This window comes from Curtobacterium sp. NPDC089991, assembly GCF_044748425.1.
Taxonomy (GTDB): Bacteria; Actinomycetota; Actinomycetes; order Actinomycetales; family Microbacteriaceae; genus Curtobacterium.
In genome coordinates, this window is the sequence record NZ_JBIVGB010000002.1 from 1 (window position 1) to 115343 (window position 115343).

Genomic DNA, 115343 nt, shown 5'->3' on the forward strand with positions numbered 1-115343 from the left:
GCATCATCGTTCGACTTGCATGTGTTAAGCACGCCGCCAGCGTTCGTCCTGAGCCAGGATCAAACTCTCCGTAAAAAAATACAGACCCAACACCCAAAGGGCATCAGACCGAGTTGATTCTGACTGTTGACTGTCTACTGACAATCTTCAATCCAAAAGGAATTGCATCATGACCTGAACAACCGAAGCTGCCCAGGCACGAGGTCAATCAATAAATTGGCATTGACAATGTGCACGCTGTTGAGTTCTCAAGGACCAGACGCACTCCCCCGCTCGACACCCGAAGATGCTCCGCCAGAGAGGCTGGTGAATCCGCTGCCCGGGGAAGAACCGTGGCGGACAAGATCCCCGGGTAAACCCAGTGACCGTCTCAGCCGTTCCGTTCTCCGCCGCCGTGGCAACGAGTGATTACTTTACGCAGGGACGAACGGCTGCGCCAAGCCAGGCTGCATCCCGGGCGTGTCGCCCGGATCGGCGCCGAACGCGGAACGGCCCGCTCCCCCGAGGGGGAACGGGCCGTGGGGTGACGAGCCGGGTCAGTGGCGCGCGATCACCGGGTTCTTGAGCGTGCCGATGCCCGAGATCGTGACCTCGACGACCTCGCCGTCGCGGATCTGGCCGACCCCGGCGGGGGTACCGGTCAGGATGACGTCACCGGGCAGCAGGGTCCAGATCGACGACACGAACTCGACCAGCGAGGGGATGTCGTGGACCATCTCGTTCGTCGAGCCCGCCTGGCGCAGGTCGCCGTCCACGCGGGTCTCGATGCGGATGTCCGACGGGTCGATCTCGGTCTCGATCACGGGGCCGAGCGGGCAGAAGGTGTCGAACCCCTTCGAACGGGTCCACTGGCCGTCGCGGGCCTGCAGGTCGCGGGCGGTCACGTCGTTGGCGATCGTGTACCCGAGCACGACGCTCGCGAAGTCCTCGCGCCGGACGTTCTTGGCGAGCGATCCGATCACGATGGCGAGTTCGCCCTCGTGGTCGACGCGGCCGATGTCCGCCGGCAGACGGATGGGTTCGTCGGGTCCGATCACCGAGGTGTTCGGCTTGAGGAACACCACCGGGTCGTCGCCGGCGCGCTCGTCCATCTCCGAAGCGTGCTCGAGGTAGTTGAGCCCCACCCCGATGACCTTCGACCGCGGGATGACGGGGGCGAGGAGCTTGGCGTCGGCGAGTGCGACACGCTCCCCCGTGGTCTCGAATCCCTGGTACATCGGATCTCCAGCGAGCACCACCAGGTGCCGCTCGTCGAGGATGCCGTACCGGGGGTCTTCACCCTTGCTGCTGAACCGTGCGATCTTCACCGTTCGACCCTACCCACGCTCGGACGTCGATCAGGACGCGTCGGTCAGCTTCGTCATCCACCCGTGCGGGTCGGGACGACGTCCGTACTGGATGTCGGTGAGCTCGTCGCGCAGGGACATCGTGAGTTCCCCGGCGCCCTCGGTCGGCGAACCGATCGTGAAGCCCTCGCCGCGGAGCTCCGCGATCGGGGTCACGACGGCGGCCGTCCCGCAGGCGAACGCCTCGGTGATGGAGCCGTCGGCCACACCGTCACGCCACTCGTCGAGGGTCACCCGGCGCTTCTCGACCGTGAGCCCGCGGTCCTCTGCCAACTGCAGGATCGAGTCGCGCGTGATGCCCTCGAGGATGGAGTCGGAATCCGGCGTGACGAGCGTGCCGTCGGACTTCACGAGCACGACGTTCATGCCGCCGAGTTCTTCGAGGTACTTGCCCTCGACCGAGTCGAGGAACATGACCTGCTGGCACCCGTGCTCGTAGGCCTCCTGCTGTGGCAGCAGCGACGACGCGTAGTTGCCACCGGTCTTGGCGGCACCGGTCCCGCCCTTGCCGGCACGGGCGTACTGGGTCGACAGCCAGATCGAGACCGGCTTCGGGCCCGAGGTGAAGTACGCCCCGGCCGGGCTCGCGATGCAGTGGTACGCCACCGCCTGCGCCGCACGCACCCCCAGGAACGACTCGGTCGCGATCATGAACGGCCGGAGGTACAGGCTCGTCTCGGGCGCGGACGGCACCCAGTCGACGTCGGTCTGCACGAGCTGCCGGATCGACTCGACGAAGGCCTCGACCGGCAGTTCCGGCAGCGCCAGCCGACGGGCCGACCGCTGGAACCGACGGGCGTTGGCGTCCGGGCGGAAGGACCACACCGACCCGTCCGCGTGCCGGTACGCCTTGAGCCCCTCGAAGATCTCCTGCGCGTAGTGCAGCACGCTGGCGCTCGGGTCGAGCGAGAGCGGGCCGTAGGGGTGGACCGAGGCACCGTGCCAACCGCCGTCGAGCGTCCACTCGACGGTGGCCATGTGGTCCGTGAAGTGCTTGCCGAAGCCCGGGTCGGCGAGGATCTCCTCGCGCTCGGCGGCGGCACGACGGTCAGCGGACGGGGTGGTGGCGAACTCGAGTCCGAAGGCGGTGTCGGTGCTCATGGGGAGGGCTCCTTCTCAGGCGGTGGTGGTGCGTGCCGTGGCCGCGGCGGCGATGGCGTCGCCGATCTCGGCCGTGCGACGCTGCGTGGTGCCCCGGTCTGCCAGGTCCGCCTCGACGGCCCGCGTCACCGCCGTCGCCAGGTCGCTGCGACCGATGTGGTCGAGCAGCAGGGCGACGGAGAGGATGGCGGCCGTGGGATCGGCCTTCTGCTGACCCGCGATGTCCGGCGCGGAGCCGTGGACCGGCTCGAACATGCTGGGGAAGGTGCCGTCCGGGTTGATGTTGCCCGAGGCCGCCAGACCGATGCCGCCGCTGATCGCGCCGGCCAGGTCGGTGATGATGTCGCCGAAGAGGTTGTCGGTGACGATGACGTCGAACCTAGCAGGATCCCGCACCATGTGGATGGTGACCGCATCGACGTGCTGGTAGTCCACCGTGACGTCCGGGAACTCCGCGCCGACGGCCGCGACCGTGCGCTGCCACAGGGCCCCGGCGTGCACCAGGACGTTGCTCTTGTGCACGAGCGTGAGGTGCTTCCGTGCCCGACGGTTCGCCAGGTCGAAGGCGTAGCGGACGACCCGCTCGACACCGAACGCGGTGTTCAGCGAGACCTCGGTCGCGATCTCCTGCGGCGTGCCCGTGCGGATCGCTCCGCCGTTGCCGACGTACGGCCCCTCGGTGCCCTCGCGCACGACGACGAAGTCCACCGCGCCCGGGTCGGCGAGCGGCGTCGCGACGGCGTCGTGGACCTTGGTCGGTCGCAGGTTGACGTAGTGGTCGAACGCGAAGCGCAGCTTCAGCAGGAGCCCACGCTCGATGATCCCGCCGGCGAGCCGGGGGTCGCGGGGGTCCCCGCCGACCGCTCCGAGCAGGATCGCGTCGTGCGACGCGATGGCGGACATGTCTTCCTCGGTGAGGATGTCACCGGTCTCGAGGTAGCGCGTCGCACCGAGCGAGAACGGGGTCTCCTCGATGACGAGGTCGTCCGGGGTCACGGCGTGCAGGACCTTGAGGGCCTCGTCGACCACCTCTGGTCCGATGCCGTCCCCGCGGATCACCGCGAGCTGGAGCGTCCGGACGGCCATCAGAGCGTGATGTCGATCTCGCGGAGCGAGGAGGCGTCGATCGCCCGGCCGACGTGCTCGAGGATCTCGGCGGGCACCGGCGAGTCGACGGTGAGGACGCTGAGCGCCTGGCCGCCGGCGGCTTCGCGCGAGATCTGCATCGCCGCGATGTTGATGCCGGCCTCGCCGAACTCCTTGCCGTAGACCGCGACGATGCCCGGGCGGTCGACGTACTCCATGACGACGTGGTGCCGGTCGAGCGGGACCTCGACGTCGTGCCCGTTGATCTCGACGAGCTTCTCGACCTGCTTGGGGCCGGTGAGCGTGCCGGAGACGCTGATCGCGGGGCCGTCGGACTGGGCGCCGCGGATCGTGAGCACGTTGCGGTACTCGGGGCTGTCGGTCTCGGTGATGAGCCGCACGGTGACACCGCGCTGCTCCGCGATGAGCGGGGCGTTGACGTAGGAGACCTGGTCGCTGACGACGTCGGTGAAGACGCCCTTGAGCGCCGCGAGCTTGAGCACGCTGACGTCGTACTCGGCGAGCTCGCCGTGGACCTCGACGTCGATGCTCGTGACGGGCGACGTGGCGAGGGCCGTGAAGACCTGGCCGAGCTTCTCGACGAGCGGGATGCCGGGGCGGACGTACGGGTCGATGACGCCGCCGGCGACGTTGACCGCGTCCGGCACGAGCTCGCCGCCGAGCGCGAGACGCACCGACTTGGCGACCGAGACGCCGGCCTTCTCCTGCGCTTCGTCCGTCGAGGCACCCAGGTGCGGCGTGACGACGACGTTGGGCAGCGCGACGAGCGGGGAGTCCTTCGGGGGCTCCGACACGAAGACGTCGAGGCCGGCACCCGCGATGGTGTTCGCGGTCAGTGCACGGTGCAGGGCGTCCTCGTCGATCAGGCCGCCGCGGGCGACGTTCACGACGAACGCCGTCGGCTTCATGAGCGCGAACTGGTCGTCCGAGATCATGCCGAGGGTCTCGGGCGTGCGCGGCATGTGGATCGTGACGAAGTCGGCACGCCGCAGCAGGTCGTCGAGGGAGACGAGCTCGACCCCGAGCTGCTGGGCGCGAGCCGTCGTGACGTAGGGGTCGTACGCGATCACCTGGACGCCGAAGGCCTGCAGGCGCTGCGTGATGAGCGCGCCGATGCGGCCGAGACCGATGATGCCGACGGTCTTCTCGTAGAGCTCGACGCCGGTGTACGACGAGCGCTTCCACGCACCGGCGGCCAGCGACGCGTGCGCGGCCGGGATGTGGCGGGCGAGCGACAGGATGTGCCCGACGGTGAGCTCGGCGGCGGAGATGATGTTCGACGTCGGCGCGTTCACCACCATGACACCGGCGGTGGTCGCCGCCTTGATGTCGACGTTGTCCAGGCCGACACCGGCACGGGCGACGACCTTGAGGTTCGGGGCCGCGGCGATCGCCTCGGCATCGACCTTGGTGGCGGAACGCACCAGCACGGCATCCGCGTCGGCGAGGGCCGACAGGAGCGCGGGGCGGTCGGTGCCGTCCACGTTCCGGATCTCGAAGTCGGGCCCGAGGGCGTCGACCGTGGCGGGCGAGAGTTCTTCGGCGATCAGGACGACCGGCTTCGACACAGCTGCTGTTTCCTCACGAGAGACGGTTGGTATCCCACCATGCTATCGACGTGCGCGGCCCGTTACGACCGCGGCGCCTAGAACTGCAGCAGGCTCGGCACGAACAGCTGCAGGTCGAGCCAGAGGGCGCCCGCCGCCGCGAAGGCGAGGACGAACACGGCGAGGGTGACCGCGAGCCGCGCACGACGCGTGATCACCAGGGCGACCACGAAGGCGACCGGGGCGATCAGGATGTCCAGGACCAGCCACACCCAGGGTGTGCTCGCCTGCAGCGACTCGCCACCGGAGGTGGTCGCGAGGAACGCGTTGAACTCGTCCACCCGCTGCGAGATCTGCGTGAGGTTCCCCACCGCCTGCACCGTCATGTAGGCGAAGAGCACGGCGAACACGAGCCAGACCGCGATGCGGCCGACGACCGGACCGCGCGACCGGCGGCCGACCGGCGTCGCGGCGGTCACCCGAAGCTCCGCGTCAGCAGGAACGGCCACGGGAACAGCACCACGGCACCGAGCAGCATCCAGAGCAGTCGTGTCCGGGTCCGGCTGCCGCGGGCGGCCCACAGCACCACCGTGAACCACAGCGCCGGCGCGAGGATGGCGAGGAACCGGAGCACCTCGACGAAGACCGTCAGGACGGTGTCGACACCCGAGACGTACGAGGTCGACGCCGTCAGCAGCCAGGCGACCGTGTAGAGCAGGTAGAGCCCACCGAACACGCCGAACCCGACGAGGGCGCCGGAGGTCTCCGGTGCCTCGGGGTCGCGGTCGCCACGGTCCTTGACGGCGACCGGGTTGTGCGCGGCGTCGACGTGGGTGGCGTCGTCGGCGTCACCCCAGCTGAGCGCCTCGTCGTCGTGGTCGACGGCGTTCGTCACGTCCGGGTCGACCGACCCGTCGGGTGGGGATGCTGCCGTGTTCATGCCTCGATCCTACGAGGGACCGGCGCACGGGGAGACCACGGGTTCCCGGTGGGCGGTGCGCTCAGGCGTCGGCGGGCTGCGTCGCGAGCACCTCGGCGACGACGTCGCGCACGGCGGGGAAGAGCGGGTGGCTCTCCATCAGGCCGGTGAGGATCTCGGTGAGCGCGTGCGCCGTCGCGCCGGAGCGGAGCAGCGCGTGCAGCTCGATCGACTCCGGGTCGTTCTCGTCGTCGAACGCGAGCGCGACGCGGACGGCCCCGAGCAGGTGCTCGACCGGCAACCCGCGTTCGGCGAGCTGCGCGGCGGGACCGACGAAGCGCTCGCGTCGGCCGAGCTTGCGGAGCGGGTTGCGTCCGACGCGCACGGTGGTGTCGGGGAGGTGCGGGTTCGCGATGCGCGACAGGTTCGCCGCGACGTACCGAGCGTGGTCCTCCGGGTCGAAGCCGTGCTTCGCGACGAGCAGCGCGGTGGTCTCGGCGAGCACGCCGTCGACCTCGGCACGGACGGCGTCGTCCTCAAGGGCTTCGCGGATGAGCCGGATGCCCCGGACGTAGCCGTGGTAGGCGGCCGTCGCGTGCGCGGTGTTCACCGTGTAGAGCTTGCGCTCGACGAAGGGCTGCAGGTCGTCGACCCAGGTGACGCCCTCGATCGTCGGGGGTTCGGCGTCGGAGCCGAGGAACGGCGTGCGCTCGATGACCCACTCGTAGAAGGGCTCGAGCACGACGTCGAGGCCGCCGGACTGCCCGAGCACGCCGGACTGGTCGGGGACGATGCGGTCGATGGCGCAGTTCGCGAAGACCGCGGCGATGTCGCGGTCCTCGAGCACCGGCGCACGCCGGATGCTCGCGTGCAGCGAATCGGTGGCGTTGAACGCGTTCTCGCACGCCACGATCGTGACGTCGCCGCGCTCGAGCGGACGTGCCGCGAGTCCCTCGGCGATGAGCGGTGCGACGAGCGGGAGCGTCCGGGCGCCGACGGCGGTCGTCACGACGTCCGCCTCGGCGATCGCCTGGATCACGCGGTCGCGGTCGGTCTTGCTGCTGAGCGCCCGGAAGCCGTAGACGAGGTGCTCGACCGGCATCTCGCCGACCTCGTGCACCACGAAGCGTCCGGCTTCGTTCAACGCGGACACCACACGGTCGTCGACGTCGACGAAGGTGAGCTCGTAGCCGCTCGCCACGAGGAACTGGCCCACGAACCCACGCCCGATCTTGCCGGCGCCGATGTGGACCGCTCGTTTCGTCACCGCCATCCGATGATCATCCCATGCTGGTCGGTCCGCCCCTGACCGCTCGTGCGGACCGCGGACGACGGCTGTCGCACATCGTCCGGGCGCACGCCGAGGGGACGCCGGTCCACGGCGTCGGGGCTGGAGAAGAGCTGCTGCATAACGTTCGGGTCACGTCGCGAGGCGGCGGTGCAAGGGCTGCACCGCCGCCTCGTCATCGAGTGTTCCTCGGAAGACTACCGCGCTGCCGAGCCGTCCACGTAGTCGCCGTCGTTCTGCTTCCACGCGAAGAGCGCGCGGAGCTCGCGGCCGGTCGCCTCGATCGGGTGGCCCTCGCCCTTGGCGCGCAGCGCCTTGAACTCGGGTGCGCCGGCGTCCTGGTCGTCGATGAAGCGCTTCGCGAAGGCACCGTTCTGGATGTCCGCGAGCACCGCCTTCATGTTCTCCTTGACGTCGGGCGAGATCACGCGCGGGCCGGAGACGTAGTCGCCGAACTCGGCGGTGTCGGAGATCGACCAGCGCTGCTTGGTGAGGCCGCCCTCCCAGATCAGGTCGACGATCAGCTTGAGCTCGTGCAGGACCTCGAAGTACGCGATCTGCGGCTGGTAGCCCGCCTCGACCAGGGTCTCGAAGCCGTACTGGATGAGCTGCGAGGTGCCACCGCACAGGACGGCCTGCTCGCCGAACAGGTCGGTCTCGGTCTCCTCGGTGAAGGTCGTCTTGATGCCGCCGGAGCGCAGACCACCGATGGCCTTCGAGTACGACCAGGCGAGGTCCCAGGCGGAACCCGACGCGTCGACCTCGACGGCGACGATGACGGGGACGCCGCGGCCGGCCTCGTACTCGCGACGGACGGTGTGACCCGGGCCCTTCGGGGCGACGAGCGACACGTCGACGCCCTCGGGCGCCTCGATGTAGCCGAAGCGGATGTTGAAGCCGTGGCCGAAGACGAGCGTGGCGCCCGGCTTGAGGTTCGGACGGATGTCGTCGGCGTAGACGATGCGCTGGACCTGGTCCGGCGCGAGGATGACGACGACGTCGGCCCAGGCGGTGACGTCGGCCGGGGTGAGGACCTCGAAGCCGGCCTCTTCGGCCTTCTGGCGGCTCTTCGAGCCCTCCTTGAGGCCGATCTTGACCTCGACACCCGAGTCACGGAGGTTGAGGGCGTGGGCGTGGCCCTGCGAGCCGTACCCGATGACGGCGACCTTCTTGCCCTGGATGAGCGTCAGGTCGGCGTCGGCGTCGTACACGATGTCAGTCACGAGGGTGTGTCTCCTTGGTTCTGGTGGATTGTGGGGGTGGCGGACCGCTGGTCAGCGCACCCGGTCGGTGATGCTCTTCGGTCCGCGACCCATGCCGAGGAGTCCCGCACGGGCGAGCTCCTTGATGCCGTAGGGCTCGAGGACGCGGAGGATCGCCTGGATCTTGCCGGGGTCCCCGGTCACCTCGACGATGAGCGAGTCGTTCGCGACGTCGACGACCTGTGCGCGGAACAGGTTCACTGCCTCGAGCACGGCCGACCGTGTCTGGTTGTCGACGCGGACCTTCACGAGCATGTGCTCGCGCTGGACGGACTGCGAGAAGTCCAGTTCGACGATCTTGATGACGTTGACGAGCTTGTTGAGCTGCTTCGTCACCTGCTCGAGCGGGAGGTCCTCGACGTCGACGACGACGGTGATCCGGCTGAGGCCGTCGACCTCGGTGTTGCCGACGGCGAGCGACTCGATGTTGAACCCGCGGCGGGCGAACAGGCCCGCGACGCGGGTCAGCAGACCGGGCTTGTCCTCGACGAGGAGGGACAGGACGTGGCTCATGCGGTTTCCCCCGTCATGTCGGCGTCCTCATCGTCCCAGGTGGGTGCGAGGGCCTGGGCGTACTCGATGGACGAGTTGCTGACTCCCTGCGGGACCATCGGCCAGACCATCGAGTCACGGCTCACGACGAAGTCGATCACCACGGGGCGGTCGTTCGTCTCGAGTGCGAGCTGGATGGCGGCGTCGACCTCGTCGGCCTTCTCGACGCGGATGCCGAGGGCACCGTACGCGTCCGCCAGCTTCACGAAGTCGGGCACTCGGCGCGAGTCGTGGCCGGTCTCGAGGTCGGTGAACGAGTGACGACCGTCGTAGAACAGCGTCTGCCACTGCCGCACCATGCCGAGCGACGAGTTGTTGATGATCGCGACCTTGATCGGGATGTCGTTGATGACGCAGGTCGCGAGTTCCTGGTTCGTCATCTGGAAGCAGCCGTCGCCGTCGATCGCCCAGACCACGCGGTCCGGCTGGGCGACCTTCGCGCCCATCGCGGCGGGGACGGAGTAGCCCATCGTGCCCGCGCCGCCGGAGTTCAGCCAGGCGTTCGGGCGCTCGTACTTGATGAACTGCGCCGACCACATCTGGTGCTGTCCGACACCCGAGGCGTAGACGGCCTCGGGTCCGGAGAGCTCGCCGATGCGCTTGATGATGGCCTGCGGGGCGAGCAGCCCGTCGGTCGGCTCGGCGTACCCGAGCGGGAAGTCGACCTTGAGCTGGCGGAGCTTCGTCCACCAGTCGGCCGTCGAGGCGCGGTCGTCGACGGCGATGCCGCCCCACGCGTCGAGCAGGTCGACCAGGACCTCACGGGCGTCGCCCACGATCGGGACGTCGGCGAAGCGGATCTTCGAGATCTCGGCCGGGTCGATGTCGACGTGCACGACCTTGGCGTTCGGCGCGAACTCGTCGGCCTTGCCCGTCACGCGGTCGTCGAAGCGGGCACCGAGCGCGATGATCAGGTCGCTGTCCTGCAGACCGAGCACCGCCGGGACGGTGCCGTGCATACCGGGCATGCCGAGGTGCTGCGGGTGCGAGTCCGGGAAGGCGCCGCGTGCCATCAGCGTCGTCACGACGGGCGCACCCGTCGCCTCGGCGAAGCGGAGCAGCTCGGCGGTCGCACGGGAGCGGATCACGCCGCCGCCGACGTAGAGCACCGGACGCTCGGCCTCGGCCAGGAGCTGCGCGGCCGCGGTGATCTGCTTGCCGTGCGCCTTGGTGACCGGTCGGTAGCCGGGCAGGTCGATCTTGGGCGGCCAGACGTAGGGCGCCGACTTCTGCTGGGCGTCCTTCGTGATGTCCACCAGCACGGGGCCGGGCCGACCGGTCGTCGCGATGAGGTGCGCCGCGGCCAGGGTCGCCGGCACGTCGGCCGGGTCCGTGACCAGGAACGAGTGCTTCGTGATCGGCATCGTGATGCCGACGATGTCGGCTTCCTGGAACGCGTCGGTCCCCATAAGCGTCGAGAACACCTGGCCGGTGATCGCGATGAAGGGCACCGAGTCCATGTAGGCGTCGGCGATGGCCGTGACGAGGTTCGTCGCACCGGGGCCGGACGTCGCGATGGCGACACCGACCTTGCCGGACGCCGAGGCGTAGCCCTCGGCGGCGTGGCCGGCGCCCTGCTCGTGGCGGACGAGGATGTGGCGGATCGTCTTCGACGCCATGAGCTCGTCGTAGAACGGGATGATGGCACCGCCCGGCAGGCCGAAGACGTCGGTGATCCCGAGGTGCTCGAGCGTCCGGAGGACGGCTCCCGAGCCGGTCAGGATCTCCGGCGACCGGCGTGCACCGGCGGCCGCGGACAGCGGAGTTGCTTCCGTGGGCATGAGGTGGTCCTTGCCTGGAGAGGTGGCGATGGTGCGTGTGTCGAACGCTAGCCCGTGACCGCGCCCTGGGCGGCGGACTTCACGAGCTTGGCGTACTTCGCGAGGACTCCGCGGGTGTAGCGCGGGGGCAGCGGGGCCCAGCCGTCACGGCGGGCCTCCAGCTCGGTCGGGTCGACCAGTAGGTCGAGCGAGCGAGCCGCGATGTCGACACGGATGCGGTCGCCATCGCGCACGAAGGCAACTGGACCTGCGTCCACTGCCTCGGGTGCGATGTGGCCGATGCACAGGCCGGTTGTGCCGCCTGAGAATCGTCCGTCGGTCAAGAGTAGTACATCCTTGCCGAGGCCCGCGCCCTTGATGGCTGCGGTGATGGCGAGCATCTCGCGCATGCCCGGGCCGCCCTTGGGGCCCTCGTAGCGGATGACGACGACGTCGCCCTTCTGGATCTTCCCCTCGGTGAGGGCGTCCATCGCGGCACGCTCGCGGTCGAACACCCGCGCGGGGCCCTCGAACACCTCGGCGTCGAAGCCCGCGGTCTTCACCACGGCACCCTCGGGGGCGAAGGTCCCCTGCAGGACGGTCAGGCCGCCGGTCTCGTGGATCGGGTTGTCGAGCGTGCGGAAGACCTCGCCGTCGAGCGCCGGCGGGTCGATCTCGGCCAGGTTCTCGGCGACGGTCTTGCCCGTGACGGTGAGGCAGTCACCGTGCAGCAGGCCGGCGTCGAGCAGCGCCTTCATGATCACCGGGATGCCGCCGTTGCGGTCGACGTCGACCATGACGTACTTGCCGAAGGGCTTCATGTCGGCCAGGTGCGGGACCTTCGAACCGATGCGGTTGAAGTCGTCCAGCGACAGCTCGACCTCGGCCTCGTAGGCGATGGCGAGCAGGTGCAGGATGACGTTGGTGGAGCCGCCGAGGGCCATCGCCACGGCGATCGCGTTCTCGAAGGCTTCCTTCGTCAGGATCTGGCGGGCGGTGATCCCGTGCTCGAGCATGTTCACCACGGCCTCGCCGGAGCGGTGCGCGTAGTAGTCACGGCGGCGGTCGGCGCTCGGCGGGGCGGCGGAGCCCGGCAGCGACATGCCGAGGGCCTCGGCCACGCTCGCCATGGTGTTGGCCGTGTACATGCCACCGCAGGCGCCCTCGCCCGGGACGATGGCGCACTCGATCTTCTTCAGCTCTTCCTCGGACATGGTGCCGGCCTTGCAGGCACCGACGCCCTCGAAGGAGTCGATGATCGTGACTTCCTTCATCGTGCCGTCGGCCTGCTTCACGTAGCCCGGCATGACCGAACCCGCGTACAGGAACACGCTCGCCAGGTCGAGGCGCGCGGCGGCCATGAGCATGCCCGGCAGGGACTTGTCGCAGCCGGCGAGCAGGACGGTGCCGTCCAGGCGCTCGGCGTTGACGACGGTCTCGACGCTGTCGGCGATGACCTCGCGCGAGACGAGCGAGAAGTGCATGCCCTCGTGGCCCATCGAGATGCCGTCCGAGACCGAGATGGTGCCGAACTGCAGCGGGTAGCCGCCTCCGGAGTGGACGCCTTCCTTCGCGCCCTGTGCGAGGCGGTCGAGCGAGAGGTTGCAGGGCGTGATCTCGTTCCACGAGGACGCGATGCCGATCTGCGGCTTGCTCCAGTCCTCGTCTCCCATACCGACGGCCCGCAGCATGCCACGCGAGGTGGTTGCTTCGATCCCGTCGGTGACGACCCGGCTGCGCGGCTTGACGTCGATATCAGGCATGGAGCGAGTCTAGGACGCTTTGGGATACCAGTTGGACAACAACATGCGTTCGCATGTTCCGGAGCCCGACCGGGAGGCCCGGATCACCCTGGTCAGCGCGTCGCACGAAGGCGAGCGAGCTGCTTCAGGACGCCGGTCAGGGCCGCCGGGTCCGCGATGCGGTACCCGGCACGGGTCTCCCCCGGGCCCACCTTCACGCCGACGTCGCCGTCCCCGAGCACGCGGAAGCCGTCCTCGTCGGTGACGTCGTCACCGGCGAAGAACACCGCGTCGGCACCGTGGAGCTCGCGCAGCCGGGCGATCGCGTCGCCCTTCGTGACGTGCCGGACGGCGAACTCGACGATGTCCTTGCCACCGCGCTCGAGCACGTCGGCATCGGCATCGTGCGCCGCACGGCTCGCGTCGGCGTTCGCCTGCGCGGCGACCTCGGCGCTCACGCGACGGGTGTGCACGCCGTGACCGGCCGGCTTGTGCTCGATGACGACGCCCGGGTACCGCGCGCCGACCTCGTCGAGCGCCGCACCGATGCGTGCGACCCGGGCGACCTCGTCGTCGGTCAGGGCGGCCTCGTCGTGGCCGTCCACGCGCCACTCGACTCCGTGCGACCCGACCAGCGCCATGTCCTGCGGCGCGTGCGACACGGCCGCGAGGCTGCCGAGCGGGCGACCGGAGACGAGCACGACCTCGGTGTCCGTCGCACGGTGCAGGGTCAGGACCGCTGCCCACGAGCCCGGCAGGGCGCCGACCTGCGACGGCTCGTCGGCGAAGGGCGCGAGCGTGCCGTCGAAGTCGAGGGCGACGATGAGTCGCGGCGCAGCCGCGAGCGTCTCGAGAGCCGTGTCGATGGCGGTCTGGTCGGTGGTGGTCTCAGTCATCACGTGCCTCCCGGGTGTCCTCGGCAGCCCTGGCGGACTGGGCGTCCTGGTCGAAGATCGACATGTTGTCGGTCTGCGCCTCACGGTGTCGGTCCGCCGGGTCGGTGGCGGACGGGTCGAGCTGGGCGTTCCGCGGCGCGTGCCGGTCGAGCGCCTCGAGGAACGAGCGCGACCAGCGCGCCACGTCGTTGTCGCGCACGCGCTTCCGGAGCGCACGCATGCGTGTCGAGCGCTCGCGGCGCGGCATCTCGATCGCGCGCTCGATGCTGTCCTTCAGCGCGCCGATGTCGTGCGGGTTGACGATGACGGCCTGCTTCAGCTCGTCGGCGGCACCGGCGAACTCGGACAGGATGAGCACTCCGTCGCTGTCGAAGCGGGCCGCGACGTACTCCTTCGCGACGAGGTTCATGCCGTCGCGCAGCGCGGTGACGAGCATGATGTCGGCGGCCAGGTAGAGCGCCACCATCTCCTCGCGCGGGTAGCCGTGGTGCAGGTACGAGATCGGCTGGTGGCCGATGACCCCGAGGTCGCCGTTGATGCGGCCGACGCTCAGCTCGATCTCGTCGCGGAGCGTGGCGTAGGTGTCGACGCGCTCGCGGCTCGGACTCGCGACCTGGATGAGGGCGGCGTCCTCGACCTTGATGCGGCCGTCCTCGACGAGCTCGCCGAAGGCCTTGATGCGGTGTCGGATGCCCTTGGTGTAGTCGAGGCGGTCGACGCCGAGCAGCACCGTCTTCGGGTTGCCGAGGCTCTCGCGGATCTCGCGGGCACGCTCCTGCACCTCGGGACGGCGCGCGATGTCCTCGAAGGCCTCGGCGTCGATCGAGATCGGGAAGTGCCGGGCCTCGACGTGGCGGACCGTGATGCCCTTGCGGCTGCGCGGTGCGTCCGGGTCGTCGACCGGGACGTCGATCGTCTGGCCCTTCGTCGTGTAGCCCTTGATGTGACGGACCGCGCGGAGGAAGTCGCTCGCGTCGTCGTGGCGCTGGAAGCCGATGACGTCGGCGCCGAGCAGGCCGTCCAGGATCTGCGCGCGCCAGGGCAGCTGGGCGTAGATGCCGACCGGCGGGAACGGGATGTGGTTGAAGAAGCCGATCGTCAGGTCGGGACGCTTGGCCCGGAGCAGTGCCGGCACGAGCTGCAGCTGGTAGTCCTGCACCCAGACGATGCCGTCCTGCTCGGTGATCTCGGCGATCTGGGCAGCGAAGCGCTCGTTGACGCGCTTGTAGGCGTTCCACCAGTCGCGGTGGTAGCTCGGGTGCTCGATGACGTCGTGGTACAGCGGCCAGAGGGTGTCGTTGCTGAAGCCCTCGTAGTACTCCTCGACGTCGTCGTCGGACAACGGGACCGGCACGATGTGGATGCCCTCGTTGTCGAACGGCTCGACCTCGACCTCGGGCTGGCCGACCCAGCCGACCCAGGCCCCGTCGTTCGCGCGCATCACGGGCTCGAGGGCGGTGACGAGGCCACCGGGCGAGTGCCGCCACCCCTCGTTGCCGTCCTGGTCGACGACCCGGTCCACCGGCAGGCGGTTCGAGGCGACGACGAAGGCGTACTTGGTGGAGGAACGAGAAGGCGCAGACACGGTGGGAACCTACCAGCGCCCGGACAGCGGATTCACGGCGGATCGGCGGGTTCCGGTACGCTGCGGGTGCGTGTCGGGGGGACACGGGTGCTGGCGTGCGGCATCGGCCTCCCGGTCGGAGAGGACCCACCAGCCATGAGCGAGAACCCGCCGAACCCGCCCGTCCCGCCCGTCCCGCCGGGGCAGCCCGGCCCGCAGTCGTCGGATGCGTTCGGTCGCCTGCTGCGGTCCGTGTCCGGCCGTGACTGGCTGGCCGCCGTGCTCGCCGCCGTCGGCGGCTGGGTCGCCGCCTACGTGGTCGCCGCGATCTCGCTGCTCCTCACCGTCGCCGTGCTGGCAGCGGGCGGATCGGGATCCGGTTCCGTCGGGTCGGGGTCGACCGGCACCGGGACCGACCTCGGCGCCGGGAGCACCCCCGACGTCCAGTCGCTGCTGTCCGGGGTCAGCGTCCTGCTCGGCACCCCCGCCCAGCTCGTCGCCCTCGCCGACCTCGGCCGCCTGCACCTGTCGGGCTCGATCGGCTTCCTCGGGTCGGGGTCGGGCGCACTCGCGGTCGTCCCGGTGCTCGTGCTCGCCGCGCAGGTCGTGCTGGCCGTCGTGCTCACCCGTCGCATCCGCACCCGCGGCCTCGGGCGCACCCCGATCCTGCTGACCGCCGTCCTGTCCGGGCTGGTGACCACGGTGCTGACCAACGCCGCCGCGGGCATCCTCGCCATCCGGTTCCCCGCCGTCTCCGGCGCCTCCATCGACCCCGTGCACGCGGTCGGCCTCGGCAGCATCCTCGGCGCCTTCGTGATCGGCGCACTCGCCGCGGTGCTCGCACGCCCGTCGGCCCTGCTCGGCCGCAACGTGTTCGCCGGTCGCGTCCTCGGCACGCTGCGCGTCGCGGCGTCGCAGCTCACGGTGCTCGTCGTGCTGGTGACGGTCGTCGTCATCGTCCTCGCCCTGGTCGCACAGCCCTCGTGGGGTGCAGCGCTGCCGGTGCTCGTCGGCAACGTCGCGGTCGGCCTCACCGCCCTCGGCTTCTTCGGCGGCGTCGGGCTGTCCGGCTTCGGGTCGGCGGGCAGCACGGCGTCGGTCTTCGGCGGCGCCGGCGGCTGGACCTGGCTCGTCGTCCTGCTCGTCGTCGTGACCTCGGTCGTCGCGGGCCTCGCACTCGCTGTCCGCCGCAACGACCGGTTCCGCACCACGCTGGACTGGGTCGTGACCCCGGTCGTCTGGTTCGCCCTCGGGCTCCTGCTCTTCGTGCTCGGCACCGGGCTGGTGTCCTACCAGGCGACGGGCATCAGCGCCGTCAGCGGGACCGGTTCGATCGGGATCGCACCGTGGACGCCGCTCGTGTTCGCGCTGTGGGGCGGCGCGACCGAGGCCGTGGCACGGTACCTCGCGCCCGTGCTGCTCCCCCGCCTCGGCGGTGGCGTCGTGCTGCGGACCTCGCGCCTCGTCGGAGCGGACCAGCGCCCGGCGGCCGCACCGACCTTCCCGGCAGCGACTCCGGCGTTCCCGCCGGCCGGCCCGGCGTTCCCGCCGGCCGACCACGCGTTCCCGTCGGCGGCGCCCGCGGGCGACCCGGCAGCAGCAGCGTGGGCGGCGACGCCCGGCGTCGGCCACCCCGGTCAGCCGGAACAGCCCTTCGTCGGCGGCGGCGCTCCCACGCCCGCTCCGATGTCGCCGCGCGCCAAGAAGGTCCTGGTCCGCTCGCTCATCGCCGGCGGCGCCGTGGTCGTCGTCGTCATCGCGGGAGCCGTCACCACCGGTGTGCTCCGTGCCAACGTGTGGGGCCCGGCGCCGACCGTGAAGTCCTACGTGCAGGCCATCGCGAGCGGGGACGCCGACACCGCCGCCCGACTCAGCGAGGTGCCGTCCGACGCCGCCATGCTCGACACCGCGGTGCTGAAGAGCGCGAAGGACCGTCCGTCGGACATCCGCGTCGGCCGCGTCTCGACGAGCGGTGACAGCGCCCTCGCCACCGTCAGCTACACCCAGGACGGCAAGAACCGCTCCGGCCAGGTCAGCCTCCGGCGCACCGGCACCGCGTTCCTGGTGAAGGACGAGTGGCGCGTCACCGAGCCGCTCGCCCAGACCGTCACGCTGACCGCGTCCGAGGTGCTCGAGGGCGCCCCGGTCACGGTCGGCGGCAAGGAGATCGGCGAGATCAGCGACGGCCGGTTCACCTCGCTCGCCTACCCCGGCACCTACGAGGTGCAGGTCGGCGGGACGAAGTACTTCACCGGCGGCACCGAGCAGGTGTCGGTCGGTGCGACGTCGTCCGGGTACGTCGACTTCACCCCCACCGCCACGAAGGCGCTGCAGCAGGACACCGAGCAGTACGTGACCGACCTGATCGACGACTGCGCCACGAAGACCGACCTCAGCGCGCTGAGCGGGTGCCCCTGGTACGGCCCGTACGACGCTGATGGTGCCGTGCGCTACGACGTCACGACGATGCCCGAGGTCGAGGTCGAGGCCTCCGGTTCGGGCACGGTCATGGTGCAGAGCACGAAGGACGGTGTCGTCGAGTACGACTACACCTCGTACTTCGGGGACAAAGAGCACGGCGAGGACAGCTTCGATGTGTACCAGTACCTGAAGGTCGAGGACGGGAAGCTCGTCTCCGCCTACTGACGCACCACCGCACGCGACGACGGCCGGCCTGGGATCCCCGGGCCGGCCGTCTCACTAGGCTGACGCGCATGGTCAGGACACGGGCGTGGCGGAACGGCGACGCGGCGGAACGGGACTTCCCGGTCGACCGGGTCTCGGACCTCGTCGCCGACGCGGACACCTTCGTCTGGGTCGACTACACCGACCCCGTGCACGACGACCTCGTGCAGGTCGAACAGGAGCTCGGCATCCACGCCCTCGCCGTCGAGGACGCCGTCGAGCAGGGCCAGCGCCCGAAGCTCGACCGGTACCGCGACAGCCTGTTCCTCGTGGTCTACGACGTCGGCGGTCTCGGCGAGGACGGTGAGCTCGTCACCCACGAGGTGAAGGCGTTCGTCACCGAGCACGCCCTCGTCACCATCCACGGGGCCGACGTCGACACCGCCGCGATGGAGCACCGACTCGACGCGAACGCGGACGTGGCCGAGCACGGTGTGCCGTGGCTCGTCTGGGCGTTGCTCGACGCCGTCGTCGACCACGCCACCGAGACCGTGGAGGACATCGAGCGACGGATCGACGACCTCGAGGACGACCTGTTCGAGCGGGGCAACGCCCGCGAACAGCAGATCCAACGCCGGTCGTTCCGCCTCCGCAAGGCCCTCGGCGTGCTGCGGCGGCTCGTCGTCCCGACCCGCGACAGCGTCGCATCGCTGCTGCACGGCGACGCGGAGACCATCTCGGACGGCATCCGGCCGTACTTCCGCGACGTCGAGGACCACCTGGTGTCGATCTCGGACTCCGTCGAGCAACTGCGCGACGCCGTCTCGAGTGTCCTCGACACGAACCTCAACCTGGCGTCGAACCGGCAGAACACCGTGATGAAGAAGGTGACGAGCTGGGCCGCGATCATCGCGATCCCCACCGCCATCACCGGCTTCTTCGGGCAGAACGTGACGTTCCCGGGCGAGGGTGCGTGGAGCGGGTTGTACGTCTCGCTCGCGCTCATCGTCGCGTCGTCGCTCGTGCTCTACCGCGTCTTCAAGGCCCGCGACTGGCTCTGACCGCCGCGGGCTTCGCACGGTGCGAGCTTGTTCGGGCCGTGCGCGACTGACCGCACCGTGCCCCGCCACAAACTCGCACCAGGCTGCTGGCACCGCACCGAACGACCGAGCACGCACGGTGCGACGGCGAGAACCCGTACGCCACACAGCGCGCGCACGGTGCGAGCTTGTTCGGGCGGTGCGCGACTGACCGCACCGTGCCCCGCCACAAACTCGCACCAGGCAGCTGGCACCGCACCGAACGACCGAGCACGCACGGTGCGACCGCGCGTCGGAGCGCGAGCACCCCAGCGGCCCCGCGTCAGAGCGCCAGCGCGAGCACCCCGGCGACCACGGTGAGCGGAGCCGCGATGCACCCGAGCAGCATGTACCTGCCCCACGACAGGCGCACGCCCTCGGCCGACAGCCGTGCGTGCCACAGCAGGGTGGCGAGCGAGGCCCACGGCGTCACCAGGCACCCGGCGTTCACGCCGATGAGGAGCGCCGCGTACCGCACGGCCTCGTGACCGGCGGCGGGCTCGAGCACGAGGTACGCGGGCAGGTTGTCGATCGCGTTCGCCGCCACCGCTCCCCCGGCGCCGAGCAGCAGGAGCGGCCCGGTGCCCGTGCCGTCGCCGAGCGCCCGCACGATCGGGTCGGTGAGCCCGGTGCTGTGCAGGGTCTCGACCACGACGAAGAGCCCGGCGGCGAACAGCAGCGTCGACCACGGCACCCGCGACGGCCGGAGCTCGGCGGGCGACCGGAACGCCGCGACCACGACGAGCACGAGGGCACCGGCCACGGCCGCGATCCAGACCGTCACCCCGGCGGTGAGCGCCACGACGAGCGCGACGAGCACACCGGACGCCGCCCAGAACGACACCGGGTCGGACGGACGCCGCACCGACACCGGCGTGTAGCGCCCGAAGAGCTTGCCGCGGAACACCACGAGCAGGACGGCGCACGGGACGACGACCCCGGCGACGGCCGGCCACGCCATCAGCCCGGCGAAGGGCAGCGGACCACCGAGGCCCATCCGGTCGACGGCGAGCAGGTTCGTCAGGTTCGACACCGGCAGCAGCAGGGACGCGGTGTTCGCGAGCCAGACGGTGGTGAGCGCGAACGGCATCGGCGGCAGCCCGACCCGGCGCGCCAGTGAGATCACGATCGGGGTGAGCAGCACCGCGGTCGTGTCGATCGACAGGAACACGGTGCAGAGCACGGCGAGGACGACGACCGCACCCCAGAGCCCGATCGTGCGCCCGCCGCCGACACGTGCCGCGACGTCGGCGAGTCGGTCGAACACCCCGGCGTCCGCAGCGAGCTCGGCGACGATCGTCAGCCCGAGGACGAACCCGAGGACGGGCAGGACCCGCTCGGCCAGGACCCCGAGGTCGCCGAGCGGCAGCAGGCCGAGCGCGACGCACACCGCGCCGATGACGAGCAGCACTGCTCCGATGACGGCCTGACGCACGGGCGCTCCTCCACGAGTGCGCCGGGCAGGGTGTCCGGCGGCGCTCCAATGTACTGACCGGTAGCGTTGGCAGCACGACGACAGGAGGCCTCTGTGCGCAAGTTCATGTTCAACGGTGCGGTGTGGAGTTCGCTCATCAGCGGCTACAGCGTGCTCCAGACCACCCGCCAGGGACCCCGCGACTGGCGGCTCGCCCTGACGTGGGTCGCGTGGATCGCGACCACGATCGTGGCGATCGGCACGGTGGTCGAGGACGACCGCGCCGTCAAGGCGCGCCAGCCGTAGGTCGCGATCGCGACCACACGACGGACGGGAGGCCGGGTGCCAGCTGGCACCGGGCCTCCCGTCCGTCCCGTGTCCGGTCCGGAGCCCGTCAGCGCTCCGCAGGCGGGATGTCGGACGTCTGGATCGGACCGGTGAAGAGTGCCGCGCGGTCCTCCTGCCCCGGCGCGAACAGCGCCGAGTCGGCAGCGGTCGACGCCGTGCGCCGCCGCGGTGCGGTCTCGTCGACCATGAGCACGCGCTGGACCGGCAGGGCGTCGGGGTGGGTGCGCTGGATCCACTCGACGAGTTCCTCGCGGATGTAGCAACGCAGGTCGAACAGCGACGGGGCGTCGTGCGACGTCGCGAGGACCCGCACCCGCACGTACCCCTGCACGGCGTCGGTGACCTGCAGCACCTTGACCCGGCGGTCCCACAGCTCGGTGCGGTCGAGGATCCGGTCGAGTTCCTCGCGCATCTCGCCCGGACGGACCCGCCAGTCCAGGTCCATCTCGACGGCACCGAGCAGTTCGCTGTTCGTGCGCGTCCAGTTCTCGAACGGGGTGCTCGTGAAGTAGGTCGACGGCAGCACGAAGCGCCGGTCGTCCCAGAGGTGCACGACCACGTAGGTGAGGGTGATCTCCTCGATCCGCCCCCACTGCTGCTCGACCACGACGACGTCGTCGACGCGGATCGACCCGGAGAACGCGAGCTGCATGCCCGCGAAGACGTTGCCGAGCGTCGACTGCGCCGCCAGACCCGCGACGACCGAGATGAGTCCGGCGCTCGCGAGCACGCTCGCGCCGGCGGCCTCGACCCCGTCGAAGGTGAGCAGGATCGCGCCGACGGCGATGATGACGAGCACGGCGACGGTCAGCCGCCGGATGATGAGGACCTGCGTGCGGATGCGGCGGGCCTGCCGGTTGTCGGGGACGTCGATGCGGAACCGGTGCAGGCCGAGGTCCTCGAGGAAGATCGCGATCTGGCACGCCAGCCAGCAGCCCACCGCGATCGTGACGATGAGGAACCCGTGCACGACCTCGTCACGCCACGGGTACGCGTCGGCGTCGCGCGGGACGCTCGAGGTGAACGCGATCCAGAGCAGGACCACGAGCAGGGTGGTGCGGAAGGGGTGCTTCGCCCGGCGCGAGAGCACGCCGGCCCACCGCTCCCGTCGCGCGACCGTCCGCAGCACCAGGTGCAGGACGACCGCGGCGACGGCGGTGATGAGGAGGGCGAACCCGATCGCGACCAGGAGTCGGAGGAGGATGTCCATCCCTCCATGCAAGCAACGGACGACAGGCGTTGTTCGCAGGACCCGGCCACGCACGCGAGGAGGCCCGGTGCGCACGACGCGCAGCGGGCCTCCTGTCCGAACGGAACCGCTACTTGCTCGCGGTGAGCGAGTCCACGTAGTCCTCGTTGTCGGCAACCCACTTCTCGACGATCGACTGGTACTCGGACTGGTCCGCGCCGCTGTTCACGAGCGCGTCCTCGAGCGAGTAGAGCGTGTCGGAGTCCATCTTGAACGCCTGCAGCCACTTCTGCGCTTGCGGGAAGTCGTCGCCGAAGTCCTCGTTCACGATCGTGTGGATGCTCTCGTTGTCGCCGAGGGCGTTCTTCGGGTCCTCGAGGTCCTTCACGTCGAAGGCGTTGTAGGCCCAGTGCGGACGCCAGAGGGTGACGACGATGTCCTTGCCGTCCTTCTCGGACTTCTTCAGCTCGGACAGCATCGCCGGCGTCGAGCTCGTGACGAGCTCCCAGTCGTCGAGCCCGTAGGCCTTCATGACCTTCTCCTTGACGATCTTCGTCTCGCCCGCGCCGGGCTCGATGCCCACGATCCGTCCGCCGAAGTCGTCCTTGTGCGCGGCGAGGTCGGCGAGCGAGTCGATCGGAGCGTCCGCGTTCACGGTGAGTTCGAGCGACGCCTGGTCGTTCCACGACCCGAGGTCCTCGAGGTCGTCGCCGTACTTGTCCATGTACGCCTTGTGCGTGTTCGGCAGCCAGGTGTCGAGCACGGCGTCGTAGTCGCCCTGAGCCAGCCCCTGGTACGCCGGCGCGGGGTCCGCGTAGTCGAGCTCGACGTCGTACCCCTTCTTCTCGAGGACGTACTTCCAGAGCTCGCTTGCTGCGGTGTCCTCGTCCCAGCCGTTGAAGACGACCATCTTCATCGCCTGCTTGTCGCCGTTGTCCACCGTGTCGGACGCGTTGCTCGAGCCGGGCGGCGAGCAGGCGCTGAGCGCGAGGGCCGCGGCGGCACCGAGTCCGATGGCCGACAGGATCTTGGTTCGGGTGTTCATGGTTTCCTTCCTGGTTCGACGCTCGGCACCGGCGGACCGGGTTCGGCGTCGTCGACACGGCGTGCTGTCACCGTGCGGTCTGTGGGGTCTGGATGATCTGGTCGACCGGGTGCGCGACGGCGCTCCAGCCGTCAGGCGCCGACCGGCACGGGCTGCTCCGCCTGCTGGGTCGCCGACTCCTGGTCGTCGTCGCCGGTGGGCGCGGTGGCCGCCGTCGTCCGGCTCGGAGCGCGCTTCTTGCGGTCGCCACCGAACGCTGCGGTCATCCGGTCCAGCACGATCGCGAGGATCACGACCGAGATGCCTGCCTCGGAGCCCAGACCGACGTCGATGCGGTTCAGGGCGGCGACGATCTGGCCGCCGAGTCCCCCGGCGCCGACCATGCCCGCGATGACGACCATGGACAGCGAGAGCATGATGACCTGGTTGACGCCGGCCATGATGCTCGGACGAGCGAGCGGCAGCTGGATCTGACGGAGGATCCGCCACGGGCTCGAGCCGAACGCAGCACCGGCTTCGACGACCTCGGAGCTGACGCCGCGGATACCGAGCTCGGTGAGGCGGACGCCCGGCGCCATCGCGAAGACGATCGTCGCGACGATGCCCGGCACCGGCCCGATGCCGAACAGGATGAGCGCGGGGATCAGGTACACGAACGCCGGGGTCGTCTGCATGAAGTCGAGGACCGGCTTGATCGTCCGGCTCGCTGCGTCGGAGCGCGCCGCCCAGACGCCCAGCGGCAGACTGAGCACCACGGCGATACCGGCGGCGACGACGACGAGGGCGAGCGACTCCATCGCGTAGCTCCACTCGCCGATGCTCACGATGACAGCCAGGCCGACCAGGGTGCCGAGCGCGAGCTTCCAGCCCTTCGCCCAGAAGGCCACGGCGACGAGCACGACGATCACGGCCCAGAACGGCGGCGTCGTGAGGAAGTACTCGATCCACTCGTAGAAGAACGTGAAGATCGCGGCGATGACGTCGAAGACGCCACCGAGGTAGGTCGTGATCCACTCGACGATCGCGTCGACCGCGTCGCCGAGCGGCAGTCGGAATCCGAAGAGAGTGGTCATGCGTCGGCTCCTGTGCGGTCGGTCGAGATGATGGTCGGATCGCTCACGACGGGCTGTTCCCCGGTGGCCAGGGTCGCGTCGAGATCCGAATCCGAGATGCGCGTGACCGGCTCGAGCACCGGGATCGGCATGGTCGCGGTCGGCACGTTGCCGAGCGCTGCGAGCAGTGTGACCCGCGGCACGACGCCGAGCAGGCGGTCCTCGTCGTCGACCACGGCGATCGGCAGGGGCGACTCCACGGCGAGCTCGAACAGATCGGTGAGCGCGGTGTCGGGTGAGACCCGGGCGTACTCGGTGTTCACGATGGCGTCGAGGTTCGTGTCGCCGGCCTTGACCTGTCGCATCACGTGGCGATCGCGGACCCATCCGTCGAGCGTGCGACCACGCCCGGTGACGAACACCGCTGCGGTCTGCAGGTCGCGCATCACCCGGAGCGCGCCACGTGGGCCCGCCGTCGACGGGACGACCGCGCGCGCCGGTTCCATGACGCTCGCGGCGGTGAGCACACGGGCGCGGTCGACGTCCTGCACGAACTGGGCGACGTAGTCGTTCGCCGGGTCGGTGAGGATGTCCTCCGGCGACCCGATCTGCACGATCCGGCCGTCGCGCATCACGGCGATCCGGTCACCGAGGAACATCGCCTCGTTGAGGTCGTGCGTGATGAAGACGATGGTCTTGCCGAGCCGCTGCTGCAGGTCGACGAGCTGCTCCTGCATCTCACGGCGGATGAGCGGGTCGAGCGCGCTGAACGCCTCGTCCATCAGCAGGACGTCGGTCTCGGCGGCGAGGGCGCGGGCGATGCCGACGCGCTGCTGCATGCCGCCGGACAGCTCGTCGGGCTTCGCATCGGCCCAGACGTCCAGGCCGACCAGGTCGATGACCTCACGGGCCTTCGCGAGCCGAGTGGTCTTGTCGACGCCGTTCACCTCGAGGCCGTACGCGACGTTCTCGAGCACGGTTCGGTGCGGCAGCAGTGCGAAGTGCTGGAACACCATCGACACGCTCGACCGACGGATCTCGCGGATCTCCTTGGCGCTCGCCCTGGTGACCGTGCGCCCGCCGATCTCGACGCTGCCGGCGCTGGGCTCGAGCAGGCCGTTGAGCATCCGGATGAGGGTCGACTTGCCGGAGCCGGACAGTCCCATGACGACGAAGATCTCGCCGGGACGGACGTCGAAGGACGCGTCGATGACCGCGGCGGATCCCTGCTCGCGGACCTCGTCGCGGGTGGCGCCGGCGGCGAGGCGGCGGACGGCGTCGCCGGGACGCCGGCCGAACACCTTGTAGACGCCGCGGACACTGAGCGCGGCGCCCGTGCCGTCCGGCGACGTGTCGTGCCGGATCTCGGATGGGGCAATGGACAACTGGACTCCTCGCGTCGCCGCGGCGCCGGAGCGCACGTGCGGTGACGGTGTGGTTGCGAACGGGTCGCCCGGGACGGCGCGCACGGTCCACGTCAGCCCGCGCAACGGCGCAGGGCGAGCGAACACGCACGCAGGGACCACGCTCGGGGCGGTCCCGGTCCGGCCGACCGTACGGCTGCGGCGCTGCTGGCCGCTGACGCGTTCTGGTCGTCGTGTCCCCGACCATCGGGCCTGTGGGGACGTTCAAACCTAACGGTGTCTTGTCCCCCGATCACAATCGACGTCCGCCGGAATCCCGGCACCGCTGTACCCCGTCGTCGGCGTGTCGCCCACGCACATGGGGATCGCGATCGTGACCGTCTCGTTACAGATCAGCTCGTTCGGAGGTTTGTGTGCCGCCCCGGTTCCGTGCGCATGTAGGTTGGCGCGCATGACAGCGCAGAACGACACGGGCGTGAACCGTGCTCCGGCGAACGACTTCTCGCACGAGCAAGAGGGCTACCAGCACGGTCTGAAGCCCCGGCAGCTGCAGATGATCGCGATCGGTGGGGCCATCGGCACCGGACTCTTCCTCGGTGCGGGTGGACGACTCCACACCGCGGGCCCCGCGCTCGCGCTGACCTACCTGATCTGCGGCATCTTCGCGTTCTTCATCCTGCGCGCCCTCGGCGAGCTCGTGCTGCACCGTCCGTCGTCGGGATCGTTCATCTCCTACGCCCGCGAGTTCTACGGCGAGAAGTTCGCCTACGCCGCCGGCTGGATGTACTTCCTGAACTGGGCGATGACCTCGATCGTCGACACCACCGCCGTCGCGATCTACCTGCAGTACTGGTCCGCGTTCACCGCCGCACCGCAGTGGCTCCTCGCGTTGATCGCCCTGGTCGTCGTGCTCGCCGCCAACATGGTCGCGGTCAAGGTGTTCGGCGAACTCGAGTTCTGGTTCGCGCTCATCAAGGTCGCCGCACTCGTCGCGTTCCTCGTCGTCGCGATCATCTGGCTCGTCTTCGCGTTCCCGGTCGAGGCCGGCGGCGAAGCCGTCCGCACGGGCTTCTCGATCTGGGGCGACAACGGCGGACTGTTCCCGAACGGGCTGCTCCCCGCGGTCATCGTGATCCAGGGTGTCGTGTTCGCGTACGCGGCGATCGAGCTCGTCGGCACCGCGTCCGGTGAGACGCAGAACACCGAGAAGGTCATCCCCCGCGCCATCAACTCCGTCGTGTTCCGCATCGCGGTCTTCTACGTCGGGTCGATCATCCTGCTCTCCCTGCTCCTGCCGTACACGGCGTACAAGGAGGGCGAGAGCCCGTTCGTGACGTTCTTCTCGTCGCTCGGCAACCCGCAGGTCGGGTCGATCGTCGGCGGCATCATGAACTTCGTCGTGCTCACGGCGGCACTGTCGTCGCTCAACGCCGGCCTGTACTCGACCGGTCGCGCCCTGCACTCGATGGGCATGAACGGCTCGGCGCCGAAGTGGACCACCAAGATGTCGAAGGGCGGTGTGCCGTACGCCGGCATCCTGCTCACCGCCGCGTTCACGGTCGCCGGCGTCGTCCTGAACTACTTCGTCCCGAGCCAGGCCTTCGAGATCGCGTTGAACATTGCGAGCCTCGGCATCATCACGGCGTGGGGCACGATCATCCTCTGCCAGATGCGGCTCCGGTCGTGGGCGAAGCAGGGACTGGCGAAGGAGCCGTCCTTCAAGCTGCCCGGTGCCCCGGTGACCGCGTGGCTCACGCTGGCGTTCCTGGCGTCGGTCATCGTGCTGATGGCGATCGACTACCCGGTCGGCACCTACACGATCGCGTCCCTCGTGATCGTGATCCCGCTGCTCGTCGTCGGCTGGTTCCTGCAGCGCGACCGCATCCTGCGCATCGCCTCGCTCCGACAGGGCGTCACCGGTCCGTACCCGATCGGTGTCCGTGACCCGGCGAACCAGGTCCGTCGCGACGGCGAGGACGGCGGCGAGCACAAGGGGTCCGACGACACCGTCTGATCTGTCCCCGGTGCGCAGCACGTCGCGCGCCGAGTGCAGTGGGTCCGGCACCCGTCGGTACGATCGGCGGGTGCCGGACCGCTCTGTCTCCCCTGCGTCTGTTCCCCCCACCCTCGATCTCCAGCTGAGCTGGCGAGGCGCGTACGGACGCCTGCGGGTGTTCCCCGACCGCCTGGAGGCCGAGACCGACTACGAGCGCGAGGCGCGGATCTCCGTGCCGATGGACGCGGTGTCGGGGTGGCGGCTCGGACCGTGCGACGAGGACGCCGTCTGCGTCGAGTTCGTCACGGAGCCGGAGACGTTCCGCGTGCTGCTCGACACCTCGGACGAGCAGCTCGCCGCGCTGGCCATCCAGAAGGTGCTCGGACCGCCGCTCACCACCGGCTGACGGTCCGCGGGCGCTGCGCTCAGGCGTCGCCCTCCGGGGCGAACTGCGTGACGCGGAACGTGGCGCCCTGCGGGTCCCGCAGTTCGGCCGCACGCGTCCACGGACCCTGCCAGGTACCGAGCACGGCGCCGCCGAGCTCCTCGGCCCGTGCGGCGGCGGCGTCACGGTCCGCCACGCTGAACGACACGTGCCAGTCGTCCGGCCCGTCGTCGAGTCGGGCGAGGGCGCCGATGACGTCCGCGAAGCCCTCCGGTGCGCCGACCTGCCGTTCGCGGATGTCGGGGTCGGAGGTGGCCGCGAGGTGGTCCCCGTAGCCTGGCAGCCGGACCATGGCGCTCGGGCCCTCCTCGATGCCGGAGACCCGCCAGCCGAACAGCTGCTCGTAGAACGAGATCGCCTGCTCCGGCTCGGTCGAGCGGAGGTCGCTGAAGACCCAACCGCCGGGGGCGTTGATGTGCTGGGACCCGAGCCGCTCGCGCGCCTGCCAGAGTCCGAACGCCGCACCGCGCAGATCGACGCAGTCGACGCTGCGGCCCGCGGCGCCACCCGGCCCGGCGTCCTCCGCCGGAGCGGCGGTGCCACCGAGCTCGACGACCCGAGCGGCCACCGCGTCGGCGTCGTCCACGGCGATGTACGTCGTCCACGACGCCCGCTCGTCACCCGATGCGATCGCGCCGACCTCTCGTCCGTCGATGCTCACGATCCGGTACGAGCCGGGGGCCCCGGGCGGCAGGCGCTCCTCGAAGTCCCAGCCGAACAGACCGCCGTAGAACGCCTGCGCGGCGTCGGGGTCCGGGTGTCGTCCGTCGATCCAGCTCGGCACGCCCTGGGGGTAGGTGCGAGGGGTCTGGTCCGTCATGGTGTCTCCCGAGGTCGCCGACGCCCGGGTCGGATGCCCCCAGGTCTACCGCTGACCGCCGACGTCGGTCGGGTCGGTCGTCGGGTCGGTCGTCGGGTCAGTCGTCGGTGTCGACCTGGTCGGTGACGACGTCTCCCGAACCGGCGTCGATCCGGACGCTGTGCTTGGTGCCTGACCCGTCGACGACGTCACCCTCCCAGACCACCTTGCCGAGGTGGTCGTCGAGGCCGAGCTCGGTGATCGAACCGGCGTGCAGGTCCTCGAAGGCGCTGACGGCCTTGCTGACGTCGAGGTCGGCGGCTGCGACGAACCGGTCGTGCTCGGCGCGGTCGTCGGCGTCCGCGGTCTCCGTCTGCGGGGTACCGGTCACCCCGGTGCCGGCGGCGTCGGTGTGCACCTCGTGCTCGGTGCCGTCCTTCGTCACGACGAGGACCTCGTACGCGCTGCCACGCTGCTCCTGCTCGACCGAGATGACGGTGCCGGAGCCGGAGCCGGAGCCGACGCTCCCGCGTGCGGTCGCGACGGCGGCCAGCAGGGCGTCGTTCGACGTGGCCGAAGCGGCGGTCGCGGACGCGCCACCCGACGTGCCGGTGGTGGCGCCCGTCGCGGCCGATCCGTTCGAGGACGACGCCGCCGAGTCGGACGATCCGTCGGTGGAGCAGCCGGTGAGGGCGAGTGCGGCCACGACGGGCAGGGCGGCGAGGGCGGTGACGCGGCGGGCGGAGGGCTTCTGGAGCTGGGTGCGGAAGGTCATAGGACGAGCATGTCGGCGGGGTGCTGAAGCAGACCTGAAGCCGCCTGTTCAGCCGCCGAGTGCGATGCACACGACGAACCGCGCCCCGCCGAGCGGCGAGTCCGCCACCGTCGCATCGCCGCCGTGCGCCCGGACGGCGTCCCGCACGATCGCCAGACCGAGGCCGGCACCACCGGCGTCGCGGCTGCGGGCCTCGTCGAGCCGGACGAACCGCTCGAACACCCGGTCGCGCTCGGCCGCCGGGACCCCGGAGCCGTCGTCGTCCACGGTCAGCACCGCGGCGCCGTCCTGCTCGACCAGGGCCACCGCGACGCGCGACGCGGCATGCCGGACGGCGTTGTCGACGAGGTTCCGGACCACGCCGGTGAGCAGCCGTTCGTCGCCGAGCACGCGTGCGGCGGAGATCCCGGAGCCGTCGACCCGGATCGCACGGTCGCCGGTCCCACCACCCGGCACCCGCGCCCGCGCCCGCGCCCGCGCGACGGCGTCGAGTGCGAGGTCGTCGAGGTCCACGGGACGACGGACACCCGTGCCGCCCTCGTCGAGCCGCGACAGCTCGAGCAGCCCGGTGACGAGGTCCTGCAGGCGCACGGCCTCGGACCGCACGACGTCGGAGAACTCGGCGACGTCGGTCCGGTCCGGGTACGCGACGGCGACCTCGGCGTGCTGGCGGAGGGACGCGATCGGCGACCGCAGCTCGTGCGAGGCGTCGGACACGAACTGCCGTTGCCCCGCCGCGGATCGGTCGAGTCGGTCGAGCATCGCGTTCATGGTGGTCGCGAGCCGGGCGATCTCGTCACCGGTGTCCGGCACGACCACGCGGGCGTGGGGCTGCGCGGCACGGATCGTCTCGACCTCGGTGCGCATCCGCTCCACCGGCCGCAACGACCGCCCGGTCACGGACCAGGTCACGATCCCGAGCACGAGGACGAGCACCGGCACCCCGCCGGCGAGGAGCACCACGGCGGTCCGGATGGCGGTGTCGGTCTGCTCGAGGGAGACGCCGTACACCAGGGTCGCCTCACCCCCACCGGGCAGGTCGACGTCGTCGGCGACGAGCAGCCAGCGTTCGCCGTCGTGCGACCACCGGGACTCGTCCGCGGTCGACAAGGCCGGAGCGTCGGCGTCCTCGCCGTGTGCCAGGACCGAGCCGCCGGCACCGACCACCTGCACCAGGACGTCCTCGTAGTCGGTCACCGCACCGGCACCGTCGGACTCGACCCGTGACGACACCTGTTCGAGTCCGGCCTCGGCGGACGTCCGCACCCCGTCGAGCAGCACCAGGCGGAGCACCACGACGAACCCCACGGCGCCGACGACCAGGGCGGCGAGCACGACCACGCCGGCGCCGAGCGTGGTCCGCGCGCGCACGGACCGGAAGCGGCGCGTGCGCCCCGTCCCCCGGTCAGCCACCGTCGGCCGCCAGTCGGTAGCCCGCACCGCGGACGGTCTCGAGTGACGTCCGTCCGAACGGCCGGTCGAGCTTGCGCCGGAGGTGCCCGACGTACACCTCGACGATGTTCGGGTCGCCCTCGAAGTCGACGTCCCAGACGTTCTCGATCACCTCGCGCTTCGAGCACACCTGCCCGGAGCGCCGCGCGAGGTACTCGAGCACCGCGAACTCCCGGCTCGTCAGGTCGACGGGGGTCCCGGCACGCGCCACGGTCCGTGCGGCCGGGTCGACGACCAGGTCGCCGAGGGTCAGCACCGCCGGGCGTTCCCGCGCACCGCGGCGGACGAGCGCGCGCAGCCGGGCGACGAGGACCGGGTGTGAGAAGGGCTTCGTGACGTAGTCGTCGGCGCCGGCGTCGAGGGCCTCGACCTGGTCCCACTCGCCGTCCTTGGCGGTGAGCATGAGCACCGGCGTCCAGTCCTGGTCGGCCCGGAGCTGGGCGCAGACCGCCCATCCGCTCATCCCCGGCATCATCAGGTCGAGGACGATCGCGTCGTAGCGGAACTCGCGGGCGTGCCACAGGCCGTCGACGCCGTCGTGGGCGACGTCGACCGCCCACCCCTCGGCCTCGAGGCCGCGACGGACACCGTCGGCGAGCCGCACCTCGTCGTCGACCACCAGGACACGCATGGCGACGATCCTGCCGTGCCGCCCTGAAGCAGCGCTGAAGCGACGCCCGACGGCGAACGGCGAGCGGCTCAGACCAGCAGCAGGATCCCGGCGACGACCGCGGCCACGGCGATGGCGAGCGCGATGAGCAGCAGCACGAGGTGCACCGTGTAGAACGTCGTCGGCTTGCCCGCGGCGTCACGCGCGCGGGTGTCCTTCGCGACGCGCTGGAAGAAGCGCGGCCAGCTGACGACGTTGAAGACGGCACCGATGAACAGGACGACTGCGGCGAAGACGAGCACCGTCCGAGTCTAGACAACGAGTGTCGGTGGTGCTCGGCCGCCCCCAACGCGGCCGAGTCCCACCCGACGAGCCACAGGATCTGTAGCACTTGCTACAAACCCTACACGGGCGTCGGGAGACCGTCGAGTCACCCCTTCGGGCTACGCGGAGTCGAGCGCCGACTCGGCCTCGGCGAGGACGGCTCGCTCGGCATCGGTCAACGGCGTACGCGTCCGCCGGAGCCCGTCGTTGACCTCGACGATCGCGCGGCTCAACCGCGTCGCGGGGTCCTCGGTCGACGGGTAGGCGTTGTCGGCACCGATCCGCGCGTGCAGCGGCGCGAGACGTCGCAGCGCCGCGTCGACCCGCCGGGTGCGGCGACGTCGCGAGACCCGGTGTCCGACGACGAGCAGCAGCATCCCCGTCGAGACGCAGATCACGGCGCCGGGCGTCGTGACGTCGTACGGCAGCGCGAGGGAGCGCATCCGGTCGAGGTCCCCCGTGACGTGCGCCAGGTCCATGACCACGACGACGACCATCCGGACGACCCCGAGGACACCGCCGAGCACCAGGACCCACAGCCCGACCAGGTCCGTCGTCGTCCGGGCCTCGCGCAGGCGGAGGACGCAGATGAGGCCCGTCGCGCCGAGCGCCACCCCGAGGTACACCGTCTGCGCGATCGAGTAGACGCTCGCGGCCGGGTGCGACCCGGCGTCGAGCATGAACGTCGTCGTGGTGGCCGGCTTGTCCAGCACCACGAAGGCGACGACCACGACGACCACCACGGCGCCGCACGACACCACGATCGCGTTCCGGAGCCACGGCCGCGCCGCACCGACCGCCTTCGCCACGCCCCAGAGCAGCGTGCTCGTGCCGGCGACCATCAGGCAGTCGCTGACCACGGTCACCACGTTCGAGCCGCCGAGCAGTGGGTCGAGCCACCGGTACAGCGGATCGACGTTCGTGACGATGGTGCCGGCGAACAGCAGGAAGGTCACCGCCAGGGTCCGGTCCTGCCCGCGTTGCAGGACGAAGAGCGCGATCGTCCCGGCGATGAGCAGCACCGCCTGGACGACGGCGACGATCACCCGAAGACCCCGCGGAAGGCGCTCGGGCGGCCGCGGTGTCGCCGGATGAGCGTCGCGAGTGCGTCGGCGAAGACCTCGGCCTCGTGCTCGTACGCGTTCGAGAACATCCCCCGCGCCAGCGCCCGCTCGACCTTGTACTCGGGCAGGTCCGGGATGACGTCGCGGATGTAGGCCGACTGGGGCGCGTGCTCCTGGTGCCGGTGCAGGACGTGGCCGAGCTCGTGGCCGATGACGAACGCCCGGAAGGTCGGCGACGCGGTCGGCGAGATCATGATCAGGTGGGCGTGTTCGAGCGTCGCGACGAAGCCGCACACGGGCTCCGTCGCCAGGAACGCCTCTTCGCGGACGACGATGGGCTTGTCCACGACGACGGCTGCAGCGGCGACGGCCTGGTCGACGTCGGACCACCCCTCGACCGCACCGCGCGCCCAGAAGGACTCGAGCAGCGGGTCGGTCACGCCACGCTCCCGCGCTGTGATTCCTCCTCGAGCACCTCGGCGATGCGCCGCAGCGCCTCGGGTGAGAGCTCGCCGGGGAAGGTGCGTGCAGCGAACCCGCTCACGCGGGCGGAACGCAGGGAGCGGACGAGGGCGAGCTGGGCGCCGATGCGCTCGGGGACGTCGCTGTCCTCGAGCAGGAAGCGCTCGTCGACCTCGAAGTACCCGGCGAGCAGCCGCAGGAGCTCGGTGTCGCGGTTGCGTCGGCCGTCGCCGGAGAGCATGTAGGTCCACTTCGCCCGCGAGAGCGAACCGCCGTGGGCGGCGACGTACTCCTCGATCGAGGCGAACGGCACCGGGGCGCCACGCTGGGACTCCTCGAAGTCCAGCAGCAGGTTGATGCGCCGTGCGAGTTCGGCGGCGTCCAGGACCCCGCCCCTCGGATCACCGGTCTCCATGTCGGACTCCTCCCCAGCCGTGCGTGCACGACATCGTAGCGCGGCGGACACCGTGCACGCCGTTAGCCTCGTGGGCATGGCCCGCAGCTTCCCCGCGACGATCGCCGACCCGGTCGAGCACGAGATCGTCATCACGAAGTCGCGGTTCATCACCACGGTCGCCCCGGTGTCGGACGTCGCGGACGCCGAGCGGGTCATCGCGGAGGTGAAACGCCGCCGCTGGGACGCCCGGCACAACTGCACCGCGATGGTCACCGGCACCCTCGGCGACCAGGCCCGGTCGTCGGACGACGGAGAACCGTCGGGTACGGCGGGCGTGCCGATGCTCGAGGTGCTCCGCCGCCGCGAACTCACCGACGTGGTCGCCGTCGTGACGCGCTACTTCGGCGGCGTGAAGCTCGGCGCCGGCGGACTCGTCCGCGCCTACTCGACCTCGGTCTCGGAGGCCCTCGACACCGCCGCGCTCGTCCGGCGCGAGGCGCTCACGCAGGTGCACTTCGACGCCCCGCACGCCGCGGCCGGCCGGCTCGACAACGTCCTGCGCGACTGGGTCCGGCACCACCACGCGACCCTCGGTGCGACGGTCTACGGGCGTGCGGCGACGTTCGAGGTCTGGGTGCCCGCCGACGCGCTCGAGACCCTGACCGCGGACCTCGCAGCGGCCTCCGCCGGCGCCGTCGACCTCGTCGTCGGCCCGGAACGGATCGTCGACGTCACCGCCGACTGAATCCGACCGCCAGACACACCTCGGGCGTGTCCCGCTCGGAACGCGTGCACACCCCCGGAACGCACGAAGGCCCCGACTCGATGAGTCGGGGCCTTCGTGGTTGTGGTGCACCCCCTCGGACTTGAACCGAGAACCCACTGATTAAGAGTCAGTTGCTCTGCCAATTGAGCTAGAGGTGCATGTTCCGGCTTCCGTGCCGCAACGGGAATCAACAATAGCATGGGTTCTGCGCGCTCACGACCACTCGTGGGCACCAAGCGAACAGGAGCACCATGACCGACCGTCTCGCCGCCGGCGACACCGCCCCCGACTTCACGCTGCCGGACCAGGACGGCGTCGAACACTCGCTCGCCGCACTGCGGGGCAAGAAGGTCATCGTGTACTTCTACCCGGCCGCGTCCACCCCGGGGTGCACCACCGAGGCCTGCGACTTCCGCGACAACATGTCGTCGCTGCAGGCAGCCGGCTACGAGGTCCTCGGTGTCTCGAAGGACGAGCAGGCGAAGCTCAAGACGTTCCAGCACGAGCAGGCGCTCACGTTCCCGCTGCTGAGCGACCCCGACCTGGCGGTGCACAAGGCCTACGCCGCGTGGGGCGAGAAGAACAACTACGGCAAGATCGTGACCGGCACGATCCGCTCCACGATCGTGGTCGACGAGGACGGCAGCGTGCAGCTGCCGCTCTACAACGTCAAGGCGACCGGACACGTGGCGAGCCTGCGGAAGAAGCTCGGCCTGGTCTGAGGACCGGACCACAGCGAGACGGGAGGCGCGGTGCCAGCTGGCACCGCGCCTCCCGTCCGTCTGTCGGTCTCGTCTACTCCACGGGACGCGCGAGCGCGGCCGTCACCGACCGCGACAGCACGAACGTGATGCCGAGCAGGGCGGGGATCAGCAGAACCCAGCCGACCGCCGGCTCGCGGAAGACACCCTGGAACGCGCCGATCGCGATCGCACCCTGCAGGACCTGCCAGACGATGATCCCCGACCGCACCCAGGCGCGACGCTTCCACAGGCCGTTCAGGAGCGCACCGAGCCAGAGCGCCGCGACGGCCGACAGGATCGTCAGGGCGATCCCGGACGCCAGGCTCGACGCCGGCGCGACGATCAGCTCGACGACCAGGACGACCGTGACCACGACGAGCGCCGCGAACTCGAGGCCGACCACCACCAGCAGGCCGATCAGCGCGCGTGAGCGTCGCTCAGGACGGTCGACCGCGGTCGGGTCGTCATCGTGCACAGTGATCCTCCAGCATCGGAACCCTTGATTTGCCCCTACCAGTATGGAACGATATTCGAGGTCGTTTGGACGGCACGATGTGGTGTGCGTCTCCCGTGGTTCGTCGCTCCTCCCCCGAGCGTCACGCGGGCGTCAGACTCGCTTCCAGCGGACTCCTCCCCACAGTTGTCCCCTCATGCCTCATGCATGATCAGCGTTCCGATCCCCCGAACCCCGGCCCCGGCCTGCCGTTCGAGCATCGACATCAAGGAGCACCACACATGGACTGGCGTGACAAGGCAGCTTGCCTCACCGCGGACCCCGAGCTCTTCTTCCCCGTCGGGAACACCGGGCCCGCCGTCGATCAGATCGAGAAGGCCAAGTCGGTCTGTGCGCGCTGCACGGTCACCGAGATGTGCCTGCAGTACGCACTCGAGAACAACCAGGACTCCGGTGTCTGGGGTGGCCTCAGCGAGGACGAGCGTCGTGCGCTGAAGCGTCGCGCCGCCCGCGCCCGCCGCGCTTCCTGACCCGGGCCGGTTCCCGCAGGACACACCGACGCCCGTCGTCCCTTCGGGGGCGGCGGGCGTCGTCGTGCGCGTGGCGCACGGGGGCGCGGGGCGGGGCGGCACGCCGTGCGCTGGTCCTCGGGGTTCCACAACATGCCGCGCACCGACCGTCGAGGTTCCACAACACGCGCGATCACGCGCCGAGATGCGCAGATCTCGGAACCTCACGAGCGGGCGCGGACCCGACGCGCGACTCCCGCGGGCGCGGCGCGCCCAGGCGCTAGGCGGGAGCGGTCAGCCAGCGGAACGGGATGGTGATCGTCACCTCGGTGCCGCTGCCGGTCAGGGTGTGCCAGTCGATCGTGCCGCCGAGCTCGCCCTGGATGAGCGTGCGGACGATCTGGGTGCCGAGGCCCGACCCGACCTTCCCCTCGGGCAGACCCACGCCGTTGTCACGGACCTCGATCTCCAGGTGGTCGTCGAACCGGCGGGCGACGATCTCGACCTCGCCGTCGCGGCCGTCCAGCCCGTGCTCGACGGCGTTCGTGACGAGCTCGGTGAGCCCGAGTGCGAGCGGCGTGGCAGCCTCGGACGGCAGCACCCCGAACTCGCCGGTCTTCTTCGGGTGCACGGTCGTGTTGTGCGACGCGGCGACCTCGGTGACGAGCTTGAGCACCGAGTCGAAGACGTCGTCGAAGTCGACCGTCTGGCTCAGGCCGCTCGACAGCGTGTCGTGCACGACCGCGATGGCTGCCACGCGGCGCATGGCGTTCTGCAGCGAGGTCCGTGCCTCGTCGGAGTGCGTCCGACGAGCCTGGATGCGCAGCAACGACGCCACCGTCTGCAGGTTGTTCTTGACGCGGTGGTGGATCTCGCGGATCGTCGCGTCCTTGGTGATGAGCTCGCGCTCCTGGTGCCGGAGCTCCGACACGTCGCGGCAGAGCACGATCGCACCGATGCGGTCGCCGTGGTCGCGGAGCGGGATCGACCGCAGCGACACCGTCACGCCCTTCGACTCGATGTCAGCCCGCCACGGAGCGCGACCGGTGACGACGAGGGGCAGGGACTCGTCGACGTCGAGCTGCGCGCCGATGAGCTCGGTGGTGACCTCGGCGAGGGACTTCCGTTCGAGCTCTCCCTCGAAGCCCATCCGGTTGAAGGCGCTCAGGCCGTTCGGGCTGGCGAACGTCACGATGCCGGCGGTGTCGAGGCGCAGCAGACCGTCACTGGCGCGCGGGGCGCCGCGGCGCGGACCGGCCGGTGCGCCGAGGTCCGGGAAGTCGCCCGTCGCGATCATGCCGAACAGGTCGTTCGCACTCGCGGTGAAGTTCAGTTCCTGGCGGCTCGGCGTCCGCATCTCGTCCTGGTTGGAGTGCCGCGTGACGACGGCGATCGGCCGCTCGGTGGTCTCCGCGCTCTTGGCACTGAGGCGCCGCAGCACCGGGATCGCACGGACCCGGGTGGGGGTGTCCTCGTACCAGTCGGGCTCGGCGGAGTCGACGACGCGGGCGCCGGCGAAGCTCTCGGTCACCTGACCGCGCCACTCCTCGCGGATCTCCTGGCCGACGATGTCGCGGTAGAACAGTGTGGCGGCGGAGCTCGGTCGGGCGTGTGCCACGGCGACGAACGAGCCGTCCTCGGCAGTCGGCACCCACAGCACCATGTCGGCGAAGGACAGGTCGGCGAGGAGCTGCCAGTCCCCCACGAGCAGGTGGAGCCACTCCACGTCGGCTTCGGAGGAACGGCCTTGCGCGAGGACGAGGTCACTGAGGGTCGACACCCAGCCAGTCTAGGTGCGCCGACATGTGGACAACGTCGTGCTCTCCACAGGCCCAGCAGCTTTGTATTTCTCATGTTGCACGCCCCATACGCTCGCTCCAGCAACGGAAGGGGCAGGGGTGGCGGAGCAGGCACGCCGGATCGACCACACGACGACGACGGCACACTCGCCGCCACTGACGATCGTCGAACCGCAACCGGTCGAGGAACCGGCGAGCGGCCCTCCGGACCCGGCGGACACCGCACGCGCCCTGGGACTGTGCGTCGCCGAGGTCCTGACCGGGGCCCGCGAGGTCGACAGCATCGCCCGCTGGATCACCGACGACGTGCACCGACACCTGCAGCAACGTGCGGCCGTGGCCGCGCACGCCCGCTCGGTGCGCCGACGGTCGCGGAGCCGAGCGGTGCTGCGGGTCGGCAGCGTGCTCGTCTGCCGACCGGCGGACGGTGTCGCCGAGGCGACCGTCGTCGTGCACACGCGCAGTCATGCACGCGCCGTGGCGATGCGGTTGGAGACACGGGACGGCAGGTGGCGGGCGACCGCGATCGGCGTCCTGTAGGTGCCTGACGCGGACGGGAGGCCCGTGGCGGTGTCGCCACGGGCCTCCCGTCCGCCGGTCGGTGCGCTTGGTGAGCAGCAATGGTCGGGTCCCGACGCGGGACCCGACCATTGCTACTCACGATGCGCTCACGCGCACGCGGACTACTTCTTGGACGCCTGACGACGCTCGGCACGGTTGCCGGCCGCGGCAGCCTGGCCGGAGGCCGTGGCTGCGTTGCCGAACGCGGAGCCCTGCTCGGGCTCGGCAGCTGCCTCGGCCTCGGCCTGGGCCTGCTGCGCACGCGCCGTGGCGGCCTGCTCGAGGCGGCCCTTCTCGTCGCGCACCTCGACCTCGCCGTCGATCGACGGTGCCGAGTACTCGAGGCCGGAGACCTCGTCCTCGCCGAGACCCTTGGCCTCGATGACGGCGTTCTCGCCGTCGGACTGCACCTGGACCTCGAGGTTGAACAGGTAGCCGACCGACTCTTCGCGGATCTGGCCCATCATCGTCTGGAACAGCGCGTAGCCCTCGCGCTGGTACTCGACGAGCGGGTCACGCTGCGCCATCGCGCGGAGGCCGATGCCGTCCTTGAGGTAGTCCATCTCGTACAGGTGGTCGCGCCAGCGGCGGTCGATCACCGACAGGACGACACGACGCTCGAGCTCGCGCATCGCCTCGTCGCCGAGGAGCTCCTCACGCGTGGAGTACGCAAGCTTGGCGTCGGAGAGGATCTCGCGGCCGAGGAAGTCCCGCGACGCCTTGCCCTTCGAGCCGGCCTCGGTGATGACCTCGTCGATGGAGATCGAGATCGGGTAGAGCGTGCCGAGCTCGGTCCACATGGCGTCGAGGTCCCAGTCGTCCGGCGAGCCCTCACCGGTGTGGGTGTCGATCACGTCGTCGATGACGGCCTTGAGGAACGACTGCGCGCGGTCGTGCAGGTCGTCGCCCTCGAGGATGTGGCGGCGGTCGCTGTAGATCGCCTCGCGCTGCCGGTTCAGGACGTCGTCGTACTTCAGGACGTTCTTGCGGATCTCGGCGTTCCGGCCCTCGACCTGCGCCTGGGCGGAACGGATCGCGCGGCCGACGAGCTTGTTCTCGATCGCCAGGTCGTCCGGCACGTTCGAGCGGCCCATGAGGCTCTCGGCGGCACCGGAGTTGAACAGGCGCATGAGGTCGTCGGTGAGCGACAGGTAGAAGCGGCTCTCGCCCGGGTCACCCTGACGGCCGGAACGACCACGCAGCTGGTTGTCGATGCGGCGCGACTCGTGGCGCTCGGTGCCGAGGACGTAGAGCCCACCGGCCTCGCGGACCTTGTCGCCCTCGACCTCGACCTCGGCCTTGACGCGGGCGAAGACCTCGTCCCACTCGGCTTCGTACTCGTCGGGGGTCTCGGTCGGCGACAGGCCCTTGGCGTGCATCTCCTGCACCGCCAGGAACTCGGAGTTGCCGCCGAGCATGATGTCGGTGCCGCGGCCGGCCATGTTCGTCGCGACGGTGACGGCGCCGAGGCGACCGGCCTGGGCGACGATCGCGGCTTCACGCGCGTGGTTCTTCGCGTTGAGGACCTCGTGCTTCACGCCCTTCTTGGCGAGGAGCTTCGACAGGTACTCGGACTTCTCGACGCTCGTGGTGCCGACGAGGACGGGCTGGCCCTGCTCGTGGCGCTCGGCGATGTCCTCGGCGACCTGCTCGAACTTGGACTTCTCGTTCTTGTAGACCAGGTCGGTCTGGTCGATGCGCTGCATCGGCTTGTTCGTCGGGATCGGGACCACGCCGAGCTTGTAGGTCGACATGAACTCGGCCGCTTCGGTCTCGGCGGTACCGGTCATGCCGGAGAGCTTCTGGTACAGCCGGAAGTAGTTCTGCAGCGTGACCGTGGCGAGGGTCTGGTTCTCCGCCTTGACCTCGACGTTCTCCTTCGCCTCGATCGCCTGGTGGATGCCCTCGTTGTAGCGACGGCCCATCAGGATGCGGCCGGTGTGCTCGTCGACGATGAGCACCTCGCCGTTCATCACGACGTAGTCCTTGTCGCGCTTGAACAGGGCGACGGCCTTGATGGAGTTGTTGAGGAACGAGATGAGCGGGGTGTTCGCCGACTCGTACAGGTTGTCGATGCCGAGGTAGTCCTCGACCTTCTCGATGCCGGGCTCGAGCACGCCGACGGTGCGCTTCTTCTCGTCGACCTCGTAGTCCTCGCCCGGGGTCAGGCGCTTGGCGATCGAGGCGAACTCCGTGAACCACCGGTTGGCCTCGCCCGAGGACGGGCCGGAGATGATGAGCGGCGTGCGGGCCTCGTCGATGAGGATCGAGTCGACCTCGTCGACGACGGCGAAGAAGTGGCCGCGCTGCACCATGTCGGAGGCCTGCCACGCCATGTTGTCGCGCAGGTAGTCGAAGCCGAACTCGTTGTTCGTGCCGTAGGTGATGTCCGCGGCGTACTGCTCGCGGCGCTCGGCCGGCGTCTGGTTGGCGATGATGCAGCCGGTCGTCATGCCGAGGGCGCGGAAGACGCGACCCATGATCTCGGACTGGTACGACGCCAGGTAGTCGTTGACCGTGATGACGTGCACGCCACGCGACGGGATCGCGTTGAGGTAGGCCGCCGTCGTCGCGACGAGGGTCTTGCCCTCACCGGTCTTCATCTCGGCGATGTTGCCGAGGTGCAGGGCCGCCCCGCCCATGAGCTGCACGTCGAAGTGCCGCATGCCGAGGGTGCGCTTCGCTGCTTCCCGCACGGCGGCGAACGCCTCGGGGAGCAGGTCGTCGAGGGTCTCGCCGTTGGCGTACCGCTCGCGCAGCTCCTTCGTCTCGTCCTGGAGTTCCTCGTCGGTGAGGCTCGAGAAGTCGTCCTCGAGGTCGTTGATCGCCGAGGCGTACGCCTTCAGCCGGCGGACGGTGCGTCCTTCGCCGATGCGGAGGACCTTCTCCAGCACGTTTGCCACGTGAGCTCCTTACGGGGTCGTCGTGCGCGACCTGCGCGCCCGATCGACCAGTCATGCTAGCAACCCCCCCGGTGCCGTGCGCTGTGAGGGGTGTCGGTGTGGGGGCAGCGGTGTGCGCGGCCCGCGAACGGACCGCGCACACACGGGTCGGACGGTGTCCGCAGCGATCGCGTCAGGCGAGCGCGGCGGCCGGCTCGGCGTCCACCGACGCCGCGGCACCGGTCTGGTCGTCGATGCCGATCACGCCGTAGTCCCAGCCCTTGCGTCGGTAGACGACGCTCGGGCGGTGGGTCTCGGCGTCCACGAACAGGTAGAAGTCGTGTCCGACGAGCTCCATGAAGTACAGGGCGTCGTCGACGGTCATCGGGGCGGCCTCGAAGACCTTGTGCCGGATGACCACGGGGCTGTAGACCTCATCGTCCTCGTCCTCCGGTGCGTCGGCGTCGACGACCGGGACCGCGCCGGTGGCGACGTCCTCGATGAGGCGGCCGTCAGCGGGGACCACCCCCATGCCGTCGAAGCCACTGCCTGCGGCCTCGGCCACTGAGGTCGGGCGGTGACGACCGCGGTGCACCTTGCGCCGGTCACGAGCACGACGCAGCCGTTCCATGATGCGGGCGAAGGCGAGGTCGAAGGCGGCGTACTTGTCGGACGCCGCGGACTCCGCCCGCACGAGGGGCCCGGGACCGATGAGCGTCAGCTCGATGCGGTCCTCGCCCTGGCTGCCGCCCGACTTCTCGTGGTGGCGGCTGATGCGCACCTCGAAGGCGAGCGCACGGTCAGCGAGCACGTCGATCTTCTCGGACTTCTGTTCGACGTAGGTGCGGAATCGGTCGGTGACCCCGACGTTCCGGCCTGTGATCGTCACGTCCATGTCGCGGCTCCCATCGAGCTTCGGCGCGTCGCCTCCATCCGGCGAACCCGAACGCCTTGCCGCGAGGCTAGACCCGCCGCAGGTCCCGCGTCACGGTGCGTCGGCGAGTCTGCCGGACACCCACCGGACGCACAGCGGTCACCCGGTGTTCACCGAGCCATCAGTCCTCGACGCTCGCGACGGCCACGCACCGGACGACCCGGCCGCCCGCGGCGCGGACCGCCCGCACCCCCTCGGCCATCGTCACGCCGGTCGTCACGACGTCGTCCACGAGCACCACGTCCCGCCCGTCGACCCCGCACGCCCGCAGCGTCCCGACGGTCGCGGCGACCCGCTCGATCGCCGTCCGTTCCTTCTGGCCCGGTCCCCCGCTCGCCGGTCCACCCCGGACCCGCACCCGTCGGAGCCGCCCGGTGCCACGGACGCCGCCGCGGGCGAGCAGCAGCACCACGGGGTCGAACCCCCGACGCCGTGCCCCCGCCCGCGACGGCGGGACCCGCAGCACCACGGCGCCCACGGGTGCCTCGGCGAGCGCGGCGCGCACGAGCGAGCCGAAGCGAGCGCCGAGCGGTCGTGCGACGTCCACCCGACCGCGGAGCTTCAGCTCGAGCAGCAGGGTCCGGACGAGTCCCTCGTACTCGAAGGCGGCGTCGAGCCGCACGCCCGCGACGAGTCGGACCCGACGCGGGCGTGCGGCCAGGGCGGTGCGGCAGGCCCGGCAGAGCGCACGGTCCGGCCGTCCGCAGCCCAGGCAGTCCACCGGCAGGAACAGGCTGAGCACCGCGAGCGCCGCGTCACGCCACGGCGTGGGCCGGTCCTCGGTGCGCATGCAACGAGTGTGGTGGCGACCGGAGGGCGGGCATGGGCCGACGGTGCGGACGGTGGACGGGCCTCCCGGCCGGGGTGGGTGTGGAGGGGTGACCGCGACGTCAGCGCTGGACGCCGAGCACGTCCGCGGTCACGCCGGTCGTGTCCCAACCGCCGCCGGTGGACTGCAGCACCGACCCGCTCGACATCCGGAGCAGCAGCGCACCACCGCTCCCGCCGCTGATCGAGGTCGCGCGCCCGTCCGGCTTCGGCAGGGTGCTCGACTGCCCGCCGATGGTGGTCCGGACGACGTTCGGCCCGGCCGTGGTCTGCCCGACCGAGGCCACGTCGGTGTCGTTCACCCACGTCGCCCCGACCGCGTCGCCGGTGGCCGCCTGCACGCGGACGGCTGCGCCGAACGACGTCGGGGACCGGTCGGACCCGCGGATGATCGCCATCACGTACAGGCCGGGGCCGTCGGCGGTCTGGATCAGGGCGAGTGCCCGGGTCGAGTCGCGGGAGACCTGGAACGACACGAGGTCACCGCGCGGCAACGACGTCGCGACCTGGTGCGGGTCGCCGCCGAGGCCGTAGGCGGTGATCCGGCGGGTGTCCGACGACTGGCCGACCCACACGAACCCGAGGTCGTCGATCGCGGGGGCGACGAGGTCCTCGCGGGCGTCGACGCGCAGGTGGTCGTCGCCGCGGACGACGACGGCACCGTCGCGGTTGCCGACGGCGGCCGTGGTGCCGGAGGCGGACAGCGAGATCGAGGTCGGGTCGAGGCCGGCCACGGTGTCGCCGACGCCGCCGCCGAGCTTCGAGACCTTGCCGGTGCCCGTGGCCGCGTAGCCGACCACACCGTCCTCGTCGACGAGGGGGCGGGGGTCGACGTCCGGGTTCTGCTGCGCGTTCGCCCCGCTCGAGTCGGGGACGGACAGGCTCGCGCCCTCGATGGTCATCGACACCGACGAGATCGTGGCGACCGAGGCGAGCGACTTGCTCAGCTGCTCGCGCATCCGGACACGGTCGACGGTGCTGGCGCGCAGGGCGTCGCTGGACAGGTCGACGAGTGCCGTGCCGCTGTCGATGGTGACCGCGTTCAGGGAGAGCTGGGTGCCCTCGGGGAACGACGAGACCACGGCGCCCTTCAGCCAGTCGGCGGGACCGGCCATCAGGGCGCTGGCGATGCGGGTGCTGGTGGACGAGCGGGCGAGGAACCAGCGCTCGTCGGGTACGAGGAACCGGAACGTCGGGTCGTAGAAGTACAGGGCGTGCTGCTGGAAGACGGAGTCGAAGCTCACCGGGGACAGGATGATGCCGTCCGGGGCGTAGGCGATGCGCCACTCGCCGTCCTCGCGGGTGAACTGGAACGTCAGGGTGGACGAGGTCGGGCGGACCGCCTGGGTGTACTCCCCCTCGGAGTCCACCGTCGCGCTCGCGGTGAGCGTGTACGTCAGCTCGCGGTCGTCGGCGCGCTCGACGGTGCCGCTGCCGTCGCGGATCGTGACGCCCTGCCGCGGGTTCCACTGCTGCGAGAAGTCCGAGGCGAGGAACTGCCGGGCGATGGCGTAGTTGTCCTGTGCACCGGTGGCCGCCGCGATGAACCCGCGCAGGATCGCCGTCTGGTCGGAGCCGGTGATCGGCTTGTCCGGCCGGAAGTCGACGCCGGACAGCGACTCGTCCTTGATCGTCTGCCCGGTGCGGACGGCGCCGTCGACGGGGATGGCGGCGCAGGCGGTGAGCGCCAGCACACTGACCGCCGCCAGCGCCGCGGCGACGACGTGCCGGAAGCGGGGACGGAGACGGGGACGCATCAGGACTCCTCTCGCACGGCGCGGGGGCCGTCGTACGACTCGTCGAGCTCGGGCAGCGGGATCGCCGACGTCGCGGCGGTGACCTGTTCGTTGCGGGGCAGCGTCAGCACGAAGGTCGATCCCTGACCGGGGCGCGACCACACGTCGATCCGACCACCGTGCAGCTTCGCGTCGCCCAGGCTGATCGCGAGACCCAGGCCGGTGCCGCCGATGGTGCGCTTGCGGCTCGGGTCGGCGCGCCAGAACCGGTCGAACACCCGTGCTGCGTCCTCCGGCGGCATGCCGACGCCCTGGTCGCGCACCGCGATGGCGACCGTGCGGGCGTCGCTGTCGACGACGACCTGGACGGGCTTGGCGTCACCGTGCTCGATCGCGTTGCCGACCAGGTTGCGCAGGATGCGGCGGACGCGCTTGGCGTCGAGTCGCATCGTGGTGTGGCCGCCGGGGGTGGCGAGCTGCAGGTCGATGCCGGCGCGTTCGGCCAGGGGGCGGAACTCCTCGACGATGTCCGCGGCGAGCGCCGCCGGCACCGACGGCTCGGTGTCGAGCTGCACGGCCTGGGCGTCGTAGCGGGAGATCTCGAGCAGGTCGGCGAGCAGCAGCTCGAACCGCTCCACCTGGGCGTGCAGGAGCTCGGCCGAGCGCCCGACCGAGGGCTCGAACGCGTGCCGCGAGTCGAAGAGCATGTCGCCGGCGAGCCGGATGGTGGTGAGCGGCGTGCGCAGCTCGTGGGACACGTCCGACACGAAGCGCTGCTGCACGCGGGAGAGCTCGGCGAGCTGGGTGATCTGCCGGCTGACCGCCTCGGCCATGCCGTTGAAGCTCCGCGCGAGGGTCGCCAGGTCGTCCTGGCCGCGCACCGGGATGCGTTCGTCGAGGCGTCCGGCGGCGATCTTGCGGCTCGTCTCCGCCGCCTCGCGGATCGGGACGACGACCAACCGGACCACGAGCGACGTCACCAGGGCGATGAGCACCATGAGCGCGACGCCGCCGATCGAGAGCGTCTGCGACACGAAGTCGAGGGTCTGCTGGGCATCGGACAGGTCGTAGACCAGGTACAGCTCGTACTGGCCGGCGCTCGGGATCTGCAGCGTCGAGCCGACGGCGAGCCCGGGCACGCGGCGGCCGTCGTCGTCGAGCTGCACCGGCTGCAGGCTGAGCTTGCCGGTGTTCGCGCCGACCTCCTTGCGCAGGGCGTCCGTGATGACGGCGTCCGGGAAGTCCTGGCTCGCGATGGTCTGCAGCGTCTGCGGGGTGGACTGGTCCGGGCTCCGCTCGATCGCGATGCTCGTGCCGCCGGGGCTCGTCGTGTTCGACAGGATCGCCTGCTGCGCCTCGTTCTGCAGCGTCTCGAGCTCGGACTGGTTGTTGTCCTCGGCCGCGGTGGCGGCGTCGAAGATCCCCTGCGCGACGATGGTCGCGCGGGCCGACTCGGACTCGATCTGGTCGCGGCGCTGCGAGTAGACGTTCGTCGAGATGCTCACCATGACGGCGGTGCCGATGATCCCGACCGCCAGTCCGGTCGTCATCACGGTGATGGCGACCGAGCGGAACATCAGGGACCGCCGCCACACGTACGCGACGGGCCGCCAGCCACGGCGGACCCAGCGGCGCATCCGTCGTCGGCCGCGGCCGACCACCCCGATCGACACGGTGGCCGTGCCGGGGGTGGCACCGGCTGCCGTGCCGGGAGCGGTGCCGGCGGGCGGGGCGGGCGGCACGGTGGTCAGGCTCCTCCGGCCCGGTACCCGACGCCGCGGACCGTGGTGACGGTCTTCGGGTTGTCCGGGTCGTGCTCGATCTTCGCGCGCAGGCGCTGGACGTGCACGTTCACCAGGCGGGTGTCGGCCTTGTAGTGGTAGCCCCAGACCTGCTCGAGCAGCATCTCGCGGGTGAAGACCTGGTTCGGCTTCTCGGCGAGCGCGCGGAGCAGGTCGAACTCGAGCGGGGTGAGCGCGATGACGGTGTCGCCGCGGCGGACCTCGTGCCCGGCGACGTCGACCGTCACGTCACCGACGTGCAGCACCGTGGCGTCGGTGGCGCTCGGCCGCAGCCGCGTGCGGATGCGGGCGACGAGCTCCTTCGGGTTGAACGGCTTGACGACGTAGTCGTCGGCACCGTTCTCGAGGCCGAGGACGACGTCGGCGGTGTCGCTCTTGGCGGTGAGCATGATGATCGGCGTGCCGCTCTCGGCACGGATGCGCTTGCAGACCTCGATGCCGTCGATGCCCGGGAGCATCACGTCGAGCAGGACGAGGTCCGGCTTCGTGCTGTGGAACGCGTCGACGGCGTCGTTGCCGTCAGCGCTGAACTCGGGTTCGTAGCCCTCCGAGCGGAGGACGATGCCGATCATCTCGGCGAGGGCCTGGTCGTCGTCGACGACGAGGATGCGCGGTGTCATGTGATGTGGACTCCGTGTGGCGTGCGGGTGGTGCCGGGTCGGCACGTGTCCCCACACGATAGCCGAGGCCCCGTCACGCGGCGTTTTCCGCCAGGATGGAGGTGGACCGCGCGTCGCAGCGCGGACCGACACGACGAAGGGGGCCGAGGTCATGTCCGATTGGCAGACGCCTGGCGGTGGTCAGCAGGGGGCCGGGCAGCAGGGTGCCGGGCAGCAGGGCGCCGGGCAGCAGGGCGCGTGGCAGGGACAGCCGGGAGGCCCGCCCCGCTTCTCCGCGCCGCCGCCGCCCGCCCCGGGGCCGGGTCGACCCCCCGGCGGTCGTCCGCCGTCCGGCTCGCGTCCGGTGATCCCCCTGCGCCCGCTCGGCTTCGGTGACGTGCTCGGCGGCGCCTTCACGGTCTTCCGCCGGAACGCCCGCGTCCTGCTGCTCTGGAGCGTGCTGCTCAGCGGTGTGCTCGGGCTGCTCTCCACCCTCGTCAGCACGTTCGGCCAGCAGGCGCTGCAGTCGCGGATGATGACGGCGTTCGACGGCAGCGGTGGTGGCGACACGATCGTCGCGGGCTCGGTGACGCTGTGGATCCTGCTGACGATCGGCCTGCCGTTCCTGGCGTACCTCGGGCGCGGCTTCCTGGTCGCACCGGTCGCCGCGGACACCGGCCAGCGGGTGCTCGGCCGACGCGCGACCTTCCGGGGTCTCTGGGCGTTGCTCGCCGGGCGGCGGTGGCCGGTCGTCGGGTGGATGTTCGTGCAGATCGGCGCGGGACTCGTCGTCGGGATCATCGTCGCGGTGGTGTTCTTCGGGTTCTTCGCTGCGCTCGGTGCCGGGGACGCCGGCGCCGGGTGGTTCGTCCTGGCGGTCTTCGTGATGGTGCTCGGCTTCGGTGTCGTGCTGACGTGGCTCGGCATCCGCTTCGCCTTCACCGTGCCGACCATCGCGCTCGAGGGCCGACCGGTCTTCGCCGCCGCCGCGCAGTCGTGGCGGCTCACCCGAGGTGCGTTCTGGCGGACCTTCGGCATCCTGCTGCTCGTGCAGGTGATGTTCGGGGTCGCGGCGTCGATCGCCACGGCGCCGCTCACCATCGGGGCCGTGCTCGTCGGCGGGGTGTTCGACCCGCTCGGGCAGACCGACGCGTCCTCGGGCATCGGTGCGGGCGCCCTCGTCCTGATCGTCATCGGCAGCCTGCTCGCGATCGCGGTGCAGTGCGTCACCGACGTGCTGAGTGCGGCGGTCGTCACCTTCCTGACCATCGACCGACGGATCCGGACCGAGGCCCTCGACCAGCGGATCGCGTCGCACCTCGACACCGGGCAGCCGGCCGACCCGTTCGCACCGTCCGCACCGGTCGCCCGACCGCCGTGGCCGCCGCAGCAGTGGGCCGGGCAGCAGCAGCCGTGGGCGCAGCAGCCGCAGCAGTGGCCCGGACAGCCCCCGCAGGCGTGGCCCGGACAGCAGCAGGGGCAGCAGCCCTGGCCCGGACAGCAGCAACCGTGGCCGCAACACCCGCCGCAGCAGGGGCAGCACCGGCCGCCGGACGGGACCGCATGACCGCGGTCGACCCCGACGAGGCCCGACGTCTGCTCGAACGCGAACTCGACCGGCCCGCGTACGACGGCGCGCACGTGACGTGGTGGGACCGGGCGTCACGGACGTTCCTGGACTGGCTCGGGTCGCTCCGCGCCGACGGACTCGACTCCCCAGTCGCGGCCCGCACGGCCCTGGTGATCGCCATCGTGGTGCTCGTCGCCGTCGTCGTGCTCGTCGTCGTGGCCCGCGGGCTCCCCCGACGTCGTGCACGCAGCGGCGCGGACGACACCGGCGGGGTGTTCGACGACGACGACCTCCGGTCCGCCCGGGAACTGCTCGAGGCCGCACAGTCCGCGATCCGCCGGGGCGACTGGTCGGCCGCGGTCCTCGACGGCTTCCGTGCGACGGCCCGCGGCCTCGGCGAGCGCGACCTGGTCCCGGACGTCCCCGGGGCCACCGCACGCACCATCGCGGTGCGGGGCGCCGCGCCGTTCCCCGCCGAGGCCGCGGCGCTCGACGACGCCGCGACGGCCTTCGACGCCGTCCGCTACCTCGGGCTCGACGCCGACGAGGGCAACGCTCGCCGGGTCCTCGACACCGAGCGCGCCGTGCGCCAGGCTCGTCCGGCCAGGTCCACGGGGCCGGTGGTACCGGCATGACCGCCAGCACTGCCACCGCAGCTGCGCCGCGCACGGGTGCGCCGTCGCCGGACCAGCCAGAGGGCCGCCGACTCCGGGTCGGCTTCTGGGTCGCGATCGTGCTCGTCGGGCTCGTGCTCGCCGTGCTCACCGCCGTGGTGCAGGGCGCCGAGGGCCCGGACCGCCGGCCGCTCGACCCCACCTCGACCACCGCGAGCGGATCGGCTGCGCTGGTCCGTGTCCTGGAGCAGGATGGCACCTCCGTCCGGGTGACCGACCGTGCCGACGGGATCGACGGTGGCACGGTGTTCGTCGACGACTCCGACGGCGTCCTCGACCCAGGCGTCGCCGAGCGCCTCGCCCGGACCGCCGACCACGTGGTCCTGGTGGGCGTCGACTCCACGCCGTTCGCGTCGTTCGGCCTCGACGTCACCACGGCCACCGCGCCCGAGGGCGACGACACCGTGTCCACCGCGTCCTGCGCGATCCCGGCCGCGGCGTCGGCTGCGCGGGTGTCCACCGCCGGGTACGGCTACACGGTGGACGACCCCGACGCGGATCGCTGCGCGCCGTCCGGCAGCGGCGACGACCGAGCCTGGGGACTCGTCCGCACGGCGACGCCCGGCGGCGACGTCACCCTCGTCGGCACCACCTCGGCGTTCCGCAACGACACGATCACGACCGCCGGGAACGCCGCGCTCGCCCTCGGGCTGCTCGGCTCGGACGACCGCCTCACCTGGTACACGCCGACCGTCGGCGCCCCAGACGCCGCCCCGACCCTCGGCGAGCTCGCACCACCGTGGGTGCCGAGCGGCCTCGCGCTGCTCGCCCTGGTGGCCGTCGCCGCCGCGGTGTGGCGGGGCCGACGTCTCGGGCCGCTCGTCGTCGAGCGGATGCCCGTCGTGGTCCGCGCCGCCGAGACCACCGAGGGCCGTGCCCGCATGTACGCCCGCACCCACGACCGCACCCACGCCCTGGACACCCTCCGTGTCGCCGCGGTGCGCCGGATCGGCCGGCTGCTCGGACTCCCCCGGTCCGCGCACGTCGACGACGTCGTCCGCGCAGCGGCCCGCGCCACCGGCATCCCGCACGACCGCGTCGGCGCCGTCCTCGTCGGCGGTCCGACCTCCGACGACCGCGCCCTCGTCGACGGCACGAGGGCACTCGACGACCTCGAACGGGCCGTCCGACGATCCACCTCGGGCGACCGTCCCAGCACCGACCACGACCGACCAGGAGCACGACCGTGACCGACCTGCCAGCTGCCCCCGACCAGCACGTCCCCGCACCGGGCGACCGCGCCCCGCACGACCGGAACCAGCACGACCGGAACCAGCACGACCCCGGGCTCCGCGACGCCTTCGGGCGGGTCCGGGCCGAGGTCGCCAAGGCCGTCGTCGGGCAGGAGGGCGCGGTGTCCGGCATGATCGTCGGACTCCTGGCGCAGGGGCACGTGCTGCTCGAGGGCGTGCCCGGCGTCGCCAAGACCCTGCTCGTCCGCAGCCTGGCCGCCGCGATGTCCCTCGACACGAAGCGGATCCAGTTCACGCCGGACCTGATGCCCGGCGACGTGACCGGTTCGCTCGTGTACGACGCCTCCACCGGCACGTTCCCGTTCCGCGAGGGCCCCGTCTTCACGAACGTGCTGCTCGCCGACGAGGTGAACCGCACGCCCCCGAAGACCCAGTCCGCCCTGCTCGAGGCGATGGAGGAACGCCAGGTCAGCGTCGACGGCGACGCCCGGCTGCTGCCCGACCCGTTCTTCGTCGCCGCGACCATGAACCCGATCGAGTTCGAGGGCACGTACACGCTCCCCGAGGCGCAGCTCGACCGCTTCCTGGTGAAGCTGACGCTCGACATCCCGCCGCGCGACGTCGAGTGGCAGGTCCTCCGCCGGCACGCCGACGGCTTCGTGCCGCGGGACGTCCGGTCGGCGGGCATCACCCCGGTGGTCGGCGTCGACGAGGTCCTCGCCGCGCAGCGCGCCGTCCGGGCCGTCGGTGCTCGTGACGACGTGCTGGCGTACATCGTCGACCTCGCCCGCGCCACCCGTCAGGCACCGTCCGTCCGGGTCGGGGTCAGCCCGCGCGGTGCGACGGCCCTGCTCGCCGCCGCGAAGGCCTGGGCGTGGCTCACCGGCTACGACGCCATCACGCCCGACCACGTGCAGGCGATGGCCCTGCCGGTCTGGCGGCACCGGCTCCGGGTCGCCGCCGACGCCGAGCTCGAGGGCGTCGGCGCCGACGGGGTGCTCCAGCAGGTGCTCGAGCAGGTGCGGGTGCCGATCTAGTGGCGCTCTCCGGCCGGTTCGTCGCGCTGCTCGCCGTCGCCGTCGTGCCCACCGTGCTGCTCGCCAGCGGGTGGGCCGGCCTGGCGTGGGTCGTCGTCGTGCTGCTCGCCGCGGCCCTCGACGTCCTGCTCGCCGCCGACCTGTCACGCGTGCGGGTCGAACGGCGGATGCCGCGACTGGCCCGCCGGGACAGCACCGCCGACGGCACGCTCGTACTCGCGAACGACGGCGGGCGGGTGCTCCGGGGCATCGTCCGCGACATGTGGGAGCCCTCGGCCGGACACCGGCCGCGCCGGGTCCGGATGACGGTGCCCGCGGGCGAACGACGGACCGCCCGCATGCGGTTCACCCCGTTCCGCCGCGGTCGACGCCGCACGGCCGGCGTCGCGGTCCGGGCGTTCGGTCCGCTCGGTCTCGCCGCCCGGCAGCGGGTCGTCACGGCACCGGGCGAACTCGTCGTCACGCCGCCGTTCCGCTCGCGACGGCACCTGCCGTCACGGCTGGCCCGGTTGCGCGAACTCGACGGCGAGACCACCCTGCAGCTCCGCGGCCACGGCACCGAGTTCGACTCGCTGCGCGACTACGTCCGGGGCGACGACGTCCGCTCGATCGACTGGCGAGCGACCGCCCGACGGCAGGACCTCGTGGTCCGCACCTGGCGCCCGGAGCGCGACCGTCGGGTCGTGGTCGTCGTCGACGCCGGGCGCGCCGGAGCCGGCAGGGTCGCGGACGAACCGCGCCTCGACACCTTCATCGAGTCCGCACTGCTCCTCGGCGCCCTGGCCGCGGCCGCCGGAGACCGGGTCGACCTGGCGGTCCTCGACGACACCGTCCACGACCGTGTGCACGGGGCGACCCGCACCGACGTGGTCCAGCGCTTCGGCGAGGCCCTCGCGATGGCGGAACCCGGACTCGCCGCGACCGACTGGTCCGCCGTGCCGGCGCTCGTCGACTCGATCACGACCTCTCGGGCGCTCGTCGTGCTGGCGTCGAGCCTCGACTCGGTCGGTGCCTCCGGCGACCTGCTGGCGGTGCTGCCCCGGCTCACCCGGCGGCACGCCGTCGTGGTGACGAGCATCGAGGACCCGGCGGTGCAGCGGACCGCACGCGGCGGGGTGGACCCGGCCACGACGATCCGCACGGCGCGGGGCGGACGCGTGCCGGGCCTCCCGACCGGCGCGGAGCGCGACGTGTACCGGCGGGCAGCCGCCGAACGCACCCTGCTCGATGCCGACGGCGTCGCCGACGTCGCCCGCCGGAGTGGCGCCGAGGTCGTCCGTGGCGCACCGGAGGACGTCCCACCGCTCGTGGCCGACGCCTACCTGCGCGCGAAGGCGACCGGCCGGCTCTGAAACCGGGCGGACGCTACCCGGCGACCAGGGCGGAGGTGCCGCGCTCGAACTCGTCGAGGTCGCCGCGCTCCCCGGCCCGGTACGCGCGACCGCCGAGCACCCACTGGTACGCCAGGACCGCAGCGAGGGCGATCGTCCCGATGCCGATCTTGACCGGCCACGGCCAGTCCTGACGGGTGACGATGCCCTCGACCAGGCCGGACAGCAGCAGCGTCAGCGTCAGGCCGACCGCGATCGTGATGAGGGCTCGGCCGTCCTCGGCGAGGGCCTGCGCACGGGTCCGGTGCGGTCCCGGAGCGACCCACGACCAGAAGATCATCAGGCCCGCCCCGCCGGCGAGGAAGACCGAGTACAGCTCGAGCTGGCCGTGCGGGGCGATGTAGAGGAAGAAGTCGGCCAGGCGGCCCTGCGAGTGCATGATCGCCGCGGAGACCCCGAGCCCGACGGCGTTCTGCATGATCGAGAACGGCACGAAGACGCCCGTGATGCCGAACGCGACCATGGTGGCCGCGATGTAGGCGTTGTTCGTCCACACCTGGGCCGTGAACGCACCGAGACCGTGGTCGGAGTAGTAGTCGACGAAGTCCTGCGTGGCGTACTGGCGGAGCGCCTCCGGCGTGCCGAAGGTCGCCGTCGCCCCCGGTGTCGTCGTGATCCAGACGGCCACGATCGCGCCGATCGCGCCGGTGGCCAGCGCCACCCAGATCGTCACCCAGCGGATCCGGTACAGCGCCGCGGGCAGCTGCCGGGTGAAGAACAGGGCGACCGCGGTGAGCGGGTCGACCGGAGTGCCGGTGAAGCGCAGGCGGGCGCGGTACAGGGTGAGGGACAGCCGGTCACCGGTCGCGGTGCGGGGTGCCGCGCCCCGGATGCGGGCGAGGTCCGTCGCGGCGGCCTGGTAGCCGGAGACGAGCCGGTCGACGTCGGCACCGGTGGTGTGCTGGGCGCGCGCGAGGCGGTCGAGCTCCTGCCACCGGTCGCGGTGCACCTCGGCGTAGGCGTCCAGGTCCACGTGTTCCCCCTCGTGTCGGCCGACTTCCGACAGAATGATCCCATGTCGAAGCCCCGCACGCCGCGCGACCTCGCCGATGCCCGGTTCTCGCTCGCCCTGGACGAGACCGCCGACGAGCTCGTGGTCGGCGAGGCGGTCGCGCTCGACGTGCAGCCGGCCGGACTCGTCCTGCGTTTGGCGTCGGCGCTCCTCGACGGGGTGTGCCTGCTCGTCCTGTACCTGCTGCTCGTGTTCGGGGTGTCCCGGCTGTGGCCGAGCGGCCTCGACGAGGCGTGGGGCGCCGCGCTGAGCATCGCCCTGTTCGTCGCCGTGCTCGTGCTCGTGCCGGCCGCCGTCGAGACGGTGACCCGGGGCCGCAGCGTCGGCCGGTACGCCGTCGGCACGCGGGTCGTCCGGGTCGACGGCGGTGCGATCGGGTTCCGGCACGCCTTCACCCGCGCGCTCGTCGGGCTGTTCGAGCTGTGGATGACGTTCGGGTCGGTGGCGCTGCTCGTGGCGTTGTTCGGCAGTCGTCCGCGGCGCCTCGGGGACCTGCTCGCCGGCACCGTCGTGCAGCACGAGCGGCTGCCGAAGCAGCGCGACCCCCAGGTGGTGCTGCCACCCGAGCTGACGGCCTGGGCCACGGTCGCGGACGTCTCGGCGCTGCCGCAGCGACTCGAGAACCGGCTCGGCGCGTTCTTCCGCGGGGCCGCCGTGATGCGCCCCGAACTCCGGGAGTCCGCCGCCCGCGCGCTGGCCGCGGACATCGCACCCTTCGCCCACCCGGTGCCGCCGGTGCCTGCCGAGGTGTTCCTCGCCGGGGTCGTCGTGCTGCGCAGTGGGCGGGACGTGCAGGCGCTGCGCTCCCGCGTCGGGTTGCTCACCGAGGCGGGCGCGTCGGCGTCGGCGCGGCCCCCGGGCTTCCCGCGCTAGCGCGCTGCGCCCCGCTCAGTACCGGTAGTGCTCGGGCTTGAAGGGGCCCTCGACCGGCACGCCGATGTACGCCGCCTGCTCCGGGCGCAGCGTCGTCAACTCCACCCCGAGGGCGCCGAGGTGCAGGCGTGCGACCTTCTCGTCCAGGTGCTTCGGCAGCACGTAGACCCCGGTCGGGTACTCGTCACGACGGGTGTGCAGCTCGATCTGCGCCAGGACCTGGTTCGTGAACGAGTTGCTCATCACGAACGACGGGTGCCCGGTGGCGTTGCCGAGGTTCATCAGCCGCCCCTCGGACAGCACCAGGATCGAGCGGCCCGTCGGTAGGCGCCACTCGTGCACCTGCGGCTTGATCTCGACCTTCTCCACACCCGGCAGGGACTCGAGCCCGGCCATGTCGATCTCGTTGTCGAAGTGACCGACGTTGGCGACGATCGCCAGGTGCTTCAGCCCGAGCATCTCGTCGACGCCCACGACGCCGAGGTTGCCCGTGCACGTGATGACCATGTCGACGGTCTCGATGACATCGGCCAGACGGGCCACCTGGTAGCCGTCCATCGCGGCCTGCAGCGCGCAGATCGGGTCGACCTCGCTGACGATGACGCGGGCGCCCTGGCCGCGCAGTGCCTCCGCCGCACCCTTGCCGACGTCGCCGTACCCGACCACGAACGCGACCTTGCCGCCCATCAGGACGTCGGTCGCACGGTTGAGGCCGTCGGGCAGGGAGTGGCGGATGCCGTACTTGTTGTCGAACTTCGACTTCGTCACGGAGTCGTTCACGTTGATCGCGGGGAACCGCAGCTGTCCGTTGCGCGACAGCTCGTACAGGCGGTGCACGCCCGTGGTGGTCTCCTCGGTGACGCCCTCGATGTCCGCGGCGATGCGGGTCCAGCGGTCGGAGGACGTCTCGAGCGACGCCGCGACGGTGTCGAGCACGATCTTCCACTCGGCACTCGCATCGGCACCGGCGACCGGCGCAGCACCAGCGGCTTCGGCGTCGGCTCCGGTGTGCACGAGCATGGTGGCGTCACCGCCGTCGTCCAGGATCAGGTTCGGACCGGCCCACTCGGTTCCGACGGCAGCGGCCTCGGCGGTCCAGTCGAAGATGCGGCTGGTGCACCACCAGTACTCCTCGAGCGTCTCGCCCTTCCACGCGAACACGGGGACGCCGGCTGGCGCGTCCGGCGTGCCGGTCGGCCCGACCGCGATCGCCGCGGCGGCTTCGTCCTGCGTCGAGAAGATGTTGCAGCTCGCCCACCGCACCTGCGCACCCAGGGTGACGAGCGTCTCGATCAGGACGGCCGTCTGCACCGTCATGTGCAGCGAACCGGCGATGCGCGCGCCGGCCAGCGGCTGCGACGCACCGAACTCCTCACGCAGGGCCATCAGGCCCGGCATCTCGTTCTCGGCGAGGCGGATCTGGTGACGGCCCGCCTCGGCGAGCGAGAGGTCGGCGACGCGGTACGGTGCTGCGGTCTGGGCTTCGGTGGGCATGCCCATCAGTCTTCCATGCCGGGAGGCGCGGGTCCCCAGCCGACGTCGGTCACGTTCCACGGGCCTCCCGTCCACCACCGCTGGTGCGTCGCGGACGCGAGCCGTCAGTCGGTCTCGCGCTGCAGCGGCTCGCGCCGCACCACCTGCCAGCCGCGCGGGACGCGCAGGCCGGCCGCGTGCCGGGCGCAGAGGTCGTAGCCGTGCGGTTCGACCCGCGTGGAGAGCGGCCCGACGACGACCATGGAGTCCCCGTAGTCGTAGGTCAGGGTCGCCGAAGCGCTCGCGGCGCACGCGACCTTGCTGCAGATCCTCACGTCCATGTCGTCAGGGAGCCTAGCGGAGCGCGCACGAGCGACCGCAGCGACCGGGAGTGACGACGGCACGCGTACGATGTGGGGATGCGTCGCAAGCCCCGCCTCGTCACTCCGGTCGACCGCGGTCGAGGCCGCTCCCGGCACGGACGCGGCGGGCGGTCGAGCGTGACCGGTCCCGAGCTCGCACCGATCACCACCCGCGCCGAGGCCTTCGACCGCATCGTCGGCGACAGTGCCCACTACCTGATCGGGCTCTGGCCCGACGAGCTGTCGGGCGTGGTGTTCCAGGTGGCCGACATGCCGACCGACGCCACCCTGCCCGACGCGATGCCCCGCTGGCGCATCGACCGCGACACCCGCAGGGTCACCGTGTTCCGGATCCCCGTCGAGCGGGTGAACCGCAGCCCCGAGAAGGACGACGCGGACCGGCGGATCATCATCGAGACGGCCGTGTTCCGCGCCGTCGGCGAGCTGATCGGCAAGGACCCGTGGGACCTGGCGCCGGACCGCTACCGCCACTGGTGACGGTGCGACGCCCGGAGGCGCCGCACCGACGTCACCGTCAGGGGTAGACGCGCACCGGCGTGGACACCTGGGTGGACGGTCGGACCGGGAACCCGGCGATGCCGTCGTCCCCGCGGTAGGTCACGCCCACCACGACCCCTTCGGCGCCGGAGATCGAGAGCTGCTTCGCGGTCTGCACGGGCATGGTGGCGGTGGCACCCGACAGCACCGTGATGGTGCGCTTCTCGTCGCCGGAGCGGATCGTGATCGCACGGTCCTCACGCGTCGGGTTCACGAAGTTCATGCGGACACCCTCCCCCGGTGCCACCGCGGTGATGACCTGGTCGCCCAGCGGCTCGGCCGAGGCGAACCAGCCGAGGTCGCTGTTGCCGTCGGCCGTCGGTGAGGTCGTGCGGGCACCGGCGACGACGGGTTGCGTCGACGTGACGGTGAACGAGTAGCGGCCGTCCGGGAAGTCGTCGAGCGCGACGTCGGTCACGACCCCGGGCTCGGCGGTGGCGTTCACGGTCGTGCCGCCGCCGTCCGCCGTGCTGATGCCGAGCGTGACGCGTGCCGACTCGGTACCGGGGACGAACAGCCGGACGACGGGGGCTGCGTCCGCCGTGTCGTCACCGCGCTGTGCCTCCTGCGCGCCGGCGAGCACGACGCCGGGGATGACCTGCGACCGCGAGGGAGCGGCGCCGCCGGAGACGATGTCGTAGCCACCGGGGGTCAGCGTGCGGACGACGGTCTCCTGCATGTGGGCGACGATCTGCCCGCCCGAGGACGACACGTGCACGACGGTGGATCCCTGGTCGGACACGAAGCCGGACAGCGGGACGACCTTCTGGGTGTTCGGGGCGACGACGATGCCGGTCGTGCCGGGGGCGCTGACCGTGCCGGTGCCGTCGTAGATGGCCAGGTCGACGGTGGCGTTCACGTCGGTCGGGTTCGACAGGGTGACGAGGCTGGTGCGCCCGGTCTCGGTCGAGCCGCCGACGAGCCAGGTCGACTGCGACGGGTCGTCGCACGACGCCGCGCCGGCACCGACCAGGTCGCCGCTGGAGACGCTCTGGTAGCTGCTGCCCGCCACCTGCGGTGTCGTGTCGCCCGCGGGGGCGGTGAGCAGGCGCGGGTCGCTGCCGCCGGTGGACGACGGGTCGAGCGAGGTGCGCTCGACGGTCGAGCCGGTCGTCGCAGTGGCCACGGTCGCCGATCCGACGGTGCTCGCCTGGGTGGCGTCGTTGCCGGAGTCGTCGGACAGGCGCAGGGCGCTGCCGGCGCAGACGCGCTCGGCGTCGGCGGGCACCGGGGTGACGGTGCGGCCGGCCGGGCGACCCGGTTCGGCCGCGGTGCCGTAGGCGTGCGCGGCCGTGACGGCGCCGGCAGCCACGACGACGGCGATCGCGGTCGCGGTGCCGCGGACGACCCAGCGTCGGACGGAGCGGGTGGTGGTGCTCATTCGTCGCGCTCCTCGTCGAAGGTGGTCGCGGGTTCCTCGGCCTCGATGACGTTCGAGGTGGCGCGGCGACGGCGCGGGGCCGTCGGCACGGCGAGCAGGGCGGCCGCCCCGAACACCACGCCGAGGACGACCAGGTACAGGACGTGTGTGGCACGGGCGGCGGCGGACCCGGTGGTGGTCCGGTCGACGTCGCCCTCGTAGTGGAACAGCTGGCCGTTCGTCGTCTCACCGATGCTCGTGAAGAGCGCGTTCTGCCCGATCGCGCCAGCGGCACGGTCGTGCACGGTCTGCGCCTCGGGGTCGTCACCGGCGTCGTCGAGCAGGACGAAGCTGATGCCGAGTTCCTGCAGTGCCGGCCGGGGGTCGTAGCCGCTGCGGCTCGCCAGGTTGCCGGCGAGCGTCGTCAGCCGGGCGCCGGACTCGCTCAACCGCAGGGCGGTGGCGTCCAGGGTCGACTGGTCGTCGAGGGTGGCTCCCTGGCCGCGTTCGAGCGCGACCGCGAGCGACCCGTCGTCCTGCGGCACCACGACGAGCGTGCCGACGTCGGGGTTCGCCTGCGCCTCGGCGTTCACGTACGCGCTGAGCACCCGGCCGGTGGTCGGCAGGATGGCAGCGTTGCCGAGGTAGAACGCGGCGAAGGCGGGGGCCACCGCGACACCGGCGAGCACCGTCGCGACGAGTCCCGTGACCGGGGCGGCCTTGGGCAGCACGTCGATCCCGATGCAGGCAGCGACCACGATCGCGAGCCAGTACACCGACAGCCCGCTGCCCGGCCACACGATGGTGGTGGTCGACCCGACGCCGGTGACGGTCACGTGGGTGGCGGCGAACGCGGTGCCGAACCCGAGCAGTGCGACGACGAGCGCCGAGCCGGCGACGGCCCAGCGGTGTCCGAGCATCGCGCCGATCGCCGCGGCGGCGATCGGGACGGCCAGGACGGCCATCACGATCGGCAGCCACGTGCCGACGGCGGCGAGCCCGGACGTGGCGGGCAGCCACCCGCTCCAGTCCGGCAGCGGCTGACCGATGGCCAGCTGCAGCGCGGACGGTGCGCGCGTGGCGGACGGGACGCCGGGGTCCGCGAAGACGGCGAGGACGTTGCCGCGTGCGACCTGGGCGAGGACGAGCGGCAGGAAGAGCACGGCGGTCGGCACCGGGATGAAGGCCCGACGATGTGCACGGCGCCACCCGACGACGAGCGCGACGAGCCATCCGATCAGCAGGACCGGCAGCAACGACGGCGCCGAGGCCGCCACGACCGCGAACAGCAGCGAGGCGCCCGAGGCCCAGGCCCACGAGCGGTGCGCCTCGAGCACGGCGACGAACAGCCACGGCAGCACCAGGTGCGCGATGACGGCGCCGAGGTGGCCCGTCGTGACCGCGCCGACGAGCGAGGGCGCGATGGCGTACAGCGCGGCACCGATCACCGGCACCCACTTGCGCGTGGTGACCTTGCGGACCGCGAACCAGGCGCCGAGGGCGGAGACCGGGAACGCGACGAGCATCACGAGCACGACGGACGTCGAGGGCGACCAGAACACGATCGACCCGAGGACCGCCAGCACGGCGGCGAACGGGTCGGACGGACCGGTGAACCCGGTGCCGAGCGAGTGCCAGCCGTACCCGACGTTCTGCCAGAGCTGCCCGACGCTCGTGCTGAGGGGCAGCAGGCCACCGCCGGTCAGCGCCGGTGAGCCGAGCAGGGGGTAGAGCGTGACGACGCTCAGGACGGCCGCGGCCAGCACGACCCAGATCCCGCCGTCGCCGAGGAACGACGCCCGCGCGATCGGGGCGTCCTCGACCCGGGCGAGTTCGACGTCGCGCGAGGTGGTGCGGTGCTCGTGCACCCGACGCCAGCTGACCCGGAGCGGTTCGACGGCGGCCCAACCGAGCTTCTTCGTGCGGGCGAGGTTCCTGCGCGCCCGACCGGTGCCTCCGCCGAAGGCCACCGCGAACGCCGCGGCGAGCTCGGGGACGACGGCCGCGGGGTGCTTGGCGACGAGGTGGCCGATCGCCCGGCCGAGTGCGAAGGGGACGAGGGTGAGCCAGTGCAGCCAGAGCAGTCCGCCCGGCGCGTAGGTCATCCGGCGGTGCAGCTGCGCCTGCCGGTGCATGCGGACACGGCGGGCCTCGGAGACGCGCTTGCGGCCGAACTCCTCGACCGGACCGGCGGTGGTGACCTTCGCCTCGGGGACCACGGCGACGCGGTGCCCGGCCAGGCGGACCCGGACGCAGAAGTCGAGGGCGGCGTCGACGTCGGGCAGCGCCGGGTCGAAGCCGGCGAGCTCGGTCCACACCGAGCGGCGCACGAGCATGCCGCCGGCGGCGACGCCGAGCACGTCGGTGTGCCGGTCGTGCTGGCCCTGGTCGAGCTCGTCCTGCACGAGACCGATCGATCGGCCGAAGCGCGTCATGCTCTCGCCGAACGCGCGGATGAGTGAGGGGTCGTCGTCGGCGACGAGCTTCGGGCCGGCCACGACCACGGACGGCGCGATCTCGACGGCGGAGAGCAGGTCGGCGAGCGCGGTCGGCGACGGCGCGTTGTCGTGACCGAGCAGCCACAGCCACTCGTCGACGGGCTCGTCCACCACGGCGGGCGGGGCCTCGCGCTCTCCGCGGGCGACGGCCTCGCCGAAGGGGCGTCCGGCCGGCAGGCGCAGGAGTTCGGCGGACCCGCCGAAGGACAGGCCGGCGGTGGAGCCGTCGGTCGATCCGACGTCGACGACCACCAGGTTCTCGGGGTGGCGGGTCTGGGCCGCGAGTGCGTCCAGGGTCCGGTCGAGGTGGGCCGCTCCGTTGGCGGCGACGAGGATCGCGGTGACTCTGGGCTGCATGACGGGCGTCACTCTACGGTCTGGAGGCACGGCGTCCGCTGCGGACGGCGGCGCGCCGTGAACCTGCGCGGCCGAGCGGTCACGGCGCGCCAGCGCCGTGCGAGGTCGCGCCGAGGAGCCTGCGACGAGGATTCGGGACCGCACGGTGTGCGCCGGGCGCGCACCGTGCCTCCTGGACGGCTACGCGCGCTTGCGCAACTTGCGACGCTCGCGCTCGGACAGGCCGCCCCAGATGCCGAAGCGTTCGTCGTTCTCGAGCGCGTACTCGAGGCACTGCGCACGGACCTCGCACGACGTGCAGATCTTCTTCGCTTCGCGCGTGGAGCCGCCCTTCTCGGGGAAGAACGCCTCCGGGTCGGTCTGTGCGCACAGCGAGTCGACCTGCCACGCGAGCGGGTTCTCCTCGTCGTCCGTCTCCGGCCGTCGAACACCCGGGACGCCGAGCGCCACGGGGTCGACGTGCCAGTCCTCCGGAACTCCGGCGTGGAAGTCGGAACCGTTCACCCTGATCACCCCTGACGTCTCGATAACGGGACCACAACGATTGAAGTCGTTGCCTGTAATTACAGCGGTGTCATTCGCCTGAGTCAAGTCGCGGATCATAGAAGGCACTGACCGCTTCGGCGTGTCATGTCCCCCGTCTGGGCGTGTCGCGCCCGGTCTGTCGGGGTTTCGGGGGACAACTGACACGTCCTCAGCCGCTAGGAGGCGCTGCGGCGGGCCTCCCACGCACTCGTGACCATCTCGTCCAGGGTGTGGCGCATCGCCCAGTCGAGGTCGCGCGCGGCGGCCTCGCCGGTGGCCACGATGCGCGCCGGGTCACCGGGGCGACGCGGCGCGATCTCCGGGTCGAAGGCGATCCCGGTGCCCTTCGCCATGGCGTCCATGATCTGCCGGACGCTCACACCGTCGCCGCTGCCGAGGTTGTACGCCTGCTCGAGCGGCTCCCCCGCCTCGAGCTTCTGCGCCGCGACGGCGTGCGAGTGCGCGAGGTCGGCGACGTGGATGTAGTCACGGACGCAGGTGCCGTCCTCGGTGGCGTAGTCGTCACCGTTGATGCGCGGCGTGCGGCCGGCCAGCAGGGCGTCGAACACGAGCGGGAACAGGTTGTGCGGGCTGGCGTCGTACAGGTCGGGCTCGCCGGAGCCGACGACGTTGAAGTAGCGGAGCGAGGTCGTCGTGAAGCCCGCGGCGACCTCCATGTCGCGCAGCAGCCACTCGCCGATGAGCTTCGACTCGCCGTACGGGGACTCTGGTGCCTTCGGGGTCGACTCCACGACGACGTCGACGTCCGGGGTGCCGTAGACCGCGGCGCTCGACGAGAAGACGGCCTTCGTGACGCCGTTCTCGGCCATCGCACGGAGCAGCGTCGCCATGCCGGTGACGTTCTGCTCGTAGGTGTGCAGCGGACGCTCGACCGAGACGCCGGCGTACTTGAAGCCCGCGACGTGCACCACGCCGGTGACGTCGTGCTCGCGCAGGGTGCGGGCGACCAGCTCGCCGTCCAGGATCGTGCCCTCGACGAACGGCACGTCGTCCGGCACGAACGCGCGGAAGCCGCTCGAGAGGTCGTCGAACGCGACCGTGTCGATGCCGGCCGAGCGCAGTGCTCGGACGACGTGGGACCCGATGTACCCGGCACCGCCGGTGACCAGCCAACTCATGGTCGCCACGCTAGCGGACGGACGGTGCACCCCGGTCGCGGTGTGCGGGACCGCGCCAGCGGGTGCGGCTCCGCGCTACCGGCCGGTCGCGATGAAGACCGTGGACGTCACGCCGTTCGACGAGTCGGCCTCGACCGTGACGTCGCCCTCGTCCGGTGTGATGAAGCAGGACTCGCCCTTGCGGAGCAACGTGGCGGACGTCGCGCCGACGAGCGTCACGACGCCCTCGGTGCAGATCGCGATCGACGGGCCGGCCAGCGGAGCCACCCCGCCGGTGCTCAGGCCGACCGGTCGTCCGTCGCCGTCGACCCGCAGCAGCGCGAACCCGACGCCCTCTGGTGCGAAGCGGTCCACGCCGGGGGCCAGGCGCTCGGGCTCGAGGACCGGTGCCGGGTAGGCCGTGAAGTCGAGCACGTGCAGGAGTTCGGGGACGTCGACGTGCTTCGGCGTCAGTCCCCCGCGCAGCACGTTGTCGGACGGTGCCATCAGCTCGATGCCGAGGCCGTCCAGGTAGGCGTGGATGTTGCCGGCGGGCAGGTACATCGCCTGCCCCGCGGTGAGCGTCACCCGGTGCATGAGCAGGGAGACGACGATGCCGGGGTCGCCCGGCCAGCTCGTCGCCAGCTCGCGGACCGTCGCCGTGTTCGGGGTGAGCAGGTCGTCGTCGAGGGCGACGGCGAGGTCGCTCGCGGCCTGCACGACGGCGAGCGCGGAGTCGTCGGCCGTCTCGAGCCACCGCACGGTGTCCTCGAGGCCGTGCTGCAGGTGCACCTCGAGCGGGCCGAGCCGACCGCTGCCGGCGTCGAGCACGCGGACCTCGGCCAGGGTCTCCTCGACCGGCCGGAAGCCGCTCAGGGCCTCGAACCGCTCGCTCAGCGCGACGACGAGCTCGGGCTTCGGGAACGGGTCCTTGTAGTTGCGCGCCGGGTCGTCGATCGCGATGCCCTCGCGCTCCTCGCGCGCGAAGCCGGCCTCGGCCTGCTCCGGCGTCGGGTGCGCCTGCAGCGACAGGGGCGCCGCCGCTGCGAGCACCTTCAGCAGGAACGGCAGGCCGGTGCGGTCGCCGCCCAGGGCGTCCTGCGGCTCGGCGGCGATCCAGTCGAGCAGTGTGTCGGCACCGCCGACCATCGCCGGGTTGACGACCACGCTCGGGCTGCCCGGGTGGGCGCCGAGCCAGAGCTCTGCCTGCGGGGCGCCGGTGACGGTGCGACCGAGGAGCTCCGGGATCGCGGTGACCGAGCCCCAGGCGTAGTCGCGGGGGGTGTTCGTGATGCCGAGGAACATGGGCGAGAGCCTACCGGCGGGATCCGGGGACTCCGGTGGCCCGCCGCCGCCGGTAGCCTGACGTCGTGACGAACACCTGGCCGCTGGCACGCGGGACCGTACCCGAGCGCGAGGCGTTCGCCTTCGGTGCGACCACGATCTTCGTGCTGTTCGCCGGGGACGCCGTCCCGAACACCGTCACCTGGGTCGGAGCAGGCGTCCTGTGGGCGCTCGTCGCCGCCTGGGGCATCACGATCCTGGTCCGGGCGAAGCCGCCGCTCGTGCGCTCCCCCTGGCCGCTCTGGGCCTTCCTGGGGTGGTGCCTGGTGTCCGTCGTCTGGTCGCACTGGCGGTTCGCCACGATCTCGAGCCTGACCGTGCAGGTGATCTGCGCCGCCGTGGCCTTCACGATCGCGTCCACGCTGACCTGGCGCCGGATCCTCGACGCGCTCAGCCTCGCGCTCCGCTGGGTGCTGCTGCTCTCGATCCTGTTCGAGGCCGTCGTCGCGGTGTTCGTGCGGCACCCCATCGCGCCGATCTGGACCGACTACGGCGACGCCGACATCCCGGACGCCTTCTACTTCTCACGCGCCGAGCTCTTCACCGGTGGCCGCATCCAGGGCCTGCCGGGCAACGCGAACCTGCTGGCGATGGTCGCGCTGCTCGTCGCGATCGTCGTCGTGCTGCAGCTCGCCGAGGGCCGGATGCGACGGCAGCGGGCCACCGGCTGGCTCGTGGTCGCCGCCCTCGGGTTCGTCCTCACCCGGTCCTCCACGGTCATCGCGGCCGCGCTGGTCGTCGCCGTCGTCGCCCTGGTCGCCGTGTGGATGCGCCGGGTCCCGACCGAGCGACGCACCCCGCGCTACCTGCTGCTCGCGGTCGGCGCGGTCGTCGTCGCCGGCGCCGCGTTCGTGCTGCGCGGCCCGGTCTCGGAGCTGCTCGGCAAGGGATCGGACGCGACCGGCCGCGGCGAGATCTGGGCGAAGGTGCTCGGTCTGATCGACCAGCACGCCGTCGTCGGCTGGGGCTGGATCGGCTACTGGTGGCCCGGCATCCCCACCCTGGCCGACCTGGCGCACCGCAAGGGCGTCACGTACCTGCAGGCACACGACGCCTACCTCGACGTGTGGATGCAGACCGGCATCATCGGCCTCGTCCTGTTCCTGCTGTACGTCGTCACGACGCTGTCGCGCTCGTGGGCGTGCGCGACCCGGATCGGCTACGACGCCGCACTCCGTCCGCGCACGTTCGACCCGGTGTCGCTCCTGCCGCTGCTCGTCGTCGTCGCGCTGCTCGTGCAGTCCGTCGCGGAGTCCCGGCTGCTCTACCAGGGGAACTGGGTGCTCTTCGCGCTCATCGCCATCAAGACCCGGATCGTCCTGACCGGCGAGGAACCGACGTCGACCGGCGACGGCCCGCGCACCCCGCCCGCGAAGCGCGAGTTCCGCTGGGCCACCACGCGCTGATCGTCAGCGGCCCGCAGTGGGCGGTCCCGCGTCAGCGTCCCGCGTCAGCGGAACAGCCACGCGCACGCGACCGGTGACGACCACGGGTTCGAGCGCACCCGCACGACCTCGAGCGTCGGGTCGGCGCGACACGCCTCGGCGGCTGCGGGCAGCTGCTCCGCCCACACCGGCCCGTCGCTGCGCCGGGTGTCCGCCGGCGCGACGTGCAGGACGGCCGACGCGACGACGGCGGCGACCACGCACCAGGCGGCCAGCGCCCCGACGAGGCGACCCGTGCCTCCCGTCCGCTGCGCGACACGCGACCACCGGTCGGTGTCCACCAGCGCGGCGGCGGCGACCACCGCGGCGCTGACGAGCAGCAGGCCGGACGCGGCTGCGTACCGCTGCGGCGGGATCGCCGCCATGGCGGCCGTGGGGTTCGCCCACGGCTGCCCGGCACCGTCGTTCGCCAGCAGCGCCGCCCACCACACGGCACCGGACGCGACCGTCAGCGCGACGACCATCCACCGGGAGCGGGCCGGCCCGACGACGACACCGGCGACGAGGACCAGCACCAGTGCGCTGACGGGCACCAGGACCGGCGCCCAGCCGTGCTCGACGACCGTGGAGACCACGACGCCGAGGTGCGGGTCCCACGCGCCGGCGACGGGCCGGAGCAGGAACCCGGCGAGCACGTCGTGGAACGCGGGAGCGCCGGGGGTCAGGTCGCGCGGGTGGGTGAGCGTCGTGACGACCTGCACGACGGCCCCGGCGAGCACCACGACCGTGACGGGCAGCGGGAGCAGGCGCGCGCGGCGAGACCCGCCGTGTCCAGGACGACGCAGCGGCCACGCGAGCAGGAGCAGCGGCGTGAACAGGATCGTCTGCGGTTCCGTGAGGACCGCGAGTGCGGCGACGACGGCGAGCCCGACGGCTCCCCACCAGGTCCGGCTGCGGTGTGCGAACACCCACGGCACCAGCACGAGCAGGTACCAGTGCAGGTTGGCGGCGTTCCCGCTGATCTCGTACGGCGCGAGCGGCAGCACGACGGGCACCGCGGCGAGCACGAGGCGGAACGGCCACGGTCGGACCACGTCGCGGGACAGGACGAAGACCAGCGCGCACACGGCTCCGACCACCAGGCAGGACGACAGCGAGACGACCTGGGCGTACTGCGCGGTCGGCAGTGCGTACCCGAGGTCGACCACCATCCGGGGCAGCAGGTGCACGTACCCGGCGTACGGGTGCAGCAGGGTGTCCACCGGACCGAGGGCGATGCGCTCCCGCAGGAAGACCCCGCCGTCCTCGGCCCAGACGGTGTTCCGGGGCACGGGGCCGAGCCGGTACCAGGCGAGCGCGGCGGCGGCGAAGCCGATGACGACCGCGACCAGCGGCAGGCCGGCGGCCCTCCGCAGGGGGTCCATTGCAGTGAAGCTAGGTCAGCATCGCGCATCGTCGATGACGCCACACCGCGGATCGTCGATACAGCCGTTCCGCGATGCGGGCGACTCGTCACAAGGTCGTACGCCAAGATGGACGCGTGACGGACGGCCGGGTGAGCAGACACGTGCTCGGGCGCCGGTACCTCTCCGCCTGGATCGGCTTCTCGGCCGGTGGACGGTTCAGCCAGGCGCTCGCGACGGTCATCGTGCTGTTCGGGTTCGGACAGCCGACCGTCCAGGCCCTCGTCGGCAGGTCGGGCACGTGGGCCGTGCTCGTGACGCTGTTCGTCCTCGCCGGGCTGAGCCTGCTCGGGCAGCGGTACCGGATCGAGTGGCACGGCGTGCTGCCTCTGTCGCTGCTGGCGTTCGTCGGGTACTGCGCGTTGAGCGTGCTCTGGAGCGAGTACTCGTGGGTCGCCCTGCGCGGCCTGGTGCAGACGGTGTGCTTCATCGGGCTCGGCCTCTACCTGGCGCTCGGGCGGGACCTGGTGCAGGTGATCCGGGCGTCGGGTGACGCGTTCCGGATCCTGCTCGTCGTCGCCCTCGGCCTCGAGGTCCTGTCCGGACTGGTGCTCGACGTCCCGCTGCCGGCCTTCGGGATCCGCGGCGACATCGCCTACGGCGGCCCGATCCAGGGCATCGGCGGCACCCGCAACTTCATGGGGTTCATCGCCGCGATGGCCCTGGTCACCTTCGTCGTCGAGTTCCTCACCCGCTCGGTCACCATGTGGCGGGCGATCGGCTCCACCGCCCTCGCCGTCATCGCGCTGATGCTCGTGCAGTCCCCCATCACCGGCCTCGCGATGATCGCCCTCGCCGTCACCGCGCTGGCCCTCTGGTCGCTCCGGCACGCACGGCCCGCCACCAGACCGGTGGTCAACGGCGTCCTCGGCGGCGCGGTCCTGCTCACCCTGGTCGTGGCCGTGTTCGCGCGGCACCGGCTGCTCGCGGAGATCGGTGCGGCCGGGGGCACGGCGACGCGCATCGACCTGTGGTCGCAGATCCGCGTCCTGACCGAGCGTTACCCGATCCAGGGCTGGGGGTGGGTCGGGACGTGGCCGACCGAGCCCGTCGTGCCGTACGTCACGCTCATCGACCCGTCCGGCGCGCGGTTCACATCCGGCCTCAACGCGTTCGTCGACGCGTGGCTGCAGCTCGGGGTGGCCGGCACGATCATCCTGGGGATCGCCGCGCTGCTGGCCTTCGCTCGGGCATGGGTGACGGCGACGACGTTCCCCGGGGTGGCCTACGTGTGGCCGGCCGCGGTGCTGGTGCTGCTCGCGGTGACGAGCACGGCGGAGAGCTACCTGCTGCACGGTGCGGGCCTGATGTTCTTCGTGACGGTGCTCGTGATCGCGGCGCGGCGGCGCTCGTGGCGTCGGCACCTGCCGCGGGCGTAGGTGCCGCGGGGGCGCGCAGGCACGGCGTGTGACGCACTTCGTGAGCAGGAATGGTCGAGTCCGCCGCGGCGACCCGACCATTTCTGCTCACGAAGCGCCGGCCACCGCCGTCGTCATGCCTGCTCGTGCGCAGACCGCCGAGGTTCCACGACATGCCGCCCGTGTGTCGCCGAGGTTCCACGGAGCGGCGGTGTGAGCGCCGAGGTTCCGAGATCTCGGAACCTCGGGGGCGCACACGGGGGCGCACGCGGGGGGCGGGCGGACGGGCGAGCGGGCGCGGGCGCGCGCTACGGGCGCGTGCGACGACCCAGGCGGCGCTGCAGGCCCCACTGCGTGACGCGGAGCATCGCCTCGACGACGATGGACCGGCTCATCTTCGAGACCCCGTGCACGCGGTCGCGGAACCGGATCGGCACCTCGACGATGCGGCCGCCCAGCGCGTCCACGCGCAGCGTCATGTCGACCTGGAAGCAGTACCCCTTCGAGTCGATCGAGCCGAGGTCCATCCGCGCGATCGCGTCGGAACGGTAGACGCGGTACCCGGCGGTGATGTCCCGCACGTGGATCCCGAGCACCAACCGCGCGTAGGTGTTCGCGCCGCGGCTCAGGGCCTGACGACGGAGCGGCCAGTCGACGACCGACCCACCGGGCACCCAGCGCGACCCGATCGCGAGCAGCACGTCGTCCGACGAGGTGACCGCGTCGATGAGTGCGGGCAGCCGGTCGGCCGGGTGCGAGCCGTCGGCGTCCATCTCGACCAGCAGCGGGTAGCCGCGCTCCAGGCCCCACCGGAACCCGGCGACGTAGGCCGTGCCGAGCCCGAGCTTGCCCGACCGCTGCAGCAGGTGCACCCGGTCGTCGTCGGCCGCGATGGACCGCACGATGTCGCCGGTGCCGTCCGGGCTGCCGTCGTCGACGACGAGCAGGTGGGCACCGGGCGACGCCGTCAGGATCGCGTCGGCGATGGCTCGGATGTTCTCGGCCTCGTCGTACGTCGGGACGATGACGAGGGCCGTGGTCTCGGCTGGGTTCACCGGTTGCCGAGGCGTCGCTTGATCTTCCCCGCGACGCTGCGCGGGCCCTCGGTGCGGAAGTAGTGCACCGCGCGCCCGACGTCGTAGCGGACGCCCGAGAGCTTCTTGCGGTCCGGCACGCGCACGCGCATCGTGTGGGGCGCGAGCTTCGTGGTGGTGTCGCGCACCGACTTGTCCGCCGCGCGGATCGGGTTCCGGCAGAACTCGACGAGCGGTGCCAGGACGTTCTCCCACGTGAACTGCTCGCGCACGCGGTCGACGTTGGCGATGAACTGTGCCCGGGCCTTCTTGTCGAAGAGCGCGGTCTCGAGCGCCGTGGCCAGGCCGTCGACGTCCTGTTCGTGCACCGCGACGCCGAGCTGCTGCTCGGCGACCAGGTCACCGAAGGAGTCGCCGGCCGTCGTGACGATCGGCAGGCGCGCCCACAGGTAGTCGAGGATGCGGGTGCGGAACGAGAACGTGGTCTCGAGGTGCTCGTAGTGCGTCGAGACGCCGGCGTCGGCCTCGAGCAGGTAGGCGCCGCGCTCCTCGTACGGGATCCACGAGTCGTTGAAGAACACGTGCTTGCCGGTCAGACCGAGGGCGTCGGCCTCGGCGCGGACCTTCGCGACGATGTCCATCTCGGGCACGTCGGGGTTCGGGTGCTGCACGCCCATGAAGAAGAGCTTCACCGACGGCCGGCGGGCGGCGAGCTGGGCGATCGAGCGGACCAGGGTGATCGGGTCGAACCAGTCGTAGATGCCACCGCCCCAGACGACGAGCTTGTCGTTCTTGCCGATGCCCGGCACGACTCCCTTGACCCGCGGCTGGTCGTGCACCGGCGGGGTCGAGGACAGCCCGAACGGCACGACGCCGATGAGCGAGCGGAGGTCAGCGTCGCGCGAGTACGTGCGGGCGTTCACCCGGCCGGAACCGGCGAGCTGGCCGAGCCAGAACATGCGCTGGCGCTCCGAGGCGCAGATGAAGTAGTCGCCGAGCTCGAGCTGGTGGTTGAGCGTGTCCGAGGCGTCGAGGATCTGACGGTTCCACTGGTCGACGTCGTCGCTGCGGCCCTGCTCGAGCTGCTCGAGGTGCAGCGGGTCGTACACGTCGACGACCAGGATCTTGCTCGTCGACTCGAGCACCGGGAACAGCCGGAGCGCGTGGCCCTGCACGATGATGACGTCGGCCCAGCCCTCGTGCTCGACCATCTGACGGGGGTGGCGGTGCGGCACGGTGACGACGTCGTACGACGGGTCGATCTGCGACGAGCGGGTCAGGCTGACCACGCGCACGTCGTGCTCGGACGCGAGCTGCTTCGCCATCTGGGTGGCGCGGATCGCGGGACCGGCCATCTTCGCGCCGATCGAGTCGCCCGTGATGATGAGGATGCGACGACGGGTGCCGACCTCGAGCACACCGAGGGAGTGCACGATCTTGTCGTAGCCGGCCAGGTAGTTCTCGATCGGGTACGCGGGCTCGTCGCGGTTGCCGAACAGGCGCAGGAGCTCGCGGTCGCTGCGGACACGCGTGGCCTGGATCGCGCGGCGCGACTCGGTCATCGACGGCAGCTGCTCGACGAACTGGTCGACGCCGTAGATGCCGGCCATGCTCGTCTTCGGCACCGGGATGGTGGGGACGCTGTCGTCGCCGGGGTTCCGCAGGTCGAGCTCCGTGGAGTCGAGCTCCCCGCGGCCCACGGCACGGCGGACGGCGAGCGCCAGCGAGCCGGGCAGGGCTGCGGCGAGCTGCTCGTCGCCGAGGTTCTTGTACAGCGTGAAGAGGGCGTTCCGCTCGAGCAGGTAGGTCTCGCGGAAGTCGCCGAACTTGTTCATCGACGCGTGGTGCTTGTGGAACGCGACCGACTTCGGCTGGTAGCGGAAGCGCCAGCCGAGCAGGTTGAGCCGCCAGCCGAGGTCGACGTCCTCGTAGAACATGAAGTAGCGGTCGTCGAAGCCGTCGAGCTGCTCGAAGAGCTCGGCGCGGATGAACATCGCGGCGCCGGTGCCGAACAGGACGTCGGTCTCGCTCTCCCAGCGGCCGGTGTCCGGTGACCCGGCGAAGGGCTTGTAGCCCATGCCGTACCAGGTCATCGCGGCCTCGGTGAAGTCGATGTTGACGCCCTCCCAGTCGAGGACCTTCGACGCCACGGCACCGATGTCGGCGCCGGACGCGAACGTGGCCATCGCCTCGCGCACCCAGCCGGTGTCGGGACGGGCGTCGTTGTTGAGGAACGCGACGACCTCGCCGGAGGACTTCTCGACGCCGAGGTTGCACCCGCCGGTGAAGCCGAGGTTGGCGGCCGCGTCGATCAGGGTGAAGTCGAGGTCGGAGGCCTGCAGCCGACCGAGGTGCTCCGGACCGGAGCCGTTCTCGACGACGATCACCTCGAGCTTGTCCTGCGGCCAGTCCTGCTTGCGGAGTTCCGCGATGCTCGTCAGGGTGTCGTCCGTGCCCTTGTAGTTCACGAGGATGACGGACACGACTCCCGGCTTGCGCTCTGTCACGCGAGTTCCTCCAGCAGCTGCCGCGCACGGCGCGGATCGGTGGCTCGGCCCACGGGGTGCCGCGAGCCGATGACACCCTACAAGGCGCGCCCCGCCACTCCCCTGTGGCCGTCCCGATTCGTGCAGAATGGGCCGCGTGACTGCCGCAGTGATCCCGAACACTCCCCTGTCCTCGCCCCTCGCACCGGAGTACGCGGCCATCGCGGCCGGTGCGCACGCCGAGGGGCCGCGCGGCACCGTCCGGTTCGCCGTGTCGACCGCCGACCCGACCGAGGGCAAGGGCGACCTGTTCGTCGCACTCGGGCTCGCACGGGCGCTCCGTGCCGAGGGCTGGGGCGTCGCGATGTGGCCGCTCGAGCGCTGGGGGGAAGCGGTCCCCGCCGACACCGCCGTCGTGGTCAGCATGATCGAGTCGTTCGTCCCCGGGTACGTCCCCGCCGGCACCGCCCTGGTCGCGTGGGTGCGGAACTGGACCGCGAAGTGGGCGGCCCTGCCCTACCTCGGTGAGTTCGACGCGGTGTGGACGTCGTCCGGCATCGCCCGCGACGCCGTCGCCGCGCAGTACGACGGTCCGGTCGAGGTCGTCCCGATCGGTGTCGACCTGGACCTGTTCACCGACGAGCGACCGCACGAGGCCGGCACGATCGCGCCCGCCACGGCGTCCGAGCGCACGGACCGTGCCGTCACGACCGTCAACTTCTGGGGCGTGCGCCGCCGCGTGCAGGACGTGCTCGCCGAGGTCGCCCCGGCCGAGCCGGTCGTGTGGTTCGCCGCGAACGTCGACCACGTCGAGGCCACGGCCGGCGTCGAGCTCCGCCCCGCGGTGTCCTACTTCGCACTGCCCGAGGTGTACCGCGCCGCCGGCTTCGTCGTCGACGACGTGATCGCCCCGGCCGCCGAGTACGGCACCCTGAACTCCCGCCTGTACGAGGCACTCGCGTCCGGGGCGCTGCCGGTGACGGACTGCGCGCTCGGCCTGGACGAGCTCGGCCTGTCCGACGTGCCGGTCTTCGACGACGCCGCGTCGCTCGAGCGGGTGCTCGCGATGCCCCGCGCCGAGCGCACGGCCCTGACGGCCCGACTCCGTGCCGTGGTGGTCGAGCGACACTCGTTCCGCGCGCGCGCCGAGCAGGTCGGCCCGGTCCTGGACGCGGCCGTGGCGATCGCCTCGGGTCGGTCCGGCGAGCGGAACGCGTTCCTGCGCTGGGCGACCGCGCAGCGGGAGGTCCTGCGGCAGGCCGAGCACGACCGTGACGTCCACCTGTCCGGGGTGCAGGACATCAACCGGCGGCTCGTCGCGTCGGAGCAGCAGGTCGGCGCGTACGACACGGCCCGACGCCAGGCCGAGGCGGAGCGCGACCAGATCGCGGCGCGGTTCGCGGGCCTCACCCGCTCCCCCGAGTACCGGCTGCTGCACGGCGTGGGCCTGATGGCCCGGCGCGTGCGCCGCTGACGTCGGATCAGCACCGACGTCGGACCAGCACCGACGTTCAGCGCTCACTTCGTGAGCAGGAATGGTCGGGTCCGTCCACCGGACCCGACCATTGCTGCTCACGATCCGCCGCCGTGGGCGCGACCACAGGACGGACGGGAGGCCCGTGGCGGATCCGCCACGGGCCGCCCGTCCGTCTCGGCGACCGTCTACTGCACGGTCACCGTCTTCGTCCCGAAGCTCTTGTACGTCCCGCTCGGCAGGTCCTGGTAGTAGACCCGCACGGTGTGCGTGCCGGGCTGCAGCCCGGTGAGCACCCGCGACAGCCCGACGTCCGAACCCCAGTTCGGGTAGTTCTTCTGCACGTCGGTGCGGGTCGCGTTCACCGTGCCGGGGGTGATCGCGACGCCGTCCAGGTGCATCTTGTACTTGACCGGGTCCCACACGTCGGGGTCGATCGCCCACCCCTTGACGGTGATGGTCCCCTTGCCGCCGGTGACGGAGTCGAACGACCCCTTCACCGCGCCGGTGTTGCCGGTCTTGCCCGTCGCGGGCGGGTCGATGACCGTGAAGGACTTCGTGCCGAAGCTCTTGTACGTGCCGCTCGGCAGGTCCTGGAAGTACACGCGGACGGTGTGCGTGCCCGCGCTCAGACCGGTGAGCTGCACGGACAGGCCGACGTCGGAACCCCAGCCCGGGTGGACCGCCTCGACGTCGGTGCGCTTGGCGTTCACCGCGCCCGGGTCGATCGCGACGCCGTCCAGGTGCATCTTGTACTTGACCGGGTCCCACACGTCGGGGTCGATCGCCCAGCCCTTGACCGTCGCGCTGTAGACGCCGCCGGTCACCGACTCGTACGAGCCCGTCACCGCGCCGGTCTTGCCGGTCTTGCCGGTGGTGCCGGACGACGGGGCGGTGGCCGACGTCACCTTCACGGTCTTCGTGCCGAAGCTCTTGTAGGTGCCGCTCGGCAGGTCCTGGAAGTAGACCCGCACGGTGTGGTTGCCGGCGCTCAGCCCGGTCAGGCGGAGTGCCAGGCCGACGTCGGAACCCCAGGACGGGTGCTTCGCCTCGACGTCGGTGCGGGTGGCGTTCGCGGTGCCGCTGTTCGTGCTGACGCCGTCGACGTGGACCTTGTACTTGACGGGGTCCCAGACGTCCGGGTCGATCGCCCACGCGCGCACCGTGGCCGTGCCAGCGCCGCCGGTGACGGACTCGTACGAGCCGCGGAGCGCTCCGGTCTTGCCGGTCTTGCCGGTGGTGGGGGCGCTGACGGTGACGGACTTCGACGCGACCTTGACGTAGCCGGTGCCCGGCTTGTCCTGCGTGTACAGCGCCACGGTGCGGGTGCCCGGCGTGATGCCGCCGATCGTCTTCGAGAACCCGAGGGTGCTGCCGACGCCCTTGTAGACCTTGGCGACGTCGGTGCGGGTGCGGTCGGTGGTGCCGGTCGCCTTGCTGACGCCGTCGACCAGGATCTTCCACGGAGCGGGCTTCGCCGAGTCGGGGTCGAGGGCCCAGCCGGTCGCGGTGATCGTGCCGGCGCTGCCGGTGACGGTGTCGAGTGCACCCTTCGGGGCTGCGCTCACGACGGTGCGGGTGTAGCAGCCGAGCAGCGTGTTGCTGCCCTTGCCCTGGTTGATGGCGTAGGTGCACACCGAGTGCTTGCCGACGCTCAGCCCGGTCAGCTCGGTCGAGAACCCGTGCTTGAGGTTGTTCGCGCCGAGGGTGGCGGACAGGTCGGGCCGGTTCACGTTCGCGGTGACGGTCTTCGCCCCGGCGCCGTCGACGTAGAACGCGACGCGGAGCGCGCTCGTGGTGTCCGGGTCGACGGCCCAGCCGCTGACCGTGATCGACGAGGTCGAGCTCGGCGTGACCGCGTCGACGTTGCCGTACGGGTTGCCGCCGCCGGTCGCCGAGCCGAACCAGTCGGTGTACATGCGCCAGAAGTTGCGGTTGCCGTACGCCGAGCAGCCGTCGCCGGTGCCGTAGAGGTTCGACATCGCGGCGGTGTTCGGGGTGTACGGGGTGTAGATGTACAGCCCCGCGGTCGCCTGGTTCTGGATGTAGACGGACTTGCGACCGCAGGCCGCGTTCGGGTTGAGGAGGATCGAGTTGGTCCGACCCGCCTGGTACGCCCACGAGGTCGGCGACGACTGGTAGCGCTTGAACTGGAGCGCGGCGGCGTAGACCTGCTGACCGAAGCCGAAGTACGCCGGGTCGCACGGGGCGGTGTCCGGGCACGCGAAGCCGGTGGCGTGCAGGTACATGTAGGACGTCGGCGAGGACGTCGTGACGATGCCCTGCTCCTTCTGCAGGAGCACGAGGAGCACCTTCTGGCTGATGCCGCACGCGGCGCCGACCTGGGCGATCATCGTCGCGGCGGACTTGGTGCCGCCGGCGATGGCGCTGCACCGGCCGGAGACGGCGCCGATCGCGCTCATCTTCTGCGAGAAGTCCTTCAGGCAGGCAGGTCCGCTCGACGACTTCCGGCAGTTCGGGGCGACGCTCGTCAGGAACGACTGCACGGACGCGGCGTTCATCGCCGAGCCGTTGTAGAAGTTGGCGTCGCTGATGATGTTGCCCGGGTCGAAGTCGCCGGCGACGGCGGCCGAGGCGGACTCGGTCGTGGTCTGCTCGGACAGGATCGTGCCGAAGGTCAACCCGCTGACGGCGACGGCGAGTGCCGCGACGATCGCGAGGGAGGTCCGGAAGGGTCGGCGACGGCGCCCGTCCGACTCGGTCTGGATGGAACGCATCACGGCACCTCCGCCGGCATCGGGTCGGACGTCGTCGACGCGGAGCCGACGGCGTAGGTCAGGGTGACGGCCCAGGTGCCGCTGGGGACCTGGGCCGCGGGGAACGCGACCTGCGCGCAGTTGACCGAGGAGGCACTCGCCTGCGCCGCGCTCGTGGCGGTGCGCGTGACGCTCCCCTTCTTCGCGGTGAACGTGCAGGTCCCGCTGGTGTCGGTGGTGCCGGAGACGAGTCCGCCGGCCTGCAGCGACTTCGAGGCCGTGTCCCAGCCGCTGTAGGTCACGACGGCGGTCGCCGGGAAGTCCGACGGGTCGGTGTCCGGCTCGTTGGTCGAGCCGCTCCCCGGGAAGGCACCGGGGGTGTTGTCGTCCGAGGCGGTGGGGTCGTCGGTGGCCTCGGACGCGGGCGACGACGCGGTGCCGGTGGGCTCCGTGGTCGCCGGGTCGTCGGCGGTCGGGGTCGGACTCGCGGTGCGGGTCGCTGACGCGGACGGCGACGGGGTGGCGTCGTCGCCACCACCGGAACAACCGGCCAAGAGAACACTGAGGGCACCGACCACCGCGAACGCAGCGATCGGCCTGGATGCGAGGAGCATGCTGACGGGCCGTCCTGTGGATGTTGACAAGGGTCCGGGTTGCGACAACGGTAACCCCAAAGTGAAGGTTGAGGGTTGGATCGGTCCGGAATCACCCCCGCTCGGGGTGCACGACGGCCGTCGCCCATCCCTGCCGCGCGGGCCCGGTGAGTATGCTGTTCCGGTCCTGCCCCCACGAACGAAGAGACGTATGGTCGATCAAGCCCGCATGGCGGCGCTCGCGAAGGAACCCCTCGTCGTGATCGGCGCTCCGACGAGCGCCTTCCGCGGAACCTGGCGAGAGCTGCGCGACGTCTTCCGGCAGCGCGAGATGCTCGGGATGCTCATCCGACGCGACCTGAAGGCGCGGTACAAGGACTCGGCGCTCGGGTTCGTGTGGACGCTGGTGCGCCCGCTGACCCAGCTGCTCATCTACTACTTCGTCATCGGCAAGGTCCTCGGCGCCGCCAACGGCATCGACAACTTCGCGATCTACGTCTTCACCGGCCTGACCGCCTACACGCTCTTCAGCGAGATCGTCGCCGGGTCGACCGGCTCGATCGTCGGCAACTCCGGGCTGATCAAGAAGGTCTACGTCCCGCGCGAGGTCTTCCCGCTCGCCAGCGTCGGCGCGGCCCTGGTGAACTTCACCATCCAGTTCGCGATCCTGCTGGCCGCGACCGTGGTCATCGGCGTCTTCCCGTTCCACGAGGGGCTCGTCTACCTGATCCCGTCGCTCGCGGTGATCCTCGTCTACGGCGCGGCCATCGGCCTGGTGCTGTCCGCGCTCAACGTGTACCTGCGCGACGTGCAGTTCGTCATCGACGTCGGCCTGATGGTCCTGCTCTGGGCCTCGCCGATCGTGTACTCGTACTCGCGGGTGGTCGCCACCGTGAACACCGACTGGCTCATCACCGCCTACACGAACAACCCCCTGACGCTGGCCGTGCTCGGCATGCAGAACGCGATCTGGCTGCACGACCCGGCCGACGTCACGTACCCGGACCACCTGATGCTGCGCCTCGGCATCGCGTTCGTCATCGGTGTCCTCTGCCTCCTCGGCGCGCAGCGGGTGTTCTCCCGTCTGCAGGGCAACTTCGCGCAGGAGCTGTAGACCATGGCCATCAGCACCCCCGTCGCCCCGACGCCCACCGAGGGCACCGCCGAGCGCCCGGACGTCATCGTCATCGACCACGTCCGCAAGCGCTTCACGGTCCGCAAGGACAACACCCTGCGCGAGCGCATCGTCACGCTCGGTCGCGCCGGCCGCAAGCACCGCCAGGACTTCTGGGCCCTCGACGACGTCACCGTGTCGATCCAGGCCGGCTCGACGGTCGGCCTCATCGGCCAGAACGGCTCCGGCAAGTCGACGCTGCTCAAGGCGATCGGCGGCATCATCCAGCCGACCTCCGGCACGGTGTCCCGCCGCGGTCGCCTCGCTGCCCTGCTCGAGCTCGGCGCCGGCTTCCACCCCGACCTGTCCGGGCGCGAGAACGTCTACCTCAACGCGTCGCTGCTCGGGCTGAGCCGCAAGCAGACCGACGAGAAGTTCGACGACATCCTGGCGTTCTCGGGGATCGGCGACTTCATCGACACCCAGGTGAAGTTCTACTCATCCGGGATGTACGTGCGACTCGCCTTCGCCGTCGCCGTGCACACCGACCCCGACGTCCTGCTCGTCGACGAGGTGCTGGCCGTCGGCGACGAGGCGTTCCAGCGCAAGTGCCTCGACCGCATCCGCACCTTCCAAGAGGCGGGCAAGACGATCATCATCGTCACGCACTCGCTCAGCCAGGTGCAGGAGATGTGCGACCGGGTGGTCCTGCTCAACAAGGGCAAGGTGCTGCACGACGGCGATCCCGTCCAGGCCGTGAGCATGTTCCGCGAGGTCCTCGAGGAACGCCGCCAGGGCGAGCTCAGCACCGACGTCGCCGTCGGCCGCGGCAAGGTCCTCGGCGCGAGCGTGCGCGTCGACGGCAAGGAGCCCCGCGCCGAGGTCATGCCCGGCGACGACCTCGTCGTGGACATGGAGTTCGAGCACCTGGACGGCATCGCCGACTGGGAGGCCGCGGTGCAGATCAACAACGCCGGCGGCCAGGTCGTGTACGGCACCACCACCGGCATCATGGGCCTCGAACTGCAGCCGTTGCACGGTCGCCGGAAGCTCCGCCTGCGGATCGCCGACACCGCGTTCGGCACCGGCAAGTACTTCATCAACGTGTCGATGATGGACTCCGCCGGCCGCCACCTGCACGACATGCCGGAGTGCGACTCGTTCGAGGTGCCCGGGTTCGAGAACGCCGTGGGCACGGTCTACGCGCAGCCCTCGATCGAGGAGCTGGACTGAGCCCGACCGACGACGGCACCGACGTCCGGACCCCGGGCGTCCCGCGCACCGCGGTCGTCGTCGTCAACTGGGAACGCGCCGACCTGACGACCGCGGCCGTCCGCGCCGTGCTCGCCGACGGCGCGGCCGACCAGGTGGTCGTCGTCGACAACGGCTCGTCGGACGACTCCGTCGCCGTCCTCCGCCGCGAGCTGCCCGACGTCGACGTGGTCGCGCGGGAGCACAACGGTGGGTTCGCGGCCGGCGCCAACACCGGCATCCGGCACGCGGACGCCGAGGTCGTCGTGCTGCTCAACAACGACGCGGTCCCCGCGCCGGGCTTCGTCGCGGCGCTCCGCGACCACCTGGCGCAGGCGCGGCCCGAGGTCGCGGCCGTGACGGGCCGCATCGTGCTCGCCGGACGCTGGACGAGCCTCCCGGTCGGCGCGACGCCAGCACCCGGCCAGCGCGTGCTGCAGGGCCACGACGGCCGCTCGTGGACGCCGTCGCCCGACGGCGACGTGCGGCTCAACTCGACCGGTGTGCGCGTCGACCGCAACGGCAACGGCATGGACCGTGACTGGTTCGCGCCCGTCGACCGCGTCGCGGACGTCGACGTCTTCGGGTTCTCCGGTGGGGCCTCCGCCCTGCGGCGGAGCGCCCTCGACGACGTCGGCCTGCTCGACGAGTCGCTCTTCATGTACTACGAGGACACCGAGCTCACGTGGCGACTCCGCCGACGCGGCTGGCGCGTGGAACACGCGGCCGACGCGGTCGTCGAGCACGACCACTCGGCGTCGTCCGGGGTGCAGAGCGACCTGTTCCTCTTCCGCAACGCGCGCAACCGGATGGTCGTCGCGCTCTGGCACGCGCCGTGGGGCACCGTCCTGCGGGCGAGCGCCCGGACCCTCTTCCGCGGCCTGCGCGGACTGCTCACTGCTCCCACCCGACGGGAGGCCCGGCTCGTCCTGGCAGCGTTCGCGGACGTCGTCGGGGCGCTCCCGTCGCACCTCGCGCGGCGGCTCCGCGAGTCGCGGCGCGCGTCCGTCCCGCGCCGCAGCGTGGACCCGGGCGCATGAGCGCGGAGGGCTATCCTGGTCACTCCCCCGCCGACGGACCCGACCGTGGCGCCCCCGTTCGGAAGGACCCTCGCGTGCCGCAGCTCACCGTCCTCGTCGACGGGACCGCGGTACCGCGTGCACTCGGCGGTGTGGGCCGCTACGTCGAGGGGGTCGTGTCGCACCTGACCGACCCGGCGCTCGACGTCCACCTGGTGGTCCGACCCGTGCACGCTCCGCACTTCGCCGCCGTCGCGCCCCACGCGACCGTGCACACCGCGCCGGGCTGGACCGACTCGGTGCCGCTCCGGTTCCTCTGGGAGCAGACCGGGCTGCCGGCGCTCGGCCGTCGGCTCGGCGCGCAGGTGCTGCACTCCCCGCACTACACGTTCCCGTTCGCGTGGCGCGGCGGATCCGTCGTCACCCTGCACGACGCCACGTTCTTCTCGAACCCCGAGTGGCACTCCCGCCTGAAGCGGACGTTCTTCACCTGGTGGAGCCGCCGGTCCCTGCGCTCCCGCCCGGTCGTCATCGTGCCGAGCGCGGCCACCGCGACCGAGGCCGCACGGGTCGTGACCGGCATCCGCGCCGACGTCCGGGTCGCACCGCTCGGCGTCGACCGTGCCGTGTTCCACGAGCCGTCCACCGCCGAGGTCGAGGACGCCCGGATCGCCGCGACGCTGCCCGAGGGTGCGCCGTGGATCGCGTTCCTCGGCACGATCGAACCGCGGAAGAACGTCACCGCGCTGCTCGACGCCTACGCCGCGGTGCGTTCCGCGCGAGCGGACGCCCCGTGGCTCGTGCTGTCCGGAGCGCGGGGCTGGGACGAGTCCGCGATCGCCCGGCTCGACGCGCTGCAGCCGGACGACCACGTGATCGAGGCCGGCTACCTGCCCCTCGAGGACCTGGCGGGCTACCTCGGCGGCGCGGAGTTCGTCGTCTACCCGTCGCTCGGCGAGGGCTTCGGGCTGCCGGTGGTCGAGGCGATGGCCTCCGGCGCCTGCGTCCTGACCACCCGGCGGCTGTCACTCCCCGAGGTCGGCGGTGACGCAGCGGTGTACACCGAGCCGTCCGCCCCCGCACTGGCGTCCGCGATGACGCGGCTGCTCGACGACCCGTCGCTCGTCGCGTCGCACCGGGCGGCCGCGCTGGCCCGGGCCGCCTCGTTCACGTGGGAGGCCACGGCAGCCGTGCACGTCGAGGCCTACACGGCCGTGGCCCGGGACGCTCGGGCCGGGGGTACCCGGTGATCCGCGTCGCCGTGCTGACGGTCACCTACAACACCGGCGAGACCATCCGGCCGTTCCTGGCGAGCGTCGCGGCGGCGTCCTCGGAGCCGGTCGCCGTCGTGATCGCCGACAACGGCTCCGCCGACATCGACGCACTGCGGGCGATCGGTGAGTCCTACGGTGCCGTCGTGGTGTCCTCCGGGGGCAACCGCGGCTACGGCGGGGGCATCGACGCCGCACTGAGCGCCCTCGACGACGTCCTGCCCGACGTCCGCCCCGAGTTCCTGCTCGTCACGAACCCCGACGTCGTGCTCGCACCCGGCTCGATCGACGAACTCGTCCGCGCCGCCGACCGGCTGCCGTCCGGCGGGTCGTTCGGGCCGCGGATCCTCGACGAGCAGGGTGAGACGTACCCCTCCGCGCGCCAGCTGCCGTCGCTCCGGACCGGGCTCGGCCACGCGGCGTTCTCGCGGTTCTGGCCCGCCAACCCGTGGAGCCAGCGGTACTGGTCCACCACGCAGGTCGTCGAGCGCGAGGCCGGCTGGCTGTCCGGCGCGTGCTTCCTCATCCGGACGTCGGTGTTCCGCGAGCTCGGCGGGTTCGACGAGTCGTACTTCATGTACTTCGAGGACGTCGACCTGGGCCAGCGCGTCGGTCGCTCCGGCCGCGCGAACGTGTACGTGCCGACGGCCGTGGTCACCCACACCGGGGCGCACTCGACGTCGTCCAACCGGCGCCGGATGGAGATCGAGCACCACCGCAGCGCGTACCGGTTCCTGTCGCGGAAGTACCGGGCGTGGTGGCTCTGGCCGCTGCGCGTCGCCCTGCACGCGGGCCTCTCCGCCCGCGCCCGCTGGGTCACACGCAAGTAGCCCGGTCGGGGGCCTGCAGGGCCGTGCGCGACCCCACTAGGCTCAGCGTCGTGCACCGCGACCCGGAACCCTGGCTCGGCTGCGGCCCGATCGACGCCGCCCGCCGCTACTGGACGGGGGCGTTCACGTTCCGCCGTGCCCGTGCGAGCCGGGCCGAGTTCTGGTGGGCACGCGCCGTCGACGTGCTCGTGGTCTGGCTCGTCGTGACGTTCGTGCCGATGGCCACCGGGATCCCGGACGCCGACGACTCGATGTCGACCTTCCAGAACACCCCCGGGTTCCTCGGGATCGGGCAGTCCGTCCTGAGCCTGAACGGCAGCCCCGACGGCTGGCACGTCGTCGCCCAGGGGCCGCCGTCGCAGTGGGTGCTGTTCGTGTGGTGCGTGCTGACCGTCATCCCGAACCTGGCACTCGGCGCGCGACGACTCCGCGACATCGGGTCGCCGGCGTGGATCGCGCTGTTCGGCGGCTTCCCGATCCTGGACCTGTTCCTGCTGCTCGGTGCCCTGCGCCGCAGTTGGCGCCCGACGCTCCCGTCGGACCCGGACCCGGACCCGTCCGGCGCCGAACTCCCCGTCGCCCACCGCGCCGCCTGACCCGCTCGCCCGATCCGGATCGACGCCGGGCGCGCCCCGGCACGGTCATCGCGCCCAGAAGAGTCGGGGCGCGATGACCGCGGCGGGGCGCAGCTCGGGACGGGACTCGTCGACGCGGAGCGACGGGTTCAGGCGCGGAGGCGGGCGCGTTCGGTTCGGGCTGCGTCCAGCAGCACGGCGGCTCGGGCATCGAAGGAGTGCTCCGCGGCGATGCGCGACGCGACCGCCGCCCGCTCGGCAGCGGACGGCCACACTCGTGCCGGGTCCAGGAGCGCGGCGAGCTCGTCACGGGAACGCGCCACCGCGAGCGTCGGGACGTCGAGCACCTCGGTCAGCCCGGCGACCTCGTCGGTGACGACGACTCCCCCGGACGCCAACACGTCGAACACCCGGTTCGACACGAAGCCACCGGCCGCCATGTCCGCCCAGTGGTCGTTGAGCACCACGCGCGCCGAGGCGTAGGCCGTGGCGACCTCGGCCCGGCTCAGCGACGGTTCGCCGAGCGCTGCGTCGGGGACCACGCCCTGCCACCCCGGGCCGTGCACGCGCAGGTCGGCTCCGAGCGCCACGGCATCGGCGACCACCGGGCGCGCGGCGCCGCGGGTCGAGCCGACGAACACCACCCGGTCGGCATCGGGGCTCGTCGTCGCCCGCGCGCCCGGGTGGAACACCGCGGGGTCGGTCGCCTGCAGCAGCGTGCGGACCGGGATCCCCGACCGCGCTGCGGCCGCAGCAGCCCAGACCGGCCCGGCGGCGAAGGCCGCGTCGAACGACCGGAGCTCGGTGTCGGAGACGTCGTCGGGGTGGCTGATCACCCAGAGCAGGTTCACCGACGCGGGGTTCGGCGGCACCCGGTCGAGCCCGCGGATCACGAGCGTCACGTCGTCCGAGGCATCGTCGTCCCGCACGTGGGCGTCACGGCGGTCGATCCGGACGCGCTGCCCGAGCCGCTCGAGTGCCCCGGCCAGCTCGGCGGCGAAGTGCACGTCGCCCCAGCCGTCACCCTCGGGCCCGGCGGGGGCGGCGATCTTCAGCGACCAGGTGAGCGGGTCGGTGGCGCTGCTGGTCGTCCGGCGGACCGGTGTCACCGGTCGCGCTCCCCACGGCGGCAGCGGCGGCCCGGCCACGACGTCACGTGTCGCTGGCCCACGGTCCCGCCATGCGCTGAACGCGTCGACGGTCGCGGCGTCGACCGTGCGGCCGGCCTCGACCGAGCGGGTCGCCGCACCGACGACGCGCACCGGTCCGCCGTGGACATCGGCGACGGCGCGGGTCCAGGCAGTCAGGGTCATGCGTTCGTCCGGGAGGCACGGTGCCGGCATCAGCGCCGCCCCCGGCATCGAGAGCACTGGTTGGTCCGCCGCGAACACGGCGTCGGCGTCCTCGGCGGCGCCTCCGGGAACGGCGTCGTCGGACCAGGGCAGCGCCCCGGGACGGAGGAGCCGGGCGCCGGAGCGGAGTGCGCCGTCCGGCAGGCGGACCCGTGCCTGTGCCACCGCGTCGGCCGCGGCGAGTGCCAGGAGACCGGCGGCATCGATCGTCACCGAGGTGTCGACGAGCACGAGGACCCGTCCGACCCCGGCGGCGAGGCCGGCGTTGATCGCGGACCCCAGGCCGTCGACCGGCACGGTCCGCACCCACGGCAGGCGACGACCGAACGGATCGCGCGGCGAGGCGTCGGCGACGTAGCTCACGGTGCGGACGTCAGTGTCACGGCCGAAGGCCTCGCGGGCGACGGCGACGAGGCGCGCGACCTCGGCGTGCCGGTCCGACCGGGTCGTGACGAGGACCGTGACGTCCTGGTCCGGGTGCGGCAGGGGGTCGTCGAAGCCGGCCACGCGGACGACGTCAGTCGTCGATGCGGGCGCGGGACGGGCCTCCCGGTCGGGGTGGTCGGCAGCCGTCGTGTCGCGACGACGGCGACCGAACCACCCAGAACCGGACGCCACGGGCGGTGCTAGGCGCCGAGGAGCCGCTGGAGGTAGACGCCGTAGCCGCCCTTGACGAGCGGCGCGGCGAGCTCGGCGAGCTGCGCGTCGTCGATCCAGCCGTTGCGCCAGGCGATCTCCTCGATGCACCCGATCTTGAAGCCCTGGCGGTCCTCGATGACCTTGACGTACTCGGACGCCTGCATCATCGACTCGAACGTGCCGGTGTCGAGCCACGCGGTGCCACGGTCGAGGACCTGGACGCCGAGTTCACCGGCCTCGAGGTAGCGCTCGTTGACCGTCGAGATCTCGAGCTCGCCACGGGCGCTCGGCTCGATCGTCTTCGCGATCTCGATGACCTTGTTGTCGTAGAAGTACAGGCCGGGGACGGCGTAGTTCGACTTCGGCTCGGCCGGCTTCTCCTCGATGGAGACGGCAGTGAAGTCGTCGTCGAACTCCACGACGCCGTAGGCCTTCGGGTCGGCCACGTGGTACGCGAAGATCGTCGCGCCGTCGACCTCGGTGTTCTTCCGCAGGTTCGTGCCGAGGCCGGTGCCGTGGAAGATGTTGTCGCCGAGGACGAGTGCGACGCTGTCGTCGCCGATGAAGTCCTCGCCGATGACGAAGGCCTGCGCGAGCCCGTCCGGGGACGGCTGCACGGCGTACTGGATCTCCATGCCGAAGGCGGAGCCGTCGCCGAGCAGGGCCTTGAACTGCTCGTTGTACTCCGGCGTCGTGATGACGAGCACTTCGCGGATGCCGGCCATCATCAGGGTCGACAGGGGGTAGTAGACCATCGGCTTGTCGTAGATCGGCATGAGCTGCTTGCTGATGCCCTTGGTGATCGGCCAGAGGCGCGTGCCGGATCCACCGGCGAGGATGATGCCCTTCATCGGGATCGCTTCCTTCCTTCGTTACTTCGTCGTGCGGAGAGACTCGGTGTAGGCCACGCACTCCTCGTACGTCGGCAGCAGACCGGCGGCGGCGGCCGCTTCGAGCGTCGGGGCGCTCGTGTCCTTCTCGGAGAGCACCGGCTCACCGATGCCGTCCGGCAGTTCGAGCCCGACGGTCGGGTCGAGGATCGTGATCCCCTTCTCGCGTTGGGGGTCGTAGTGCGCGCTGACCAGGTAGTTCACGGTGGAGTGGTCCTCGAGCGCGACGATCGCGTGGCCGAGGCCCTCGGACAGGTACACGGCCTTGCGGTCGACGTCGTCGATGCGGACCGAGTCCCACTGCCCGAACGTCGGCGAACCGACGCGGATGTCGACGATGTAGTCGATGAAGGCGCCACGGACGGCGGTGACGTACTTCGCCTGGCTCGGGGCGACGAGGGCGTAGTGGATGCCCCGCGCGACGCCGGCCGACGAGATCGACATGTTCACCTGGCGGAGGTCCAGCGGGTGACCGACCGTCTCTTCGAGGACGTCGGCCCGGTACGCCTCGAGGAATGCTCCTCGTGCGTCGCCGTGCTGGACGGGCGTGAACTCCCACGCGCCGGGGATCTTCAGTTCGCGGATCTGCACCGGGGAAGCCTAGCAAGGTGGCGCATCGCATAGGCTGTCCTGGTTCTGTGCCCCGCGCCCCGCGCGCTGCGACTCCCGAAACGAGACCAAGCGAGCCCGTGAAGCTATTCGTCCAGATCCCCTGCCTCAACGAGGAGAACACCCTCGCCAGCGTCATCGACTCGATCCCGCGTGAGATCGACGGCATCGACGAGATCGAGATCCTGGTCATCAACGACGGCAGCACCGACCGCACCGTCGAGGTCGCCAAGGAACACGGCGTCAAGCACTTCGTGCACCACACGACCAACATGGGGCTCGCCCGGTCGTTCCGCGACGGCGTCGACTACGCCCTGCTGCACGGTGCCGACATCGTCGTCAACACCGACGGCGACAACCAGTACCCGCAGGCGCAGATCGCCGAGCTCGTCCAGCCGATCCTGCGCAAGGAAGCCGAGATCGTCATCGGCGACCGGCAGACCCGCACGATCGAGCACTTCTCCGGCTTCAAGAAGCTCATGCAGCGCTTCGGGTCGTGGGTCGCCAGCCGCGCCGCCGGGCTCGACCTGCCCGACGCCGCGAGCGGGTTCCGCGCGTACTCGAAGTACTCGCTGATCCGCCTGAACATCGTCACGCGCTTCAGCTACTGCATGGAGACCATCGTGCAGGCCGGCTACAAGCGCCTGGCGATCGCGTCCGTGCCGATCACGACGAACCCGAAGACCCGCGAGTCCCGGCTGTTCAGCAACATCTTCCAGCACATGTTCGAGTCCGGCTCCGCGATCGCCCGGGTCTACCTGATGTACCGGCCGATGGCGCTCTTCGCCTGGGTCAGCGTGATCCTGGGCGGGCTCGGGCTCTGGCCGCTCGTCCGCTACCTGGTGCTGCTCGCGATGCAGACCCCCGGCAACCACCTGCAGTCGATCATCCTCGGTGTGGTGCTGCTCATCACGGCGCTGCTCTCCATCGTGATCGGCGTCGTCGCCGACCTCACCCGCCTCAACCGCACGCTGGCCGAGGAGCAGCTCGACCTGCAGAAACTGCAGCGGTATGGCGACTGACACGGCCCCGGCCGTGTCGGGCACCGTCGCCCGCCCACGGGTCGACCGTGCCGAGCGCGTCGTCGTCATCGCCCTGACGGTCGCGTTCGCCGCCGTCCTGGCGGTCTGGGCGATCGTGACGACCACCTACAAGGCGCCGGACGAGCCGACGCACGTCGACGCCGTCCTGCACCTGGCGATCGGTGACGCCTGGCCGGAGCCGGGCGCGATGCACTACCTCAACGCCACGCACGACACGCAGATCAGCAACCTGCGACAGCCGGCGTCCGACAACGCGACGTGGGGCGAGCTGCTGCGGGAGTTCCCCGGCGTGCACCCGACGAGCATCGACCAGATGTCGCAGCACCCGCCCACGTACTACGCGCTGGCAGCCGGGGTGCTCCACCTGGTGCACTTCGAGGACCTGCGGTGGGACCACGCCGTGATGGCCCTGCGGCTGTTCGACGCCCTGCTCGTGCTGCCCCTGCCGTTCCTGGCGTGGGCCACGGTGCGTCGGCTGACCCGCTCGCCCCGGGCTGCCGTGGTCGGCGGGGCGGCGATCCTGGCCGTCCCCGAGGTCGCGTCGATCGGTACCTCGGTGACGAACGACGCCCTGATGCTGCCCCTCGCGGGTGCGCTGGTGTACTTCGTCGTCCGGCTGCTGACGGGCGACCAGCGGGTGCGGACCACGGTGTGGATCGGCCTGCTGCTCGGCGCGATGCTGCTGACCAAGGGAACTGCCCTGCCCGCCGTCCCCTTCGTCGGGATCGCGGTGATGGCGGCGGGCTGCACCCGCGCGACCGTCTGGCGGAACGTGCTGCGCACCACCTGGACGCTGGGGATCGCCGGTGTCGTCGGTGGCTGGTGGTGGCTGCGGAACATCCTCGTGTACCACGCGATCCAGCCCGACGGCATGGCCTACGCCCGCCCGTCGATGCCGTTCCCGGACGACACCGCCGCCAGTCCGGAGGTCTTCCTGCGCGACTACTGGAACGGCGTGACCCGCACGTTCTGGGGCAGCGTCGGCGGTCTGACGCAGTTCCAGTTCGCCCAGTTCCTGATCGACGGCCTGACCATCGTGTCGATCGCCGGCATCGTCATCTGGGCGTTCCGCCGCGGCCCGTCGCTGCGACCCGCGATCGTCCTGGCGTCGTACCCCGTCATCCTGATCGCCCTGCACATGCAGAGCGGGTGGGGCGGCTACGTGCGGAACACGATCGTCGCCGGCACCCAGGGCCGCTACTACTACCCAACCCTCATCGCCCTCATCGCCCTGAGCGCCCTGGCCTGGCGGCGCGTGACCGTCACCGCGGCCGGCGCCACACGACTGGCCGTCGGCATGTCCGTCGCAGCGACGGCCATCGCCCTCTACGGCGTCGTCTACGCGCTCCGGGCGTTCGGCCGCGACGCCGCGTTCTGGATCGACGAGTTCTCGATCGTCAAGTTCGACCAGTACGGCATGCTCGCCGCCGGCGGGAACTTCACGCTGGCCACCGTGGCAGCGGTCGCGCTGATCGCCACGGCGGTCCTGCTGGTGCGTTTCGTGCGCCGGACGGCGGTGACGGCGTGACCGCCCGCCGCGAGTGGGTCGTGCTCGGCACGATCACCGTCGCGTGGCTGGGCCTGCTGCTCGGCTTCGCCCTGCTCACCCCCGCGTTCGGCGCCCCCGACGAGCCCGCCCACGTCGACGCCGCGTTCCGGCTCGCGCTCGGCCTCGGGTGGCCGCACGGCGGCGAGATGCACTACCTCGCTGCGATCCGGCAGATCGTGGAACACCCGGTGCCCGCCGTCGACCGCCCCACGGTCGACGCGCTCCTGGCAGCGGTCCCTGGCGACGCCCCCGCCATCGACCCGATGTCGCAGAACCCGCCGACGTACTGGCTCGTCGCCGCGGGCATCCTGCGCCTGATCCGCTTCGGGGCGCACGACTGGGCCACCTCGGTGCTCGTCCTGCGCCTGTTCGACGTCGTGCTCGTGACCGCGCTGCCCGTGCTCGTGTGGGCGACCGTCCGCCGGGTGACGCGGTCGCCGCGGACCGCCCTGGTCGCACCGCTGCTGCTCTTCGCCGTGCCGCAGCTCGCGCAGGTCGCCGCCGGCGTGACGTCGTGGGCACCGATGATCCTGCTCGGCGCCGTGCTCGTGTGGCTGAGCGTGCGGGTGCTCACCGGTGACCGGTCGTGGTGGACCACGGCGGGGTTGGCCGTGGCGGTGACCGGGCTCGCGGCGATCAGCGCGCTCGGTCTGCTGGCGGTGCCGTTCGTCGTGCTCGTGTTCGCGCTGGCCCGCGACGAGCGCGGCGAGCGCGACCGCGACCGCGACCGCGACCAGCGCGCCGCACGTCCGTGGCGCCGGTCGGCCCTGCGCGCCGGCGTGGTCGTCGTCGCTGCCGCCGCCGTGTCCGGCTGGTGGTGGGTCCGCACGCTGCTCGTCAGCGGGACCCTGCTGCCGGACGCCCTGCGCGGCGTGACCACGGTGCAGCCGTACCCGTCGGGCGGCGCGAACCCCGGCGCGTTCGCCGGTCGGCAGTGGGACGGCCTGACCGCCTCGTTCTTCGGGGACTTCGGCGCGAACCAGTGGCCACTGCCGCCCATGGTCGTCGACGCCCTGGCGATCGTCGGTCTCGTCACCCTCGGCTGGTCGTACGCGCGTCGTGGCGCCGGACGCCGGGTGATGACCATCGCCCTGGTCTGGCCGGTGCTCGTCGTCGTCGCGACCCTTGCCTACAACTGGCGGAACTACCTCGGCACGCACCAGGGCAACGGGCTGCAGGGCCGGTTCCTGTTCGTGGCCGTCGTCGCCCTCGTGCTGTCGCAGGCCGTGGCGTGGCGTGCCCTGGTCGTCCGTCCGGAACTGCGCCGCCGGCTCGCCCGGATCGCCGCCGTCGGCTCGTTCGCCATCGCCCTGTACGGCATCGGCATCGCGTACCGCGGCGCGTGGGAGAACGTCCAGTTCCGGGTCACCCCCGGCGGCCTGTCGGCGATGGCCGGTGGCTCGCTCGCCGGGCCGCTCCCGATCGCGCTGGCCGGCGCGCTGTTCCTCGCCGCCGCCATCGCAGCCGCCGTGTTCGTCTGGCGCGCGGCCGCAGTGCCGAGCACCACGGCCGCCGTGCCGAGCACCACGACCACCCCCGTCAGCGGGCTCCCGCTAGAATCGCCGCCGACCCACGAACCGACCGTCAGGAAAGAGAACTCGTGAAGATCCTCGTCACCGGAGGGGCCGGCTTCATCGGCTCGAACTTCGTCCGCCGCACCCTGGAGGACGCGTACCCCGGCCTCGAGGGCGCCGAGGTCGTCGTCTACGACGCGCTGACCTACTCCGGCAACGAAGCGAACCTCGCACCGGTCGCCGATTCCCCCCGCTACACCTTCGTGCACGGCGACATCCGCGACGCCGCGAAGCTCGACGAGGTCGTCCCGACGGTCGACGCGATCGTGCACTTCGCCGCCGAGTCCCACGTCGACCGGTCGGTCCGCGACTCCGGCATCTTCGTCGAGACGAACGTCGTCGGCACCCAGCGCCTGCTCGACGCAGCGCTCCGCCACGGCACCGAGCGCTTCGTGCACGTCTCCACCGACGAGGTCTACGGCTCCATCAGCGAGGGCTCGTGGGACGAGGAACGACCGCTCGAGCCGAACTCCCCGTACTCGGCGTCGAAGGCCGGCAGCGACCTGCTCGCCCGCAGCTACCACCGCACCCACGGGCTGAACCTCTCGATCACGCGCTGCTCGAACAACTACGGGCCGTACCACTTCCCCGAGAAGGTCATCCCGCTCTTCGTCACGAACCTCATCGACGACGTGCACGTCCCGCTGTACGGCGAGGGCAACAACATCCGCGACTGGCTGCACGTCGACGACCACACCCGCGGCATCGCGATGGTCCTGACCCGCGGCCGCGCCGGCGAGATCTACAACATCGGCGGCGGCACCGAGCTCACCAACAAGGAGCTCACGCAGCTGCTCCTCGACGCCACCGGCAAGGACTGGTCGTACGTCGACCGCGTCGCCGACCGCCTCGGGCACGACCTGCGCTACTCGGTCGACATCTCGAAGATCCAGGCCGAGCTCGGCTACGAGCCGCAGGTCCCCTTCGAGCAGGGCCTGGCCGACGTCGTGCAGTGGTACCGCGACAACCGTTCGTGGTGGGAGCCGCTCAAGGAGCGCGCAGCGATCGCATGACCAGGTACCTCATCACCGGCGCCGCCGGCATGCTCGGCCGTGACCTCCAGGCCGCGCTCGCCGGCCGCGACGTCACGGCACTCTCGCGCGCCGAGCTCGACATCACCGACCCGGCCGCGGTGGACGCCGCCGTCGCCGGACACGACGTCGTGATCAACTCCGCCGCGTACACGAAGGTCGACGACGCAGAAGGCCACGAGGACGACGCCTTCGCCGTCAACGCGACCGGCCCGAAGCTCCTGGCCGAGGCCGCGGTCCGCCACGGCGCGAAGCTCGTCACCGTGTCGACGGACTACGTCTTCGACGGCAACGGCACCGCCCCGTACGCCGAGGACGCCCCGACCGACCCGATCAACGCCTACGGCCGCACCAAGGCCGCGGGCGAGGCGTTCGTGCGCGAGATCGCCCCGGACACGTCGTACGTCGTCCGCACCGCCTGGATCTACGGCGCGCACGGACCGAACTTCGCCGCGACGATGCTCCGGCTGGCCGGCTCGCACGACACCGTGAGCGTCGTCACCGACCAGGTCGGTCAGCCGACGTGGACCGGCGACCTCGCCGCGCGGATCGTCGAGCTCGTCGACGGCGACGCCCCCGCGGGCGTCTACCACGGCACCAACGCCGGGCAGGGGTCGTGGTTCGACTTCACCCGCGCCATCTACACCGAGCTCGGGCTCGACCCCGAGCGCGTCCTGCCGACCGACAGCGCCGCGTTCGTCCGGCCGGCGCCGCGCCCGGCGTACAGCGTGCTCGGCCACGACGGCTGGTCGCGCGCCGGCCTGGCGCCGATGCGCGACTGGCGCGAGGCGCTGCGCGCCGCGGTGGCCGCAGGAGCGTTGACGAAGTAGGCACGGCAGTCGACCGGGAGGCCCGGATCACGTCCGCCGCGTCGCGAACGTGATCCGGGCCTCCCGTCCCGGTCTCCTGCCGCGGCTTCCAGGGGGCGGCCCACCGGCCCTGGTAGGGTCGGGCAGCCGGGCGCCGGGCCGGTCCTCGGCCCCATCACCACGACGAGGAGAGCAGCACCATGACCACCCTCCACGTCCTCGTCGACCAGGTCGTCGCACCCGTTCCGGGTGGCATCGGGCGGTACGCCGAAGAGCTCGCTCGGCACCTCGTGGCGAACGCGCCGAGCGGCTGCGACGTCGCCGGGGTCGTGTCCGCGGTCAGCTCCGACGAGATGGCCCACCTGCGCACCCTGCTGCCCGGTCTGTCCGACCTGCAGCGTCTGCCGCTGGCCCGTCGTGAACTCTCGCTCGCGTGGCAGGGCGGCTTCGTCGGTGGCATCGCGAAGGGCATGGTGCACGCGCCGAGCGTCCTCGCTCCCCTGGTCAAGCACGACCGGTTCCAGGACCCGGGCCGGCAGACCGTCGTCACCGTGCACGACACCGTGCCGTGGACGAACCCCGAGACCCTGACGCCCCGCGGCGTCCACTTCCACAAGGCGATGGTGAAGCGCGCGTGGAAGCACGCCGACGCCGTCGTCGTGCCCACCCACGCGGTCGCGAGCGCACTGAACGAGATCCACCGGTTCGACGACCGACTGCGGGTCATCGGCGGAGCTCCGAGCGGTCGGCTGCGGCTGCCCGTCGACGCCGACCTGCGCGCCGAGCGTCTCGGCCTGCCGGACCGCTACGTGCTGGCCGTCGGCACGCTCGAACCACGCAAGGCACTCGGGTCCCTGATCGAGGCGCTCGCGCACCCCGACGCTCCCGCCGACATCCCGCTCGTGATCTCCGGCCCGGACGGCTGGGGCGACGTCGACGTGTACGGCACCGCCGAGCGCGCCGGGCTCGCCCGCGACCGGGTGAAGGTGCTCGGGCGGATCGACGACGCCGACCTCGCCGTGGTCTACGACCGGGCCACGGTGTTCGTGTTCCCGAGCTTCGCCGAGGGCTTCGGCCTGCCCGTGATCGAGGCGATGAGCTTCGGCACCCCGGTCATCCACTCCGACGACCCCGCGGTGGCCGAGGTCGCGTCCGACGCCGGGGTGACCGTCGCCCGGAACCCGCGGGACTCCTACCCGGAGCGGATCGCGCAGGCGGTCTACCAGGTCGTCAACGACCCGTTGCTCGCGGGGCAGCTCGCCGTCGCCGGGCCGGACCGTGCCCGGATGTACGACTGGAGCGACTCCGCCGCCGAGACCTGGCAGCTGCACGCCGACCTCTGAGCCGGCGCGGACGTCACGTCACTTCTCGGAGGTGTACGTCACTTCTTGTAGGTGTACGTGCTGACCCAGTCGATGTACAGGTGGCCGGTGGCGCCCCAGTTGCCGACCTGGAACATGTACCGGTGCGCGGTCTTCGGCACGTGCTTCGTGATCGTCTTGATCACCTTGCCGTCGAGGCGGTAGCGCACCGACTTCCCCGGGATCCACTCGATCGAGTACGTGTGCCACGACCGCCACGAGACGCCGGTGCTCAGGCTCGTCGCGTTGACCTCCTGGCCGGGGGTCATCGAGTGGTGGTGCAGCATCGGCTGCTGCTCGAAGTTCGCCTCGGGGTAGTCGATCTCGCCGTCCGACCACTTGTCGGACGAGGGCCAGAGCATGAACGCGGCGCCGTTCCCGTCGCCGCCGGTCGCCCTGGCGCGGACGATGAACTTGCCCCCCTTGTGCCCCCATGCACCCGACGGGGTGCCGAAGGTGCCGGCAGCGCCGTGCTTGCCGTCCAGCTTGACGTCCATGTACCCGTTGTGCGAGCTGATCTGGGCGCCCGAGTAGTACATGCCCCCGGTGCCGTCCGGGTAGGGCTGCCACGACTTCGCGTAGGTCGTGGCGAACTTCCCCTTGGCCGCCGCCGCCGTGCTGAAGTTCTCGCGGAAGGTCTGCTTGAAGTTCCCGACGTTGCCGATCGGTGCCGAGCTTGCGGACGCTGCGGTTCCCGTGCCGAGCGGTCCTGCGACGAGTGCGGCACTGAGGAGCACGACGGTGAGTGCGGCCCGCTTGGTTGCACGTTTCTGCATGAGCTGTCACTCCCTGACGTGACGGTTCGCACCCGTTCCCGTGGGTGCCGGGCGGCCGGATCTCGACCACCCGCCGTTCACCGTAGTTGCGAAATGCAGCCCGCGCGCGGGGTTGACAGAACCGGCGCATCCCCAGTACGCGGGGGTTGCAGAACGTTCCGTCTACGTCGAAGAAGTGCTGATCAGCGCCGTGTTGCGTCCCCCGTTCTGGGGCTGCCGGCGACTCGTGGGCTCCGGCAGGCGGTGGTGTTCAGACCCGCGTGCGACGGCGGCGTGACGACACGACGGCGGTGACGACCGCGGCGAGGACGGCGACGACCGCGACCACCGCTGCGACCTCGGCCACGTGCGACGCCAGGAGCCACGAGTCGAACTGCGACTTCGTCGCGACGACGTGCTCGTCCGTGCCTCGGAGCCACCAGGACACCGGGTTCATCGGGCCGGCACCGCGTGCGGCGACAGCGCACACCACGGCTGCGACGACCGCGACACCGACCAGGACGAGGGCGGCGGTGTGGCGACGGAGACGAGCGGGCATGGCGGTACCGTAGCGCGCATGACCCGATGCGAGGAATGCGGCCGACCGATCACCGGCGAGGTCGTCCGGACAGCGACGCGGACGCTCGACCGTGCCTGCGACGACCGGACGAACGCGATCGCATACGGCGTCCTGAACGGCGGGAACCCGTTCGACGGTCCCGGGGCCACCCGCGCGGAACGCTCGAGGGAGTCGCGCAGGCGCGCGGAACGCTAGAGGGAGTCGCGCAGGCGCGCGGCCTTCTCCTCGACCAGTCGCTCGAGGCCGTCGGCGTACTCGGTCAGGCGAGCCGCGACCGCGGGCTCCGAGGTGCCGATGATCCGCGCGGCGAGGAGTCCGGCGTTCGCGGCACCGTTGATCGCCATCGTCGCCACCGGGATGCCGGCCGGCATCTGCACGATCGACAGCAGCGAGTCGAGGCCGTCGAGGCGTGCGAGCTGCACCGGGACACCGATGACGGGCAGCGTCGTCATCGAGGCCACCATGCCCGGCAGGTGCGCGGCGCCACCGGCACCGGCGATCACGACGCGGATGCCACGCTCGGCGGCGCCGCGGGCGAACCGGGTCATCTTGTCGGGCGTGCGGTGCGCCGACACGACGTCCGCCTCGAACGGGATGCCGAGCTCGGCCAGGATGTCGGCCGCAGCGCGCATCGTCGGCCAGTCGGAGTCCGACCCCATGATGATCGAGACGAGCGGCTGGACGGGTGCGTCGGTGTCGGTCACGCGACGAGCCTAGCCGAGCAGCACGCGGCGCCAGGCGTCGTCGTCACGGCCGATCGTGCGCTCCCCCGTGACCCACCGGACCGCCCGTTCGTCGGCCGTCCCGCGCTCGACGGCGGCGCGCACCGCACCACGCCAGGACCCGACGTCGTCCGGCACCGCGACGGCCCCGTGGGCCCGTGCCACGGCGTAGGAGGGCCGGTCCGAGACCACTGCTGGCAGTCCGAGTGCGGTGTACTCGAGGAACTTCAGGTCGCTCTTCGCGCGGTTGAACTCCTCGTCACGCAGGGGCGCGACACCGGCACGCCAGCGCTCCCGGTGCGCCACGAGCCAGCGGGAGAACGCCGGGTAGTGGCCGTCCGGCACCTCGACGCGGCGGAACCAGTCGGCGCCGCCCTCGTCGGTCACCCCGATGACCTCGAGCCGGATCGGCGTGCCGTCGGTGGTCGTCAGGTCGGTGAAGACGTCGCGCAGGAGTTCGAGGTCGGCGGCGTGGGTGAGCGTGCCCATGTACAGCACCCGGTGCTCTGCTCCGGGACGATCGTCGTCGTCCTCGGTCGCGCCGGCGGTCCACAGCCCCGGGTCGAGGGCGTTCGGCACGACCGTGACGTCGCGGGCGACCGGGCGCACGACCTCGGCCAGCTCCGGTGTGCTCACGACGACCGTGTCGGCACCGCGGACCAGTGCGTCGATCGAGGCGAGGCGGTCCGGGTCGTACTCGGCGCGGGCGAGGCGCTGGCGGCCGGACTCGGTGAAGAAGTCGTCGTCGACCTCGCCGACGACGCGGACGCCGCGGGCCGCAGCCGCCGCGAGGAAGGGCTGCACGGCGTCGCGCGGCAGGATGTCGCGCTGCACCAGGACGGCGGCGTACGACGTCGTGTCGGTCCCGTCGACGAACGCGACGGGGTCGACTTGACGGACCTCGGCCGTGCCGCTGGCCGCCAGGTGCTCGGTGCGCCGGACGACGCGCACGTGGGCGGATGCGGGGTGGGCGCCGTCACCGCCCGCGACGACGTAGCCGAGGACCGGCAGCGGAGCGGGCACGGGGGGCGTCCCGGCGACGACCCGGCGGAGTCGACGAGCGGCCCGGCGGACGAGATCACGCGGCATGTGCCCATCCTCTCGCACCGGGCGACCGGGCTCGTACGCAGTGATCGGACGCGCACCGTGCGGAGTTCGTCGCCGGGGAGCCCGCTGACCGCTCCGTGCGAGCCTGCATGACCGCACCCAGCGATCAACCTCGCACCGAGTGAGCAGTGCCGCACCGTGCAACGGCAGCACCGGCACCTCGCACCTCGCACGGTACGGGGTTGCCAGCGGAACGGGCCCGAGCGGTCAGCGCCGCGCCACCGTCACCGTCCGGCAGGGGCTCGCCTTCCGGTCCTTCCCGGTGCCGGTGTTCCGCGCGACCGCGCAGACGGTCCGCTTGCCGGCCTTGAGCGCGACGGTGCCGGCGAAGCCGTGCTTCGTGCCAGAGCCCCACGTCCGGTCGACGTCGGCGCGCACGCGTCCCGCCGACAACGACGTCACCCGTCTGCCGTCGACCGTGATCGCGACGGTGCTGGCGGAGGACACGGCGTCACCGTCGAAGGCCCAGCCACGGACGCTGATGCCGCCCCGTTTCCCCGTCACCGACTCGAGCGCGACGTAGGGGTCGTGCCGGAAGGCGCGGACGGTGGCGCACCCGAGCGTGGTGTCCGACCCGGCGCCGATGTTCACCGCGGTCACGCAGACCCGGCGAGCGCCGGCGGCAGTCGGGACGACGGCCTCGAAGCCGTGGGTCGCCCCGACGCCCGCGGCGGCGTCGACGTCGGTGCGGCGGAGTCCGGCGGTCACGGCTCCAGCGGCGACGCCGTCGACGGTGGCGCGGACCCGGACGGGCTGCGTGGGGTCGTCCTCGTCGAAGGCCCATCCCCGGACCCGGACGCCGCCACCGGTGCCGGCGACGACCTCGAGCGATCCCTGCGGCGCGAGGTCGGCCGCGGGGACCCCGAGCCGGGCGTTCGCGACGAGGGCCTGGGCGTAGGAGGACCACCACTTGCCCGCGGCGGGGGCGCCGTTGCAGGTGCCGTCGCTCGCGCCGGGGGTCTTCACCCACAGCAGGGCGTCGAGCGCGGTGCCGTCGGTGGCGACCCGGGGCGAGGTGCCGAGTCCGGCGCCGGGGCCGTTGCACCAGGTCCCCCGCCAGCCCTGCCCGTTCCGCGAGGTGTCGATCACGTAGTGCGATCCCCCGGTCGCACCGGAGACCTTCTGCGCGTAGGCCTGTTCCTGCGCGGTCGGGTAGTAGTTCGCGACGTTCGTGAAGAACCCGCGGGCCTGCTGCACGCCGGCACTGTTCAGCCGTGCGGCCATCGTCGCGGGCGGCACCCAGTTCGAGTTGCCGGCGTCGAGGTAGGCGGGCACCCCGGCGGCGGTGAGCCCGGCGACGGTGCGGGACAGGATCCGGTAGCGCTGCTCGTCGAGCGTGGTGCTGCACTTCGCGTTGCTGAGCATCGCGAGGGAGTCCGGTTCGACGATCACGGCGGCGCGGTGTCCGGCGAGCGCCGCGGTGACCTGGTCGACCCAGGCGTCGTAGGAGGCCTCGGAGAACCCGCCGGCGGAGTACCCGCCGCAGTCCCGGTCCGGGATCGCGTACAGCACGAACACCGGGGTGGTGCCGGACTGCTCGGCCCCCGAGACCGCCGTGCTGATCGTCTTGGTCAGCTGGGTCCCCTGCGTCCACTCGCCGAGCCACGTCGCGACGGGGTACCGGGCGATGGTCGACGCCGCGGCGGCACCAGCGGGGGCCGAGGCGGCGAGCGCGGTGGCCGCCTTCGCTGCTTCGCTCGTGGGCGACCGGTACGGACCGGCACCGTACAGCGACGCAGCCGATGCGGAGCGGATGGTCGTCGCGGACGTCGCGGCGGTGGCGCTCGACCCGAACGCGACGGGCAGCAGCCCGCCGACGAGGGCGGTGAGTGCGACGGCGGCGCCGCAGACGGCGACACGGCGCGGACGGCGGCGCATGGACACTCCCCTGGACGATCGGACCCCTGACCCGTCCATGGCACCATGCGCCCGCAGTGGCGGCCAGCCGCCAGTGCGGGTGGCACCCGAGCGGGTGTCGGCAACAGTGCCGACACCCCCTCGTCAGTCGTCGAAGTGCGCCGCGGCCGCGCGTGCCCGGTAGACGACGTCGTCGACGTCGTCGCCGATCACCGTCACGTGGCCGATCTTCCGACCCGGCCGGGGGGCCTTGCCGTAGAAGTGGTACTTCGCCTCGGGGAACGCCTCGAGCGCGGCCGGGTACCGGGCGGCGAGGTCGCCGTCGGCCGGTCCGCCGAGCACGTTGATCATCACGGCGGCCGGCGCGAACGACCCGGTGGCACCGAGCGGCAGGTCGAGGACGGCACGCAGGTGCTGCTCGAACTGGCTCGTCGTCGCACCGTCGATCGTCCAGTGACCGGTGTTGTGCGGTCGCATCGCGAGTTCGTTGATCAGGATGCGCTCGTCGGCGGTCTGGAACAGCTCGACGGCCAGGACCCCGGTGACCCCGAGCTCCTCGGCGATCCGGACCGCGATCGACTCCGTCACGTCGGCGATGCGTCCGGCGCTGTCGGGCGCAGGGGCGATGACCTCGGCGCAGACACCGTCGCGCTGCACGGTCTCGACCAGCGGCCACGCGACGACCTGGCCGGAGGGGCGGCGGGCGACGGACTGCGCGAGTTCGCGGGTGAACGGGACGAGCTCTTCGGCGAGCAGCGCCTGCCCGCCGCCGGCCTCGGCGACGGCGATGAACCAGTCGTCGACGTCCGAGGGGTCGGACACGACCCGCACGCCCTTGCCGTCGTAGCCACCGCGGGGCGTCTTCACGACCGCGCGGCCGCCGTGCTCGTCGAGGAAGGCCCGGAGCTCGTCGGGGTCGTGCACCGCGGCCCAGTCCGGCACCGGCAGGCCGAGCTCGGAGAGCTTCGTGCGCATCGTGATCTTGTCCTGGGCGACGGCCAGCGGACCGGGTCCGGGGCGGACGGCCACACCGGCGTCGACCAGGGCGCGCAGGACGTCCTGGGGCACGTGCTCGTGGTCGAACGTCACCACGTCGACGTCGCGGGCGAACGCCAGCACCGTCGAGACGTCGTGGTAGTCGCCCTCGGCCGTGGCGGCGATGGCGGCCGACATGCCCGGCCCCTCGGCGAGGACCCGGATGTCGATCCCCAGCTCGACGGCCGCCGGCACCATCATCCGTGCCAGCTGTCCCCCACCGATGACCCCGACGCGCAACGCCATGCTGTGTGATCCTTCCGGCGTTCGCACCATCCGGGGTGAACGCGTTGTCTACAATCGCTGTTCGGGTCGCGTTGTGCACGGCCCGCGACAACTCTACGGATCCTGGAGGGCACGTGCGGCGCCTCATTGCCCAACTGGCACGCTTCGGCGTGGTCGGTGCCGTCGGCTTCGTCGTGGACACCACGGTGTTCAACGTGCTGCGCATCACCGTCCTGAACCCCGACGAGGTGCACTCCGGGCCGTTCTGGGCGAAGGTGATCTCCACCGTCATCGCCATCTTCGTCAACTGGATGGGCAACCGGTACTGGACGTTCCGCGAGCAGCGCCGAGCCGTCGCCACCCGCGAGGGCATCGAGTTCGTCGTCGTCTCGCTCGGCGGCATGGTGATCGCGCTCGCGTGCCTCGGGGTGTCCCACTACGTGATGGGACTGACCTCGGTCTTCGCCGACAACGTCGCGAACATCGTCGGCCTGGTGCTCGGCACGGTGTTCCGCTTCTGGCTCTACAAGGTGTGGGTGTACCACCCCGAGCGGACCGGCTCCGAGCCCGCCGCCGCGGACGTCGCACCCGAGGGGCGCGCCCTAGACTCGACCGGGTGACGGCCCACGAGACCACCACCAGCACCATCGCACCACCCCGCACCGCCCGCTGGGAGCGTGTGGCGATCGCCGTCGTCACGGCGACCTTCGGCCTGTGGCTCGTCGCCTGGGCGCTGATCGTCCCGGTCTTCGAGGCCCCGGACGAGACGGCGCACATCGACGCCGCCGTGCACGTCGCGCTCGGAGACGCCTGGGCCGCCCCGGGCGACCTGTACGTCACCAACGCGGTGCAGGCCGCGAAGGTCGAGCAGGCGACGAAGCCGTCCAGCGAGTGGTCGACCGTCAGCGAGCTGCTGCAGAACGCCCCCGGGCCGTCGTCGACCGTCAACCAGATGACCCAGCACCCGCCGACCGCCTACCTCGCCGGTGCCGCCGTGCTCCGTGCCGTGGACTTCGGCGACCTGCGGTGGGACCGGGCGTTCACCGCGCTGCGGCTCGCCGACGTCCTCGCCGTCACCGCACTGCCGCTGCTGGCGTGGGCGTCCGTCCGCCGGGTCACCCGGTCGCCGCGGGCCGCGCTCGTCGGTGGGCTCGCCGTGTTCGCGACGCCCGAGCTCGCGTCCATCGGTTCCTCGTTCTCGAACGACGCCCCCGTCCTGCTCGTCGCCGGGATCGTCGTGTGGCTCGCCACCCGGCTGCTCACCGGTGACACCCGGTGGCGCACCACCATCGCGCTCGCGGTGGTGCTCGGCGCCCTGGTCTGGATCAAGGGCACCGGACTGCCCGCCGTGCCGTTCGTGGCGGTGGTCGTGCTCTTCGCCGGCGCCGGGGTGCTGTCGCTGCGGCAACGGGTGGTCCGCACCGTGGTGACGATGGCCGTGTCCGGCGGCATCGGGGCGTGGTGGTGGGTGCACAACTGGTTCGCCTACGGCCGGATCCAGCCGAACGGCTACACGGCGATGCGTCCGCCGAAGGACTTCCCGCCCGGCGAGCACCCGACGCTCGGGCACTTCCTCGACGTCAGCTGGGGCACGCTCGCGCGCACGTTCTGGGGCAGCTTCGGCGGTCGGGCACAGGTCAGCATGGGCGACCTGCTCACGGCCGTCCTGACGGTCATCGCGCTCGTCGTGCTCGTCGGCTGGGCGTTCCGGCGCGGCCCCGACCTGCGGGTGGCCCTGTGCCTGGCGGTGTTCCCCGCTCTGCTCATCGGCATCCAGAACCGGACGAGCGCGCACTCGTACCTCACCACCACCGAGGTCGCCGCGACCCAGGGGCGCTACTACTTCCCCGCGATCGTCTGCCTGATCGTGCTGAGCGCCCTGGCCTGGCGTCGGCTGGTGCCCGCCGGACGCGCACGCTCGTGGGTCGCGGTGGCGCTGGCCGTCCTGCTGCCCGCCGTGGGCGTGTACGGGTTCGCGGTGGCGTCGGCGTGGTTCTGGAACGCCGCCCTGTTCCCGGTGACGGGGCGCGGGCTGCTCCGCTACACGGAGATCGGGCCGGTGCCGCCCGCAGTGCTCGTGGCCGTGGTCGCGCTGGTGGCCGTCGGCCTGGTCGCGTCGGTCGTCCAGGTCGCCCGTGCCGACCGTCGGGTGGCCGCCCCCGCGTCGTGACCACACGTCGGGCGTGCGGCTGACGGGGTGGACGCCCCACCAGACGGACGGGAGGCCCGGTGCCAGCTGGCACGTCCCTCCAGGCTCCGTCGTCACGCGCGTCGCGTGCCCCCGGATGGTGAGCAGAAATGGTCGGGTCGCGCACCGCGGACCCGACCATTCCTGCTCACGAAGTGCGCGTCAGGCGGCGGGGGCGCTGCCCTCGACGGCCGACGGGTCGTCGGTCGGACGACCACGGCGGAACCAGGTCGGCGCTGCGGCGCAGAGCAGGAACAGGCCGTCGACCGCCAGGCTCCACACGCGGGTGACGACGACCACGACCAGGGCGATCCCCGGCGGCATGACGAGGGTGAGGAGCAGGGCCTGCACGCCCTCGCGGACGCCGAGGCCGCCGGGGGCGAACACGGCCAGCATGCTGATCGCCGAGGCCATGCTCGCGGCACCGATGACGAACGCCGCGTCGCTGAGCTTGAGCGACGGGTACACCCCGAGGGTGATGAAGTAGTACGCCGTGCCCGACAGGATCGCACCGGCGACGTACAGACCGGCGCCGCCGAGGACGGTGCCGAGGTTCGGGCGGACGTCGGCCTCGAGCGGCTTGCGACGCAGGATCTTCAGCGCGATGCCGATCAAGAACACGAAGACCCGCGGGATCAGGCACACGACGCAGGCGACGAACGCCGCGATCATCAGGGCGATGAGCCACGGGCTGAGCGCGTGCGTGCGGGGGTCGATGAGCAGCAGGACGAGCGCCAGGGCGAGGGTGGCGGCGATCTGCAGCGCGCCCTCGAGCAGGCCGCTGACGCCGAGCCGGGCCTTCGAGACGCCGTGCTTCGAGGCGAAGTAGACCTTGCCGATGATCCAGGTCGCGGCCCCCGGGATGTAGCGGCCCATCCAGGACTTCGCGTACACGTAGGTCAGCGTGACGCCGCTGCCCTTCAGGCCGGTCGCACCGAGCCGCCGCAGCAGGTAGAACCAGATGCCGACGCCCCAGTAGCGGAAGCCCAGGCTGATCACGGTCGCCAGGATCACCCAGCCCCACTGCCAGTCCAGCCCGGCGAGCTGTCCCCAGTCGACGCTCCGCACGTACAGCACGAGGAAGACCGCGAGCAGCACGTAGAAGACGATGGGGATCGCCTTGCCGAGGAACCGTCGCCAGGTCGGCGGACGCTTCCCCTCGGGCGCGGGGGTGTCGCTGGTGGTTCCTGACAAACGTGGTCTCCTGCCGGGCTTCGGGACCAGGTCATCGTAGACGCTGGTGTGGCGCGCTCCCTGGAGCGGCGGCTACTTGGCGAACTTGACGATCTGGACGCGGCAGGGGATCTCGGGATCCGTGGACCGGTCGGCGCTGCACGAGATCGTCGCGTTGTACGTGCCGACGAGCTTCCCGGCCATCGAGTAGTCGCGTGCCGGCGCGTTGGCGGGGTCGAACTGCACGAAGTACTGCACGCCCTCGTCGATGAACAGCTTGCGCATCGCGTCCGAGTGGTACGTGTAGCCCTGACCTGAACGACCGTACACACGCGTGTCGGTCAGGAAGGCCAACGAGGACAGCGATCGGTAGTTCGAGCCGATGACGGTGGCGTCCTCGGGCAGGGCTCCGCTCGCCCGGATCTGGTCGGCGAGCCGCACGATCTCGGGGACGTCGGTCGGGCCGGTGACACGGAGCGCCTCGGTGCGGTTCACCGACGGGTAGAAGGGTGCCGGCGACCCGATCCAGTTCTGCGTGAACGACGCCACGGGGACGACGGCGATCGCGACGCACGCCACGATCGTCCGGACCACGCCGCGTCGTCGGACCAACCGCCAGACGGCCGGCAGCATGAGCGCGCCGATCATCGCCGTCAGGTAGAACAGCGGCCAGTAGTAGCGCGCGTTCCCGCCACCGCTCGACGACGACGTGATCATGCCGTACCCGACGAAGTAGACCAGGGTCGTCGCCGCGACGATGCAGGTGAACGCGTACCGGCGGAACCGGACCACGCCGATCACCAGGGCGGCGGCGAAGAGCAGGGCGATCGGTGCCGCGAAGGGGGCGAACGTGCTGATCTTCTGCAGGTAGTAGGGCAGCGCGAGCATCCGCTCGTGCAGGTAGTAGCCGGCGCGGGCCGCGATGCCGGAGTCCTTGGTGACCTTCGGCGCGGTGTCCTCGGTGGTCGACTCGGTCGTCGGCGGCACCACGGACGGGTCCGGGTTCTCCATCGGGCCCTGCTTGTAGACCGACGGGGTGAAGTCCTCGTTCGGGGAGAACGCGTGCGAGTTCGGCGGCACGGGCAGGAACGGCCAGTCGGTCGCACGCCCGCCGTCGTCGAACTTCGAGCCGATGTTCACCGAGAGCGACGAGCCCAGGGTCGGCGACCCGTACTTCATGGTCAGGGCACCCACCCACGGCGCGATGACGACGGCGAAGACCACGATCGTGGCCACGGGCGACGTCCACCAGTGCAGCACCGGCTCACGACGGCGTCGTGCGGACCAGACCCGGAGCAGCAGCCACAGGACCACCGCGCCGACCGCCACCGGCAGCAGGAAGAGCTTCACGAAGTACCCGATGGCCGCGACCGCGCCGAGCACCCCGCCGGAGACCAACCGGGCCCGCGTCGACCCGTGCAACGCCTGGTCGGCCCACCGGAGTGCCCACAGGTAGCCGACGACCCACGCGACGACGAGCAGGTCGGGGGTCTGCACCGACACCGCGCTCATCAGCGCCGGGATCGCGGTGACCATGAAGAGGACGGCCGGCACGATGCGGTGGTTCTGCGACCACACCAGCCAGCCACCGACGCCGAGCACGACGGCGACCGCGAAGCAGTTCACGACCGCGAAGGCCGTCTGCATGCCGAGGCCGGCAGCGATGAACGGCGCCATCATCCAGGACACCATCGGCGACCAGTAGGCGTTGATCGCGTCGGGCAGCCAGCCGTTCGCGTACTCGCGCGCGATGCCCATGTAGGAGATACCGTCGACGTTCGTCACGCCGAGGCGGTTGTGGTACGCCACGGCGGCGCTGAGCGCGACGCCGACGACGACGAGCACCGCCAGGATGACCGGCGCGACGACGTGCTTGAACCGCCTCGGAACCGCCCCCGAACGCCGGTGGACGGGCTCGTGGGTGATCTGCGTTGCGGCTGCGCTCGTCGAGGTCACGTGCTTCATCATGACATCCGAACCGAAACACCAGGCACAGGGTGCCTGATCGCGGCGCCGGGTCGGCGTGTGGGAGACTGCCTGCGACCCCGCTCCGACCACCACGAGGACGATCGTTGGCCACCGAAACCCGCGCCGCAGTACCCGCAGCCGACTCCGCTGCCCCCGCGCCCCGCGCCGGCGGCCGACTCGAGTTCCCCTACCTGGACGGACTCCGGGGGCTGGCCGCACTCGCGGTGGTCTTCTACCACGCGTACCTCTTCACCGGGACGACCGGCACCGGCCCGACCGAGCTGCCCTGGCTGCGCCCGATCATCGGCTGGGGCTACCTCGGCGTCCCGCTCTTCATCGTGCTGTCCGGCTACGTGCTCATGCTGCCGGTGCTCACCCGGTTCGACCGCTACCGTCTGCCCGGCGGGTTCTGGAAGTTCGTCTGGCGTCGCGCCCGCCGCATCATCCCGCCGTACTGGGCGTCGCTCGTGCTGTTCGCCCTGCTGATCCTGTTCGTCCCCGTGCTCGGTCAGCCCGGCGGCACGCAATGGGACACGAAGCTGCCGATGGGCTGGGGCACGTTCCTGACGCACTTCTTCCTGGTGCACGACTTCTTCCCGCAGTACATCGGCAAGATCAACGGCCCGATGTGGACGGTCGCGGTCGAGTGGCAGATCTACTTCCTGATGCCGCTGCTGATCCTGCCGCTGTGGCGGGTCTTCGGCGGGTGGGCGACGGCGTCGAGCCTGGTCCTCATCGGCATGTGGATGGGCGCCGAGAGCCGTTACTCGTTCATGCACCCGTGGTTCGTCGGCCTGTTCGCGGTGGGAATGCTCGCCGCCGAACTGACCGTGAAGGCCCGCGACGAGCACCTGTCCGGCGTGGTCCGCGAGCGCTCGAAGCTCGGCGGCCCGCGGTGGGCGAGCGGCGCGTTCGTCGGCGCCATGGCCCTCGGGACCCTGCTCGTGTTCTTCCGCAACCGCGACTACTGGCAGCACCAGACCTGGCCGTCCGAGGTCGTCACCGGCATCCTCGCCGGCATCCTGCTCACCTGGATGGGACGCCAGGCGGTCACCGGCAACCACACCTGGCTCGCCCGCTTCTTCGCCTGGAAGCCGTTCGTGCTCGCCGGTCTGGTGTCGTACTCGATCTACCTGTTCCACAGCCCGCTGCTGGGCCTCGGCAACCTGCTGCTCCTGCCCCTCGGCCTGTACCCGAAGTACCAGTTCCTGATGATGGTGTTCGTCGTGATCCCGGTCGTGATCGGCATCTGCATCGGCTTCTGGTGGCTCGTCGAGCGCAACTTCATGAACCGCCGGCAGAAGCACGCCACGGCCGAGGTCTCGCACCGCGGCCGCCTGCCCGAGGTCGAGAGCGACGACGCCGCCACCGACGCGAGCAGGCGCACCGCGCGCTGACGCACCCGCGGTGTGCCGCAGCACGTCCTGCGCCGACGTCCTGCGCCGACGTCCTGCGCGTGGCGGACAGCACGGTCGCTCGCCAGGTAGCATCGCTCGGACCGCGGCGTGGGTGATCAGGGGCCCACGGCATCTCGACAGGGAAGACGAGACCACATGCGCGCACCGATCACCAAGATCCTCGGACTCGGCACCGCTGCCGCCGTCGCCGGGGCCATCACCTTCGGCAGCGGGACGGCGGTCGCCGAGACCGCCCCGGCAACGCCGGCACCGACTGCCACGACGACAGCGGCGGCGACCCCCGCCCCCACTGCGTCTGCTGCACCTGCTGCACCCGCACCCGCTGCCGAGCAGCTCTCCATCGCCGAGATGGACCGCACCGGGAACCACACCATGGGGGCCGGCATCGCCGCCCACGCCGGAGAGTCACACGTCACGGTCACCGCGCCGGACAGCGCCGCCGGTGGCGTGAGCGCCCAGTCGCTGAGCACCTCCTCCGCCGCCACCGCCTCCGGCCCACCACCGGGACGCGTCCAGGGCTTCGACATCAGCGCCTGGCAGCCGAGCGTCAACTTCCTGCAGGCGTACCGCAACGGCGCCCGCTTCGCCTACGTCAAGGCGACCGAGGGCACCTCGTACGTCAGCTCGACCTACAAGCAGCAGTACGCCACCGCCAAGCAGCGGAACCTGTACCGCGGTGGCTACGTGTACGCGCAGCCGAGCCAGGCGAGCGGCGCCGCGACGGCGAACTACTTCTTCGCGCACGGCGGGCAGTGGAGCAAGGACGGCAAGACCCTGCCGCCCCTGCTCGACATCGAGTACGGCAGCGCGGCCCAGGGCACCTGCTACGGCAAGACCTGGGGCCAGATGCGCAACTGGATCAAGGACTTCTCGAACACCGTCTACAAGAAGATCCACCGCTACCCCGCGATCTACACGACCACCGACTGGTGGAAGCGCTGCACGAACAACAGCAACCAGTTCTCGAAGAACCCGCTGTTCGTCGCGATCTACCCCGTGAAGAACTTCACCACGCCGGGCACGCTCGGGCGCAGCTGGTCGAAGTGGACCTTCTGGCAGTGGGCGTCCAGCGGGGTACTCCCGGGTGACCAGGACGTCTACCGGAACGACATCACGTACCTGAAGCGCTTCGCGGCCAAGACCGAGTGACGCGCGTCACGCCCTGAGCGGGTGCGGATGACGGACCGGGAGGCCCGTGGCGGTGTCGCCACGGGCCTCCCGTCCGCCGCACGGTGCGGACTCCGACACCCGGTGCGCCGTTGCACGCCCCGTGCCGACACACAAACACGCACCAAGCGGGCAAGCCCGCACCGGACGACCATGCACGCACGATGCGCAGCCCGCGCGCCACGTGTCTCCCGTCCGCCGCACGGTGCGGACTCCGACACTCGGTGCGCCGTTGCACGCCCCGTGCCGACACACAAACACGCACCAAGCGGGCAAGCCCGCACCAGACGACCATGCACGCACGGTGCGCAGCCCGCGCGCCACGGGCATCCCGTCCGCCGCACGGTGCGGACTCCGACACTCGGTGCGCCGTTGCACGCCCCGTGCCGACACACAACCGCGCACCAAGCGGGCAAGCCCGCACCGGACGACGACGCACGCACGATGCGCAGCCCGCGCGCCACGGGCCTCCCGTCCGCCGCACGGTGCGGACTCCGACACCCGGTGCGCCGTTGCACGCCCCGTGCCGACACACAAACACGCACCAAGCGGGCAAGCCCGCACCGGACGACGACGCACGCACGATGCGCAGCCCACGCACCACGCGCCGGCGAGCTTCGCCCGGACGGACGGGAGGCCCGTGGCGGTGTCGCCACGGGCCTCCCGTCCGTCATCGGCTCACGATCGCGAGCCGCTGGTGTCAGCGGACGTCGCGGGTCGCCTCGGCGAAGTCGGCGTCGAGCGCGGTCGCCATCCGGGCCACGCCCTCGGCGAGCTGCGCGCGGACCGCGTCGCGGTCGGCGTCGAGCCGCTCCAGCTGCGCCGTCACGTCGTCGACGAACGTCGGCTCGAGTGCTGCTTCGATCGGCTTCGAGAACTCCTGCTGGCCCATCTGCTCGAAGAACAGCCGGCCCTTGTCGACGTAGTAGAGCACCGCGGCGGGGACGCCGGCGATGGTCGCGACGATCGCGGAGTGCAGGCGGCTCGCCAGGAACAGGCGGCTGCGGGACATCAGGCCCGCGTACTCGGACGGCGAGAACTCGTCGGCCTCGACCACGTGGGTGCGGTCGGCGTGCCGCATGAGGGCGATGACCTCGCGGGCGAAGGCGGCGTCGCCCTCCGACGCCTCCATGTGCATCGGGTAGAACACGACGTCGGCGTCCCACCGGTCGATGACGCGGTCGGCCAGGTCGGCGACGGCCTGGCGGTAGGTGACGAGCTTGTCGCTGTCGACGCCGGTCTGTCGGAAGCGCTTCGGCAGGAAGCGGAACGGGATCCAGCCGCTGCGCTTGTAGTGGAACCAGCGGCGGACGCCGAAGCCGATCGAGCCCTCGAGGCGCTCGGCGGTCAGTCCGGTGGTGCGCTCGAGCCGTCCGAGCACGTCGGCGTCGGGCGTGGTGACGGTCCCGACGACGGCCGGGTCGAACGACGACACGATCGGCGTGCGGACGCCCCACGCCAGGAGCTTCTCGCGGGACTCGTCGTCGCGGACGGCGAACGAGCGGCACAGGTCGACGGTGGCGCGGATCAGGCGCTTGCTGACGCCGGCGGTGGTCGGACCGATGCCCTGGAAGGCTCCGATCAGGTTCTTGTTGACCGCACGGACGAGCAGCATCTTGCCGAACCAGTACACGAGGCCGAGCTTGTTCGTGTAGTCCTTGAGGATCTCGCCGCCGCCCCACAGGATGACGTCGGCGCTGCGCGCGGCACGCAGCAGGGCGAACAGGTCGCCGATGCCGGTGCTGTACGGCGAGACCGGCAGGAACCGGATCCCGAACCAGGCGGCGTCCCGCTCGGGGTACTGCGACAGGGAGACGATCTCGGCGTCCGGCCACCGCCTGCGGACCAGCTCGACGTTGCCGGCGAGGATCGCCCGGTCCCCGCGGTTGTGGGGCGAATCGCTATTGTGGATCAGAACGCGCACGGGTGGAGAGCCTACCGGACCGTCCCCCGCGACCCCCGGAAAGGCACGATGTCCCGCCCCACCCCCTCCGCCCGTCCCCGCCTGCTCGTCCTCGGCTCGACGTTCCCGGCCCGTCCGGACGACGGCGTGCCGGCGTTCGTGCTCGACCTCGCGCACCAAGAGGCGCTCGAGTTCGACACGATGGTGCTCACGCCGCGGGTCCCGGGCGGTGCCACCACCGAACGCATCGGCGACGTCGGCGTCCGGCGGTTCCCGTACTTCCCGAAGGCGTTCGAGGACCTGGCCGACGGCGCGATCCTCGACAACCTCAAGGAACGCCGGTCGCGCATCGTGCAGGTGCCGGCCCTGGTGCTCGCGCAGTGGTTCGCGATCCGCCGCGTGGTCCGCTCCGCGAAGCCCGACGTGATCCACGCGCACTGGGCGATCCCGCAGGCACTCGTCGCGGCGCTGGCGGCCCCTGGTGTCCCCATCGTCGTCACGACGCACGGCGGGGACATCTACGCGCTCCGTGCCGCTCCCCTGGTCCGCCTGAAGCGCTGGGTGTTCGGCCGCTCGGCGCACGTCACCACCGTGAACTCCGAGATGCGCGAGCGGCTGACCGAGTGGGGCGTGCCCGAGGCGCGGTCGACCGTGATCCCGATGGGCGTCGACCTCGGCCCGGCCCGTGACACCCGCGCCCGCGTCCCCGCGCAGGAGCACCACGTCGTGGCGGTCGGCCGGCTCGTCGAGAAGAAGGGCTTCGGCAACCTGATCGACGCGCTCCGCGGCCTCGGCGACGACGTGCCGTGGCGACTCACCGTCGTCGGCGACGGCCCGTACCGGGCACAGCTCGAGCAGCAGGCCGCCGGACTGCCCGTGACGTTCCTGGGCCAGCGCGGGCGCACCGAGGTGCTCGAGACCCTGGCTGCGGCCACCGTCGTGGCGGTGCCGTCGATCCCCGCGGCGAACGGCGACCAAGAGGGACTGCCCGTCACCCTGCTCGAGGCCGCTGCCGTCGGTGCCGCGATCGTCGCGAGCGACCTGCCCGGCATCCGCGACGTCGTGCAGGACGACGTGTCCGGGGTCCTCGTGCCCCCCGGTGACGTCCCCGCGCTGCGGACAGCACTGCAGCGCGTGCTCACCGACGACGCCGCACGGACGCGCTACCAGGAGCAGGCCGTGGTGTCGGCGGCGGAGTTCTCCACCGAACGGATCGGCGAGCGCTACCGGGCGGTGCTGCGCGCGGCCATCGCGTAGGCCACCAGCATCCCGGCAGCGCACACGACCGCCGCCGCGAACGCGACCACGACGACGGCACCGGAGTGCCCGACGAGCTCGGAGCCCTCGAACCGGACGAGCGACCACATCGGCACGACGGCCGCGGCACCCCACACCAGCACGAGCCACGTCGCCGCACGACGCCAGGCGAGGAAGCCCGCCGCCATCGCGAACGCGATCGGCAGCAGCACCGTGAGCGTGTACCGGTTGAGCGGTGCGCCGCCCCCGGCGGTGTAGCGGATCTCGACGAGGACGAACAGCAGCGTGACCACGACGAGCATCGCGACGACGAGGCGGCGCGGCCACCGGTCGTCGTCGGCGGGTGCCCAGGGGCGCAGGCGCCGTAGCACGAGGGCCGCGACGAACAGCAGCACCGGGACGAGCAGCAGCACCCACGGCAGCGGGCTCGCGATCGGCAACGAGCCGCGGTACAGGGCGAAGAGCTGCCGCCAGAAGCCGAGCATCGAGACGACCTCGGCCTCGGAGTAGTGCGGCCGCGGGGTGTACCCGGGCCAGGCGGTCGGCCGACCGCTGAACGAGCCGGTCAGGGCCTGGTTCCGCAGCCAGAACCACCCGGAGGCGGCCGCGGCGGCGAGCACCGGGACCGCCACGACGACGACGCGGGCCCAGACACCGCGGAGCCGGCCGAACCGGACCGTGCGGGCCAGTGCGAACGCGACGACGATCGCCACGAGCCACAGGGCGAACGACAGGCGGGTGGTCGTGCCGGCCGCCGCCACGAGCGCTCCCCCGACGGCGAGCCCCGGTCCCACGCCGGACCGCAGCGCTGCTCCGGCGACGCCGCACGCCAGCGCACAGGTCAACGCTGCGAGCGAGTCGTTGTACACGACACCGCCCTGCACCACGAGGACGCTCGTCGACGCGGTCACGACGGCCACGGTGCCCGGGAGCCGCACGACCCCGGGGAAGCACCTGGCCGCAGCCCACGCGGCGACCGGCACGATCGCGGCGACGAACACGGCGTTCGCCAGACGGCCGAGCACCACGGCCTGCACCGGGTGCCCGGCGTCGACGAGCGGGCCCATCACCGGGGCGAGCAGCAGGTAGTAGAGCGGCGGGTGCTGTGCGACCCACTGGACGGGCGGTGTCCCGCCGAAGCCCGGACGGAACCGGATGCCGTCGGACAGGACCGGCAGCTGGCCGTGCCAGACGCGCAGGACGTAGTCGACGTGGGCCGACTCGTCGACGCTCGCGAGCGGCATCGACGAGAACGTCCGCGCCACCGACGCCGTCAGGACGAGCAGGGTGGCGGCGAGCACGACCGGGGTCGCCCAGTCGCGCCCGCGGAGTCTCCCGGCGGGACGCAGCACGCCGGAGGACAGCCGCCGGAGCCGGTCCGCGACGATCGGCGTCAGCGCCCCATGCCGCGGTACGTGAAGCCGGCGGCGGTCCAGGCGTCGCGGTCGAGGCAGTTGCGGCCGTCGATGACGACCGGGCTCGACACCAGGGACGCCACCGTGGTCGCGTCGAGCTCGCGGAACTCGGTCCACTCGGTCAGCACCAGGACCAGGTCGGCGCCGGACAGCGCGTCGGCCGCCGTCTCGACGAAGTCGAGCTCCGGGTGCACGCGACGCGCGGTGACGACGGCCTCGGGGTCGTAGGCGGACACCGTGGCACCGAGCTCGTGCAGGCGGGCAGCGATGTCGAGGGCGGGCGAGTCACGGACGTCGTCCGAGTTCGGCTTGAAGGCCAGACCGAGGACCGCGACGCGCTTGCCGCTGACGACCCCGCCGAGCAGCTCCTGCGCCAGCTCGACGACGTGCGCACGACGACGCAGGTTCGTGGCGTCGACGTCGGCCAGGAACGCCAGGGACTCCCCGACGCCGAGCTCGTTCGCCCGCGCCTGGAACGCCCGGATGTCCTTGGGCAGGCAGCCGCCGCCGAAGCCGAGGCCGGCGTTCAGGAACTTGCGGCCGATGCGGGCGTCGTGGCCGATGGCGTCGGCGAGCGCGGTGACGTCGGCGCCGGCGACCTCGGCGATCTCGGCCATCGAGTTGATGAACGAGATCTTCGTGGCGAGGAACGCGTTCGCGCTGATCTTGACGAGCTCGGCGGTGGGCAGGTTGACGACGAGCCGGGGGGTGCCGGACGCGAGCGCCTCGGCGTAGACCTCGTCGAGCGCGTCGACGGCGGCCTGCCCGGCGTCACCGTCCGGCACACCGTAGACGAAGCGGTCCGGGCTGATGGTGTCCTGCACGGCGAAGCCCTCTCGCAGGAACTCGGGGTTCCAGACGAGCGTCGCCCCGGGCACGGCCTCGGACACCTCGGCGGCGAGGCGTGCGGCGGTGCCGACCGGGACGGTCGACTTGCCGACGACGAACTCGCCGGCGGACAGGTGCGGGGTGAGCGCGGCGACCGCGGCGTTCACGTAGGTCATGTCCGCGGCACCGGTCGGGCTCTGCGGGGTTCCGACGGCGAGGAAGTGCACGCGGGCACCGGCGACCTCGGCCATGTCGGTGGTGAAGCGGATCCGGCCGGAGGCGAGCGCCTCGGTCAGGATCTCCGGGAGCCCGGGTTCGAAGAAGGGGGCTTCGCCGGCAGCGAGCCGCTCGATCTTCGCCGGGTCGACGTCGACGGCGACGACCTCGTGTCCGAGCTTGGCCATGGAGGCGGCGTGCACGGCACCGAGGTACCCGCAGCCGATGACAGAGATACGCACGACGAAGAAGGTACCGGTTTCTCGTGGGAGTTCCAGCACCCCGGCAGCCAGGGTGTCGCGGCGGCGTCAGGCGCGGACGTCGCCCCACGGCGGTCGGTCCGGGCCGCCGACGATCTCGTCCCAGTCCGGCTCGCGGTGCCGCCGCCGGGCCTCGTACGCCTCGACCAGGTCGTGCAGGACGGCCACCACGAGGTCGGCGTGCGGGACATCAGCGAGCACGACGGCGGGGTCGTCGCCCGGGAACACCAGGACGTCGCCGGAGCGGAACACGCCCTGGAGCCCGCGCCGGCGCACCGTCACGTCGTACCCGCGGGAGTGCAGGAGTTCCTGCCGGGTACGGGTGCCGAGCCCGTGCACGACGACGAGCCGCCGGGTCGTGACGACGTACCGCTCGGACATCCAGCGGAAGAGCGGCACGGCGCCGCCGAACACCACGAGCACCACGACGAGTCCCGCGACGACGGCGTTCAGCCACGCCAGCTGCGCCTGGAACACCCCGAACCCGAACCCGCCGGCGACCACGACCAGCACGACGAACACCGCCGGGCGCACGAGCCGACGAGCGTGCGGTCGCAGGCGAGCGACGACGCGTTCGGGCGGCGGCTCGGCGGTCATGCCGTCATGCATACCGCAGGTGGGTGACGTCCCCCACGGCGACGCCCCTGGAGTCACCCGCTCGATCCCGGATCGTGATGCGGCCCTCGTCGTCGATGCCGGTGGCGTCGGCCTCTTCCACGGTGCCGTCGGGCAGCTCGAGGCGGATGCGGCGACCGATCGTGCCGCACGCGGCGCGGACGTGGGACCGGACCGACTCGGCGGCGGGACCACCGGCGACCAGGCCGGCCACGGCCTCCAGGACGGCTGCCAGGAAGGCGGACAGGACCGCGTCGGCCAACGCGGGGGCGTCGTCGACCGCGCCGGCCACGAGCAGCGACGTCGACGTCGGGGTCGGCAGGCGGTCGGCGGGGATCGTGAGGTTCACGCCGGCGCCGACGACGATGCTGCCGTCGGAGGCGACCTGGCAGAGGATGCCGCACACCTTGTCGCCCGCGACCTGGACGTCGTTCGGCCACTTGACGGCGACGTCGGCGCCGGCGGGCAGCACCCGTGCGATCGCGTCACGCATGGCGGCACCCGCGACGAGGGGCAGCCAGCCGCGGTCGTGGTCGGCGAGGGCGGCGCGCACGAGCAGGCTCGCGGCCAGCGCCTCGCCCGCCGGTGCGCTCCACGTGCGGTCGAGGCGCCCCCGGCCCGCGGTCTGGTGGAGCGTCGCGACCACACTGCCGTGCTTCTGCTCGGGTGCCACGGCGAGCAGGTCGGCGTTGGTGGAGCCGGTCTCGTCGGGGACGGTGAGGGTCGCGCCCGTCGACCGGACCGC

At 71.5% G+C, this 115343-nt stretch carries 99 protein-coding genes, 1 tRNA gene and 1 rRNA gene (1 of these 101 running past the window's edge); 36 read left to right on the forward strand and 65 right to left on the reverse strand.

The window, feature by feature from the left end; genetic code table 11:
* The 14 genes from ACIPV1_RS05165 to otsA all read right to left on the reverse strand — a co-directional run.
* A 16S ribosomal RNA gene (locus ACIPV1_RS05165) occupies window positions 1-75 on the reverse strand; the annotation flags it as partial.
* A gap of 461 nt (window positions 76-536) precedes the next feature.
* On the reverse strand, window positions 537-1307 hold the full coding sequence (locus tag ACIPV1_RS05170) for a fumarylacetoacetate hydrolase family protein (RefSeq protein ID WP_111085932.1): 771 nt from the start codon (window positions 1305-1307) through the stop codon (window positions 537-539).
* A 30-nt stretch (window positions 1308-1337) separates the two neighbouring features.
* Entirely contained in the window at window positions 1338-2447 is a 1110-nt protein-coding gene (locus ACIPV1_RS05175; RefSeq protein ID WP_123339009.1) for a branched-chain amino acid aminotransferase, read from the reverse strand.
* A 15-nt stretch (window positions 2448-2462) separates the two neighbouring features.
* Window positions 2463-3533, reverse strand: a complete 1071-nt coding sequence (locus ACIPV1_RS05180) for a 3-isopropylmalate dehydrogenase (RefSeq protein ID WP_133938879.1) — start codon at window positions 3531-3533, stop codon at window positions 2463-2465.
* The gene (gene serA / locus ACIPV1_RS05185; RefSeq protein ID WP_123938753.1) at window positions 3533-5122 is read right to left on the reverse strand and encodes a phosphoglycerate dehydrogenase; all 1590 of its coding nucleotides are present in this window, start codon (window positions 5120-5122) and stop codon (window positions 3533-3535) included. Before serA ends, ACIPV1_RS05180 begins: the two co-directional genes overlap by 1 nt.
* Before the next feature lie 77 nt (window positions 5123-5199).
* Window positions 5200-5580 carry a hypothetical protein gene (locus tag ACIPV1_RS05190; RefSeq protein WP_123292271.1) on the reverse strand — a complete coding sequence of 127 codons (381 nt, stop codon included), beginning with the start codon at window positions 5578-5580 and terminating at the stop codon, window positions 5200-5202.
* Window positions 5577-6041 (reverse strand): hypothetical protein, encoded by a 465-nt coding sequence (locus tag ACIPV1_RS05195; protein WP_111085937.1) that lies wholly within the window; start codon window positions 6039-6041, stop codon window positions 5577-5579. The genes ACIPV1_RS05190 and ACIPV1_RS05195 overlap by 4 nt, the downstream gene beginning before the upstream one ends.
* 61 nt (window positions 6042-6102) lie before the next feature.
* Window positions 6103-7293 (reverse strand): mannitol-1-phosphate 5-dehydrogenase, encoded by a 1191-nt coding sequence (locus ACIPV1_RS05200; RefSeq protein WP_123292269.1) that lies wholly within the window; start codon window positions 7291-7293, stop codon window positions 6103-6105.
* A gap of 212 nt (window positions 7294-7505) precedes the next feature.
* Window positions 7506-8531, reverse strand: a complete 1026-nt coding sequence (ilvC, locus tag ACIPV1_RS05205; RefSeq protein ID WP_111085939.1) for a ketol-acid reductoisomerase — start codon at window positions 8529-8531, stop codon at window positions 7506-7508.
* A 51-nt stretch (window positions 8532-8582) separates the two neighbouring features.
* The gene (ilvN, locus tag ACIPV1_RS05210) at window positions 8583-9083 is read right to left on the reverse strand and encodes an acetolactate synthase small subunit (protein WP_022907763.1); all 501 of its coding nucleotides are present in this window, start codon (window positions 9081-9083) and stop codon (window positions 8583-8585) included.
* Window positions 9080-10903 (reverse strand): acetolactate synthase large subunit, encoded by a 1824-nt coding sequence (locus ACIPV1_RS05215; RefSeq protein WP_123292268.1) that lies wholly within the window; start codon window positions 10901-10903, stop codon window positions 9080-9082. The genes ilvN and ACIPV1_RS05215 overlap by 4 nt, the downstream gene beginning before the upstream one ends.
* Window positions 10904-10950: 47 nt before the next feature.
* On the reverse strand, window positions 10951-12645 hold the full coding sequence (gene ilvD / locus ACIPV1_RS05220) for a dihydroxy-acid dehydratase (RefSeq protein ID WP_123292267.1): 1695 nt from the start codon (window positions 12643-12645) through the stop codon (window positions 10951-10953).
* A gap of 92 nt (window positions 12646-12737) precedes the next feature.
* Window positions 12738-13520 carry a trehalose-phosphatase gene (gene otsB / locus ACIPV1_RS05225; RefSeq protein WP_402725876.1) on the reverse strand — a complete coding sequence of 261 codons (783 nt, stop codon included), beginning with the start codon at window positions 13518-13520 and terminating at the stop codon, window positions 12738-12740.
* Window positions 13513-15105: an alpha,alpha-trehalose-phosphate synthase (UDP-forming) gene (gene otsA / locus ACIPV1_RS05230; protein WP_123292265.1), complete on the reverse strand. Its 1593-nt coding sequence runs from the start codon at window positions 15103-15105 to the stop codon at window positions 13513-13515. The genes otsB and otsA overlap by 8 nt, the downstream gene beginning before the upstream one ends.
* A gap of 135 nt (window positions 15106-15240) precedes the next feature.
* On the opposite strand from otsA, the gene ACIPV1_RS05235 reads away from it, so the two are divergent.
* Together ACIPV1_RS05235 and ACIPV1_RS05240 are read left to right on the forward strand one after the other, a co-directional pair.
* Window positions 15241-17730, forward strand: coding sequence for a hypothetical protein (locus tag ACIPV1_RS05235; RefSeq protein WP_402725877.1), 2490 nt, complete (start codon window positions 15241-15243; stop codon window positions 17728-17730).
* A gap of 68 nt (window positions 17731-17798) precedes the next feature.
* Entirely contained in the window at window positions 17799-18770 is a 972-nt protein-coding gene (locus tag ACIPV1_RS05240) for a magnesium transporter CorA family protein (RefSeq protein WP_123292263.1), read from the forward strand.
* Between the two features lie 301 nt (window positions 18771-19071).
* Here ACIPV1_RS05240 and ACIPV1_RS05245 read toward each other — a convergent pair whose 3' ends face one another.
* Window positions 19072-20223: an SLC13 family permease gene (locus ACIPV1_RS05245; RefSeq protein WP_402725878.1), complete on the reverse strand. Its 1152-nt coding sequence runs from the start codon at window positions 20221-20223 to the stop codon at window positions 19072-19074.
* A 93-nt stretch (window positions 20224-20316) separates the two neighbouring features.
* Here ACIPV1_RS05245 and ACIPV1_RS05250 point away from each other — a divergent pair, with 93 nt between their 5' ends.
* Window positions 20317-20508, forward strand: a complete 192-nt coding sequence (locus tag ACIPV1_RS05250; protein ID WP_111085947.1) for a hypothetical protein — start codon at window positions 20317-20319, stop codon at window positions 20506-20508.
* Window positions 20509-20596: 88 nt separating this feature from the next.
* On the opposite strand, the gene ACIPV1_RS05255 is transcribed toward ACIPV1_RS05250, so the two are convergent.
* From ACIPV1_RS05255 to ACIPV1_RS05270, 4 genes are all read right to left on the reverse strand, one after another.
* Window positions 20597-21760 (reverse strand): mechanosensitive ion channel family protein, encoded by a 1164-nt coding sequence (locus ACIPV1_RS05255; protein WP_123338999.1) that lies wholly within the window; start codon window positions 21758-21760, stop codon window positions 20597-20599.
* Window positions 21761-21869: 109 nt separating this feature from the next.
* Entirely contained in the window at window positions 21870-22784 is a 915-nt protein-coding gene (locus tag ACIPV1_RS05260) for a glycine betaine ABC transporter substrate-binding protein (RefSeq protein ID WP_123292260.1), read from the reverse strand.
* Window positions 22785-22915: 131 nt separating this feature from the next.
* The gene (locus ACIPV1_RS05265) at window positions 22916-23857 is read right to left on the reverse strand and encodes a proline/glycine betaine ABC transporter permease (protein ID WP_132100143.1); all 942 of its coding nucleotides are present in this window, start codon (window positions 23855-23857) and stop codon (window positions 22916-22918) included.
* The gene (locus ACIPV1_RS05270; protein ID WP_402725879.1) at window positions 23854-25221 is read right to left on the reverse strand and encodes a glycine betaine/L-proline ABC transporter ATP-binding protein; all 1368 of its coding nucleotides are present in this window, start codon (window positions 25219-25221) and stop codon (window positions 23854-23856) included. The genes ACIPV1_RS05265 and ACIPV1_RS05270 overlap by 4 nt, the downstream gene beginning before the upstream one ends.
* A gap of 430 nt (window positions 25222-25651) precedes the next feature.
* On the opposite strand from ACIPV1_RS05270, the gene ACIPV1_RS05275 reads away from it, so the two are divergent.
* Window positions 25652-27214 carry an amino acid permease gene (locus tag ACIPV1_RS05275; protein WP_402725880.1) on the forward strand — a complete coding sequence of 521 codons (1563 nt, stop codon included), beginning with the start codon at window positions 25652-25654 and terminating at the stop codon, window positions 27212-27214.
* Between the two features lie 70 nt (window positions 27215-27284).
* On the forward strand, window positions 27285-27602 hold the full coding sequence (locus tag ACIPV1_RS05280) for a hypothetical protein (RefSeq protein WP_248704538.1): 318 nt from the start codon (window positions 27285-27287) through the stop codon (window positions 27600-27602).
* A 19-nt stretch (window positions 27603-27621) separates the two neighbouring features.
* On the opposite strand, the gene ACIPV1_RS05285 is transcribed toward ACIPV1_RS05280, so the two are convergent.
* The 8 genes from ACIPV1_RS05285 to ACIPV1_RS05320 form a co-directional block, all read right to left on the reverse strand.
* On the reverse strand, window positions 27622-28461 hold the full coding sequence (locus tag ACIPV1_RS05285; RefSeq protein WP_402725881.1) for a VOC family protein: 840 nt from the start codon (window positions 28459-28461) through the stop codon (window positions 27622-27624).
* Between the two features lie 97 nt (window positions 28462-28558).
* A complete protein-coding gene (locus ACIPV1_RS05290) occupies window positions 28559-29215 on the reverse strand; it encodes a PepSY domain-containing protein (RefSeq protein WP_402725882.1) in 657 nt (218 codons plus the stop codon).
* Window positions 29216-29263: 48 nt separating this feature from the next.
* Window positions 29264-30586, reverse strand: coding sequence for a sensor histidine kinase (locus tag ACIPV1_RS05295; RefSeq protein ID WP_402725883.1), 1323 nt, complete (start codon window positions 30584-30586; stop codon window positions 29264-29266).
* Window positions 30587-30620: 34 nt separating this feature from the next.
* A complete protein-coding gene (locus ACIPV1_RS05300; RefSeq protein WP_123938742.1) occupies window positions 30621-31298 on the reverse strand; it encodes a response regulator transcription factor in 678 nt (225 codons plus the stop codon).
* 68 nt (window positions 31299-31366) lie between these two features.
* Window positions 31367-31579, reverse strand: a complete 213-nt coding sequence (locus tag ACIPV1_RS05305) for an SCO4848 family membrane protein (RefSeq protein ID WP_402725884.1) — start codon at window positions 31577-31579, stop codon at window positions 31367-31369.
* 141 nt (window positions 31580-31720) lie between these two features.
* Window positions 31721-32647, reverse strand: coding sequence for a hypothetical protein (locus ACIPV1_RS05310; RefSeq protein ID WP_402725885.1), 927 nt, complete (start codon window positions 32645-32647; stop codon window positions 31721-31723).
* A complete protein-coding gene (locus tag ACIPV1_RS05315; RefSeq protein WP_111085958.1) occupies window positions 32644-33105 on the reverse strand; it encodes an ImmA/IrrE family metallo-endopeptidase in 462 nt (153 codons plus the stop codon). Before ACIPV1_RS05315 ends, ACIPV1_RS05310 begins: the two co-directional genes overlap by 4 nt.
* Window positions 33102-33542, reverse strand: coding sequence for a hypothetical protein (locus ACIPV1_RS05320; RefSeq protein ID WP_123292254.1), 441 nt, complete (start codon window positions 33540-33542; stop codon window positions 33102-33104). Before ACIPV1_RS05320 ends, ACIPV1_RS05315 begins: the two co-directional genes overlap by 4 nt.
* Window positions 33543-33618: 76 nt before the next feature.
* Here ACIPV1_RS05320 and ACIPV1_RS05325 point away from each other — a divergent pair, with 76 nt between their 5' ends.
* Entirely contained in the window at window positions 33619-34269 is a 651-nt protein-coding gene (locus ACIPV1_RS05325) for a YigZ family protein (protein WP_402725886.1), read from the forward strand.
* Window positions 34270-34372: 103 nt separating this feature from the next.
* On the opposite strand, the gene ACIPV1_RS05330 is transcribed toward ACIPV1_RS05325, so the two are convergent.
* Window positions 34373-34448, reverse strand: a tRNA-Lys gene (locus ACIPV1_RS05330).
* A gap of 93 nt (window positions 34449-34541) precedes the next feature.
* On the opposite strand from ACIPV1_RS05330, the gene bcp reads away from it, so the two are divergent.
* Window positions 34542-35012 (forward strand): thioredoxin-dependent thiol peroxidase, encoded by a 471-nt coding sequence (gene bcp, locus ACIPV1_RS05335; protein ID WP_123672221.1) that lies wholly within the window; start codon window positions 34542-34544, stop codon window positions 35010-35012.
* A gap of 73 nt (window positions 35013-35085) precedes the next feature.
* Here the strand turns inward: bcp and ACIPV1_RS05340 are convergent, their stop codons facing one another.
* Window positions 35086-35508: a hypothetical protein gene (locus tag ACIPV1_RS05340; RefSeq protein WP_111085962.1), complete on the reverse strand. Its 423-nt coding sequence runs from the start codon at window positions 35506-35508 to the stop codon at window positions 35086-35088.
* 260 nt (window positions 35509-35768) lie between these two features.
* Here ACIPV1_RS05340 and ACIPV1_RS05345 point away from each other — a divergent pair, with 260 nt between their 5' ends.
* Window positions 35769-36017: a WhiB family transcriptional regulator gene (locus ACIPV1_RS05345; protein ID WP_017888820.1), complete on the forward strand. Its 249-nt coding sequence runs from the start codon at window positions 35769-35771 to the stop codon at window positions 36015-36017.
* Window positions 36018-36276: 259 nt separating this feature from the next.
* Here the strand turns inward: ACIPV1_RS05345 and ACIPV1_RS05350 are convergent, their stop codons facing one another.
* Window positions 36277-37776, reverse strand: a complete 1500-nt coding sequence (locus tag ACIPV1_RS05350) for a sensor histidine kinase (protein WP_111085963.1) — start codon at window positions 37774-37776, stop codon at window positions 36277-36279.
* Window positions 37777-37894: 118 nt separating this feature from the next.
* Between ACIPV1_RS05350 and ACIPV1_RS05355 the strand changes: the two genes are divergently transcribed.
* Window positions 37895-38335 carry an Rv3235 family protein gene (locus ACIPV1_RS05355; protein ID WP_123938738.1) on the forward strand — a complete coding sequence of 147 codons (441 nt, stop codon included), beginning with the start codon at window positions 37895-37897 and terminating at the stop codon, window positions 38333-38335.
* Between the two features lie 143 nt (window positions 38336-38478).
* On the opposite strand, the gene secA is transcribed toward ACIPV1_RS05355, so the two are convergent.
* The 6 genes from secA to mtrA form a co-directional block, all read right to left on the reverse strand.
* Window positions 38479-41259 carry a preprotein translocase subunit SecA gene (gene secA, locus ACIPV1_RS05360; RefSeq protein ID WP_123938737.1) on the reverse strand — a complete coding sequence of 927 codons (2781 nt, stop codon included), beginning with the start codon at window positions 41257-41259 and terminating at the stop codon, window positions 38479-38481.
* 172 nt (window positions 41260-41431) lie between these two features.
* A complete protein-coding gene (gene hpf, locus ACIPV1_RS05365; RefSeq protein WP_123338985.1) occupies window positions 41432-42133 on the reverse strand; it encodes a ribosome hibernation-promoting factor, HPF/YfiA family in 702 nt (233 codons plus the stop codon).
* A 160-nt stretch (window positions 42134-42293) separates the two neighbouring features.
* Complete coding sequence (locus tag ACIPV1_RS05370) at window positions 42294-42962, reverse strand: ComF family protein (RefSeq protein ID WP_402725887.1); 669 nt, start codon at window positions 42960-42962, stop codon at window positions 42294-42296.
* A 100-nt stretch (window positions 42963-43062) separates the two neighbouring features.
* Window positions 43063-44757, reverse strand: coding sequence for a GerMN domain-containing protein (locus ACIPV1_RS05375; protein WP_123292247.1), 1695 nt, complete (start codon window positions 44755-44757; stop codon window positions 43063-43065).
* A complete protein-coding gene (mtrB, locus tag ACIPV1_RS05380; protein WP_243648968.1) occupies window positions 44757-46478 on the reverse strand; it encodes an MtrAB system histidine kinase MtrB in 1722 nt (573 codons plus the stop codon). Before mtrB ends, ACIPV1_RS05375 begins: the two co-directional genes overlap by 1 nt.
* Window positions 46479-46483: 5 nt before the next feature.
* On the reverse strand, window positions 46484-47158 hold the full coding sequence (gene mtrA, locus ACIPV1_RS05385; protein WP_123292246.1) for an MtrAB system response regulator MtrA: 675 nt from the start codon (window positions 47156-47158) through the stop codon (window positions 46484-46486).
* Window positions 47159-47309: 151 nt separating this feature from the next.
* On the opposite strand from mtrA, the gene ACIPV1_RS05390 reads away from it, so the two are divergent.
* Genes ACIPV1_RS05390 through ACIPV1_RS05410 form a run of 5 tightly spaced genes read left to right on the forward strand, consistent with a single transcriptional unit; the run spans window position 47310 to window position 52963 of the window.
* Window positions 47310-48704 carry a glycerophosphoryl diester phosphodiesterase membrane domain-containing protein gene (locus ACIPV1_RS05390; protein ID WP_402725888.1) on the forward strand — a complete coding sequence of 465 codons (1395 nt, stop codon included), beginning with the start codon at window positions 47310-47312 and terminating at the stop codon, window positions 48702-48704.
* Window positions 48701-49342, forward strand: coding sequence for a DUF4129 domain-containing protein (locus ACIPV1_RS05395; RefSeq protein ID WP_402725889.1), 642 nt, complete (start codon window positions 48701-48703; stop codon window positions 49340-49342). Before ACIPV1_RS05390 ends, ACIPV1_RS05395 begins: the two co-directional genes overlap by 4 nt.
* The gene (locus tag ACIPV1_RS05400; RefSeq protein ID WP_402725890.1) at window positions 49339-50571 is read left to right on the forward strand and encodes a DUF4350 domain-containing protein; all 1233 of its coding nucleotides are present in this window, start codon (window positions 49339-49341) and stop codon (window positions 50569-50571) included. The genes ACIPV1_RS05395 and ACIPV1_RS05400 overlap by 4 nt, the downstream gene beginning before the upstream one ends.
* Window positions 50568-51611 (forward strand): AAA family ATPase, encoded by a 1044-nt coding sequence (locus ACIPV1_RS05405; RefSeq protein WP_402725891.1) that lies wholly within the window; start codon window positions 50568-50570, stop codon window positions 51609-51611. The genes ACIPV1_RS05400 and ACIPV1_RS05405 overlap by 4 nt, the downstream gene beginning before the upstream one ends.
* Window positions 51611-52963, forward strand: a complete 1353-nt coding sequence (locus ACIPV1_RS05410) for a DUF58 domain-containing protein (RefSeq protein ID WP_402725892.1) — start codon at window positions 51611-51613, stop codon at window positions 52961-52963. The genes ACIPV1_RS05405 and ACIPV1_RS05410 overlap by 1 nt, the downstream gene beginning before the upstream one ends.
* A gap of 13 nt (window positions 52964-52976) precedes the next feature.
* Here the strand turns inward: ACIPV1_RS05410 and ACIPV1_RS05415 are convergent, their stop codons facing one another.
* Complete coding sequence (locus tag ACIPV1_RS05415; protein WP_402725893.1) at window positions 52977-53975, reverse strand: stage II sporulation protein M; 999 nt, start codon at window positions 53973-53975, stop codon at window positions 52977-52979.
* Between the two features lie 42 nt (window positions 53976-54017).
* Here ACIPV1_RS05415 and ACIPV1_RS05420 point away from each other — a divergent pair, with 42 nt between their 5' ends.
* Complete coding sequence (locus ACIPV1_RS05420) at window positions 54018-54887, forward strand: RDD family protein (RefSeq protein WP_402725894.1); 870 nt, start codon at window positions 54018-54020, stop codon at window positions 54885-54887.
* 15 nt (window positions 54888-54902) lie between these two features.
* On the opposite strand, the gene ahcY is transcribed toward ACIPV1_RS05420, so the two are convergent.
* Together ahcY and ACIPV1_RS05430 are read right to left on the reverse strand one after the other, a co-directional pair.
* Window positions 54903-56381 carry an adenosylhomocysteinase gene (gene ahcY, locus ACIPV1_RS05425; RefSeq protein ID WP_123938729.1) on the reverse strand — a complete coding sequence of 493 codons (1479 nt, stop codon included), beginning with the start codon at window positions 56379-56381 and terminating at the stop codon, window positions 54903-54905.
* Between the two features lie 104 nt (window positions 56382-56485).
* Entirely contained in the window at window positions 56486-56701 is a 216-nt protein-coding gene (locus tag ACIPV1_RS05430; protein ID WP_111085977.1) for a DUF3499 family protein, read from the reverse strand.
* Window positions 56702-56779: 78 nt separating this feature from the next.
* Between ACIPV1_RS05430 and ACIPV1_RS05435 the strand changes: the two genes are divergently transcribed.
* Entirely contained in the window at window positions 56780-57220 is a 441-nt protein-coding gene (locus ACIPV1_RS05435; protein WP_123938728.1) for a metallopeptidase family protein, read from the forward strand.
* Between the two features lie 37 nt (window positions 57221-57257).
* Here the strand turns inward: ACIPV1_RS05435 and ACIPV1_RS05440 are convergent, their stop codons facing one another.
* The 5 genes from ACIPV1_RS05440 to manA form a co-directional block, all read right to left on the reverse strand.
* Entirely contained in the window at window positions 57258-58661 is a 1404-nt protein-coding gene (locus ACIPV1_RS05440; RefSeq protein ID WP_123938727.1) for a DUF5719 family protein, read from the reverse strand.
* Entirely contained in the window at window positions 58658-61495 is a 2838-nt protein-coding gene (locus tag ACIPV1_RS05445; RefSeq protein ID WP_402725895.1) for a glycosyltransferase, read from the reverse strand. The genes ACIPV1_RS05440 and ACIPV1_RS05445 overlap by 4 nt, the downstream gene beginning before the upstream one ends.
* Window positions 61496-61675: 180 nt before the next feature.
* Window positions 61676-62008 carry a WhiB family transcriptional regulator gene (locus tag ACIPV1_RS05450; RefSeq protein WP_374114433.1) on the reverse strand — a complete coding sequence of 111 codons (333 nt, stop codon included), beginning with the start codon at window positions 62006-62008 and terminating at the stop codon, window positions 61676-61678.
* A 188-nt stretch (window positions 62009-62196) separates the two neighbouring features.
* Window positions 62197-63159 (reverse strand): UDP-glucose 4-epimerase GalE, encoded by a 963-nt coding sequence (gene galE / locus ACIPV1_RS05455; protein WP_402725896.1) that lies wholly within the window; start codon window positions 63157-63159, stop codon window positions 62197-62199.
* Window positions 63160-63234: 75 nt separating this feature from the next.
* Window positions 63235-64443: a mannose-6-phosphate isomerase, class I gene (gene manA / locus ACIPV1_RS05460; RefSeq protein ID WP_402725897.1), complete on the reverse strand. Its 1209-nt coding sequence runs from the start codon at window positions 64441-64443 to the stop codon at window positions 63235-63237.
* 65 nt (window positions 64444-64508) lie between these two features.
* Between manA and ACIPV1_RS05465 the strand changes: the two genes are divergently transcribed.
* Window positions 64509-65888, forward strand: a complete 1380-nt coding sequence (locus ACIPV1_RS05465; protein ID WP_402725898.1) for an O-antigen ligase family protein — start codon at window positions 64509-64511, stop codon at window positions 65886-65888.
* A 44-nt stretch (window positions 65889-65932) separates the two neighbouring features.
* Here the strand turns inward: ACIPV1_RS05465 and ACIPV1_RS05470 are convergent, their stop codons facing one another.
* Window positions 65933-67291, reverse strand: coding sequence for a hypothetical protein (locus ACIPV1_RS05470; RefSeq protein WP_402725899.1), 1359 nt, complete (start codon window positions 67289-67291; stop codon window positions 65933-65935).
* A 131-nt stretch (window positions 67292-67422) separates the two neighbouring features.
* Here ACIPV1_RS05470 and ACIPV1_RS05475 point away from each other — a divergent pair, with 131 nt between their 5' ends.
* The gene (locus ACIPV1_RS05475) at window positions 67423-68709 is read left to right on the forward strand and encodes an O-antigen ligase (RefSeq protein ID WP_123938722.1); all 1287 of its coding nucleotides are present in this window, start codon (window positions 67423-67425) and stop codon (window positions 68707-68709) included.
* 287 nt (window positions 68710-68996) lie between these two features.
* On the opposite strand, the gene ACIPV1_RS05480 is transcribed toward ACIPV1_RS05475, so the two are convergent.
* Entirely contained in the window at window positions 68997-69743 is a 747-nt protein-coding gene (locus ACIPV1_RS05480; protein WP_402725900.1) for a polyprenol monophosphomannose synthase, read from the reverse strand.
* Window positions 69740-72229: a glycosyltransferase gene (locus ACIPV1_RS05485; RefSeq protein ID WP_123938720.1), complete on the reverse strand. Its 2490-nt coding sequence runs from the start codon at window positions 72227-72229 to the stop codon at window positions 69740-69742. Before ACIPV1_RS05485 ends, ACIPV1_RS05480 begins: the two co-directional genes overlap by 4 nt.
* Window positions 72230-72365: 136 nt before the next feature.
* Here ACIPV1_RS05485 and ACIPV1_RS05490 point away from each other — a divergent pair, with 136 nt between their 5' ends.
* Window positions 72366-73682, forward strand: coding sequence for a glycosyltransferase (locus ACIPV1_RS05490; RefSeq protein WP_402725901.1), 1317 nt, complete (start codon window positions 72366-72368; stop codon window positions 73680-73682).
* 188 nt (window positions 73683-73870) lie between these two features.
* On the opposite strand, the gene ACIPV1_RS05495 is transcribed toward ACIPV1_RS05490, so the two are convergent.
* Together ACIPV1_RS05495 and ACIPV1_RS05500 are read right to left on the reverse strand one after the other, a co-directional pair.
* Window positions 73871-76420 carry a hypothetical protein gene (locus tag ACIPV1_RS05495; RefSeq protein WP_402725902.1) on the reverse strand — a complete coding sequence of 850 codons (2550 nt, stop codon included), beginning with the start codon at window positions 76418-76420 and terminating at the stop codon, window positions 73871-73873.
* Window positions 76420-77013, reverse strand: coding sequence for a hypothetical protein (locus ACIPV1_RS05500; protein ID WP_402725903.1), 594 nt, complete (start codon window positions 77011-77013; stop codon window positions 76420-76422). The genes ACIPV1_RS05495 and ACIPV1_RS05500 overlap by 1 nt, the downstream gene beginning before the upstream one ends.
* 190 nt (window positions 77014-77203) lie before the next feature.
* On the opposite strand from ACIPV1_RS05500, the gene ACIPV1_RS05505 reads away from it, so the two are divergent.
* The 6 genes from ACIPV1_RS05505 to ACIPV1_RS05530 all read left to right on the forward strand — a co-directional run bounded on the left by ACIPV1_RS05505 (window position 77204) and on the right by ACIPV1_RS05530 (window position 83073).
* The gene (locus ACIPV1_RS05505) at window positions 77204-78106 is read left to right on the forward strand and encodes an ABC transporter permease (protein ID WP_123292227.1); all 903 of its coding nucleotides are present in this window, start codon (window positions 77204-77206) and stop codon (window positions 78104-78106) included.
* A 3-nt stretch (window positions 78107-78109) separates the two neighbouring features.
* Window positions 78110-79339: an ABC transporter ATP-binding protein gene (locus ACIPV1_RS05510; RefSeq protein ID WP_402725904.1), complete on the forward strand. Its 1230-nt coding sequence runs from the start codon at window positions 78110-78112 to the stop codon at window positions 79337-79339.
* Window positions 79258-80397, forward strand: coding sequence for a glycosyltransferase family 2 protein (locus ACIPV1_RS05515; protein ID WP_402725905.1), 1140 nt, complete (start codon window positions 79258-79260; stop codon window positions 80395-80397). The genes ACIPV1_RS05510 and ACIPV1_RS05515 overlap by 82 nt, the downstream gene beginning before the upstream one ends.
* Before the next feature lie 74 nt (window positions 80398-80471).
* The gene (locus tag ACIPV1_RS05520) at window positions 80472-81626 is read left to right on the forward strand and encodes a glycosyltransferase family 4 protein (RefSeq protein ID WP_402725906.1); all 1155 of its coding nucleotides are present in this window, start codon (window positions 80472-80474) and stop codon (window positions 81624-81626) included.
* Complete coding sequence (locus tag ACIPV1_RS05525) at window positions 81623-82477, forward strand: glycosyltransferase family 2 protein (protein WP_123292223.1); 855 nt, start codon at window positions 81623-81625, stop codon at window positions 82475-82477. Before ACIPV1_RS05520 ends, ACIPV1_RS05525 begins: the two co-directional genes overlap by 4 nt.
* A 50-nt stretch (window positions 82478-82527) precedes the next feature.
* The gene (locus tag ACIPV1_RS05530) at window positions 82528-83073 is read left to right on the forward strand and encodes a DUF805 domain-containing protein (protein ID WP_185094250.1); all 546 of its coding nucleotides are present in this window, start codon (window positions 82528-82530) and stop codon (window positions 83071-83073) included.
* Window positions 83074-83201: 128 nt separating this feature from the next.
* On the opposite strand, the gene ACIPV1_RS05535 is transcribed toward ACIPV1_RS05530, so the two are convergent.
* Genes ACIPV1_RS05535 through ACIPV1_RS05545 form a run of 3 tightly spaced genes read right to left on the reverse strand, consistent with a single transcriptional unit; the run spans window position 83202 to window position 86524 of the window.
* Window positions 83202-85022 (reverse strand): glycosyltransferase, encoded by a 1821-nt coding sequence (locus ACIPV1_RS05535; RefSeq protein WP_402725907.1) that lies wholly within the window; start codon window positions 85020-85022, stop codon window positions 83202-83204.
* 8 nt (window positions 85023-85030) lie between these two features.
* The gene (rfbA, locus tag ACIPV1_RS05540; RefSeq protein ID WP_111085998.1) at window positions 85031-85894 is read right to left on the reverse strand and encodes a glucose-1-phosphate thymidylyltransferase RfbA; all 864 of its coding nucleotides are present in this window, start codon (window positions 85892-85894) and stop codon (window positions 85031-85033) included.
* Between the two features lie 21 nt (window positions 85895-85915).
* A complete protein-coding gene (locus ACIPV1_RS05545) occupies window positions 85916-86524 on the reverse strand; it encodes a dTDP-4-dehydrorhamnose 3,5-epimerase family protein (protein ID WP_111085999.1) in 609 nt (202 codons plus the stop codon).
* 98 nt (window positions 86525-86622) lie between these two features.
* Between ACIPV1_RS05545 and ACIPV1_RS05550 the strand changes: the two genes are divergently transcribed.
* The 6 genes from ACIPV1_RS05550 (at window position 86623) to ACIPV1_RS05575 (ending at window position 93891) form a co-directional block, all read left to right on the forward strand.
* Complete coding sequence (locus tag ACIPV1_RS05550; RefSeq protein ID WP_111086000.1) at window positions 86623-87564, forward strand: glycosyltransferase family 2 protein; 942 nt, start codon at window positions 86623-86625, stop codon at window positions 87562-87564.
* Entirely contained in the window at window positions 87554-89113 is a 1560-nt protein-coding gene (locus ACIPV1_RS05555; protein ID WP_123292219.1) for a glycosyltransferase family 39 protein, read from the forward strand. The genes ACIPV1_RS05550 and ACIPV1_RS05555 overlap by 11 nt, the downstream gene beginning before the upstream one ends.
* Entirely contained in the window at window positions 89110-90738 is a 1629-nt protein-coding gene (locus ACIPV1_RS05560) for a glycosyltransferase family 39 protein (protein ID WP_402725908.1), read from the forward strand. Before ACIPV1_RS05555 ends, ACIPV1_RS05560 begins: the two co-directional genes overlap by 4 nt.
* On the forward strand, window positions 90735-91721 hold the full coding sequence (rfbB, locus tag ACIPV1_RS05565) for a dTDP-glucose 4,6-dehydratase (RefSeq protein WP_111086003.1): 987 nt from the start codon (window positions 90735-90737) through the stop codon (window positions 91719-91721). Before ACIPV1_RS05560 ends, rfbB begins: the two co-directional genes overlap by 4 nt.
* Window positions 91718-92569 carry a dTDP-4-dehydrorhamnose reductase gene (gene rfbD / locus ACIPV1_RS05570; protein ID WP_248704509.1) on the forward strand — a complete coding sequence of 284 codons (852 nt, stop codon included), beginning with the start codon at window positions 91718-91720 and terminating at the stop codon, window positions 92567-92569. The genes rfbB and rfbD overlap by 4 nt, the downstream gene beginning before the upstream one ends.
* A gap of 179 nt (window positions 92570-92748) precedes the next feature.
* Window positions 92749-93891, forward strand: a complete 1143-nt coding sequence (locus ACIPV1_RS05575; protein WP_123292216.1) for a glycosyltransferase family 1 protein — start codon at window positions 92749-92751, stop codon at window positions 93889-93891.
* A gap of 38 nt (window positions 93892-93929) precedes the next feature.
* On the opposite strand, the gene ACIPV1_RS05580 is transcribed toward ACIPV1_RS05575, so the two are convergent.
* From ACIPV1_RS05580 to ACIPV1_RS05605, 6 genes are all read right to left on the reverse strand, one after another.
* Window positions 93930-94685 (reverse strand): glycoside hydrolase family 16 protein, encoded by a 756-nt coding sequence (locus tag ACIPV1_RS05580; protein WP_402725909.1) that lies wholly within the window; start codon window positions 94683-94685, stop codon window positions 93930-93932.
* Window positions 94686-94935: 250 nt separating this feature from the next.
* Complete coding sequence (locus ACIPV1_RS05585; protein WP_402725910.1) at window positions 94936-95223, reverse strand: hypothetical protein; 288 nt, start codon at window positions 95221-95223, stop codon at window positions 94936-94938.
* 212 nt (window positions 95224-95435) lie between these two features.
* Window positions 95436-95903, reverse strand: coding sequence for a 5-(carboxyamino)imidazole ribonucleotide mutase (purE, locus tag ACIPV1_RS05590; protein WP_216834593.1), 468 nt, complete (start codon window positions 95901-95903; stop codon window positions 95436-95438).
* Window positions 95904-95957: 54 nt separating this feature from the next.
* Window positions 95958-97055: a hypothetical protein gene (locus tag ACIPV1_RS05595; protein WP_402725911.1), complete on the reverse strand. Its 1098-nt coding sequence runs from the start codon at window positions 97053-97055 to the stop codon at window positions 95958-95960.
* 225 nt (window positions 97056-97280) lie between these two features.
* On the reverse strand, window positions 97281-98951 hold the full coding sequence (locus ACIPV1_RS05600; RefSeq protein ID WP_402725912.1) for a glycoside hydrolase family 6 protein: 1671 nt from the start codon (window positions 98949-98951) through the stop codon (window positions 97281-97283).
* Window positions 98952-99074: 123 nt separating this feature from the next.
* Window positions 99075-100211 (reverse strand): 5-(carboxyamino)imidazole ribonucleotide synthase, encoded by a 1137-nt coding sequence (locus tag ACIPV1_RS05605; protein ID WP_131881415.1) that lies wholly within the window; start codon window positions 100209-100211, stop codon window positions 99075-99077.
* Between the two features lie 113 nt (window positions 100212-100324).
* On the opposite strand from ACIPV1_RS05605, the gene ACIPV1_RS05610 reads away from it, so the two are divergent.
* The gene (locus ACIPV1_RS05610; RefSeq protein ID WP_131881413.1) at window positions 100325-100810 is read left to right on the forward strand and encodes a GtrA family protein; all 486 of its coding nucleotides are present in this window, start codon (window positions 100325-100327) and stop codon (window positions 100808-100810) included.
* A complete protein-coding gene (locus ACIPV1_RS05615) occupies window positions 100807-102360 on the forward strand; it encodes a DUF2142 domain-containing protein (RefSeq protein WP_402725913.1) in 1554 nt (517 codons plus the stop codon). The genes ACIPV1_RS05610 and ACIPV1_RS05615 overlap by 4 nt, the downstream gene beginning before the upstream one ends.
* A gap of 180 nt (window positions 102361-102540) precedes the next feature.
* Here the strand turns inward: ACIPV1_RS05615 and ACIPV1_RS05620 are convergent, their stop codons facing one another.
* Both ACIPV1_RS05620 and ACIPV1_RS05625 read right to left on the reverse strand, forming a co-directional pair.
* Window positions 102541-103572 (reverse strand): lysylphosphatidylglycerol synthase domain-containing protein, encoded by a 1032-nt coding sequence (locus ACIPV1_RS05620; protein WP_165901173.1) that lies wholly within the window; start codon window positions 103570-103572, stop codon window positions 102541-102543.
* Window positions 103573-103644: 72 nt separating this feature from the next.
* On the reverse strand, window positions 103645-105516 hold the full coding sequence (locus tag ACIPV1_RS05625; RefSeq protein WP_402725914.1) for an ArnT family glycosyltransferase: 1872 nt from the start codon (window positions 105514-105516) through the stop codon (window positions 103645-103647).
* Window positions 105517-105623: 107 nt separating this feature from the next.
* On the opposite strand from ACIPV1_RS05625, the gene ACIPV1_RS05630 reads away from it, so the two are divergent.
* Both ACIPV1_RS05630 and ACIPV1_RS05635 read left to right on the forward strand, forming a co-directional pair.
* Window positions 105624-106916 carry an acyltransferase family protein gene (locus ACIPV1_RS05630; protein WP_402725915.1) on the forward strand — a complete coding sequence of 431 codons (1293 nt, stop codon included), beginning with the start codon at window positions 105624-105626 and terminating at the stop codon, window positions 106914-106916.
* 156 nt (window positions 106917-107072) lie between these two features.
* The gene (locus ACIPV1_RS05635; protein ID WP_402725916.1) at window positions 107073-108086 is read left to right on the forward strand and encodes a GH25 family lysozyme; all 1014 of its coding nucleotides are present in this window, start codon (window positions 107073-107075) and stop codon (window positions 108084-108086) included.
* Window positions 108087-108804: 718 nt separating this feature from the next.
* On the opposite strand, the gene ACIPV1_RS05640 is transcribed toward ACIPV1_RS05635, so the two are convergent.
* A complete protein-coding gene (locus tag ACIPV1_RS05640; RefSeq protein WP_165918798.1) occupies window positions 108805-110028 on the reverse strand; it encodes a polysaccharide pyruvyl transferase family protein in 1224 nt (407 codons plus the stop codon).
* 48 nt (window positions 110029-110076) lie between these two features.
* Between ACIPV1_RS05640 and ACIPV1_RS05645 the strand changes: the two genes are divergently transcribed.
* Window positions 110077-111264, forward strand: coding sequence for a glycosyltransferase (locus ACIPV1_RS05645; protein ID WP_402725917.1), 1188 nt, complete (start codon window positions 110077-110079; stop codon window positions 111262-111264).
* Here ACIPV1_RS05645 and ACIPV1_RS05650 read toward each other — a convergent pair.
* The 4 genes from ACIPV1_RS05650 to ACIPV1_RS05665 form a co-directional block, all read right to left on the reverse strand.
* Window positions 111231-112616, reverse strand: a complete 1386-nt coding sequence (locus tag ACIPV1_RS05650) for a hypothetical protein (protein ID WP_402725918.1) — start codon at window positions 112614-112616, stop codon at window positions 111231-111233. The genes ACIPV1_RS05645 and ACIPV1_RS05650 overlap by 34 nt on opposite strands.
* A gap of 41 nt (window positions 112617-112657) precedes the next feature.
* The gene (locus tag ACIPV1_RS05655) at window positions 112658-113965 is read right to left on the reverse strand and encodes a UDP-glucose/GDP-mannose dehydrogenase family protein (RefSeq protein ID WP_123292201.1); all 1308 of its coding nucleotides are present in this window, start codon (window positions 113963-113965) and stop codon (window positions 112658-112660) included.
* A gap of 66 nt (window positions 113966-114031) precedes the next feature.
* On the reverse strand, window positions 114032-114580 hold the full coding sequence (locus tag ACIPV1_RS05660; RefSeq protein WP_123292200.1) for a PH domain-containing protein: 549 nt from the start codon (window positions 114578-114580) through the stop codon (window positions 114032-114034).
* A 4-nt stretch (window positions 114581-114584) separates the two neighbouring features.
* A protein-coding gene (locus ACIPV1_RS05665) for a biotin--[acetyl-CoA-carboxylase] ligase (protein ID WP_402725919.1) crosses the window boundary here: on the reverse strand, window positions 114585-115343 show its 3' portion. Its footprint extends 42 nt past the window's final position; only the last 759 of its 801 coding nucleotides appear in the window; the start codon falls outside the window, past its right edge — the gene reads right to left on this strand; its stop codon occupies window positions 114585-114587.

What these genes read in the sequence shown, in the direction of transcription:
- ACIPV1_RS05175 (WP_123339009.1), bottom strand. Translation starts at nt 2,447, where the DNA reads ATGAGCACCGACACCGCCTTCGGACTCGAGTTCGCCACCACCCCGTCC.
- ACIPV1_RS05180 (WP_133938879.1), bottom strand. Translation starts at nt 3,533, where the DNA reads ATGGCCGTCCGGACGCTCCAGCTCGCGGTGATCCGCGGGGACGGCATC.
- ACIPV1_RS05195 (WP_111085937.1), bottom strand. Translation starts at nt 6,041, where the DNA reads ATGAACACGGCAGCATCCCCACCCGACGGGTCGGTCGACCCGGACGTG.
- ACIPV1_RS05200 (WP_123292269.1), bottom strand. Translation starts at nt 7,293, where the DNA reads ATGGCGGTGACGAAACGAGCGGTCCACATCGGCGCCGGCAAGATCGGG.
- ilvN (WP_022907763.1), bottom strand. Translation starts at nt 9,083, where the DNA reads ATGAGCCACGTCCTGTCCCTCCTCGTCGAGGACAAGCCCGGTCTGCTG.
- ACIPV1_RS05215 (WP_123292268.1), bottom strand. Translation starts at nt 10,903, where the DNA reads ATGCCCACGGAAGCAACTCCGCTGTCCGCGGCCGCCGGTGCACGCCGG.
- ilvD (WP_123292267.1), bottom strand. Translation starts at nt 12,645, where the DNA reads ATGCCTGATATCGACGTCAAGCCGCGCAGCCGGGTCGTCACCGACGGG.
- otsB (WP_402725876.1), bottom strand. Translation starts at nt 13,520, where the DNA reads ATGACTGAGACCACCACCGACCAGACCGCCATCGACACGGCTCTCGAG.
- ACIPV1_RS05235 (WP_402725877.1), top strand. Translation starts at nt 15,241, where the DNA reads ATGAGCGAGAACCCGCCGAACCCGCCCGTCCCGCCCGTCCCGCCGGGG.
- ACIPV1_RS05240 (WP_123292263.1), top strand. Translation starts at nt 17,799, where the DNA reads ATGGTCAGGACACGGGCGTGGCGGAACGGCGACGCGGCGGAACGGGAC.
- ACIPV1_RS05255 (WP_123338999.1), bottom strand. Translation starts at nt 21,760, where the DNA reads ATGGACATCCTCCTCCGACTCCTGGTCGCGATCGGGTTCGCCCTCCTC.
- ACIPV1_RS05260 (WP_123292260.1), bottom strand. Translation starts at nt 22,784, where the DNA reads ATGAACACCCGAACCAAGATCCTGTCGGCCATCGGACTCGGTGCCGCC.
- ACIPV1_RS05265 (WP_132100143.1), bottom strand. Translation starts at nt 23,857, where the DNA reads ATGACCACTCTCTTCGGATTCCGACTGCCGCTCGGCGACGCGGTCGAC.
- ACIPV1_RS05275 (WP_402725880.1), top strand. Translation starts at nt 25,652, where the DNA reads ATGACAGCGCAGAACGACACGGGCGTGAACCGTGCTCCGGCGAACGAC.
- ACIPV1_RS05285 (WP_402725881.1), bottom strand. Translation starts at nt 28,461, where the DNA reads ATGACGGACCAGACCCCTCGCACCTACCCCCAGGGCGTGCCGAGCTGG.
- ACIPV1_RS05290 (WP_402725882.1), bottom strand. Translation starts at nt 29,215, where the DNA reads ATGACCTTCCGCACCCAGCTCCAGAAGCCCTCCGCCCGCCGCGTCACC.
- ACIPV1_RS05300 (WP_123938742.1), bottom strand. Translation starts at nt 31,298, where the DNA reads ATGCGTGTCCTGGTGGTCGACGACGAGGTGCGGCTCGCCGACGGTGTC.
- ACIPV1_RS05320 (WP_123292254.1), bottom strand. Translation starts at nt 33,542, where the DNA reads ATGGAGACCGGTGATCCGAGGGGCGGGGTCCTGGACGCCGCCGAACTC.
- ACIPV1_RS05325 (WP_402725886.1), top strand. Translation starts at nt 33,619, where the DNA reads ATGGCCCGCAGCTTCCCCGCGACGATCGCCGACCCGGTCGAGCACGAG.
- bcp (WP_123672221.1), top strand. Translation starts at nt 34,542, where the DNA reads ATGACCGACCGTCTCGCCGCCGGCGACACCGCCCCCGACTTCACGCTG.
- ACIPV1_RS05345 (WP_017888820.1), top strand. Translation starts at nt 35,769, where the DNA reads ATGGACTGGCGTGACAAGGCAGCTTGCCTCACCGCGGACCCCGAGCTC.
- hpf (WP_123338985.1), bottom strand. Translation starts at nt 42,133, where the DNA reads ATGGACGTGACGATCACAGGCCGGAACGTCGGGGTCACCGACCGATTC.
- ACIPV1_RS05370 (WP_402725887.1), bottom strand. Translation starts at nt 42,962, where the DNA reads ATGCGCACCGAGGACCGGCCCACGCCGTGGCGTGACGCGGCGCTCGCG.
- ACIPV1_RS05375 (WP_123292247.1), bottom strand. Translation starts at nt 44,757, where the DNA reads ATGCGTCCCCGTCTCCGTCCCCGCTTCCGGCACGTCGTCGCCGCGGCG.
- mtrA (WP_123292246.1), bottom strand. Translation starts at nt 47,158, where the DNA reads ATGACACCGCGCATCCTCGTCGTCGACGACGACCAGGCCCTCGCCGAG.
- ACIPV1_RS05390 (WP_402725888.1), top strand. Translation starts at nt 47,310, where the DNA reads ATGTCCGATTGGCAGACGCCTGGCGGTGGTCAGCAGGGGGCCGGGCAG.
- ACIPV1_RS05395 (WP_402725889.1), top strand. Translation starts at nt 48,701, where the DNA reads ATGACCGCGGTCGACCCCGACGAGGCCCGACGTCTGCTCGAACGCGAA.
- ACIPV1_RS05400 (WP_402725890.1), top strand. Translation starts at nt 49,339, where the DNA reads ATGACCGCCAGCACTGCCACCGCAGCTGCGCCGCGCACGGGTGCGCCG.
- ACIPV1_RS05420 (WP_402725894.1), top strand. Translation starts at nt 54,018, where the DNA reads ATGTCGAAGCCCCGCACGCCGCGCGACCTCGCCGATGCCCGGTTCTCG.
- ahcY (WP_123938729.1), bottom strand. Translation starts at nt 56,381, where the DNA reads ATGCCCACCGAAGCCCAGACCGCAGCACCGTACCGCGTCGCCGACCTC.
- ACIPV1_RS05430 (WP_111085977.1), bottom strand. Translation starts at nt 56,701, where the DNA reads ATGGACGTGAGGATCTGCAGCAAGGTCGCGTGCGCCGCGAGCGCTTCG.
- ACIPV1_RS05435 (WP_123938728.1), top strand. Translation starts at nt 56,780, where the DNA reads ATGCGTCGCAAGCCCCGCCTCGTCACTCCGGTCGACCGCGGTCGAGGC.
- ACIPV1_RS05440 (WP_123938727.1), bottom strand. Translation starts at nt 58,661, where the DNA reads ATGAGCACCACCACCCGCTCCGTCCGACGCTGGGTCGTCCGCGGCACC.
- ACIPV1_RS05445 (WP_402725895.1), bottom strand. Translation starts at nt 61,495, where the DNA reads ATGCAGCCCAGAGTCACCGCGATCCTCGTCGCCGCCAACGGAGCGGCC.
- galE (WP_402725896.1), bottom strand. Translation starts at nt 63,159, where the DNA reads ATGAGTTGGCTGGTCACCGGCGGTGCCGGGTACATCGGGTCCCACGTC.
- manA (WP_402725897.1), bottom strand. Translation starts at nt 64,443, where the DNA reads ATGTTCCTCGGCATCACGAACACCCCCCGCGACTACGCCTGGGGCTCG.
- ACIPV1_RS05470 (WP_402725899.1), bottom strand. Translation starts at nt 67,291, where the DNA reads ATGGACCCCCTGCGGAGGGCCGCCGGCCTGCCGCTGGTCGCGGTCGTC.
- ACIPV1_RS05495 (WP_402725902.1), bottom strand. Translation starts at nt 76,420, where the DNA reads ATGCGTTCCATCCAGACCGAGTCGGACGGGCGCCGTCGCCGACCCTTC.
- ACIPV1_RS05500 (WP_402725903.1), bottom strand. Translation starts at nt 77,013, where the DNA reads ATGCTCCTCGCATCCAGGCCGATCGCTGCGTTCGCGGTGGTCGGTGCC.
- ACIPV1_RS05505 (WP_123292227.1), top strand. Translation starts at nt 77,204, where the DNA reads ATGGTCGATCAAGCCCGCATGGCGGCGCTCGCGAAGGAACCCCTCGTC.
- ACIPV1_RS05510 (WP_402725904.1), top strand. Translation starts at nt 78,110, where the DNA reads ATGGCCATCAGCACCCCCGTCGCCCCGACGCCCACCGAGGGCACCGCC.
- rfbA (WP_111085998.1), bottom strand. Translation starts at nt 85,894, where the DNA reads ATGAAGGGCATCATCCTCGCCGGTGGATCCGGCACGCGCCTCTGGCCG.
- ACIPV1_RS05555 (WP_123292219.1), top strand. Translation starts at nt 87,554, where the DNA reads ATGGCGACTGACACGGCCCCGGCCGTGTCGGGCACCGTCGCCCGCCCA.
- rfbD (WP_248704509.1), top strand. Translation starts at nt 91,718, where the DNA reads ATGACCAGGTACCTCATCACCGGCGCCGCCGGCATGCTCGGCCGTGAC.
- ACIPV1_RS05575 (WP_123292216.1), top strand. Translation starts at nt 92,749, where the DNA reads ATGACCACCCTCCACGTCCTCGTCGACCAGGTCGTCGCACCCGTTCCG.
- ACIPV1_RS05580 (WP_402725909.1), bottom strand. Translation starts at nt 94,685, where the DNA reads ATGCAGAAACGTGCAACCAAGCGGGCCGCACTCACCGTCGTGCTCCTC.
- ACIPV1_RS05585 (WP_402725910.1), bottom strand. Translation starts at nt 95,223, where the DNA reads ATGCCCGCTCGTCTCCGTCGCCACACCGCCGCCCTCGTCCTGGTCGGT.
- purE (WP_216834593.1), bottom strand. Translation starts at nt 95,903, where the DNA reads ATGGGGTCGGACTCCGACTGGCCGACGATGCGCGCTGCGGCCGACATC.
- ACIPV1_RS05595 (WP_402725911.1), bottom strand. Translation starts at nt 97,055, where the DNA reads ATGCCGCGTGATCTCGTCCGCCGGGCCGCTCGTCGACTCCGCCGGGTC.
- ACIPV1_RS05600 (WP_402725912.1), bottom strand. Translation starts at nt 98,951, where the DNA reads ATGCGCCGCCGTCCGCGCCGTGTCGCCGTCTGCGGCGCCGCCGTCGCA.
- ACIPV1_RS05605 (WP_131881415.1), bottom strand. Translation starts at nt 100,211, where the DNA reads ATGGCGTTGCGCGTCGGGGTCATCGGTGGGGGACAGCTGGCACGGATG.
- ACIPV1_RS05625 (WP_402725914.1), bottom strand. Translation starts at nt 105,516, where the DNA reads ATGAAGCACGTGACCTCGACGAGCGCAGCCGCAACGCAGATCACCCAC.
- ACIPV1_RS05635 (WP_402725916.1), top strand. Translation starts at nt 107,073, where the DNA reads ATGCGCGCACCGATCACCAAGATCCTCGGACTCGGCACCGCTGCCGCC.
- ACIPV1_RS05645 (WP_402725917.1), top strand. Translation starts at nt 110,077, where the DNA reads ATGTCCCGCCCCACCCCCTCCGCCCGTCCCCGCCTGCTCGTCCTCGGC.
- ACIPV1_RS05660 (WP_123292200.1), bottom strand. Translation starts at nt 114,580, where the DNA reads ATGACCGCCGAGCCGCCGCCCGAACGCGTCGTCGCTCGCCTGCGACCG.